The following is a 113,816-nucleotide window of genomic DNA, read 5'->3' as shown; positions in this document are numbered from 1 at the left end:
GACACGATGCCATAAACACCAAGCTGGCCGATTTCCCAGCCCAAAACCCCCGTAGCATAGATGCCGCCAAAGGAATAAAGCCCGTTCAGCGCGTCGCGGTAAAACATGGACGAGCCGAGATACATGGCAAAGCTGCGCCGCTCGGGCAGGCTGCGAACGGTGTTCCACAGCCCCTTCAGCGCCTGTCCGACAGCACCCGCGGCCCGCTTGCGCCGCACCACATCGGGCACCCAGAAGAAAAACGGCAGGATAAAGATGAAATACCAAAGCGCCGTCAACGGCCCGAGCGCGCGTTTATCCTCCCCCAAAGCCGGATCAAGCCCGAGGATCGGATCCATACCGGTGATGGTCTTGCCTTCGGAGAGGACAACCACAAACAGGATGGCAAGGATCAGCGCGAAAAAACCGCCAAGATACCCGAAGGCCCAGCCGCTGCCCGAAATACGGCCCAAATCGTCTTTCGCCCCCAATGTCGGCAGGATCCCGTTCACAAAAATCTGCGATAATTCGACCCCGACAAGCCCGATCGCGAAGGAAACCAGCACCCAGAAAACCGTCTCCATCTGGGGCAAGGCAAACCACAGACCCGTCGCGCCGATGATGTAAAACAGTGAAAAAACAAAAATCCACGGTTTACGCGGACCGGTCGTATCTGAAATCGCCCCCAGTATCGGCGCTGCGATGGCAATGGTGATCCCCGTCAGGGTCAGCATCAGGCTCCAGTAGGCGGTGCCTGTTTCCTTATCGAGTGCCACAAAATCGGTGAAATAGGGGGCAAAGAAAAATGTGATCAAAAGCGTATGATAGGGTTGGGCCGCCCAATCATAGAAGAACCAGCCCCAGACGGATTTTTTTGAGGGTACGGTGGCCATAGGGTGGTTCCTTAATGAATTGGATCTTTGCTTAAGTAGAACCCGTTTCCGCAAAGCCGTGCAAGGAATAACGAACCTGGAGGCGGACTTCGCTGTAACGCCGGCTTAACACCTTTGCACCATCTTGCGCTGGAGCCTTGCAGACACTAGGTCTCTAATAAAGTAAAATGGGAATACAGATGACCACTCTCGGACTTATCCTTCTCGCCATTCTGAACGTTGCATGGTGGATTTTGATCGCACATATCGTGATCGGCTGGCTGGTAAACTTTCAGGTGCTGAACATGCGCCAACCGATCGTTGCGCAGATCTACTTTGGCCTGAACCGCATATTGGAACCGATCTACGAACCGATCCGCCGTTTCCTGCCGCCCACCGGCGGTCTGGATTTCTCGCCGATCATCGTGTTTCTGGGGATTGTCGTTCTGCGGATCATCATCACGCAGAATATGATCTACTGATCCGGATCAACCGTTCGGCAGGCTGTGCGCTTCTGCGCCCCACAAGGCGCGGATGCGTTGGTCCCGACCACAGGCATCGCGGTATTTTTTGTAGGCGTCCTTGCGCTTGACCAAGCCGAACCGCGTTAAGACTTTTTTCGAGCTTTTGTAGTAATCCTGATGGTAGGCTTCTGCGGGATAAAACGCCGGTGCCTTCAGGATAGGGGTTACAATCCGCTGGCCAAGCGCAGCTTCGGCCTTTGCTTTTGACGCTCGCGCTGTTTTCTCTTGCGCCGCATTTACCGGAAAGACAGCGGTTCGATAACTGTCGCCCCGATCGCAAAATTGCCCGCCCGCATCTGTCGGATCCACTGAACGCCAGAATTTATGCAACAGGCTGGCATAACTGATCTTCGCCGGATCAAAGCGGATCAACACGGCCTCGTAATGGCCGGTTCCCCCTTTAGAAACAGTCTTATAATCCGCCTTATCCGCCGGCCCGCCGATGTAACCCGATTGTGCGTCAATCACACCGGGGAGCGATTCAAAATCGGATTCCACACACCAGAAACATCCGCCCGCAAAAATCGCATCCTCTGCCACCGCCGCCTTTAAGGGCACAACTCCGGCAAAAATAGTCACGGCAATGAGGCGTAAAAGATGTTTGGAATAGACCATGGGACAACAGTTCTTTCGCTAGGCAAGGTTTATTGTTACTGCAAATTCACTGGTTCACTTACAATTAACAACTCGGTGATAGATGTGACTTCGACAGACAAACCGCTTAAAATTGCCATGTGGTCCGGCCCGCGAAATCTCTCCACGGCGATGATGTATGCTTTTGCCCAACGCCCCGACACAGAGGTTTGGGACGAACCCTTTTACGCCGCCTATCTGAAGGCGACCGGTCTGGATCACCCGATGGGCGCTGAAATTCGCGCCGCGGGGGAACAGGACGCCAGCGCGGTGATCAAAGCCTGCGCCAGTGCCGGACCAGCGTCAAAACCGGTTTTTTATCAAAAACATATGACCCAACATATGATAGAGGGGGTCGATCGAAACTGGATCAGGGAAATGTGCAATGTGTTCCTGATCCGCCATCCTGCACGGGTGCTTGCCTCTTACGACAAGAAGCGCGGCAATCCCACATTGGACGACATAGGTTTCCGTCAGCAGGAGGAACTGATCGACCTTCTGCAAAAAGATAAAGGGCAACCACCGATTATTATCGATAGCGCTGACATACGAGAAAATCCTGAAAAAATGCTGCGGTTGCTTTGTGATCGTCTGGAGATTCCGTTTTATCCGTCGATGTTATCGTGGGAAAAAGGCGGCAATCCGCAAGATGGGGTCTGGGCGCCGCACTGGTATGGTGCGGTCTGGAACAGCACGGGCTTTGCTGGTGCGGAAGGTCCGGTGCCAGAGGTTTCCGAAAGGCTCTTGCCGGTTCTGGAACAGGCGCAAGAGATTTACGACAGGATCGCGCCGCTGAAATTGACGGCCTGAAATCATCCAGCGAACAAAAAATGCCGGAGTCCGTAACTCCGGCATTTTATTTCATAAATTCTTAGCGGTTATTCCGCGCCGCCAGCAGTTTCAAACGCAACGCGTTGATTTTGATAAAGCCGGCCGCATCCGCCTGATCATAGGCCCCAGCGTCATCCTCGAACGTAACATGCTGTTCGGAATACAGGCTGTCATCAGACCAGCGGGCCACAGTGTTCACAGAACCCTTGTACAGTTTGACCCGCACAACACCGTTCACATGTGTCTGGCTCTGATCAATCAGCGCCTGCAACATTTCACGTTCAGGGCTGTACCAGTAACCGTTGTAGATCAGCTCTGCATATTTCGGCATCAGCTCGTCTTTGAGATGGGCTGCACCACGATCAAGCGTGATCGATTCAATACCGCGGTGCGCTTCAAGCATGATGGTCCCGCCCGGTGTTTCGTAAACACCACGGGATTTCATGCCCACGTAACGCCCTTCAACCAGATCAAGCCGGCCGACCCCGTGCTTGCCACCCAATTCGTTCAGGGCAGTCAGCATCTCTGCAGGCGATTTCTCAACACCGTTAAGTGCAACCGGATCACCTTTGCTGTAGGTAATTTCGACAAATTCCGGCGTATCCGGTGCGTCTTCAGGGTTAACTGTGCGCTGGTACACATAATCCGGCGCTTCCTGTGCTGGATCTTCCAGAACCTTGCCTTCCGAAGACGTGTGCAACAAGTTCGCATCCACCGAGAAAGGCGCTTCGCCGCGCTTGTCCTTTGCGATCGGAATCTGGTTTTCCTCGGCAAATGCCAACAGTTTGGTCCGGCTGGACAGATCCCATTCCCGCCACGGCGCAATGACCTTGATGTCAGGGTTCAACGCATAAGCCGACAGTTCGAAACGCACCTGATCATTACCTTTTCCGGTCGCCCCGTGGGCTACGGCATCGGCACCGGTTTCTTTGGCAATTTCGACCAGCCGTTTGGAAATCAGCGGCCGCGCGATGGAAGTCCCCAGCAGGTACAGACCCTCATAAACTGCATTCGCGCGGAACATCGGGAAGACAAAATCGCGGACGAATTCTTCACGGACATCCTCAATGAAGATATTTTCCGGCTTGATCCCCAGCAGTTCCGCTTTCTTGCGGGCCGGGTCCAGTTCTTCACCCTGACCCAAATCAGCCGTAAAGGTCACAACCTCGCAACCGTATTCGGTTTGCAACCATTTCAAGATAATCGAAGTATCCAGCCCGCCAGAATATGCCAGAACTACTTTTTTCGGTGCCGCCATCGAGCCTTCTCCTAAAAAACCGTGATTTTTTTCTCGCATCTATTTGTTTTTTTTGCTCTCGACAAGGGGACATAGTGCCCGCACCATGGGCCCCGTATCAACGAGCGACGCTAAATTTACCGGAAACCTCCAACAATGAAATTAAATTCCTACAGTTTCGGTGAAGAAACCGGCACCCCTCTTGTCATCGTTCACGGGCTGTTCGGGTCCGCGCGGAACTGGCACAGTTTGGCGCGTAATCTGGCCAGAGAACGGTGGGTTGTTTCTGTTGACCTGCGCAATCACGGCCAGAGCGGATGGAGCGAATCTAACACTTATCCCGATCTCGCCAGCGATCTTGGAGAAACAATCGACGGATTGGGCGGTCGGGCAACAGTTCTCGGCCACTCAATGGGTGGGAAAGCCGCCATGATGCTCGCTGCGACGGCGCCCGAAAAAATCGATCGCCTGATTATCGCAGACATCGCTCCTGTAACTTACGCTCATGACCAGACAGATAATATCGAGATCATGAAAGCACTGCCGCTTGATGAGATCACCAGACGCTCGGAAGCACAGATCTGGTTGGAAACGAAAACAGAAGATCCCGCCCTTGCCGCCTTCTTTTCCCAAGGTCTGGAGCTGCAGGACGGCAAGGCCCACTGGCTTTTGAACCACGATGCTCTGGCCACCCATATGGCTGATATTGTGGGATTTCCTGAGGTTGATTTTCACTTTGACAAACCCACCCTCGCCATTCGCGGCGGTGCCTCGGATTATGTGGATGAAAAGGGGCAGGAGGCGCTGAAACAGCGTTTTTCACAGTTAACGATAGAAACAATTCCGCAAGCTGGCCACTGGCTCCATGCTGAAAAGCCGAAAGAATTCCTGTCTATCGTGAAAGAGTTCATTGAGTGAAAATCTAAACACACCGAACACTTAAATCTGCGCGGGCCTTTATTTGCCTTCTGCAAAACGGGCAGGAAAACCTTTCAGAAATATCGCCTTGGAACTTTGGTACAGCCGTACCACATCGCCTACCGATACATCGAAAACCTGCCCTTTCTCCGCCTTGGATTCACCCTGCGCACAGGTCTCTGCGAAGGCGACAAATCCCATTGAAGACGCGCTTCCTTTCAGAAAATGGAGCGTGGCAGCCATTTGATCACCCGCGTCAGGTGGCTGGCTTTTCAGCTCTTCAATCGCCTCTTCCGCTTCTGCAAGAAACACGGCGACGACACCGGAGAGTTCTTCAAGCCCGATATCCTCTCTCAACTGCCTGACCTGTGCCCAGTCAATCATCGCCAGCGTCCCCTATGCTGCATCGGAGTCCGGATGAAGTAGAAACGATGGGTGTGAATTTTCGGTTAAGTCCGGACAGTGAAAAAGGTTATTCCCGTAGACGATTTATTAAGGGTTTACCGCGATCTTCGCCATTGATCGAAAAAGGATCCCAACGTGGAAAACGCCGGACAGATAGAGGACATCCAGCCCGCTTTCATACCCCCCAACGGGGAACAGGCGCTGCGCGTACTCGTTGTAGACGACAGTATTTTACAGCGAAGGATCGTCGCGCTTAGCTTGCGCAAATGGGGATACTCCGTGTTCGAGGCGTCAAGCGGCGTGGAGGCGCTGGCGATTTGCAAAAGAGAAAAGATTGATCTGGTATTAAGCGATTGGATGATGCCAGAAATGGACGGACTGGAGTTTTGTAAACAGTTCAGACAATTGCCCCGTGAAAGTTACGGGTATTTTATTCTGCTCACCTCCAAGAATGAGAAAAATGACGTCGCCGAAGGGCTGGATATCGGTGCCGACGATTTTCTATCCAAACCAGTGAATTCTGCGGAACTGAAGGCCCGTATCCGCGCTGGCGAACGTGTGCTTGATATGGAACGAACCCTGATTGCACAGAATACCACGCTCGCGAACACACTGGATGAACTCCAGACGCTTTACGAAGGGATGAACAAGGACCTTTTAGAAGCGGAAAAGCTCCAGAAATCGTTAATACCGCCCCCTTTCCGGAGGGGAGATTTCGGAGACATGTCAGTTCTGTTCCAGCCCAGCAGCCATGTGGGCGGCGATCTCGTCGGTTTCTTCAATTTCACCGACACACGCCTGGGATTGTACTCCATAGATGTTTCGGGCCACGGGGTATCCTCCGCACTGTTCACGGCGCGGCTGGCCGGCTATCTCAGCGCCCACAATCGGGAACAGAACGTCGCCTTCGAACACGTAGGGGGAGACGAGTACCGACAACTTCCACCCGCAGAAATCGCTGCGTCTTTGAACCAGCTTATTATCGAGGAGCTTGCCACAGAGCTTTATTTCACAATGGTTTTTGCCGACCTTGATCTTACCACTGGCAGGGTAGAAATGGTCCAAGCCGGACATCCCCATCCGGTTCTTTGCACGACATCACAGGGCGCCTGTTTCCTTGGGCAGGGCGGGCCTCCCATCGGTCTGATGCCGGATATGAAATATGAGACAGTCACGTTTTCAATTTCTCCGGGTGACCGTCTGCTCTTGTACTCGGACGGGCTCACCGAATGTCAGAATTTTGAAGGGGACCTTCTGAACGATGCCAATCTGCTGCGCATGATCGACAAACGATCTTCAAGCACCGGTGCGCAATTTCTTCCGGATCTTACGTGTGACCTTACCGAATTTGCCGGGGGCAGGCCTTTTTATGACGATTTATCCGCCATCATGTTCGAGTTCAAAAAATACGGGACACCGCCGCGCGCCGAAGACACACGGCGAACACTGCAAGGGGCAAGAGACCGGGAAACCTAACGCGCTGACGATCGCAACCTGCAAACCCGCTGCACAAAATCACGATCGCCGCTGTTGCTCAACGTCGCGACCGCTTCTTCAGGCCGCATCCAGAGCACCTCGTGATCCGGTTCGACCGGCGGGCCAATACGCAGCGTGGCAGTACTTATAAAGATGTGGCACACTTTGCGGGCCCAAAGCCTGTATTCCGGCATGTAGGTATATCGCTGATACGCCCCCACACGCCGCAGATTGGCGATATGAAAGCCTGTTTCTTCGTATACTTCGCGGTGAAGGGCCTGCACGGGAGTTTCTCCCGGATCAATGCCACCACCTGGCAATTGGATTTCGGGGACTTGCGCGTTCTGCCGTGTTAACAGCAAATATTGTCCGTCCGCGATGATAGCATAGGCGCCGGCCCTTTGAGTATAAGCCACCCCTCTTCGTTTCGGTTCACCGAAGCGTCTCATCCGCGTTCCCCCAAAGAATTTACCACCCCGCAGGGGCACTGCATTTGCACTTATCCGAAAACAACACTATTTCCAGCCGGTAACAAGGATAAGAACCATGCACACAGAAAAAGACACTAAACGTTGGGATGACATCATCCTGCCTTTCCAGCTGGATCGCGCTGATGTGCGGGGCCGCGTAGCACGGCTCGATTCCACGCTTGACCAGATCCTGCGCCAGCACGATTATCCAGCGGTTGTATCCGGACAGGTTGCCGAAGCCGCCCTGTTGACCGCGCTGATTGGCCAGACCATTGATTTGCGGTGGAAACTTTCGATACAGATCCGCGGCGACGGACCTTTAAGGATTATTGCGACTGATTATTTCGCCCCGAAAAGCGAGGCGGAACCAGCCAGAATCCGCGCCTACGCGAGCTTTGATGCAGAAGCCATAGAGGCAAGCGATCTCGCACCCTTCGACCTGCTCGGCAAGGGGATGTTCGCGATCCTGATTGATCAGGGCAAGGGCACGCAGCCCTATCAGGGAATCACTCCGCTGACAGGCGGGTCGCTTTCGGCCTGTGCGGAAAGCTATTTTGCCCATTCGGAACAACTGCCAACCCGTTTTGTCACCTCTGCGGCGCAGGAACTCGGACAGTCCGAAGGCCCTGCATGGCGCGCGGGTGGTATTATGCTGCAACACATGCCCAAAGCCTCGCCCTTTGCGAAACCCGCCGAAGACACACAAGAAGGGTCGGCCGGGGCAGAAACGGCGCAGCCGGCCGATACCAGTTCTTATGACGAGGATGATAACTGGAACCGCGCGTCGATACTTCTGGATTCCGTGGAAGAAATGGAACTGATCGGCCCACACGTTGGCCAGCAACAGCTCTTGCGGCGACTGTTTCACGAAGAAACCCCGCGCGTTTTCCCTGCCCAGCCGGTCGAGTTCGGCTGTACCTGCGGAGAGGACAAAGTGCGCCAGACAATGTCGATCTATTCTGCGAAAGACATCCAGAAGATGACCGCTGACAACGGTATGGTCACAGCGGACTGCCAGTTCTGCGGCGCCCATTACGAATTGCCGCCCGAGACACTGGGGAAAGACGCACCGGATGCCACTTGAAGGGGAGAGGCCGGAACACGAAAATCTGCTGGCGCGGGTTGAAACCGCGCTTGCATCCCCTTCCGCTGAAGGTGGATCGTCGGATTTCGATCTGAATCAGGACGGTGCTGACGCGTCGTGGAAGTTTCGCCCTGCTGCGGTGCTGGTGCCGATCATTCCGGCGCCAGAAGGCCCGAAACTGGTGCTGACCAAACGGGCGGCCCATTTGAAGCACCATCCCGGGCAGGTTTCCTTTCCCGGCGGCAAGGTGGAAACCAGCGACGATTCCGTCGAGGATGCCGCCCTGCGAGAAGCCTTTGAGGAAATCGGTCTGAACCGCAAACACGCGAGGCTGATCGGGCGCCTGCCCTGCCATAAGACGGTAACCGGCTTTGAAGTGCATCCGGTCGTGGCGGAAATTTCCACCGATTTTGCATCTCTCAGCGACCCCGGAGAAGTTGAAGAAGTGTTTCAGGTGCCGCTGGAACATGTGCTGAACCCCGCGAATTATTTTATTGAGGGCCGTATCTGGATGGGCAAAAAACGGCGCTATTACGTCGTGCCCTATGGCCCCTATTACATCTGGGGCGCGACCGCGCGGATGCTTAGATTACTGGCAGAAACTGTCGGGCAGGCAGGACATGATAATCACCGCTGACTGGCTGCGCGACAGCACATCCCAAGCCTTGCTAGGCGCCCTGACCGAACAGGGCTTTGAAGCGTATTTCGTCGGGGGATGTGTGCGCAATGCCCTGCTGGATGCACCTGTCTCGGATCTGGACGTGGCCACTTCCGCACGACCCGAAGATGTTCAGAACATCATGGAAAACAAAGGGTTCCGCACTGTTCCGACAGGAATTGAACACGGGACGATTACAGTTCTGATCCAGAAAAACAGCTTCGAAGTCACCAGTTTTCGCAAGGATGTGGAAACGTTCGGTCGCCGTGCCGTTGTCGCCTTTTCAAGCGATATTACCGATGACGCACGACGGCGGGATTTCACAATGAACGCGCTTTATGCCGGAGCGGACGGCCGGGTTGTAGACCCTTTGAACGGGTTGCCTGATCTGATCGCGCGCCGCTTACGGTTTATCGAGGATGCGGACCGTCGCATCAAAGAGGACTACCTGCGCATTCTGCGCTACTTCCGCTTTTTTGCGTGGTACGGAGATCAATCCTCCGGTCTGGACCCAGAAGCGCTGGCGGCGATCAGCGATAATCTGGACGGTTTGGACAAGCTGTCAAAGGAACGGATAGGCGCGGAAATACGCAAGCTGCTGAAGGCAGAAACGCCCGAAATGGCGTTCGCCGCGATGGAGCAAACTGGCGTTCTGCAGCGTATCCTGCCGGGTGCAACGACCCGAAGTTTTGCGCCCCTTGTGCATCTGGAACACCAGCTTGGCCTGCCCGCAGACTGGCTGCGCCGCCTGCTGGTCTTGGGGGGAGAGGGCTTGAAAGCCGCGCTTCGCCTGAGCAATGCGGAAGCCACGCGCGTCCGGCAGTACCATCAGGCGAACGTACAACTGCTGTCCCCCAACGTCGCCGCTTACCGGTTCGGTGAGGACACAGGGCTTGACCTTGCGCTGGTACAGTCGGCCAGCCTTGGCCTGCCTGTCGATCCGGCGGTCCTTGCGCAAATCAAGCAGGGGGCGGCGGCCCGTTTTCCCGTGGCTGCAAAGGATCTGCAAGGATTTGAAGGCAAGGCGCTCGGCGATAAACTGCGCGAATTGGAGAGCGCATGGATCGAATCCGGTTTCACAAGCAGCAAAGCTGACTTATTGAGCGGGCTATCCTGACGCCCGCATCACAGATCGCTTTCGGCGCGCAGTGTTTTTCTATAAGGCAACGGCATGACAGAACTTACAATCGAGACATTGGGCAGCCAGGGCGACGGCGTTGGTGTGCTTGACGGAACCGAGATTTTTGCTGCGTACACCGCTCCCGGTGAAAAAGTCAGCGGCGATCTGCAAGGAGACCGTCTGGAGAACGTGCGCATTCTGGAACCGGCGCCTATTCGCGTCAAAGCCCCTTGCCGCCATTTCAAAACCTGCGGCGGTTGCGCAACCCAGCATATCCGCGGCGACTTTCTGGCGGATTGGAAACGTGCCATCGTCGATACAGCTTTGAAACGGCAGGGTATAGAGGCCAGCTTTCGCGAAACCGTGACCAGCCCGCCCAACTCGCGGCGGCGTGCGGTTTTTACCGGTAAGCGGACCAAATCGGGTGCAATGCTCGGCTTTCATGCGAAAAGCTCCGATCAACTGGTGGCGATTGAGACCTGCACGCTGCTTGAACCTGAAATTATGAACGGTTTCGACGGGTTGAAGGCCTTGGTTCAACTCGCCGCCACCCGCAAGGGCGCGGTGCGACTGTCTGTTTCCACCAGCCTTGGCGGCCTGGATGTCGACCTGACAGAGGCGAAACCGATGGACACCAACATCATGCAAGATGTGGTAAAGATCGCGCATGACAACGGTTTTGCCCGCGTATTCTGGAATGGCGATATTGTTTTGGAGCGCCAGCCGGCGCAACAGGATTTTGGCGGCGCACTTGTTACCCCGCCCAACGGCGCCTTTCTTCAGGCAACCGCCCACGGAGAGGCCGCACTTTGGGATGCGGTGGATGAAATCACCGGCAAAAGCAAATCCGTGCTCGACCTGTTTGCAGGCTGTGGCACGTTTTCCCTGCCGCTGGCCCGTAAAGCCGAAGTGGTCGCAATTGAATCGAGCCAACCGATGCTCGATGCGATGGATCGGGGCTGGCGTCACGCAACCGGTTTGAAAAAATTGCGTACGATCCAACGGGATCTGTTCCGCAACCCGCTGCTCTCGGATGAATTCAAAGCCTATGACGCCGTAGTCATGGACCCGCCCCGTGCCGGTGCCAAGGAACAAACCAGACAAATCGCAGACAGCGGCGTAACCAAGCTGGCATTTGTGTCCTGCAACCCTGCTACATTCGCCCGCGATGCCCGCACGCTGCTGGACGGCGGGTTTACGCTGGAATGGGTTCAGGTTGTGGATCAGTTTCTCTGGTCAGGTCATTGTGAACTTGTCGCAAATTTCACCCGTCGTTAACGCTGGTTTCTACCTTTCGGAGCCCCTATAAAACCGCCATGAATACTTCTTCGCAGCTTGAATCCAAAGGCGATTTTCGCGCCAGACTGACCCAATGGGTGGAATCCCCGCTCGTGCGAAACTTCGTGCTGGCCGTGATTGTGCTGAACGCGATTGTTTTGGGGCTCGACACCTCTGACACAGCAAAGAGCATGTTCGGTGGCCTGTTGGGCGTGATCGACGGTATTTGTCTTGCGATCTTTGTGATCGAGCTTGCCGTAAAGCTGATCGCCTATGGCTGGAAATTCTTTCTCAGGCCATGGAATATCTTCGATTTTCTGGTGGTTGGCGTGTCTCTTGCACCGGGCAGCGGCGGACTCTCCGTGTTGCGGGCCCTGCGTATCCTGCGGGTGTTGCGGGTCATTTCCTTTGCCCCGAGCCTGCGCCGCGTGGTGGAGGGCTTTGTCTCTGCCCTGCCGGGAATGGCCTCGGTTTTCCTGTTGATGACAATTATTTTTTACATCGGTTCAGTGATGGCCACCAAACTGTTTGGTAACACCTTCCCCGACTGGTTTGGCACGCTGGGGCGCTCCGCCTATTCGCTGTTCCAAATCATGACACTGGAAAGCTGGTCCATGGGGATCGTGCGCCCTGTGATGCAGATCTACCCTTACGCCTGGGCCTTTTTCGTACCGTTTATCATGGTTACAACCTTCGCCGTTGTGAACCTTCTTGTGGGCCTGATCGTGAACTCCATGCAAGACGCCCACCTTGCGGAAGACGCAGAAGCGACAGGCGCATATCGTGACGACATGTTGGCCCGACTGGACGAGATTAGCGCCAGACTGGCGCGGCTGGAAAAATAGCGAAACAGGCGGCCCGCGTCAGGCGCGGGCTTTACCAATCTGCGAAATTCCAAGCACTTCCAGAACTTTAGATTCTATCTGGGGCGCATTCATACCAGCAGTTTCATACATGCGGGCCGGACTGCTTTGATCGATAAACGTGTCGGGCAGCACCATAGAGCGGAACTTCAACCCCGTATCAAAGACGCCATCTTCTGCCAGAAACTGCGCCACATGAGAGCCGAACCCCCCTATTGCGCCTTCTTCAATGGTGATCAGGGCTTCGTGGTTGGCCGCGAGATCACGGATCAGATCTTCGTCCAGCGGCTTGGCGAAACGGGCGTCTGCAATCGTCGGGGTAATCCCCTTACGCGCAAGCGAGATCGCCGCCTGCTCACATTCCTGCAAGCGGGTTCCGAAAGTCAGCAGCGCCACGCGGCTGCCTTCCTGTATCATCCGGCCCTTGCCGATTTCCAACGGTACGCCAACCTCTGGCAGCTCAACGCCAACCCCTTCGCCGCGCGGGAACCGGAACGCGCTGGGACGGTCATTGATGCTGGCAGCCGTGGCGACCATATGGACGAGCTCGGCTTCATCCGCGGCGGCCATCACAACGAAATCCGGCAGATTGGCAAGGAAACCGATGTCAAAGCTGCCCGCATGGGTCGCCCCGTCCGCGCCGACCAGTCCGGCGCGGTCGATGGCAAAACGGACCGGCAGACGCTGTATCGCCACGTCGTGAACCACCTGATCATAGCCCCGTTGCAAAAAGGTAGAATAAAGCGCGCAGAACGGTTTCAGCCCGCCCGCTGCCATGCCTGCACAGAAGGTAACAGCGTGCTGTTCGGCAATCCCCACATCAAAGCAACGCGATCCGAAACGGGCGGCGAATTTATCCAGCCCCGTCCCATCCGGCATGGCCGCCGTGACGGCGACAACCTTGCTGTCTTTCTCTGCCTCTGCAATCAGGCTCTGCGCGAAGATCGAGGTGTAACTGGGTGCATTTGAAGGTGTTTTCTTCTGTTTGCCCGAGATGACATCAAATTTTGCAACACCGTGGTATTTGTCCGAAGACTCTTCCGCCGGCGCATACCCCTTGCCCTTCTGCGTCAGCACATGGATCAGCATCGGTCCGGTGGCCCGCTGCTTCACGGTGCGTAACACCGCCAGTAGCTGTTCCATATCATGCCCGTCAATCGGCCCCACATAGGAAAAGCCGAGCTGTTCGAACAGGGTGCCGCCGACGGTCATATGCTTGACCATATCTTTCGCCCGTTTCGCTCCGTCCTGAAACGGCTCGGGCAGCAGGGAAATCGCGCTTTTGGCGGCGGATTTGAATTCCTGAAACGGTTCACCGGCATAGAGTTTTGACAGATAGGACGACATCGCGCCCACAGGCGGGGCGATGGACATTTCATTGTCGTTCAGAATGACTATCAGACGTTTTTTCAGATGGCCCGCGTTGTTCATCGCCTCGTAAGCCATACCGGCGGACATGGCTCCGTCCCCGATCACCGCAATCGCATCGCCCAGCCCGTGTTCCGGCGCACCGCCCAGATCACGCGCTACCGCAAAACCCAGCGCGGCGGAAATAGAGGTAGAACTATGGGCCGCGCCAAAGGGATCAAAGGCGCTCTCGCTGCGTTTTGTGAAACCGGACAGGCCGTTTTCCTGCCGCAACGTGCGGATACGATCCCGTCGTCCTGTCAGGATTTTATGGGGGTAACACTGGTGGCTGACATCCCAGATCAGACGGTCCTTTGGCGTATCAAACACCGCATGGATTGCCGTGGTCAGTTCCACGACACCCAACCCCGCGCCAAGATGCCCGCCGGTTTCGGACACGGCAGAAATGGTTTCCGCACGCAATTCATCCGCCACCTGACGCAATTCTTTATCTGAAAAACGTTTCAGGTCTTCGGGGGCATTTACCTGATCCAGCAGGGGTGTGTTGGGTCTGTCGCTCACAAGGGGTTCCTTCTGGGGCCGTTTTATCACGAATTGCGGCTTATGACGAATTGCGCCACTTGTCGCAACGGTTCGGCACGCGATTCATAGACGGAAAGGGCATCACAAGCCTGATCTACCAGTGATCTGGCCTGCTGTTGCGCGGCTTCAAGTCCGAGGATGGAAACAAAGGTGGCTTTGCCCGCCTCAGCATCCTTTTGCAGGCGTTTTCCGGCGAGTTTTGCATCTCCGACCACGTCCAGCACATCATCCTGTATCTGAAAGGCCCGGCCCAGCGCGGCGGAATACGCGGCCAGCGGGCCTGCGTCTTCCTGCGCCAGTGTCGCGCCGGAACAGGCAGACCATTCGATCAGCGCGCCGGTTTTATTGGCCTGCAACTCGGTGATCTGGTCCAGTGTCAGTGGCGCGTCCGCGGTCTCGGCCGCAATATCCTGTACCTGCCCCAGAACCATGCCACTCGCGCCGGAGGCCCGCGCCAGATCGGCAACCAGTTTGATGCGCACCGAGGCATTGGCCGAGGTCAGCGGATCGGCCAGAATTTCAAAAGCCAGTGTTTGCAACGCATCTCCGGCCAGCACAGCGGTGGCTTCGTCCCATTGCACGTGGACCGTCGGCTTGCCACGGCGCAGGTCATCATCATCCATGCAGGGCAGATCGTCATGCACAAGCGAATAGGCGTGCATCGCCTCTATCGCCGCTGCTGTATTCACCACATCGAGCCCGAACAAGGCGGCAGATTCCACCGCAAGATAGGCCCGCAGCCGCTTGCCCCCGTTCAGAACGGCGTGATGCATCGGGGCGGCAATCGGGTTGGTGGCGACGGGCGGAAGCAGATCGCGCAGCGCCTGTTCCGTGGTCGCCGCAATGCGGGCCAGTCTCTGTTCAAATCGTTCCACGGAAACTTAACCTTCGAAAGGCTTCAAACCGGCGGGGTTGCCATCTGCACCAAGGGTGATCTGGGCAATTTTCTCTTCCGCTTCCTTCAGCTTCACCGCGCAATGCTTTTTCAGCTCTGCGCCGCGGTCGTAAAGTTTGATGCTTTCTTCCAGCGCAACCTGACTGCTTTCCAACTGTCCAACGACCTTTTCCAGCTCCGCCATTGCGGTTTCAAAACTCATTTCGGAAATCGGTGTATCCGCCATTAGGTCTGCTCCATCAAAACGCCAACATGGGCTGCAACGGATGCAGCCAGCGCCTGCAAATCATATCCACCCTCCAAAGTCGAGACCACACGTCCCTGACAGGTGTCTTTGGCGAAATCACACAGGACTCGGGTGGCCCATGCAAAATCCTCTTCTGTGAAATGCAGATTGGCCAGCGGATCACGGGCGTGTGCGTCAAATCCGGCTGAAATAAAAACCATCTCCGGCTTATGCTGATGAAGGGCTGGCAGGATTTCCTGTTCGAAAGCCGCGCGCAGATCCGATCCGTCAGCGTAAGGTACCAGAGGCACATTCACCACATTGCCCGAAGCGCCCGTTTCGGACGCCGAGCCGGTTCCGGGGTAAAGCGGCATCTGATGGGTAGAGGCGAACAGGGTGCGCGGATCATCCCAGACCAGATCCTGCGTGCCATTGCCGTGATGCACGTCGAAATCCACAACCGCAACGCGGGACAGCCCGTGCCGCTCCAGCGCATGTTTTGCGCCGATCACAACATTCCCGAAGAAACAGAACCCCATAGCCTGCAGCTGTTCTGCGTGATGGCCGGGCGGTCTTGTGGCGCAAAAGGCGTTTTGCACCTGCCCTGACAGGACCATATCCACGGCTTTTACGTTCGCCCCGACAGCGCGACAGGCCGCTTGCAAACTGCCGGGCGACAAGGATGTGTCGCCGTCAATAAACTGAAAGCCGCTTTCAGGGGAGGCCGCTTTCATCGCAGACAAATGGGCGGCAGGATGGGCGAGCAAGATATCTTCGTCACTGCAAAGCGGCGCCTCAATCCGCATCAAGCCATCGAATTCCGGCGCGGACATCCGTTGTTGAATGGCCTCAAGACGCGCTACGGATTCAGGGTGCCCTTCGGGGTTGTGATGCGACAGGCAATCACTGTGGGACAGAAAAGCGGTGGTCATTGAACCCTCCTCCGGTCCGTCGGGACAGATATTCTAGTCAGGTGCCAGCATGTATCCCGCACCGCGCACGGTCTGCAGATAGCGTGGCGATTTCGGGTCTGCTTCGATCTTGCGCCGCAGGCGGGTAATCTGCACATCTACGGCCCGTTCCTGAGCCTGATCACTGTCCCGGCCTAAATCCTCTACCAGCTTGCTGCGGCTGATGGGCGAATGGGGGCTGGCAGAGAATATCCGCATTAGCGTGCTTTCGGTGGCGGTCAGACGGATCAACGTATCGCCTTCCCACAACTCGCCGCGGGTTACGTCATAACGCACCGGTCCCAATTGCAGGGTTTTCGGTGCTTCGACAACAGCCTGTTCAACCGGCACACGGCGCAGGATGGCATTTATCCGCAGGACCAGCTCTTTGGGTTCAAACGGTTTGGTAAGATAATCATCCGCGCCCGCCTCTAGCCCCATGATCCGTTCGCTCGATTCCCCCTTCGCCGTCAGCAAAAGGATCGGCGTTGTCAGGGTTTCCCGCAGGCTGCGGGTCAGGGTCAGACCGTCCTCTCCCGGCATCATCACGTCCAGCACGATGAGATCGAAATCCAGCCCACCCAGCAAACGCCGCGCATGGGCCGCATCCCGCGCTGCCGTCACCCAATAGCCGTTACGGGAGAGAAACTTCTGCAACAGCGTGCGAATACGTTCGTCATCGTCAACGATCAGAATGTGGGCGTCGGAGAGTGGTTCGTTCATACAAGATCAGTCCTTTACCAGCTTCTTAACATGCTGACGCATGGACGGGTCCATAATATTTTCGAGAACTTTGCGAAAACCGTGCACTGCATCCGGTCCGGCCTCTTTATAAGCCGCACGAAGACGCTTGCGCTGGGTCGAAGACAGATCGGATTCCAGCGCCTGACCCGCAGGGGTCAGATACAGATGCCGTTCGCGCCGGTCCCGCACCCCAACCTTGCTTTCGACCAGACCGTCGTCAATCAACTGGCGCAGCACACGGTTAAGCGACTGTTTCGTCACCCCGAGGATGTCCAGCAAGGCATTTACAGTTGTGCCGGGACGACGGTGAATAAAATGGATCGCGCGATGATGGGCGCGGCCATAAGTATAATTTTCAAGGATGCGATCAGGATCGGACGTGAATCCGCGATAGGCGAAGAACAGCAGTTCAATGCCCTGCAACAACTGGTCATCAGTCAGGAAAAGCAGGTTTTCCCCGCCGGGTTGCAAACGATCTTGCATGGTTGATATTTCATCCGATCACATATTTTTACGTTACCCGCCAATTTATGTCAGTCTTATTGACTTTCCAAGAATCAAATGATAGCAAATTTCGACTTTGGCGTAATATTATGTCGTATTTTGCCGCGAAAACGAAATTTTCGCAAATTACACAGCTTCTGGTGGAGGAAATGCAATGGCCGGTGCTTATGATGATCGTGATGGTTCTATTTGGCTGGACGGAAAACTCGTCCCCTGGCGGGAGGCAAATGTCCACATTCTGACCCACGCCCTGCACTACGCTTCCTCTGTTTTTGAAGGCGAACGGGCCTATAACGGCAAAATCTTCAAAAGCCGCGAACATTCCGAACGCCTGCTGTTTTCCGGCAAGGAACTGGATATCCCGATCCCCTACACCGTTGATGAAATCGAAGCGGCCAAATACGAGACGCTGGAAGCCAGCGGCCTGAAAGATGCATATGTGCGTGCTGTCTGCTGGCGCGGTTCGGGGGACGACATGGGTGTTGCCTCCGCCCGAAACCCTGTCCGCATGGCCATCGCGGTCTGGGAATGGGGTGCCTATTACGGCGATGCCAAAATGGTCGGAGCCAAACTGGATATTTCCCGCTGGAAGCGCCCCTCCCCGGAAACGATCCCATGTTTCGCGAAAGCCGCCGGTCTTTACATGATCTGCACCATGGCAAAACACGAAGCCGAGGCCAAAGGCTGTTCGGATGCCATGATGTTCGACCACCGCGGCTATGTGGCCGAGGCAACAGGCGCGAACATCTTCTTTGTGAAAGACGGCGTCGTACACACACCGAAACCCGATTGCTTCCTGAATGGTCTGACCCGTCAGACGGTTATCGGAATGCTGAAAGATCGTGGTGTCGAAGTGGTAGAGCGCCACATCATGCCCGAAGAGCTCGACGGGTTCGAGCAGTGCTGGCTGACAGGCACCGCAGCAGAGGTCACACCGGTCGGCCAGATCGGCGAACACACCTTTGAAGTGGGCGAACTGACCCGCAGCATCGCTGAAGAATACGAAAAACTGGTTCGCAGCTAAAATAACGCTATCTGTTCTCGCTTGAGACTACTCGGTCGCTCTGATACCCTTGGGGTATCTCGGCGCCCGAGGAAGAGTGGCGTATATTCGGAGGACATCGTTCTGGTTGAACGTGTTGGGCCCCAAGCGGCCGAAAAAGAAGAAAACATTCCAGCAATGTCGATGCTGGATCTGGTACTGAACTCGCTTCAAGGCGATAAGGCCGAAGACATCGTGACACTGGATCTGGCCGGAAAATCTTCCGTTGCCGACCATATGGTTGTGGCCTCCGGTCGCTCAACCCGTCAGGTTGTTTCCATGGCTGAAAAACTGGCTGACCGACTGAAGCAGAACAAGGGCATCAGCGCACGCATCGAAGGCAAAAGTGCCGGAGACTGGGTTCTGATCGACGCAGGGGACGTAATCGTTCATCTGTTCCGCCCGGAAGTGCGCGAGTTCTACCAGCTGGAAAAAATGTGGCAGCCCGTGGCGGAAGACGCGGAATAAGCCCTTGATGCGGCTGCATATCATTGCTGTCGGGCGCTTGCGCAAAGGGCCCGAACTGGATTTGATTTCCGATTATCTTGACCGTTTCAACAAATCGGGCCGCGCTTTGGGGCTCGGTCCTGTTTCTGTAATCGAAGTCGAAGACAAGAAAAACGCCGGTATGGCCGCCGAAGCAGAACTGTTGCGCAAGGCCATTCCCAAGGGCGCAACAACCATGATCATGGACGAGCGGGGCAAATTGCTCAGCTCGGTGGATTTTTCAGACAAGCTCGGCCAGTGGCGCGACACCGGAACGCAGGATCTGGCGATCCTGATCGGTGGCGCTGACGGGCTGGCGCCGGATTTGCGGGCCGAAGCGGATTTCGCCCTGTCGTTCGGCAAAATGGTATGGCCCCATATGCTGGTGCGTGTGATGTTAAGCGAACAGCTTTATCGCGCAGCTTCAATCATGGGCAACGCGCCCTATCATCGGGCCTGAACCGCCGATTCCCCCCTTACTACCTTGGGAAAACTTGCCAACCGAGCCGATCACCGCTATCTGCTCATCCCAAGGCAATAACCGACCAGAGGTAAGCAGATGTCCCCGATCAAACCCGTTGTATTGTGTATTCTGGACGGCTGGGGACTACGCCCCGAAACGGAAGGCAACGCCGTCGCGCTGGCGGACACGCCGAACTTCGATCGCATCATGCGGAACTGTCCGAATAACACGCTAACAACGTTCGGGCCGGATGTGGGCCTGCCGGAAGGTCAGATGGGCAATTCCGAAGTTGGCCATATGAACATTGGCGCAGGGCGCGTGGTGGAAATGGATCTGGCCAAGATCAACGGTATCATCAAACGGGGTGAACTGGCGCAACAACCCGCCGTGGAGCGCATCATGACGATGGGCAACGGCATTGTGCATCTCTGTGGTGTCCTTTCGGACGGCGGCGTGCACAGCCATCTGGACCATATGATCGCGATGGCGCAGATTATGGACAAAGCTGGCCGGAAAACTGCGCTGCACCTGTTCACCGACGGGCGTGACGTAGCCCCGCAATCCGCTGATAAATATCTGGCCACCTTGCAAGCCGCCCTTCCCGAAAGCGCAACGATTGCCACGGTGTCCGGCCGGTATTATGCGCTTGATCGCGATAATCGCTGGGACCGCGTGGAACTGGCCTATCGCGCGATGGTGAACGGCACCGGCACCCCCTTCGCCAGCGCCAAAGACGTCATCGCAAAAAATTACGCGGATGACATCACGGACGAATTTTTCAAACCCGCCGTCATCGGATCCTATTCCGGTATGGAAGACGGCGATGTTCTGGTGTGCCTGAACTTCCGCGCCGACCGTGCCCGTGAAATCCTTGCGGCAATTGCACAACCCGGCTTTGACGGGTTTGACACCGGCCCCCGCCCCGAACTCGCGCTGGTCAGCGGCTTCACCGAATATTCCAAAGCCCACAGCGCCTACGTGGATTGCATCTTTCCCGAAGAAGACATTGTAAACACACTCGGCGCTTGGGTCGCGCAAAAGGGCCTGTCCCAGTTCCGCATTGCAGAAACCGAAAAATACCCCCATGTGACCTTCTTTTTGAACGGCGGTGTCGAAGTCCCCGAAGACGGCGAGGACCGCTATCTTGCCGCCAGTCCCAAGGTCGCGACCTACGATTTGCAGCCGGAAATGTCCTCTGCCGAAGTGACAGAGCATCTGGTGGGGGCGATCAACTCCGGTGAATACCACCTGATCGTCGTGAATTACGCCAACCCCGATATGGTCGGCCATACCGGCAGTATAGAAGCCGCAACCGCCGCTTGCGCTGCGGTGGATAAGGGGTTGGGTCAGGTTTTGGCGGCGCTTGAAAATGCAGGCGGCGCGATGCTGCTGTGTGCAGATCACGGCAATTGTGAAACCATGGTTGATCCCGAAACCGGCGGGCCACATACCGCTCACACCACAAATCCGGTGCCTGTAGCCTTGATCGGCGGCCCGAAAAGCGCAAAGCTGCGCGCAAACGGTCGGTTGGCCGATCTTGCCCCGACGCTGCTGGCGCTGATGGGGCTGGACCAGCCACCTGAAATGACAGGTAAGAGTTTGCTGGACGCATGAGAGCAGGGCGCGGAATTCTAGCGGCAGTATTGGCTGCCACGCTTGGCTGTGGTCCGGCACTCGCGCAGGGCGACCCTGTGATGAAAGCTCAACTCGCCTCTGAAGCGCTCAGCGCTGCAACCCGCGATCTTGCCAAAGCCGAAAGTGCAAAAGACCGTGTTAAGGCTCTGAGTGAAACGGTACGGGCCTATGAAGCAGGTCTCAGCGCCATGCGCGACGGGCTGCGCGGTGCCACGATCCGCGAACGGGTGATCCGGCTGGAGTTTGAAAACCGCCGTGACCAGCTCAGCCGGTTATTGGGAATCCTGCAAACTCTGGAACGCGCCAGCACGCCCATGCTGTTGATCCATCCCACCGGTCCTGTTGGCACTGCCCGATCCGGCATGATGATGTCCGAGGTCACGCCGGCCCTGCAAAGACAGGCCGAAGAATTGCGCTCCCAGCTGGAAGAGCTACAGGAATTGCGCACCCTCCAGACCAACGCGGAAGAAAAACTGCGCTTGGGGCTGGCAGGCGTTCAGGAAGCGCGCGTCGCGCTCAGTCAGGCGATATCGGATCGCACCGATCTACCCACCCGCCTGTCGGACGACCCGATAAAGACACAAATTCTGGCAGACAGCGCCACTTCGCTTGAAGTTTTTGCCCAAAGCATTGGTGTCCTTCCACCGGAAACAGATGCAGCAGCGACGATCCCGTTCGACCGGATGCGCGGCACCCTTCGCCTGCCAGTGGAAGGCACGCAACTGCGCGGCTTCAACGAGGTGGACGCGGCCGGATTGAAACGCCCCGGACTTGTGATTGCGGCGCGTCCGCTGGCACTGGTGACAGCACCGGTCGCCGCGACAATCCGCTATTCAGGGGCTTTTCTGGATTACGGAAACGTGATCATTCTGGAACCCCAGTCCGGCTATCTTCTGGTGATCGCGGGCATGGAACAGGTATACGGTGAAACCGGACAAATCGTCGATCAGGGCGCTCCGGTGGGATTGCTGGGCGGAAGTCAGGCAGCCACGCAAGAGTTTCTGGTCGAAGCCTCGGATGGCACTGGCGCAACCGCGCAAGAAACGCTCTATATGGAGCTGAGACATAACGGCAAGCCTGTAGACCCCGGAGTCTGGTTTGCCATCAATGACAGGTAGGATGGATTTTATGAAGAAACTTGCACTGGCCGCAGTTGGCGGAACTCTGGCGGGGATTGTCCTGACGGCACAACTGACTGGGCCGCTGATCGCACAAGAGGCCGCGCGCACGAAATCCACCTACGAGCAGCTTGACCTGTTCGGAGACATTTTCGAACGCATCCGTTCCGCCTATGTGGAAGAGGTGGACGAACAGGAACTGATCCGCTCCGCCATCAACGGCATGCTGACCTCGCTTGATCCCCATTCGTCCTATCTGCCGCCCGAAGATTTCGATTCCATGCAAGTGCAGACACGGGGCGAGTTCGGTGGCCTTGGTATCGAAGTCACTCAGGAAAACGGCTTTGTGAAAGTGGTCAGTCCGATTGACGACACTCCCGCTGATGCCGCCGGTGTTCAGGCCGGTGACTTCATTACGCAGGTGGACGGCGAAAGCACGCTCGGCATGACCCTTGACGATGCAGTAGATCTGATGCGCGGGCCGATCGGCAGCGAGATCGTCATCACCATCGTGCGCGAAGGCAGCGAAGAACCCTTTGATGTCACCATCGTGCGCGACACCATCAAGGTCAAAGCCTCCCGCGCGCGGATCGAAGGGGACAGCGTGGTCCTGCGGATCACAACCTTCTCGGACCAGACATATGCCAACCTAGAAGCCGGTCTGAACGAAAAAGTCGCGGAACTTGGCGGGATCGACAAGGTCAGCGGCTTTGTCATCGACCTGCGGAACAATCCGGGTGGTCTGCTCAATCAGGCAATCCTGGTCAGCGACGCCTTCCTCGAGAAAGGCGAAATCGTATCGACCCGCGGCCGCAACCCGCAGGACAGCGACCGGATCAATGCCCAGCCGGGCGATCTGGCACAGGGCAAGCCCATCGTGGTGCTGATCAACGGCGGCTCTGCTTCGGCCTCGGAAATTGTTGCAGGTGCACTGCAAGACCATCACCGCGCCGTAGTTATCGGCACCCGCTCTTTCGGGAAAGGGTCTGTGCAAACCATCATGCCCCTGCAAGGCGATGGCGCCATGCGCCTGACAACAGCGCGGTATTACACACCATCTGGCCGCTCCATTCAGGCATTGGGCGTATCTCCTGACATTATCGTCGAACAGCGTCCTCAAATCGAAGTCGCTGCCGAAGAAGACGCCCGCCAGCAACGTTTTGAGGCCGACCTGCGTGGCGCTCTGAACAATGACAGCCTGACCGAAGACCAGCAAAACCAGTTGGAAGAGGAACGGCTCGCCGCAGAGAAAGCCGCTGAGCTGCGCAATGAAGACGCGCAACTGGCCTATGCTTTGGATGTGCTGAAAGGTTTGTCCGTTCTGGAGAATGACGCCGAATGACTCCTGAAGCCATAGCAGAGCTGCCCTATCGCCCCTGTGTCGGGCTGATGGTTATCAACAGGGACGGCCATGTCTTTGCCGGCCAGCGGCTCGACAATTTCAAGGACGCCTGGCAGATGCCGCAAGGCGGTGTGGAGCGGGACGAATCCCCCCGCACTGCTGCTCTGCGTGAACTGGAAGAGGAAACCGGCATCCCCGCCAGCGCGGTAGAAGTGGTGGCCGAGACCGAAGACTGGATTCCCTACGACCTGCCCCATGCACTGGTGCCCAAACTCTGGAAAGGGCGGTTTCGCGGACAGAAGCAAAAGTGGTTCCTGCTGCGCTTCACCGGAGAGGATTCCGTGGTGAATATCGCAACCAAAGAACCGGAATTCCGGGAATGGTGCTGGCTGAAACCCGAAGACCTTCTGGAAAAGATAGTCCCCTTCAAACGGGACACCTATGAACGGGTGATCCGCGAATTCAAGGATCTCGCCGGATGAAACGGACAGGCCTGTTTTCCATGGTGATCGCGGGCCTGTTTTTCGGCGGTGAGGTTCAGGCGCTTAGCTGTATGCGCCCGAATCTGGCCGAAGCGTTCAACCGCTTTCAGGCCTCTGACGACACCTATGTGATCGCCATGGGTAAAATCCGGCCTACTGGCAAACAGCCCCCTTATCAGGAAGGCCAATCTCGTAGAATGTCGGCGGAACTTTCCGGTCGTTTCATGGGGTTAGACGGATTTGGTGCAGAGACGACCCGCAACCTGACCATAGAAACACATTGTCTGGCCCATTGGTGCGGCGGCTTGCCAGCCTCTCCGGAACAGGAACAGCTTATGTTCTTGCGCCGCACGGCTGACGGGCTGACACTTGATATGCAGGCCTGCCCCGATGGCAGCCTGACCCTGCCTAGCAAAGACCGCGTCGACCTTTTGCAATCCTGCCTGAAGCGGGGCAGATGCACAGAGTCAGACCTGCGGACGATGGAAGAACGCTGACAGCGCAGACTTTGGATATTTAATCCAAAAAGAGCAATCAGGCGCCCTGATAGAACCTGACAGGGCGCCCTCTTTTTGGGCGGTCATCGCCTTCCCAGGCTGTACCGCATCCTCACTTTGCCACGCCTACGTAAAGAAAAAGTTAAGAGCCTCTTTTTGGTTAAAATATCCAGTCCTGACATTGCCGGAAATGCTGGGCTTGAAGGTTTCAGGAGGACTCGCAAAAAGAACAAAACGTGAATATACCTATAGAATGGCTTTCGTCGAACTGTGCAACACCTCCAACTTCACCTTTCTGGGTGGCGGCTCCCATGCCGAGGAATACGCACGTCAGGCGTTTGAATTTGCCATGCCGGCCCTTGCCATTGCGGATGTAAATTCCGTGGCGGGGATCGTGCGCGCCCATGTGGAACTGCGCGAGATCGCGCGTAAGCTGCGGGAAACAGGGGAAGAGGCCATCGTTCCGCGCCTGCTGCCTGCGACACGACTGGAAACGGTCGAAGGATTATCGATGGTCGCACTGCCACGGGACCGGACAGCCTGGGGGCGGATGTGCCAGATGCTGACGCAGGCAAAACAGCGGGCGGGCAAGGGGGAATGCCTGCTGCGGTTTGAAGATATTCTGGAACAGGGAGAGGGACTGGAGCTTTTGCTCTTGCCGGTCAGCCCCATATATCCACAGGGGGCTGATGGTTGGCAGGTACGGGCGCAAAGGTTGATCCGGCGCTTTGGTGCGGCCGTGTCTGTGCTGATGGCACCCTGTTATGACGGGCAGGACAGCGCGCGGTTTGACGCTGTGGCAGAGCAGGCCCGAAAGTTGGGGGTGCAGACCGTTGCCTCTGCCACGCCGGTGATGCATCGCGGGTCGCGCCGCAGGCTGAGCGATGTTCTGACCTGCATCCGCGAAAGCCTGTGCATCGACGACATCGGCCATAAGGCGTTGTCCAATGCGGAACGGCACATGCGCAACGAAGCGGCGATGTTGCGGCTTTTTGCAGGGCATGAAGACGCGGTCCACCGCAGCGGTGAAATTGCACAGCGCTGCCGGTTTTCCCTTGATGAGCTGAAATATGAATACCCTTCGGAAATTTCGGTCGGGGAAGCCCCGCAGCAACGGCTGGAAAGGCTATCGCGAGAGGGGTTGAAATGGCGTTACCCCGAGGGCGTACCGGAGCGGGTGGCGCAAATGCTGACCCATGAACTGACCCTGATCGGAAAGCTGGGCTATGCGCCCTATTTCCTGACCGTGCATGATCTGGTGGATTTTGCCCGCTCCCGCAATATCCTGTGTCAGGGGCGTGGCTCGGCGGCCAATTCCGTGGCCTGTTTTGCCTTGGGCGTGACCTCTGTTTCGCCAGAGGTGGGGACGATGGTGTTTGAGAGGTTCGTTTCAGAGGCGCGGGACGAACCACCCGACATCGACGTGGATTTTGAACATGAACGCCGCGAGGAGGTGATCCAGTATATCTATGAACGCTATGGCCGCCACCGCGCGGGGCTTTGCGCAACGGTGGTGCATTACCGTGGCAAACGGGCGATCCGCGAGGTGGGCCGCGCGATGGGTCTGTCCGGAGATACGATCTCGGCCCTGTCCTCGCAGCTTTGGGGGTGGGGCAGCGGCGGAATGCCGGAACAGCAGTTACGCGAACTGGGGCTGGACCCGAACGAACCGCGTTTGAAACAGACTCTTGATCTGGTGGATCAGATTGTCGGCTTTCCCCGCCATCTGTCCCAACATGTGGGCGGTTTCGTCATTACCGAAGGCGCGCTGGATGCACTGGTGCCGATTGAAAACGCCGCGATGGAGGGGCGGACTGTCATTTGTTGGGACAAGGACGACATCGACGCGCTGGGTATTCTGAAGGTGGATGTGCTGTCACTCGGCATGCTGACCTGCATCCGCAAGGCGTTTGATCTGATCGAAAACCACCACGGCACGGAATACACACTCGCCAGTCTGCCGCCCGAAGACCCTAAAGTTTACGACATGCTGTGCGAGGCGGACAGTCTGGGGGTGTTTCAGGTGGAAAGCCGCGCGCAGATGAACTTTCTGCCCCGTATGCGGCCGCGCACGTTTTATGATCTGGTGATCGAGGTGGCGATCATCCGGCCCGGCCCCATTCAGGGGGATATGGTGCACCCTTTCATCCGCCGCCGTCAGGGGTTGGAAGAGGTGTCTTTTCCCTCTGATGCCTTAGGGGAAGTACTGGGCAAGACCCTTGGTGTGCCGCTGTTTCAGGAACAGGCGATGCAGATTGCGATCATTGGTGCAGGTTTCACGCCGGAACAGGCGGACCGTTTGCGCCGGTCGCTCGCCACTTTCAAGAAACACGGCAATGTATCGGAATTCCGCGAGCTTTTCCTCTCGGGTATGGCAAAAAACGGCTATGATGAAGACTTCGCAGCCCGCTGTTTCGGCCAGATCGAAGGCTTCGGGTCTTACGGTTTTCCCGAAAGCCATGCCGCCAGCTTTGCCCTGTTGGTTTATGCCAGCGCATGGCTGAAATGCCACCACCCCGGAATTTTCGCCTGTGCGCTTTTGAACAGCCAACCGATGGGGTTTTACGCGCCGGCCCAGATCGTGCGGGATGCCCGCGAACACGGGGTGACAGTGCGCCCTGTCTGTATCAACGCCAGCTACTGGGACAATGTGATGGAACCGGACGGTCGCGGCGGGCTGGCCTTGCGGCTCGGGTTTCGCCAGATCCGCAAAATGCGCGAGGAAGAGGCCATGTGGATCTGTTCGGCGCGGGGCAACGGCTATACCCAAGTGGAAGATGTCTGGCGCCGCGCCGGAACTCCGCCCCATGTGCTGGAGATACTGGCCGAGGCGGATGCTTTCGCCGCTTTGGGAGATAACCGGCGCGAGGCTTTGTGGCACGCAAAGGCGGTCAAAGGTGCAGCGCCCCTGCCCCTGTTCGCACAGGAACTGGACGGAGAAGGACTGGAGGAACCGCCCGTCACCCTGCCCGAGATGAGCGCGGGTGAAAATGTGGTGGAAGACTATGTGTCCATGCGCCTGACCCTGCGGGCCCACCCGATGGCCCTGTTGCGGCCTTTGTTAACGCCAGACAGTGGGCCGGTTGGCAAGCCGCAGAAAGAGCGGGGAGGGCGTTAACGGCCGATCTTCAAGCCGCGGTTTTCCCGTTCTGCCAAAGGCGAAAAATCACTGACAGCAGAGCCTTGCAACCGTACTTCCCGCAATTTTTCGAGTCCCGCCAGCGGTGCAACATCCTGCACGGCAGTGGCGCTCAGATCAAGGAACCGGAGGTTTTCCATGGTGGCCAGCGGCGAAATATCTTCTACAGCAGTCAGCCCGAGGTTCAGTTCCACCAGCAGGTCCAGTTTGCTCAGCGGGCTGATGTCACGCACGAATGTCCCGTCGAGCTTCAGGATTTTTATCAGGAACAGCTCCGACAGGGGCGAAATATCTTCTATCATCGTGCCACCAAGAGACAGCTCGTGCATCACCTCGAACCCGCGCAACACGGAAATATCCGTGACCAGACTGTCTGCAAGGTTCAACCACGTCAGTTTCTTGTGATTGCGCAGCGGCGAAAGGTCGGACACCAAAGTGCCCCGAATGCTCAGCCGTCGCAGATTGGCAAGCTGTTTGAGGGGCGACAAATCCTCGATCAAGGTATCGTCGGCGCCAATGTCTTCAATCCATGTCATCCTTGCGAGAGGGGACAGATCCGTTACAGCCGAACCGTTCATATACAGATGGCGCAAGGATTTCAGAGAGGTCAGGGGCGAAAGGTCAGTCACTTGCGTCTCGGACATGCTGATCATTTCAACCCCGCGCATCTTTGCCAGCGGAGACAGGTCAACAATAGACGACCCGTCAAGCAGCAAATCGCGCACATCATCCACGCCAGCCAGTTCGGAAAAATCATCCGCCTGTACGTTACGCAGGTCCAGAACCCCCCGTTCGGAAACATAAGCGCCCAAAACACTGGTCCGGTTGGTACTGTCTTCAACCTGATCAACAGGCAGCTGCAGGTTGTCATTTTCAACAGGAACATTCACCTGCGCGGCTGCTGGCGACATACAAAAGAAAAGTACTGAAATTGCCGGAATCAGCCGTGCAAGCCCCATGAAAAACCTCAAAATCTGTTGGACGAAGAGTCTATTCGTTAAAAATAGGACACGGTCGGCAAGTTACAACAGTTAAATCAGCCTCGTTCCGTGTTTGAGGAGACCAGCCGTTCAGAACCTTTTGTACCATTTCACATAAACCGTTCCTCCGGTCGAACTGGTGCGCGAGGCAAAGCGGTTTTGATAGGCGGTTTTCGCCCCGATCTCGATACTGCCGTCCCTTTTGAGCGGTATCTTCAACTCCAGCCCAAGGGCCGGTTCCAGCCTGTTGTTAAAGTCCCTGCCTTTCTGGTCCGCCTTGGCCAGTAACGATACGAAAGGCACAACTTTCAGGTCTGTAGTTCGATAGGGCACCGCCACCGCCAGTTTACCAAACGCCTGCAACTGTCCGTTGTTGCGTTCGCTAAGATGGAGGGAGCCTGGATGACGGAAGTTGGCCCAACCGCTTAGCACCAGTTCGCTACCTTCCCTGCGGGACAACCAGCGGGGTTGCCATGTTTTGTAAACGGAAGCATCGGCCGTCCAGACGAATGCACTGCGCATCACGCCGGTACTGAACTCCTGCTCCATCTTCCATTTACCACCAAAGGACAGTTTGACAGCATCATTCGGCCTGAACCGGATCTCGCTACCCAAGGCAAAAGTGTATTTGTTATTATACTCGAAACCGTCACTGTCTTTGAGCAAAACAAGAGTCGCATAAGCCGCAAAAACAGATTTTTCCGATAGCCTGAAAAGGGTTACAGAGGGTTTTATATACAGTTCGAACTTTGCGTTCTCCTGATAGATCTCGGCCAGATCGGGAGGTGCATTAAAGGAACCGTAGATTTCCAGCGAATAGTCATAACTTCGATTGAACAGGCGCAAGGGTTCTGCCTGAAAAGGCAGTGCAGCGTTCAGCAGAACAGCAAGCGTCAGGAAGCAAAAGCGGAACATCCTTAAACTTTGCTTAAAATTAGTTAATAAACTCCTAGCGCTTCGGGGAATTGAATTGTCAAACAGCGCCAGATTTTGCAGGGTAGCGCGAAAGTTCTGATACGGAGAAAGCACATGAGAACCCGCGCCGCCGTTGCTGTAGAAGCAGGAAAACCGCTTGAAATCATGGAAGTAAACCTTGAAGGCCCAAAGGCCGGCGAGGTGCTGGTCGAAATCAAGGCGACCGGATTGTGCCATACGGATGAATTCACCCGCTCCGGCGATGATCCCGAAGGCATCTTCCCAGCGATCCTCGGCCACGAAGGGGCCGGTGTGGTGATCGAAGTGGGCGAAGGCGTGACCAGTCTGGAAGTTGGCGATCACGTGATTCCGCTCTACACGCCGGAATGTCGGGAATGCGAATACTGTCTCAATCCGAAAACAAACCTCTGCCAGAAGGTACGTGCAACCCAAGGTCAGGGCCTGCTGCCGGACGGCTCCACCCGCTTTTCCATGTTGGATGGCACGCCGATCCATCACTACATGGGCTGCTCCACCTTCGCCAACCACACTGTCGTGCCAGAAATCGCGCTGGCCAAAGTGCGCAAGGACGCGCCGTTCGACAAGATTTGTTACATCGGATGCGGCGTGACCACCGGCATCGGTGCCGTCATCAACACCGCCAAAGTCGAAATCGGCTCGCGCGGGATCGTATTCGGTCTGGGTGGCATCGGTTTGAACGTGATCCAGGGCCTGCGCCTTGCAGGGGCGGACCAGATTGTTGGTGTTGACCTGAACGAAGGCAAACGGGAAATGGCCGAACGCTTCGGCATGACCGACTTTGTGAATCCTTCCGAAGTGGAAGGCGATCTGGTGGCCCATCTTGTCGAACTGACCAAGGGTGGTGCGGATTACACATTTGATGCCACTGGCAACGTGAATGTGATGCGCACTGCACTGGAAGCGGCGCATAAGGGTTGGGGCGAAAGCATCATCATCGGCGTTGCCCCTGCGGGTGCGGAAATCTCCACCCGTCCGTTCCAGCTTGTCACCGGACGCAGCTGGCGCGGCACGGCCTTTGGCGGTGCTTCGGGGCGCACAGATGTACCTAAGATCGTGGACTGGTACATGGACGGCAAGATCGAGATCGACCCGATGATCACCCACAAACTGACACTGGACGAGATCAACCACGGTTTTGATCTGATGCACGAAGGCAAGTCGATCCGCGCCGTGGTGGAATTTTGATCGACGCAAACATCCCCCGACTCGCCGTCTTTATTGACGGCGACAACGTCAGTGCGGCTTACGCCGAGGTGATACTGGAAGAAATTGCCAGTTTCGGTGAGATCAGCTTGCGCCGCATTTACGGGGATTTTTCCAGCTCTCGCATGAACCGCTGGTCGGAAAATCAGGTCAAGTTTGGCATCGTGGCCCAACACGTTCCAAGCACCACAACCGGCAAGAATGCCAGCGATATTGCTCTGGTAATTGACGCCATCGACCAGTTGCATTCGGGTCTTTATGACGGGTTCTTCATTGTATCGTCAGACGGGGACTATACCCGTCTGGCGCACCGCATCCGCGAAGAAGGAGTGCATGTCTACGGCATCGGGGAGCGCAAAACTCCAGAAGCCTTCAGAATGGCCTGCAAGCGGTTCATTTTTATCGAAAACCTGCTACCCAAGGCGGAGGATGCCAAGACAGGACCGACTGTAGAAAAAGCAGACCTGAATTTTGCCTACAACCGTATCCGCACGGCCCTGCGCGCCATCAACGAGGATAACGAAGAGGTCCATCTCAGCCAGGTGGTACAAGAGCTGAACAAACGTTATCCCGATTTTGACCCCCGTTCTTTTGGCAAGAAACGTTTGCTGGATCTGATCAACGAAATCAGCAAATTCAAAGTCACGAAACGGGGCAATGTAGTCTTTGTACAGGAAAAGGCGAAAACAAAGTGACCCAGCCCCCGAAATACACCCCGATCCCCCTGCCCGACCGCTTTGAGTATACAGACGAAGAGACCCGCTTTCATGCGCTGTCTTTCATGAATTTCATGCGCAAACGGCATACGGTGCGGGATTATTCGGATCGGGATGTGGATCGGGGCGTGATCGAGGATTGCATCGCCGCCGCCGGTACCGCCCCCAGCGGGGCCAACCACCAGCCCTGGCATTTTGTGGCCATCCGCAACCCCGACATGAAGGCCCGAGTAAGGGCTGCCGCAGAATCCGAAGAAGACGCCTTTTATGAAGGCGGTGCCGGCGCGGAATGGCTGGCAGCGCTGGAACCCATTGGCACCGACAAGCACAAACCCCACCTGACCGACGCCCCCTGGCTGATCGTAGTCTTTGCCGAACGCTACGGGATGCGCGAGGACGGAGAGAAGTTCAAGAATTACTACGTGCCGGAAAGTGTTGGCATAGCCACGGGATTTCTACTGGCTGCCCTGCATCACGCAGGTCTGGTCAGCCTGACCCACACACCGAACCCGATGAAATTCCTGAATGACATGTGCGGCAGGCCATCTTCTGAGAAGGCGACGATGATCATCGCAGTAGGCCACCCCAGCGATACAGCAACCGTGCCGGAGATCGCCAAACACAAAAAGCCGCTTTCCCAGATTATGACCGTTTTATAAGAAATTGAAATGTTAGAGATATTCCTGCAAACCTTGCCGTTCTTTGCGCTTATTGCGATAGGATATCTCGCTGCTGCAACGCGATTTTTCGGGCCAGAGGCCACGACCTATCTGACCAAATTCGTCTTCTACTTCGCTCTCAGCGCCATGCTGTTGCGGTTTTCCAGTTCCCTTCCCATTACCGAAATTTTCGATCTGCAATTCGGGCTGGCTTATCTGGCGGGCTGTGTTGCCGTGTATCTTTTGTTCACTGTCGTGGCCCTGATACGGGGAACCGGATGGGCCATCGCAGCGATCGAGGCACAATGTGCCGTGATCGGGAACGCCGGTTTTCTGGCCCTGCCCATGCTGGTAGCCTTGCTGGGTGATGCCGCTGCCGCGCCGGTCCTGTTTGTGCTGGCGATTGATCTGATTGTTTTCGGATCATTGGTCGTGATCCTGATAACCGCATCGCGGGAAGGGTCTGTGTCCCTTGGATCCTTGCGCCGGATCGGGGTTGGCCTGCTGAAAAATCCGATGGTTATGTCCATGACACTCGGTCTGATCTGGTCGGCGCTGGAATTTCCGGTGCCACAGCCTGCGGATGATTTTTTGCGGATACTCGGCTCTGCAGCGACCCCGTGCGCGCTGTTCGCGATTGGTGCATCTCTCGTCGGGCAAACGGCGGAACGGCCTGCTATTGCCGTCTGGCTCAGCTTTGGAACACTGGTGATCCAGCCCGCCGCAGTCGCCTTTTTCGCGCTTTGGGTGTTTGATGTAGACCCGTTTGCAGCCGGTATCATGATTGCAACCGCAGCCATGCCGACTGCGGGCAATATCTATATTCTGGCGCAGCACTACGGTGTCGCCCCTGCGCGGGTGTCTTCCACCATCCTGATGTCTACAGTGGCCAGTGTAGCGACCCTGTCAGTGGTGCTGGGCTGGGTGATCAGCAACGGGCCTACTTAGACACCAGCGCCTTTCCTTTGGTGGATTTGGGATAGGTGCCGCCGTTTTGTTGCGCAACATGGGTCAGTTCATGTGCGATCAACTCTACATTTTTGGCATCAGCGGCTTTGGCGAAATACATGTCGTAGTCCACCGTAAACACTTTGGCTTTGATAGACTTTCCAACCTCCTTGATGTTGCCCCCCGTGTGCAACATGACTTTCTTGAAATCACCTTTGAAAGAGTCTTTCATCGATTTTGCAATCGCCGGTGACAGTTTCTTGGCGGTCGTGTCTTCCGGCAATTCTTTTAATTTCTTTGAAATGGCACGCTTGCCCTTTTCATCTTCAATCACGGTCTTCACAGTCTCGGGAATATTAACCATCGGATGGCTTCCTTTTGCTTATGGACTTGGGATCAATGGGCCAAGCATAGCACGAAACCACCCTCAAGACGATTGATCTGTTGAGGCGAGCATGAATCTCGGCTAGGCCTGATGAAAAATGACGGAGATCCGCAATGGAAATGCTATCGGAAAACAAGTGCTTTGACGGGGTACAGGGGGTCTATTCGCACCGTTCGGAAAGCTGCAAGGGCGACATGACATTCGGCCTGTTTGTGCCGCCACAGGCCGAACTGCAAGAGGTTCCGGTGCTGTGGTATCTGTCAGGTTTGACCTGCACCCATGAAAACGCCATGACCAAAGCAGGTGCGCAACGCTGGGCGGCGGAAAACGGAATTGCGCTGGTCTTTCCGGATACCTCGCCGCGGGGTGAGGATGTTGCCGATGACGACGCCTATGATCTGGGTAAAGGGGCCGGGTTCTATGTGAACGCGACCCAAGACCCTTGGGCACCGCATTACAGGATGTTCGACTATATCGCAGATGAACTGCCCGCGCTGCTGTTTCGGGAATTTCCCCTGCTGGAAGAGGCACAGGGCATCACCGGCCATTCCATGGGCGGACATGGTGCGCTGACGCTGGCTATGGCGCGTCCGGATCAATACACTTCCGTCTCTGCCTTTGCGCCAATCGCCAACCCGACTGCTTCGGATTGGGGCCGCAAACAACTATCCGCCTATCTGGGCGATGATGAGGCCGCTTGGGCCGCCCATGACGCAACGCTTTTGATGCGGGAAACCGGCCACCCGTCCCACGTCCTGATCGATCAGGGCAGCGCTGACAATTTTCTGGACCTTCTCAAGCCGGAGGCCCTGTCCGAAGCCATGGCCGCACGGCGCCAGCCCGGTACATTCCGGATGCAGGCGGGGTATGACCACAGCTATTTCTTTGTCTCAACCTTCATGGAAGACCACGTCGCCTTCCACGCAGACGCCCTTTACGGAGTATAATACATGAGCCGCTATGATCTGGTTGTTATTGGCAGTGGACCTGCCGGAAAATCTGCCGCGATCCAAGCGGCGAAGCTGCACCGCAAGGTTCTGGTGGTAGAACGCAACGAGCGTGTGGGAGGCGTGTCTGTTCACACCGGCACCATCCCGTCAAAAACCCTGCGGGAAACCGCGCTGAACCTGTCAGGCTGGCGAGAGCGGAGCTTTTACGGCCGGTCCTACCGCGCACGGGACGGCATCCAGTCTGCGGACCTTCAGGCCCGCCTTCACAAGACACTGGATTACGAAGTGGATGTGCTGGAACACCAGTTTACCCGTAACCGTGTTGAAACGATGGAAGGTGAAGCGCGGTTTATCTCCGAAAATGTGATAGAGGTTAAGAGCCTTGACGGAGAAACCACTGAAATCTCATCTGACAGCTTTGTAATCTGTACCGGAACCAAGCCTTTCAGGCCCGAGTATATTCCCTTCAACGGCACTACTGTCTTTGACAGCGACGAAATCCTGACGCTGCCCAACATCCCGCGCAGCATGATCGTGATCGGTGCGGGCGTAATCGGGGTGGAATATGCCACGATCCTTTGTTCGCTGGACGTGCAAGTGACTCTGGTTGAACCCCGCGACAGTTTTTTGGACTTTATCGACAACACGCTAATCGCTGAATTTACGCAACAAATCCGCGAGATGGGCATCGATCTGCGCCTAGGCTCCAAGGTCGATCTGGTCGAACAGAAGGGCGACTTTGTCGAGATTTCGATGGAAAACGGTCGTCACGTCCGCGCTGAAATGCTGTTGTTTGCGGCTGGACGCATGGGGGCGACAGAGGCGCTGAATCTGGAAGCCGTCGGGCTGGAAACCGATCACCGTGGCCGGATCAGTGTAAACCGCGAAACCTATCAATCTGCTGTCCCCCATATCTATGCGGCGGGCGATGTGATCGGTTTCCCCTCGCTTGCCTCTACATCGTTGCAACAGGGGCGTGTTGCGGCCTGCCATGCGCTTGATACGCCGACCCTGCCACAATCGCCGTGGTTCCCTTATGGCATTTATTCGGTGCCTGAAATGTCCACCTGCGGCATGTCCGAAGAAGAAGTACAGGAACGGGGCATCCCCTACGAAATCGGTCTGGCGCGGTTCTCCGAGACCTCACGCGGGCATATTATGGGGATTGAAAACGGCATGTTGAAAATGCTGGTGTCCTTGAAAACCCGCCGTCTGTTGGGCGTGCAGATCATGGGCGAAGGCGCGACCGAACTGATCCACATTGCGCAGGCGGTTCTGAACCTGAAGGGCACCGTGGATTACTTTATCGAGAACACCTTCAATTACCCGACCCTTGCCGAAGCCTATAAAATTGCCGGGCTGGATGCATTCAACCGGATGCCCATCCCCGAGCAGTACAAGGTTACATCTGAAAAGAAGAAAGCCAAAACAAAAGCCAAGACGAAAGAGTCCAAGTGAGCAGCATATACATCGACGCTGATGCCTGTCCGGTCAAGGAAGAGACCCTGCGTGTTGCGGACCGCCATAAGGTTAAGGTCTTTGTGGTATCAAACGGGGGCATCCGCCCGAACCCCCATCCGCTGGTGGAAACCGTGGTGGTGGATGCCGGTCCTGATGTGGCGGATATGTGGATTGCAGATCGTTGCAAGGCAGGCGATGTGGTGGTCACTGGGGACATCCCGCTGGCGGCCAAGTGTCTTGAAGCGGGCGCCCGCGTGATACAGCATAACGGCGAAATGTTCACCAAGACCAATATCGGCAACCGTCTGGCCACGCGGGATCTTATGGCCGATCTGCGGGCAGCCGATCCGTTCCGGCAGGGCGGCGGCAAACCCTTTTCCAAGGCCGATCGCTCCCGTTTTCTGGATGTCTTGGAACGGGAATTGCGCTTTGCCCTGCGCGAAACAGGGGGCGAAACAGCCTGACGGGCCAGCTCTTCCCCGATTAAGAAGGAATATCTGAATGAAAATCCCGTTTATCGAATTTGACGAAATGGACAGCCGCCTGAGTTGGAGCGGTCTGACCGATGCACTGGCTGAAGGGCACAAACTTCCCACTGCGAGCATTGCAGACGGTTTTGCCTATCGCGGAGAGGATACCCTGCTCAGCCGCGCCGCCTGGATCGACGGGTTGGGCGTGGCGGTGAAATCCGCGACCATCGTTCCAGGCAATGTCGCCAAGGGCAAGCCGATGGTTCAGGGCGGGGTCATGGTGTTTGACGATGAATTCGGCACGCTGGAAGCGGTGATCGACTTTCATCTTGTAACAAAATGGAAAACTGCCGGTGACAGCTTGCTCGGGGCAAAACTGCTGGCGCGGCCCGACAGTAAAACGATCCTGATTGTGGGGGCCGGAACCGTCGGGCGCAATCTGGTTAGCGCTTATTCTACAGTCTTTCCGAAGGCATCCTTCATGGTCTGGAACCGCACAGGCGCCAAAGCGGTCGAAATGGCGCAGGAACTGTCAGACACCCATGATATCAAACCGGTAGAGAGCCTTGAGGATGCTGTCGCACAGGCCGATATCGTGTCCTGTGCCACCATGTCCAGCGAACCAGTCCTGCGGGGCGACTGGCTGCACGCGGGCCAGCATATCGACCTGATCGGTGCCTACCGCCCCGACATGCGAGAGGTGGACGACACCGCCCTGACCCGCAGCAGTATCTTTGTGGACAGCCGCGCCACCACGATGGATCACATCGGAGAGCTGAAAATCCCGCTGGCACAGGGTGTTATCAACAAAGACGATATTCTAGGCGATTTCCACGAACTGGTAGCTGGCACAGCGAAACGCAGTCACGATGACGAGATCACCCTGTTTAAAAACGGTGGCGGTGCCCATCTGGATCTTATGACTGCAAAATATATCCTGAAGGAATGGAGCGCCATATGACAGGACCCGCCTTTGACAACAGCTACGCCCGCCTGCCCGACGGTTTCTTCGCCCGTGTCGATCCGGATCAGGCCCCTGAACCGGAGCTGGTTAAACTGAACACAGAACTGGCGGAACAGATCGGGTTGGATGTGGCATGGTTGTCGTCGCAAAAGGGTCTTGAGATGCTCTCCGGTGCGGGTGTGGCCCAAGGATCGGAACCGCTGGCGATGGCCTATGCCGGACACCAGTTCGGCGGCTGGTCGCCGCAACTCGGCGATGGCCGCGCCCATCTGCTGGGTGAGATCCTCGCCCCTGATGGCACAAGGCTCGACATTCAGTTGAAGGGTTCCGGCGCGACCCCGTTTTCCCGTAACGGTGACGGCAAGGCCGCGCTTGGTCCTGTTCTTCGGGAATACATCGTCAGCGAATTTATGGCCGCAGTCGGTGTGCCCACCACCCGCGCGCTGGCTGCTGTAGCAACCGGTGAAAGGGTACAGCGGGAGACCGGATTGCCGGGCGCTGTCCTGACCCGCATCGCACAAAGCCACGTGCGGGTTGGCACCTTCCAATACTTCTTCGCCCGCGAACAGTCAGGGCATATCCAGACGCTGGCGGATTACGTGATCGACAGGCACTATCCCACTGCGAAAGAAGCGGAAAATCCGGTTCTGGCCATGCTTGAAATGGTGACAGAGCGGCAGGCCCGTCTGATCTCCCAATGGATGTGTCTGGGGTTCATTCACGGGGTGATGAATACCGACAACATGCAGATTGCTGGAGAAACCATAGACTATGGTCCCTGCGCCTTTATGGACCGTTTCCACCCCAATACAGTGTTCAGTTCTATCGACCGCAACGGGCGCTATGCTTGGGTAAACCAGCCCAATATCGGCGTGTGGAACCTGTCCCGTCTGGCCGAGGCGCTGCTGCCTGTGCTGCACCCCGATCAGGATGCTGCGATCAAACTGGCCGAAGGCGCGGTGGGGCGGTTCTCCGACCTGTTTAACGACACTCTGAACGCAGGCTTTGCCGCCAAACTCGGCATTCCGGTGGATGCTGGTTTCATGCAGGAGGTGTTCAAACTGATGGCGGATCAGGGCTGTGATTTCACCCTGTTCTTCAGCGATCTGACCCGCATTGCAAGTGGCGGTAACGAAGAGGCATTTGCAGCCCTGTTTGTTGAACCGCTGGAGGCCCAGTTCTGGCTGGAGCAATGGCGCAAGCGGCATGATCCGGCGTTACTGGATGGGATGAAAGCCGCCAATCCGGTATTTATCCCACGAAACCATCGCGTTGAGGAAGCAATTCAAAGCGCACTGGCGGGGGATTTCAACCCGCTTCATAGGCTCGTGTCTGTTGTTACCAACCCTTATGAGCCGCAACCGGACTACGCAGAGTATGAAGCCGCACCGACGCCGGACCAGATCGTGCAACAAACCTTCTGCGGCACATGAGCCTTTTCTCTCCAGCTTCTTTTCTGATCGCCTTCGGGCTGTTCCTTGCCGTAGCATGGTTTCTGCGCCGCCCCATGTCGGGGCGGGCCAGACGGATGGCACCGGGAGAATTTGTCCAGATCACCGGCGGGCTGATCCATTACCAGTGGCACGGACCGAAAAACGGTCCGATACTGGTCATGGTGCACGGCCTGACCACGCCGAGCTTTGTATGGCGGGACCAACTGGGCGCACTCACCGGCGCAGGCTACCGCGTGCTGACATTCGATCACTTCGGCCGCGGCTTTTCTGATCGACCCTATGCCAGCCATACGATGGCGTTCTACGTGCGAGAAATCGACGAACTTCTTGAAAAACTTGAAGTTCCTGCTGGCTATCATCTTCTTGGATATTCGATGGGTGGCGCAATCGCCGCCCACTATGCGGCCCTGCGGCGAGACCGGATCAAACGGCTGGTCCTGATTGCACCCGCCGGATTATTGCAATCAGAGCCGAACTGGGTCGCCCGCTGGCCGGTAATCGGGGATCTTGCCATGTTTCTGTTCGGCGGCTGGACCCTGCGTCGTGGCAGCAGGCAAGCGGGCAAGCTGGAAGGTGTCGACAACGATATGATCGAAAAACAGTGCCGCGAGACCCGCTTTGCCGGTTTCGGGGCCGCGGTTCTAAGCAGCTTGCGCCATGTAATTTACACGGACCAAACCGATGTGCACCGCCGCCTGCTGGATCGCGGGATGCCGGTGCTGGCCGTTTTCGGAACAGAGGACACGGTTATCCCGATTGCCTGCGCCATGCGCCTGCGGGAAATCAACCGCAGTGCGCAAATTGTTGAAATCAAAGGTGCAGGTCATTCACTGGTGATAACCCACGCCAAACAGGTCAATCGCGCTGTTCTGGCGTTTTTGTCGGATCAGGAACAGGTTCCACCCCCTCCAGTGCTCCATCCATCATCGGAAGCATAGAAGTCGTCGCCCCGAGATCATCGCTTTCCGGCGGCATTTTCCAGTCCATCCCGTCAAAGGTGCCGCAGTTGTCGCATTTCGGGGCCCACTGGGTATGGATCTTGTTGCAAGACGAACAAATCCACTGCGGTCCGCGAGAGGCCGAGAGCGCTTTGGACAGCCAACCACGCACGACTTTTTCATCCGCACCTTCACCCCGTGCAATCGCCGCCATGATGGACAGGGACCGTGCCGAAGGCTGTGTTTCTGCCAGATCGCCCATGGCGCGACGGGCGGCAGGGAAATCTTCTTCTGCCAGCAACAGTTCCGCTTGGAGCATTCGGGTTTCGGCATGATCGGAGTTTATTCGCAGCAGGGCATTGAACCGTTTCAAACGTGCCGCAGGCGTTTCTTCCGGCTCGATCTCTGCAAAGGCGCTGGCAAGATCGGGATGCGGTGTCGCGCCCCACGCCTTTTTGATCACCTTCGCCGCCGCTTTCTTGTTGCCGTCCAGAACGTGCATCTCTGACGCCAGAACCGCCGCAGGCACCAGATCGGGGGACAGGGCGTTGGCTTGCAACGCGGCTTCCTTACCCGAAGGAATTTCCCCTGCATCCAACAGGCGGCGTGCATCCGCAAGCGACAAAACCGCATCACGGCGGCGTCCCACATCACGGGGCAACGTATGGGCCTTTACCTTGGCTTCAATCGTCTTGCGGGCTCCGGACCATTCCTGCTTTTCCGTTTGCAGGGAAAACAGGGTATCAAGTGTACCGTCGTGGTTCGGTCGAAGGGCAAAGGCTTTCTCCGCCAGTTTCAGCGCGGTATCCGTGTCCCCTTCGGCCAGTTTCTGCTTCATAATCCCCTGCACACCGACAAAACGGGTGCGGTCGTTTTGCAGCAGGTTCTTGTAGTGCTTGAGTGCTTTTTTGGTATCGCCGGACATTTCCGCCGCTTGCGCATTGATAAGCTGGGTCAGTTCCGGACGATCAAGATACCGCTCGGCCTTGGCCGCTTTCTGGCTGGCGGTGCGTCCTTCACCTGCGGCAAGGGCGACCATACCGTCTGCTAGCGCCTCGAACCCCTTGCGTTCGCGATTGCGGGTGAAATAGCGGGAAATCGCGGTCTCATCGCCGTTAAAGAAATGAAACACCGCCACCATCAGCGCCAGCAATTTGACTACGATCCAGATTGCAAGGATCAGCAGGACCAGTCCGATCAGCCCGACCAGCGGTTCAAAAGTGTATTCTGCCCCGTTGAAGGACAGTTGAACCTGACCTCCGGCCTCTATCATGAAGCTGGCCGCAAAGGCCGCTGCCGTAATCAGCGCGATGAAGATTATAATTCGGATAAGGGACCACAGCATGTGTCGCGCTTTCTATCAGGTTGCGCCCAGAGAGGCATTCAGATCAGTCAACGCAGACTGCGCTGCGTTCAGGGCGGAAAGGTCGGCGATCCACTGTGACATTGCCGCCTTGGCAGCCTCTGGCAAGGAATTAGCCTCGCTCAGGGCGGCGGCAAGCCTGCGGTTGACAAGATCGTCTTCAACCCGGGACAGGATGGCATCTGCGCTATCACCGTCACGCCGCTCGATAGAGCGGGTACCCACCTGGGTTTTCAGGAAAGCACCGAGCTTACCTGCAACACCATCCCCTGCATTCGCTTTGGTATCGGCCCGCAGTGCAGCGTGGGCGCGATCGGAAAAACGGTTGCGCAAGGTCGTCCAGGACGGGGTGCCCGTGTCTGCAACGGCGCCCAGCGCATCCGGAACTTCAGTACCGGTCAGTTCGACAAGCCCGTCAAGAGCTGCGCGGAAAGGTGCGCCACTGTCGAGCGCTACGGTAATATCGGTCAGCAGTTTCTTCGTCGCGGTGGATGCCACCTGGCTGGAGGCTTCTTTTTCCGCTTCTTCCACCCGCCGCGCCGCTGCCTTTGCGGCTTCTTCCACTTTCTGGTTCAGAGCACCGTTCTTTGCTGCGAGATCCGCAACTTGCGCTTTCAATCCCTGCAATGTTGCCTGAAAACCGGAAAGCTTGGATGCCGCTTCCTCGGAAAGGGTCGCACCATTTTCGGTGATCTGCGTCGAAAGGCGTTCCCCCACAGCGGTCAGTTCAGCTTCCACCCCTTCGATACGGGATTCAAGCGAGGCAACGCGGGATTCTATGTCCACACCATCGGTCGCCGCCAGTCTGTCCTTGATCGCGGCCAGCTCTTCCTGCTGGCTTTGCGCGTATTGCGCAATGGCCGCGTCGATTGCCTCCTGATTGACGCCATCTTGTGGTGCCTGTTCCAGTTCCGCCAGACGCGACTCCAGATCGGAACGCAGGGCTGCAACTTCGGCTCTTGCTTCGCTTTGTCCGGGCATCAAAAATTCTGCTACTGGCGACAGGCCGGCTGGAAGCATAGGCGCAACCTTGGGTGCGCCCCAAAGCGCGACCACAATACCGAAAACGATCAGCGCCAGCGCCCGCAACACTTTGGCAGCAAAGGAAGACCCGATGTCATCCTCTTCGCTCTCTTCTTCCGCGTTGTGCGCAGTCGGCTCTGGCTCGGGTTTGATCACAGGATCTGTAGCCGGTTTTTCCTTCGGCTTGGAAACCGGATCGGCAGGTTTGGAGCCGTCGCTCGCCCCTGTGGCCGCTGCAGCGGCAGGGGTTGCCGGAATAATGTCGGTTGTCTTAGCGGTTGTGGCTTTACCTGCGACGGCTTTTTCATCCGCAGGCTTCTTGTCACTGGCAGAGTCAGTTTTTTTGTCTTCAGAGGCGTTTTTCTGAAAAGATTGTGCCTTGGGCTTTTTATCGGCTGTATCACCGGTTGACCCGTCAGTACCCTTACCAGCCGGTTTAACAGTATCAGCCTTACCGCCAGCGTTATTGTCTGTCGGCTTGCCACCGGTCTTGGCATCCGTGCTATCCACGGCTTCCGCGTCTTCGATTTCCGGTTTCTTCTTGGATTTATCTGCCACGTGCCGATAGCCCTGTTCTGCTTCTAGGAGGAATCCCTTTCACAAAACTAGGGTCTCTGTTGCATTCTCTCAAGTGCAATGCGTCAACTGCGCTGAAATTGCCTATAATCTTCAGGCTTTTGCTGTGAAATTGCGCAGCGTCACATCCAAAGCTGTAATCATGGCGTCACGTGTCGGGGCGCTGGCAATTTCTATTGGCGCGGTGAGCCCTTTCAAAGGGGCCGCTGCATTTGCGCTAATACACAAGAAACGGCAATCATGCATCGGCATACCGGCAATCTGATCCACAAAGTATCGCGCGGTTCTGGGGGAGAAAACCGGAACGATCACAGGTTTTCGTTCCAGTACATCCAGTGCGGTATGCGTCAGGGGCAGTGGTAGCTGGTCGTAAAGTACAATCCTGCGGGCATTGACCCCCCTCGCTTGCAAGGCCTGCGCCAGATCAAGCGCCGCGAAGTTCCCCGAGAGGTAATAAATCCGGTCACACTCTTGGGCGTTGGACAAAATCAAGCTGAGCAGATCTTCTCCTGTTCCATCCGCGCTCTCAGCTGCAAACCCTTGCGCCCGTGCCGCCTCTGCTGTGTTCTCTCCGACGCAAAATGCCCGCGGTTTCCGGTCAGGAGTCAGCTCTGACCAAAGCGCTACGCCGTTCACCGAAGTGAAGACGAGCAGAGATGCATCCGCAGGCAAAGCAATCCCCTGACGGGACACAGTCCCAAGTACGGGACTAAAGATCACATCTGTTTCAAGACCCGTCCGCGCAGTAAACGCCTTTAGAAAGGCGCGGGATTGCGGCTCGGGCCGGATCATTAAAACGAAAGGGTCGGGCATGGGGTGATGTGACCATTGCTGAAAAGGGGCGCAAATGTTACCTGCAGGGCGAGAAAAACATGACGGGCGCGGATTGGCAATGTCACAAAATATCACGGTATTAGGGCTCGAAAGCAGTTGCGATGACACTGCCGCTGCCGTTGTGCGCCGCAAAGATGGCACTGATGCCGAGGTGCTATCCTCCATTGTCTGGGGGCAGGAAGGGCTGCACGCGGCCTTTGGCGGTGTCGTACCCGAAATAGCTGCCCGTGCCCATGCAGAGAGGCTCGACCTTTGCGTGGAACAGGCGCTGGAACAGGCCGGATTGACCCTCACAGATGTGGATGCGATCGCCGTAACGGCGGGTCCCGGGTTGATCGGCGGCGTTATCAGCGGTGTGATGTGCGCCAAGGGCCTGTCCATCGGTTCGGGCAAGCCGCTGGTGGGGGTTAACCACCTTGCCGGTCACGCGCTCACCCCGCGCATGACGGATGGCGTGGAATACCCCTATCTGATGTTGCTTGTGTCCGGCGGGCATTGCCAGTTTCTGGGCGTGCACGGCCCTGATCAATTCACCCGTATGGGGGGCACCATTGACGACGCGCCCGGCGAAGCCTTCGACAAGACTGCGAAACTCTTGGGGCTTGGGTATCCCGGCGGGCCTTTGATCGAAGAAGAGGCGAAAAACGGGGATCCGAAACGGTTCCGTTTTCCCCGTCCGTTGCTGGATCGTCCTGATCTGGATATGTCTTTTTCCGGTCTAAAAACTGCCCTGCGCCGTGCGCGGGATACACTGGTCGCAGAAAAAGGCGGGCTAACTGTGCAGGACCGCGCCGATCTTTGCGCCAGTTTCCAGCAGGCAGTGGCCGATACGCTGGCGGAAAAGTCCCGCCGCGCCTGTATCGCCTTTGGCAAACCTGTGGAGACACCGGTGCTGGCCGTAGCGGGCGGTGTGGCTGCCAACAGCCTGATCCGCAGCGCCTTGCAGGACGTTGCTGCCAATGAAGGCTTTCAGTTCCTCGCACCGCCGCTGAAATACTGCACCGACAATGGCGCGATGATCGCATGGGCCGGACTGGAAAGATTTGTGGGGGGCGAATGTGATGACCTGACCTTATCCGCCCGCCCGCGCTGGCCGCTGGACAAAGCGGCAGCCCCGATGCTCGGCTCTGGAAAGAAAGGGGCCAAGGCATGACGCGGATTGGTGTGATCGGAGCGGGGGCGTTTGGCACGGCCCTTGCCAGCGTTGCGCGATCAGGCGGCAATGAAGTGGTGCTTTGGGGGCGCGACCCGGAACAGATCGATACCATGCGGCAAACCGGCGTAAATAAACGCTATCTTCCCGATGTACCCCTGCCTGACGGACTGGAAATCACCTCTGATCTTGAGGATTTGCAAACCGCCGAAATCCTGTTGATGGTCCTGCCCGCGCAACATCTGCGCAGCTTTCTGGCCGATGCGTCCTTGCCCGCCGCTGCGCCGGTTCTGCTCTGCGCCAAGGGTATTGAAACCGGCACCGGCTTGCTTCAGCAGGACATATTGAAAGAGAAAAAGCCCGATGCCACCGTCGCCGTTCTCTCCGGCCCGGGCTTTGCGAGCGAGCTGACACAAGGCAAACCGACCGCGCTTTCGCTCGGGTGCGAAGACCCGAAAACCGGCGCTTGGTTGCAAGAGGTTCTCTCCTCTGCTTCCTTGCGGTTGTACCTGTCCCAAGACACCACCGGCGTTGCGCTTGGCGGGGCGCTCAAGAACGTCTACGCCATTGCCTGCGGTCTGGTGGTGGGGGCCGGACTGGGCGAAAGCGCCCGCGCCGCCCTGATGACGCGGGGCTTTGCAGAACTGGCACGGCTTGCGGCCTCTATGGGGGCAAAAACAGAGACTTTGATGGGATTGTCCGGCTTTGGCGATCTGGCGCTTAGCTGCACCTCCCTGCAATCCCGCAACTTTGCTTTCGGGGAGAAACTGGGCCGCGAAGGGGCGTTTGGTACTGGAAAAACCGTGGAAGGCATCGCCACTGCACAAGCTGTTCTGGCCCTTGCAGAACGCCAGAACGTTGAAATGCCGATTGCACAGGCAGTTGCGGATGTGTTGGATGGGCGGCAGGAACTGGAACAGGTGCTGCGCACACTGATGTCGCGCCCCCTGAAACCGGAAAGCCGATAAACGCGGAGGTGCACCATGAATTACTGGCTGTTCAAATCGGAACCCAACACATGGGGCTGGGACGATCAGGTTGCCAGGGGCGACGCAGGCGAGGAATGGGACGGTGTACGCAACTATCAGGCCCGTAACTTCATGCGTGACATGGCAATTGGCGATCTGGGGTTCTTCTACCATTCGTTAAAGGAAAAAGCCGTTGTCGGGATTGTTGAGGTCTGCGCGCTCGCCCATCCAGACAGCACAACAGATGATGCGCGTTGGGAATGTGTGGACATCAAGGCCGTCAAACCTTTGGAAACGCCCGTCACACTGGATATGGTGAAGGCCGATCCGCGTCTGTCCGAAATGGTACTAGTCAAAAACTCCCGCCTGTCGGTGCAACCCGTGCGCCCCGAAGAATGGGACATCATCTGCGAAATGGGCGGCCTGTAGAAGCTAGCGGCATCCCGACCAGCGCCCCTGATCCATGTGGAAATGATCATGATGTGCGGCGTTGTAATCGGGGCTTAGCACCATGCGGAACCACTCACAGGCGCTGTCCCGTGCAGCACGCAGAAATTTCGCTGTATTTCCCGTGCCTTGCCAGTCGTTTCGCAAGCGGATCTGTTGCCCGTCTGCCAAATCAAATCCCGAAACATCCAGCGCATTGGCTGTCGCGTGCTGGCTCATCCGCGATGATCCTGCAATCGTGCGACAAGAGTAACTTCCGAAATGGTGAACGCGGCTGATCCTTGCGCCAAGCAGCGACTGCGCAACCGGTTGCAACCCGTGGTGTTCCCACATGGCGAACCGCAAGGCGATATCGCAGCGGGTTTCCAGCGTGGCAACACGGGCTGTCGCAAGATCGGAAAGCTGCACGCGGTTTCTGATGTGACACTGGTTGTCCTTTTCCTGCGGCGGCAAGGCGACAACTGGCGCAGCAATCCGCCCCAGTGCTGCGGTACAAAGCTGCGGATCTGCAACCGCCCGCGCCAGTTTCCATTGGGTGATCCGTGTTAACGGTGCCTTGGGATCAAGCGGGCGGGTCGGGTTCCACTCCGGTGGCAGTGGCGTTTGGGGGTGATACAATAGCGTTGTGACAGCAAAAGCCAGCGCAACCATTGGTAGAAACAACCCGCCGAGCCACCAGCCAATCCTGTTTCTCCGCTGCATCTCAGCCCCCTAAACACAAAGGGCGCCACAGCGGGCGCCCGTAAGCTCTGATCAAATGGTGTTTAGCTGTAAACAGACTCTTTGCCGAATTCTTTGGTCAGCATGTAATAGATCACGGCGCGATATTTGTTCCGCTCTGATTTTCCGTAGGTCTCGATCACTTTTTCCAAGGCTGTATCAAGCGCAGGACCATCGGACAGACCAAGTTTCTTGATAAGGAAGTTCTTTTTGACGGTTTCCAGTTCTCCGGGCTGGCTGGACGCGACAGTAGCAGCATCAGCGTCATAGATCGACGGACCACAGCCGATTGTCACTTTGGTTAGCAGATCCATGTCGGGTGTCATCCCACATTTATTCTTCAGATCGTCAGCATATCTGGCAATCAAATCGTCGCGTTTTCCCATTTTCTACTCCTATGGCGCCGGATTGTCCCTGTTATCAAGAAAGGGCCATCCTGCGTGTAGCGCCCTCCTCGGGGGAAAACTTAGGGGAAGCCGGATAGCAAAAAAAGGGGGCATGTGATTTTCTTTTCAAACCCAAGGATACGCGGGCTGGACACCTGAACAAAAAAACGACCGCCGGAGCGGTCGTTTTGAAAATTGTAAGTTGCAGTTACCGTGGCGTTAGTAACGGTAATGCTCCGGCTTGAACGGACCTTCCGGTGTCACGCCGATATAGTCGGCTTGCTCTTTGGACAGTTCAGTCAGTTTCACGCCGATCTTAGCAAGGTGCAGGCGGGCAACTTTTTCGTCCAAATGTTTGGGAAGGATATAAACTTCGTTATTGTACTGCTCCCCACGGGTCCACAGTTCGATCTGGGCCAGCACCTGATTGGTAAAGGATGCAGACATAACAAAGGACGGATGGCCTGTAGCGTTACCGAGGTTCAACAAACGCCCTTGGGACAGAAGGATCATACGATTGCCCGACGGCATTTCGTACATGTCCACCTGATCCTTGATGTTTGTGCATTTCAGGTTAGCCAGATGTGCGACCTGAATTTCATTGTCAAAGTGACCGATGTTACCAACGATCGCCATGTCCTTCATCTCGCGCATGTGTTCGATGCGGATGATGTCTTTGTTACCGGTTGTGGTCACAAAGATATCCGCGTCTTTCACACAGTCTTCCAGAGTGGTGACTTCAAAACCGTCCATCGCTGCCTGAAGCGCGCAGATCGGGTCGATTTCAGTCACTTTCACGCGGGCACCGGCACCACGCAGGGACGCAGCAGAGCCTTTGCCCACATCACCATACCCGCAAACAACAGCAGTTTTACCGGCCATCATGGTATCGGTCGCACGGCGGATGCCATCTACGAGAGATTCCTTACAACCATATTTATTGTCAAACTTGGACTTGGTGACCGAATCATTCACGTTAATCGCGGGGAATGGCAGATCGCCGTTCTTTTGCAGTTCATAAAGACGGTGCACACCGGTTGTTGTTTCTTCGGATACGCCCTTGATCTGGCCACGCATCTTGGTGAACCACCCCGGAGAGGCCGCCATACGCTTTTTGATTTGCTTCTGGATCGCTTCTTCTTCTTCGGAACCCGGAATACCAAATTCTTCGCCGGCTTCGATCCGTGCGCCCAGCAGGATGTAGAGGGTTGCATCACCACCATCATCCAGGATCAGGTTGGGGCCGTCTTCGAACAGGAAGGATTTGTCGAGATAATCCCAATGCTCTTCAAGGGTTTGTCCCTTGATCGCAAACACAGGAACCCCCGAAGCCGCAATCGCAGCGGCAGCGTGGTCTTGGGTGGAAAAGATGTTACAGGATGCCCAGCGCACATCGGCACCAAGAGCTGTCAGCGTTTCGATCAGCACAGCGGTCTGGATGGTCATATGCAGGGAGCCGACGATGCGGGCACCTTTAAGCGGCTTGCTCTCACCGAACTCTTCCCGCAACGCCATCAGGCCCGGCATTTCAGTTTCAGCAATATCGAGTTCTTTGCGGCCGAATTCAGCCAGAGAAATGTCTTTTACAATATAGTCGGACGCCATGTACGGACCTTTCAAACTTGGTTTCAAACATGGCATTACCAGCATTCCCCATACGGCTCAACGGGCAATAGATCACAGGGGTGTCAGAGAGCGCGTGCGTTCGGAACGACCAACATGGAATAGAGTTCTTCCTGCTGTTGCAGGTCAGGTTCCGGCGTAGTGTGGTCTCCTTGGGCAATCACGCAGGACTGGCCGTTCCCGTAGTAGCTGACAAGGGTCCACGTCCCGTTCTGTTCAGATGCCCAAAGCTGGATTTCGGTATCATCCCGATCAATCTTGGGGCCGACAGCCTTTTCGGAATACCAGTCGACCAATGCGGCTTCCATCTCGTCAGAGTCCATACAGGACGTTGTGGCCTGCGCGGTTGTCGATGCCAGAACGGCGGTTGTCAGAGCGATAAAAAAGCGTTTCATTGGTGCCTCCTTCATGCAATCAACGCATGAATCGCCAAAACGTTGCATAGATACCGGAATAAGTCGTAATGCCCGCAAAGGAGACCCCATGAAAGCACAACGGGCATGGCAGCGAATGTTATCGGGACGGCGGCTGGATCTGCTGGATCCCTCGCCACTGGATATAGAGATCGAGGACATCGCCCACGGGCTGGCTTTTGTAGCGCGGTGGAACGGGCAGACTTACGGAGACTACCCTTACTCTGTGGCGGAACACTCTGTCTTTGTGCTTGAATTGTTCCGGCGGTTATACCCCCGCGCAGACCGGAACTGGCAACTGGCCGCCTTGCTTCACGATGCACCGGAGTACGTGATCGGAGACATGATATCACCCGTAAAGGATGCGGTCGGTCCGGAATATGCCGCGCTCGACAAGCGGTTGATGGCGGCGATCCACATCCGGTTTGGCCTGCCCGCAGAATTGCCCCCGACGATCAAGAAACAGATCAAACGGGCGGACCGCATTTCTGCATGGCTGGAAGCTGTTCAAATTGCAGGATTTTCCGAACAAGAGGCCGACAAACTGTTCGGCAAGCCGGTCTTTGAAGACATCCCCAAGCGGAAACTGCGACCGCACCCTCCGATGGAATCAAAGGGTGCGTTCATGGAAGTCTTCAGTGACTTGACTGAAAGCTGACCTTTCAACGGTTTAAATGTGAAGGGAATGTATGCGGCGCAGTGCAGCTTGCCGCTCCAGTTCCAGTTTCTTGCGCTCTTCGTGCCGGTAGGCCTCGGAGTTAAGGTCATGATAACTGTTGTTTACACGTCTGTCTTGGCGGGAAGCAATCATCAGGGCTTTGGCGATAGAGTTGAACATTGTCTTTCCTTTTTCTGTGTCTGCATTCTTTTTACCGCTATTGCCTTTGCAGATCGAATCCGTAATATTTCTTAAATGTTAGTTGAACTTATAGTTTAATGGATTGGCGCGATATTCCATCGCTGGCGGCCCTGCGCGCGTTTGAAGCAACGGCGCGGCATTTGAATTTCAGTAAGGCCGCGCGCGAACTGAATGTGACCCATGCCGCCATTGCCCAACATGTGCGCGGGCTGGAGGCTGAATTCAAAGAAGCACTGGTACAGCGGCAGGGGCGCGGACTCGCCCTTACCCCGAGCGGTTATGCATTGTCGGTCCGGTTGCAAACCGGCTTCGGGGAAATCGCCGCGGGTGTCGACGATCTGCGCCGTTTGCACGAAGACAGACCGCTTAATATCTCCGTCACGCCCGCTTTTGCCACCAATTGGCTTATGCCGCGTATCGGTTCGTTCTGGCGCGACCATCCGGAAATTACAGTGAATATTAACCCGAGCGTAGAGCTTGTTGATCTCAGCCAGGGCGTCTTTGATCTGGCAATCCGCTATGGCGACGGGGACTGGCAGGGGATGGAAGTAGAGAAACTGACCGACGGCGGTTTTTGTGTCGTTGCCCATCCCGATCTGGTGAAGGAAGGGGAGTACAAAACACTCAAAGATACGCAGTCCCTGCCTTGGTTGCTGGAAGAATCCATGATGGAACGCCGCGCAATGCTGGAAGCAGAGGGGCTGGATTTTGACAATCTGAATGTCAACCTGATGTCCCGATCAAGCCTTGCGCTGTCCGGTGTAATGGCCGGTTTGGGCGTCACGCTGCATCCCCGTTCTTTGATTGAAAGAGAGGTGGCAACCGGGCAGCTAACGCTTCTGTTCGAACTGGAATCCGATGACCTTGGTTACTATCTGGTCTGGCTCCCGTCGCGGGACGGCCCGAAAGAGCGGATTTTGCGCAAATGGCTGTTGAAGGTTGCCAACGGAGCGTGAAACAGGGTTACTCCTCCTGATGTTACGAAAGCCGAGCCTATGACCGACCTGCCCTTCCCCGAAGATTTCGCACCGGAGCTGCGCGCATTGCTTGCGCCCGATCTGTCCAAAGCTGCGATGATTCCTGCCCCCACCGTACAGACGGCTTCGGATCTGTTTGGCATGGATGCCGGTACCCTAATGATCCGCCTGCTGCCGGTCGCAGCCCGTTATGCAAGGGTGCCGCTATCCGGTTTCCACGTCGGTGCAATCGCTATGGGGCGCACAACAGGAAACCTTTACTTCGGGGCAAACATGGAATTCTCCGGCCACGCACTCAGCTTTTCGGTACACGGAGAGCAATCCGCCATTAACCATGCTTGGCAAATGGGAGAGGTCGGATTGGAGGCGCTGGCAGTCAATGCAGCGCCCTGCGGGTATTGCCGTCAGTTTATGAACGAAATGGTATCGGTGGGCGAAGGGTTTAACGTCCTTATGCGTGAAGGGTCTGATGCGGGCGATTACAGCTACTCTGCCAAACCACTCTCGCACTACCTGCCAGAATCGTTCGGTCCTACGGATCTCGGAATGGAAGGTGGATTGATGTCACAACAAGATCAACCGCTTACCATTCGGAGCGAAGATGCGCTTGCCCAAGCCGCCTTGCAAGCTGCACAGGCCAGTTACGCCCCTTACACCGGTGCCCATTGCGGGATCGCTGTGCAACAGGCGGATGGCACGGTCTTTACCGGAAGGTACGGAGAGAATGCTGCCTACAACCCCAGCTTCTCCCCATTGGAATCCGCGCTTGCCCTACTGAACATGCGCCGGCTTTGCCAGTTCGGTTATGACATCACCGCCGCCACACTGGTAGAGGTGGACGCCCCGATCAGCCAGCGTTCCGCAACAGAGGCCGTGCTTTCGGCCGTCGCGCCCGATGTACGACTGACTTACATCACAGCCGAACGTCTCTGACTGGTTACTTCGGGCTGCGCTTTGCCAGAATACGTTGCAAGGTGCGACGGTGCATGTTCAGGCGTCGTGCTGTCTCCGACACGTTCCGGTCGCAAAGTTCGAACACACGCTGGATATGCTCCCAACGGACACGATCGGCAGACATAGGGTTTTCCGGTGGCGGTGGTTTGTCACCGGGCAAGGCCAGCAGCGCGTGGGTCACATCCTTGGCATCTGCAGGCTTGGAAAGGTAATCCGTTGCGCCAATCTTGACCGCAGCCACAGCCGTCGCAATCGCGCCATACCCCGTCAGGACAACAATTTTCGCATCCGCACGGCGCGCGCGCAGCACCTCTACCACATCCAGTCCGGTACCGTCTTCCAGACGCAAATCCACAACCGCATAGGCGGGAGGTGTTGCCGTACAAAAAGCCCGCCCCGCAGCCACTGAATCCAGCGCCGTAGGGTTGAAACCCCGCTTTTCCATTGCCCGTGCCAGACGGCGGCGAAAGGGTTCATCGTCGTCAAGGATCATCAACGAGTTATCAGCGCCGATTTCCCGCATCTCAGTTTCCGACATTTTGGTCCCCTTAAATCACGTTCATTCCTTGATAGAGTTTCCCGAATGTCAGGTCAAACCCGCGGTGTGCGGTACTTTGGCCCTGTCCCATGGCGCTTCTGTCATTGCGCCACAAAGCACCCCTGTGCCAAATTCGCTATGATGCTAAGACGTCACAATCCCGCATAAAGTCAGGCAGAACCCATGTCCGAGACCACCGAACCCTATTTCTATGCCTCTGCCCGCAGTGAGTGGGTTCGGATGCGCACCCTTATCTATTTGCGCTGGCTGGCAATTTTCGGGCAAACCGCCGCCGTTGCTGTTGCCCATTACGTTCTTGATCTTGATCTGCTGATCGGAATGAATGTGGTGGCCATCGGCGCTTCGGTGATCTTTAACCTTGCCGCCACTTTTACCCTGCCAGAGACCAAACGCCTGTCCCAGCAGGAAACCACCCTGACACTTCTGTTTGATCTGGGGCAATTGGTTATCCTGTTGTATCTGAATGGCGGTCTGAACAATCCTTTTGCGCTGCTGATCCTTGCGCCTGTAACCATCTCTGCCACTGCCTTGCGGGTCAACGCGACCTTTCTTGTCAGCGGAATTGCCCTGCTGGCAATCAGTGCGCTGGCTTTCTTTTACGTCCCCCTCACCTTGCAAACCGGAGAGACTGTCGCCCTGCCGCAGCTGTATGTGGCGGGTTACTGGACAGCCTTGGTGATCGGCATCCTGTTTCTGGGCGGTTATGCAAGGCGGGTCACAAGTGAAACATTTTCAATGAGTCAGGCGCTGGCAGCGACACAAATGGCGCTGGCGCGAGAGCACGAGTTGACCCTGCTGGGCGGCGTTGTTGCAGCAGCGGCCCACGAAATGGGAACACCGCTTGCGACAATCAAACTCGTCGCCTCCGAACTGGCAGAAGAATTGGAAGACACACCCGAACTGCGGGAGGACGCAGAACTGATTTCATCACAGGCCGAACGGCTTCGCGATATTCTGCGGGATATGGGGCGGGCCGGTAAGGACGATCTGTTACTCAAGACGGCACCTTTGACATCAATTATTCAGGAAGCCGCAGAACCCCATGAAAACAGGGGAAAAACCATTCACTTTCTTGTCAATGGTTCGCCCGAACAGCCCCGCCTTGAAGACATTCCTTACGCCCAGCGCAATCCCGAGTTTATCCACGGCGTGCGCAATCTGGTGCAAAATGCGGTGGACTTTGCCAAAAGCACGGTCTGGGTTCACACCACCTGGAGCGAGACCTCTATTCGGGTGATGGTGGGTGACGACGGACGCGGCTATCCACCGGACCTTCTGGGCCGGATCGGCGACCCTTTTCTCAGCAAACGCAGATCGTCTGACGGCCACGCCACGTCCAGACCGGAATATGAAGGGATGGGCCTTGGCCTGTTCATCGCCAAGACCATGCTAGAGCGTACCGGAGCCGAACTAACCTTCACCAACGCTGCTTTGGACGGCTACACTATGGGTCAGAACACCGGAGCCATGAAGGCAATGGCAGGTGCAACCGGAGCTATCGTCAACGTACGCTGGAACCGCGCTGATCTGGAAGTGGACCGTTCCCCTGCTGTCGGCCCGAACAGGCCGATTGATCCGGGGGTGAAAGGTACAGAGCATGGTTAACCGCTTTTTAACCTAAAAAGTGTTACCTGAGGTTCGATTGGGGATCACAGGAAAGGTTATAACCTTGGCGGGGCTCGTAACGGGAATGGTGCTCGTAGGTATATTGTTTGGTCTGGGTATATGCCTTGCCCTGATTATACCCGCACCTGCGGTTCGGGATAATCGAAGGGGCGCTCTTGTCCCGTCCGGCCCGGCATTGGGAAAAATCGCCTATGCCGCCCCGTTTGGTATCTGGATCGAAAATGGCGGGCAGGTGGCCTGGGCAAATGAATACTGCCAGAAGATGTTTTTGGACCTGCAAGGACGCTTCAAAGGGATTGATGCGTTTGAAAAACTGACCTCCAAAGCACATTCGGATGCAGAAGAAATTTTCAGGCTGCGAACGGCGCAGCCGGAAGGCCCCGATACCTTTTCCATCCAGTCCCAAAGAAACGGAACGGACACGATCTTTTATGCCAAGGACGCGACCCTTCTGGCGGAAAAGGAAAATGAACTCAAACGTTTCATCCAGACTCTGACCGCGACCTTTGCCCATCTGCCCATCGGCATAGCCGTCTTTGACAGGGAACGGGACCTGACCCTGTTCAACCCCGCCCTGTCATCCCTTTTGGGGCTGGCGCCGGACTGGCTTGCGCGACGACCGAGCATGCGGGCCTTTCTGGACCGCCTGCGCAACAACGGATCCATTCCCGAACCCCGCGATTTCACCACCCTACGGCAGGAGTTTACCACGCTTGAAAGCGGTGCATTTACCGGAAAATACGAAGTAGACTGGGCGCTGCCTTCCGGCGCGATTTACCGCGTCACGGGCCGGCCCCACCCACGCGGCGGTGCTGCCTTGTTGTTTGAGGATATTTCGCGCTCTGCTGCGATGGAAACGGAATATCGCGCCGAAATCCGCCAACTCTACGCCGCTCTGGAGAGCCTGTCAGATGCGGTAGCGATTTTCAATCAGGCCGGGGAGCTGACCTATGCGAATGACGCTTTTGACGAGCTTTGGTCCTGCACGCTTTCCACCGCTGTAGCCCCGCCAACGGTAATGGATGTCAGCCGGCTGTTTCAGAAGAATTGCCTGCCCACGCCTGTCTGGGGCGAGTTTCGCAATTTTATCCACGACCTCAGCGAGCGCAGCCAGTGGCAGGCTCAAATTGTCCACGTATCCGGCACCAAACTAACCATGACCGTTTCTCCTATTGCCGACGGTCGGGTCTTTTGTGAATTCAAACGCACCGCCACGCTAGCGGATCCGGCGAAACTGGCAGATTCCGCCTGAACGCCTAATCCCTGTTGCAATCGCCTTTGGGCTGGGGGATGGATGGGGCAGTTCCCGAAATCAGGCCCGTCCAATGAAACACTGCTTTGATCTGAACAGTCTCGAAGACACGAAACTGCTTGCAAATGTGCTGGCAGAGACCCTTGTTGCAGGGGATACGGTTCTGCTGTCCGGCCCTGTCGGAGCTGGTAAAACAGAACTGGCACGGATGTATATCCAAACCCGCCTTCAGGAAATCGGCGCTGTTGAAGATGTGCCCTCGCCCACCTTCACGCTGGTACAGGTTTATGAACTGCACGACACAGAAATCTGGCACGCGGATCTATACCGGTTAACGGCGGTGGACGAACTCTACGAACTCGGTCTCGATCAGGCCTTCGAGGACAGCATCTGCCTGATTGAATGGCCAGAGCGGCTCGGCAGTTTACGCCCTGAATCCGCGCTCTCCGTGACCTTTGACATTATCGATGACGACATCCGTCGGGTTTCGCTTGAATGGACTGACAGCAAATGGAACACTACGGTTTCATTGCTTTCATTTATGACCAAGACCCAAGGGTAGGCCCCGTTGACCGACCGTTCCGAACTGATCACCCAATTCCTGAAATCTGCTGAATGGGACCACGCTACGCGGGCCAATCTGGCGGGTGATGCCTCCAATCGCAGCTATGACCGGCTGACAGATCCGATGCACGGCGCGGCAGTTTTGATGAATGCCCCGCCAGAGCGGGGAGAGGACATTCGCCCCTTTGTCAAAATGACCAACTGGTTGCTGGATCAGGGTATTTCCGCGCCCCGTATTCTGGCCGCTGACGAAGAAGCGGGATTTCTTCTGTTAGAGGATTTCGGAGACGACCTGTTTGCCCGCCTATGTGGCACCGCACGCGCGGACGAGGTTGAACTTTACACAGCAGCGGTCGATGTTCTGGTCCATCTGGCCAAGGCGCCGCCCCCTGCGGATATCGCCCCTTATAACAGCGCGACCTATCTGCGCGAAGCACAGTTGCTGACGGACTGGTATCTGCCGGCCGCTACGGGGCAAGACACTTCGCCAGAGCTGCGGGCGGAATTTGACAGCCTCATCACCGCGGCTTGTGACGGGCTGGCCCAAAACGCAGTGGTTCTGCGGGACTATCATTCGGAAAACCTGCTGTGGTTGCCGGATCGGGAGGGTATCCGGCGTGTCGGGCAGCTTGACTATCAGGACGCGCTGCTTGGTCATCCCGCATATGATCTTGTGTCCCTGCTGGAAGATGCCCGCCGCGATACCAGTCCGGACCTGCAAACCGCGATGTTCGATCACTATGTTACACAGTCCGGCGTAGACAAGGCACATTTCAGTTTAGCGTATAACACGCTGGGAATGCAGAGAAACATCAAGATTATAGGGATCTTTGCACGACTGTGTCTTCGCGATGGCAAACCGGTTTACCTGAAACACATGCCACGCGTTTGGGACCATCTGCAACGGGATCTGCGCGATCCGGCATTGTCGGCACTTGCGGATTGGTTGGCGCGCCATGTTCCCGCGCCAACCGACGACGTGCAAAAACGCATCGCCGGTGCAGGCCGATGATTCCGAAGGCTGCCATGATCTTTGCCGCAGGTTTTGGCACACGAATGGCTCCGCTGACAGATCAAACGCCAAAACCCATGATCAAAGTAGATGGTAAACCATTGATAGATCACAGTCTTTCTCTGTTAGACGGGTTTGAAACTATCGTCGTGAATACCCATTACCTTGCAGGCCAGATAGAAACACATCTTGCAAAGCAGCCGAATGTGACCTGCCTGCGGGAAGAACCGGAGATTCTGGAAACCGGCGGCGGTTTGAAGAACGCGCTGCCGGTTCTTGGAAGCGATCCGGTCGTGGTGATGAACTCTGATGCGGTCTTTGTCGGCCCGAACCCCGTGCCAGAACTGTTAGCCCGCTGGAATCCCGACCAGATGGACGCGCTGTTAACGCTCGTCCCGATAGAGCAGACCATCGCTCACGAAGGCAGCGGCGACTTTACCTTGGGCGAAGATGACACCCTCATCCGGCGCGGGAAAAACCTGACAGCGCCGTACGTTTATTCCGGCGTGCAAATCCTGAAAACCGACCGGCTTGCTGGTATTTCCGAAACGTCATTTTCCCTGAACCTGCTTTGGAACCAGATGATCGCAGAGCGACGGGCTTTCGGGTGGGTGTACAACGGAAAATGGGTGGATGTCGGACGCCCGTCAGGCATTCAGGCCGCAGAAAAGGCTCTGGCCGATGTTTGAACCGACTACCAAACCCCGCGTTTTTGCGGTACCTGTGGGCTGCGATTTTTCCCGCAGCTTTATCGCCGGACTCCGTTCGCGGCTGGAAGGGTACGGGCCGGAAATGCTGGGCCGTACCGAGATATTCGTAAACACACAGCGTATGGCGCGGCGTTTGAAAGAACTGCTGACCGAGGACGGTGCGCTTCTGTTGCCCAAAATCCGCGTCCTGACCGACATTGCAAATCATCCCGATCTGCCGGTGGTGCTGCCAGAACCGGTCTCCAAATTGCACCGGCAACTGACGCTTGCGCAACTTGTGGGCCGGTTGCTGGCAGCGGACGGATCGATTGCGCCGCAATCTGCGAAATTCGATCTGGCACAATCCCTTGCCGCCGTACTGGATGAGATGCAGGGCGAGGGCGTGCCGATATCTGCACTGGCCGACGTTTCGGTTGAGGATCAATCCGGCCACTGGCAACGCTCGCTCGATTTTCTGAATATTCTGGCGCAACACTGGGACACGGAAAATCCGACCGATCCGCAGGACCGCCAGCGGGCCGCTGCGCTGGCGTTTGCAGCAAAATGGGCTGACACGCCGCCGGATCATCCGGTCCTTGCCATTGGTTCGACCGGATCACGCGGGGAAACCGCCCTGTTCATGCGTGCCGTAGCTGCATTGCCCCAAGGGGCGGTGGTTTTACCCGGTCTGGATCGTGCCCTTAGCGTGGAAAACTGGGATGCTTTGGGCGGAGAGGCTGTTTCACTCGACAACCCTCAATCTGCACTGGCATTGTTTTGCAGACAGGCGGGGGTGGCACTGGAAGACATCAGCGACTGGTCGGATCACACACCCGCCAATCCGGCGCGCAATGCGCTGGTGTCTCTGGCGCTGCGTCCTGCGCCTTTTACCGATCAATGGCTGGATGAGGGGCCGAAACTGCTACCCTCACTTGATGGAGCGATCAAGGGTTGGACCCTGGTAGAGGCGGAAACCCCAAAAGAAGAAGCAATGGCGCTGGCCCTGCGTTTGCGGGCCGCGCTGGAAGAGGGCAAACGTGCCGTTCTGATAACCCCCGACCGGACCCTGACCCGCCGCGTCAGTGCCGTTTTGCAACGCTGGAATATCCTGCCCGATGACAGTGCAGGGCGACCGCTGCACCTGACACCGCCCGGTATTTTCCTGCGACTGGTCGCCAATTGCATGGGGCAGCGCCTGACACCGCTGGACCTGATCGCGCTGTTGAAACACCCGCTTACCGACAGCGGCGTACGCGAAGGGGACAGCCGCCGCTTTGCCCGCGAATACGAAAAACAGAAGCTGCGCGGCGGTGCGCCCTTTGTGGATTTCGACGCGCTGCGCGACTGGGCCGACAAGGATGAAAAAAATCCGGCACGCCGCGTCTGGGCCGACTGGATCGTGCGCTGTCTGGCTCCCCTTGAAACTATGGCCGATGGCGATCTCTCCGCCATACTGGAACTGCATCTGCAAACCGCTGAAGCCCTTGCTGCAGGCCCTTCACTAGAAACTGATCACGAGTTGTGGAAGCTGGAAACCGGAGAGAAAGCCGCACAGGTTTTCAATACCTTGCAAAAGGATGCTGATGCGGCTGGCCCGCTGAGCATTGCCGATTACCGCGCTTTGTTTTCCAACGTTCTCGGCTCTGAAACCGCTCGCGAGGCCCGTGCTTCCCATCCGATGGTGGCGATCTGGGGCACGTTGGAGGCTCGCGTGGAAACCGCCGATCTGGTGATCCTCGGCGGCATGAATGATCCGGTCTGGCCCGGTGTCGAAAGCCCCGATCCGTGGCTGAACCGCGCCATGCGCAAACAGATCGGCCTGCCCCCGCCAGAACGGTTGATCGGCCTTTCGGCACATGACTTCCAGCAAGGCTGCGGAGCGGCGGAACTGGTGATAAGCCACTCCCTGCGGGATGGCGACGCCCCGACCGTTGCCTCGCGCTGGATCGTGCGGATTTTGAACCTGATGAACGGTCTTGGGGATGCGGGTAAGGCAGCCGTTCAGACGTTAACAGACCGTGGCGAATACTGGATCGCACTGGCGCGTCAGATGGACCGCCCCGTCACTGCGGTTGCCCCTGCGCCGCGTCCGGCCCCGATGCCCCCCGCAGGCAAACGCCTGAAGCAACTGTCGGTAACTCAGGTGGAACGGCTGATCCGCGATCCTTATGCGGTTTATGCGCAAAAAATCCTGCAACTGAAGCGGCTTGATCCGCTTGGGCGCGAACCGGATGCTCTGATCCGCGGCATCGCACTGCACAAAGTGGTTGAGGTCTTTGTAAAACGCTATCCTGACAGCCTGCCAGATGATGCCCGCGCTGCCCTCCTTGATGTTGCAGAGGAGGTTCTCAAGGACAAAGTGCCATGGCCTGCGATGCAACGGATCTGGCTGGCACGGCTGGCGCGGATCTCCGGTTGGTTCGTTGCACAAGAGGCCGAACGCCGCTTGCGTGGCGGATCCACCGAGCAGGAAATAGAAGGTGTGCGCACTATTGACTCACTCGATTTCAAACTGGTGGCCAAAGCGGACAGGATTGACACGGACAGCGACGGCAATTTCCTGATCTACGATTATAAATCCGGCTCCCCTCCGACCAAGGCACAGACCGATTTCTTTAACAAACAGCTTCAGTTGGAAGCCGCAATTGCAGCGTCCGGCGGGTTTGAAAAGATCGGTCAGGGCATGCCCGTTGCGTTGGAATACATCGGACTGAGCGGTTCTGCGCAGGATACCAAAGGGAAAACCCTGTCGCTGGACGTGACCCCCGCAGAAATAGACGCTGTCTGGCAGGAATTTGTTGAACTGGTGCAATCCTATCAATCCGCCGAAAAGGGATTCCCGGCCCGCACGCGCATGCAGCAGATGAGCTTTGCTTACGAATTTGACCATCTTGCCCGCAAAGGCGAATGGGAAGAAAGCGATACGCCCGTGGACATTCCGGTGGGGAGAGACATCTGATGACCGTAGTTCCGATGAATGATGCGACCCTTGCACAGGTTCGCGCCGCTGATCCCGAAGCCTCTACCTGGGTGGCGGCCAATGCCGGTTCGGGCAAGACCCGCGTGCTGACCGACCGCGTGGCGCGCCTGCTGTTGAACGGGACGCAGCCGCAGAAAATCCTCTGTCTCACCTACACTAAAGCCGCCGCTGCGGAGATGCAGAACCGTCTGTTCAAACGGTTGGGCGAATGGGCGATGATGCCCGACGACGCCCTGCGCGAAGCCTTGTCCGAACTGGGTGAAGGTGCCGCGCTGGACCCTGTTGCCATGCGCAAGGCCCGCACCCTGTTCGCCAATGCGCTTGAAACGCCGGGCGGTCTGAAAATTCAGACGATCCACTCTTTCTGTGACAAGCTGCTGCGCCGTTTCCCGCTAGAGGCCGGAGTCTCGCCCCAGTTTGAAGTACTGGAGGACCGTCAGGCCAAACTGATGCGGGCGGAAATTCTGGAAAGCCTCGCCGACGGGGACGGCACCAGCGCAGTAGACCGGCTTGCGCGGTTTATGTCGGGGCTGGAACCCGATGCGCTGCTGGCGGAAATCGCCTCCAAACGGGATGCGCTGGACATCGAAACGGTGCGCGCGCTGTTCGCGGACGCCAGAAGCGAAAATCCGGCCGACATGCTGGCCTATGTACTGGACCGCGACAGCCGCGAAGTGCTTCTCGAAGCCGCCCGTGTGATTAATGCTGAACAGTCCAACAAAGCCGATGTGCCAAAGCTGGAACAACTGGCGAATGCCACCAGCATTGAAACCTATCTGAAAGGGGCAGGCGGGCTGTTGCTCTACGGCCCGACAGCCAAAACCGGTCCATACTCCGCCAAACTGGACAAACTGCCCTCGCAAAAACCTTGCCGCGAAAACCACCCGGAACTTGTGCAGGCCTTGAATGGAATTATGGAGCGCACAGAAGAGATTTACTGGCTCTATGTGAATCATCTTGCACTTGAACGGGCCGAGGCGATGGCAGAATTTTCTGCTGCGTTTCTGGAGCGTTACGACCAGTTGAAAACCCAAACAGGGCGGCTCGACTATGACGATCTGATTGCACGAGCGGGGCGTCTGTTGTCAGGTTCGAAGGCGGCGCAATGGGTGCTTTACAAACTGGACGGCGGAATTGATCACGTTCTGGTGGACGAAGCCCAAGACACCAGCCCGAGCCAGTGGGACGTGGTCAAGCTGCTGACGGATGAATTCACCTCCGGTGACAGTGGCAAAGAGACCAATCGCACAGTCTTTGTGGTAGGTGACGAGAAACAATCGATCTATTCCTTCCAAGGCGCTGATCCGGCAGAATTTGATGTGATGCGCCAGCGGTTTTCCGACCGCCTGAATGCAGTGCAAAACCGGCTGGAAGAGGTGGAGCTGTCCTATTCCTTCCGCTCTTCCGAACCGGTGTTGCGTCTGGTGGACAAAGTGTTTGATGGTCCGGCCGGTGCCGGTTTTCTGAAAAAGGCCCTGCACCGCCCCTTCAAAACGGATCTGCCGGGACGTGTGGATCTCTGGCCGTTTATCGAAGCGGAAAAGACCAAAGACGAAACCCCGTGGTACAAACCGGTGGATACCCCGGCGCCGGACAACCCTCAGACTATTCTGGCCCGTCAGATTGCTGCCTGGATCAAACATGTCCTGGACAGCAAACAGGAATTGCCGGGGCAGAACCGCCCCGTTCATGCCGGCGATTTTCTGATACTGGTTCAGGGCCGTAGACCTATTTTTCACAGCATTATCAAAGAGCTGAAGACCCTTGATCTGCCGGTGGCGGGGGCTGACAGGCTTGATGTCGGGCAGGAGCTGGCTGTGCGGGATATGCTGTCACTTCTGAAGTTTGCCGATCTGCCAGAGGATGATCTGTCTCTGGCCGAAGCGCTGCGCTCTCCGCTGCTCGGTTTTAGCGAGGCTGAATTGTTTCACGTGGCACAACCGCGCGAAAAGGGCAAAACCCTGTGGCAGGCTTTGCGGGAAGCGGAAAAGCATTACCCTGCGCAACTGGCCATCCTGCGGGATGTGCTGAAACAGGCGGATTTCCTGCGTCCTTACGAATTGATCGAACGGATCCTGACCCTGCACAAAGGGCGTGAAAACATACTCGCACGGTTGGGCACAGAGGCGGAGGACGGTATCGACGAACTCCTGTCCCAAGCCATGCGATACGAACAACTCGAAGCGCCGAGCCTTCCGGGATTCCTGAACTGGTTCGCTGCGGGAAAGGTGGAAATCAAACGGGAAATGGACAGTGGTGCGGGGCAAATCCGTGTGATGACAGTGCATGGCTCCAAAGGTCTTGAAGCGCCGATTGTGATCCTGCCGGATACCGAAGTACGTAAGGGCAACAGCGATTCCTCGCAGATACTGGCGCTGAAAGACGGGGGGTTCCTGTGGAAATCCCCCGAAGACATGTCCCCGATGGTCCAGAAAGACGCGAAAGAGGCCGCCAAGACCTTTGCCGATCAGGAACGGATGCGCCTGCTTTATGTGGCCCTGACACGGGCCGAACAATGGCTTGTGATTGCCGGCGCAGGAGATCGCGGCAAGGAAGGCGCAAGCTGGTACAATCTGGTGGCCGAAGCAATGGAGCAAAGCGACTGGATGCCCGTCATCCCGGCGGAACTGCCAGCGGTGGGCACCGGCCTTTCCGTCCTGCATAACTGGAGCGAAACGCCGGTTGAAACACAGACCACAACTCCACAAAAGAAACCCGGTTTGCCGGACTGGATAGATCACCTGCCCCCCGCCCCAAAGCAAGCTGCCGAAATTCTCTCTCCGTCCAAATTCGAAGGCGACAAGATCGTGTTTGGTGGGGTCGAAGGCGCTGATAAGGAAAGTGCCATGCGCAAAGGCACGCAGGTACACCTGCTGCTCGAACATCTTGCAAAGACGCCATCCGCAGAACGCCGCGCAAAGGCGGCGCAACTGCTCACCGGAGCAATAGCACCTGAAACGACGGAAGAATTCGATCGTATCTTTGCCGAAGCGGCTGCGGTTCTGGACGACCCTGCCCTGTCCTTTATATTCGAAGATACCGTACTGGCCGAAGTCGGCGTCTCGGCGCCTCTGGAGGCCTTTAACGGACAGCGGATGGAAGGGATCATTGACCGGCTGATCGTCACGGCAGACAAGGTAACCGCAATAGATTTCAAGACAAACGCAACCCTGCCGGAGCAGCCTGCGGATATCCCGTCCGGAATTCTACGCCAGCTTGCCGCCTATGACAGTGCGCTCGGACAGATATATCCCGACCGAACGGTAGAGGTTGCCGTGCTCTGGACCGTGAACCGCCAGATCATGACAGTGCCGCACGACATTGTGAGGAATGCCTTCCAAACCACCACCACAGCTTGACCTATCCGCCACCGGTTCATAGGTTGCGGGTAACACTCAGATACCCTCATGGAGAAAATAAATGGCAACTGTAGCTGTAACTGACGCGACCTTCGAAGCTGAAGTCACCAATGCCGATCTGCCCGTTGTGGTGGATTTTTGGGCTGAATGGTGCGGTCCGTGCAAACAAATCGGTCCGGCACTGGAAGAACTGTCTGACGAACTGGCCGGAAAGGTCAAAATCGTTAAGGTGAACGTGGATGAAAACCCCAGCTCCCCTGCGCAACTCGGCGTGCGCGGCATCCCTGCCTTGTTCCTGTTCAAGGACGGTGCTGTTGTGTCCAACAAAACCGGTGCAGCCCCGAAGGCAGCGCTGCAAGGCTGGATCAACGAAAGCATCTAAAGCATTTGAAACTAAGAAAAAACGCCACGGGCTGTGATCCAGTCCGTGGCGTTTTCCATTTTCTAAAAATATCCCCGCGCGGCGCGCAGGGAATTTTGCCTCCGGCGGGGATATTGACCGCCAGAAGAAAGTCTTCAGCCGTTCTCACGCAGGATTCGACCTGCCAGATACAATGATCCGCAAATCAGGATACGGGCGGCGGCATCGCGGGATTTGACCTGCTCGATGGCATCGCTAACAGATTCAGCCACTTGTGCATCCATGCCAACAGAAAGGGCGGCTTCCACGGTTTCTTCGGCGGTAAGCGTGGCCGCTTCGCCGGGGATGGAGACCCCCTGCAACGAGACAGCCTTTTGTGCAAGTGGCCGCAGATAGCCTATGGCATCCTTGGTATTTAACATACCGGTAATCATATGCAGGGGCCGTTGCGGCAGACGGTCCAGCGCCTCTGACAGCGCTTTGCCTGCAGCCGGGTTGTGTCCGCCGTCGAGCCAGAGTTCGCAATCGCCGGCGGCTTCGACCAGTGGGCCGTGGCGAAGGTGTTGCAGGCGCGCAGGCCATGTGGCTTTGGTCATTGCATCGGCGGCAGCGTCTTCGGAAACTCCTAGAATGCGCAATGTTGCAATGGCAGCGCCTGCGTTCTGAACCTGATGGCTGCCGATCAGTGCCGGCATGGGTAAATCCCACAACCCGCTTTCATCCTGATACAGCAAGCGACCGTTTTCTTCCCAGACATGCCAATGCTGCCCGTGAATTTTCAGCGTTGCCCCCACTTTGGCGGCCTGCCGTTCGATCACTTCTAGCGCTTCGTCTTCCTGCGGACCAACCACACCAAAGGTATTCCGCTTGAGGATACCCGCCTTTTCAAAGGCGATTTTACCAAGCGTATTACCAAGATATTGCTCGTGATCGATGGACACAGGCGTAATCACGCAGACTTCCGGTTTGTCGATCACATTGGTTGCATCCAAACGTCCGCCAAGCCCGACCTCCAGCAGGGTGTAATCCGCTGCTGTATTGGCGAAGGCCAGCAAGGCCGCGCAGGTGGTGATTTCGAAATAGGTGATCGGCGTTTCGCCATTGGCTGTTTCGCAGGCTTCCAGTGCCTTGATCAGATCTTCTTCACTGATCAGTTCCCCTGCGACACGGATCCGTTCATGAAACCGCGCCAGATGGGGCGACGTATAGGCATGGACCTTGCTGCCCTGTGACTCCAGCCCGGCACGGATCATGGCCTGCGTGGACCCTTTCCCGTTGGTGCCCGCGATATGGATCACCGGCGGCAGGTGGCGTTCCGGATTGCCCAGCGCATCAAGAAGCCGGGTCATGCGATCCAGCGTCAGGTCGATTATTTTGGGATGAAGCGACATCAGGCGTTCGAGCACGATGTCGCTATGGGCCGTCTCTGCCGGTGATGTCACGTGGCGGCACCCTCTTTCGCCGCTTCCTTACGCTCTGAAGCAGGCGCAGGGAGATCAGCAGCGACCGGAGGGGTTTGCTTCGTCAGCATCCGAACGATAGAGATCAGCTCGTCCCGCATATCCTTGCGATGGGTGACACGGTCCAGCATGCCATGATCCAGTAGGTATTCCGCGCGCTGGAAGCCTTCGGGCAGCTTTTCACGGATGGTTTGTTCGATCACCCGCGGCCCGGCGAAACAGATCAGGGCATTTGGTTCTGCGATTTGCACATCCCCGAGCATCGCATAACTGGCTGTCACACCACCTGTTGTCGGGTGTGTCAGTACAACGATGTAAGGCAGTCCCGCCTCTTTGAGCATCTGAACCGCCACGGTCGTGCGGGGCATCTGCATCAGGGACAGGATACCTTCCTGCATTCGCGCACCGCCCGCAGCCGAGAACAGGATCATCGGGCATTTTTTCTTAACGGCACGTTCGGCAGCGGCGATGATCGCATTGCCGACATACATCCCCATAGACCCGCCCATAAAGGAAAAGTCCTGCCCCGCGGTGACAACATGGGTGCGCCCGATCTTGCCTTCCGCCACCAGCATGGCCTCTTTCTCACCGGTCTGCTTTTGCGCGGCCTTCATCCGTTCCGGATATTTTTTCTGGTCACGGAACCCCAGCGGATCTGCATTCGGTTCCGGCACGTCGACTTCGGTGAACAGGCCACCGTCATAAAGTGCGTGAAAGCGGTCACGGGGGGTGATCAGCATGTGATGGTCACAATTGGAGCACACATTCAGCCCGTCTGCCAGTTCACGGTGGAACAGCATGGTGTCGCACTCGGGGCATTTGGTCCACAGATTGTCCGGTACCTCGCGGCGGGAAAACAGGGAGTTGATCTTCGGGCGAACGTAGTTCGAAATCCAGTTCATGTGTGTGTCCTGATTTGACTGTTGCCCCTATTTAATTCCGCAGCGCCCTGATTGCAATCACCGCCGCTCCCGCCAGCGCATCACCAGCAGGTAGCAGCCGTAAACAACAAGGAGCGCAGCGATGTCGATGACAAGCAACTGGCGCACCGCTTCATGATCAGAGACATGAATGCGGGTCACGAACAGGGACAGCCCGTTCAACGTTCCGTCCATCGACACCAGCATCATCGCAAGGAAGTTGTTCATCAGATGCAACCCGATTGCCGCGCCAAGGTTTCCGGTGCGCACCGTTATATCCGCAGCAATTACACCGAACAGGGTTGTCGCCGCCACGATCAGCACACTGTTTGCGCCAAAGCGGGCGGGGTCAAAATGCAGACTGCCAAAAATGAGGGAAGGCAGAACAAGCCAGATCCAGCGGTTGTGAAACCGAGTTGCAAATTCCTGAAGCAGATAGCCACGAAACACCAGTTCTTCGGACGAGACCTGTATCAACAGCAAGGGTACGGCAGGCAGCATCCAAAGCAGCCATTCCGAAAAGGGCAGGTTTGGCACGGTCTCGCCGCCGCTCAGAGCCAGTGTAAAAGCAATTGCCTGTAGCGGCGCCACGATCCCGCAGGCGAGCAGAAAATTGCGCAACACCCCGTTCCTGCCCAATAGAGCGGTAATGGACTGGCCGCGAAACAGACCAACCGTCAACCAGACCGCTGCCAGCATAGCCACAAAAGATAGCAGAACCCCGATCATCGCCAAGGGAGTGTCGGGCGCCGAGATATGGGCGGAAACCGTTCCCATGGCCTCGGCAAAAGCGATGTTCTGTACAATGGCAAGCGCGATACTGAACAGAGCGACAAAGCCGAAAGTGATCTCTGCATAGGCCAGTAGCAAGAACAGAACCGCGCCGAAAAACAGCAACCCGCCCCGATGTTCACGCGCGGGAGCGATGAATGCGTCAAATTTGTCGTTCATTTGTGGCAGCATCTGCTGTATTCCTCCGCCGGTGCCAACGCGATCCTGCTGTGGTGCGTGGTTTAGAGGGTGACATAGTGACAATCAACTGCCTGTCCCGATTGCGTCTCGGATTTGCCTGTCTTGCGGCTGTGCTTCTTGCGGGGTGTGTGAACGCGCCAGAGTTCGGGCTGTCCGCCTCTGCCTCCGAAGTTCCACAGGACACGAAGGTCGTGAAAGTCGCCGGTCAGACAGTCACGCTGGGTCGTGCCGCTGGCTATTGTTTTAACGACAAGCAAAGCCGCAGTTCCTCTAGCGGCGCTTTCGTGGTGATGGGGCCCTGCGACATTGGCAACACCGAAAGCCCCGCTAAGGGATTGGTAATAATCAATGTTCTTGCAGAAACCGGCATCCAGAAAGCGATTGCCGATCAGGACCTGGAGGGCTATTTCCAGTCCGAAAAAGGCCGCGCCGCACTAAGCCGCGAAGGCAATCCCGAACGGTTGCGTATTCTTGGCACCATGCAGGACGATGGCATCTTTTACGTACACACGCGGGATGCGGACGGGCCGGTGATACCGGACACCACCCCCGAACAATGGCGCGTTTTCTTTGTGGTTTCCGACCGTTTGGTTTCTGTTTCTGTAGTGAATTTTGTGGACAGCCTGATGCCGGACGGCGCGGTTTTTTCGCAGATGGAAGAAATCGCCCGCCGGATTAAATCCCTGAACTGATCCGGTGCCTGTTTGCAGTATGGCATCCGGATGACGCGGATTCCGAAGCCGTCAACGAATTGTTTCCAAATTGGCACTAATGACGCTAACACCGGAGTTAAGACCCTTCCAAGACCTGATAAGCCGGTGTAACGAAACGGTATGTTCGAACGATTGAAAAAGATTCTGGAAGAAAGACGGCACCGGCAGAGCCTGCGGTTCTGGCGGGCGCACAGTGGGGCAGTGCAGGACATGCCCCTGTCCGACCTGCGTGGCTTGCGCAAGAAGGCCAATCAGGCCCGCCGTTTGATTGACCGGATCAACCATGTCGCAGTCTCGCGCCTGACGCTACCCGTGATCGGGTCAAACGCCATTCGTAAACCACCCCGCACGGAATGGGCCTATCGCCCGCAGGCTTGGGCGGGTCCGGTGTATCCCTCGGGTCTGGCAGCGGTGGCCAGCAAGCAGAAAATCGGTGACGAGGTGACAATCTTCCACGATTGCACCCAATCCGAGCTGGCTTTCCGGCAGGTCCGCAACACCAACGAGGAAGATTTCGCCCCTTTCGGGTTGCGCATGGATGTTTTCAATTTTGACGGCTCTTTCCTGTCCCTCGCGGTGGAAATGCCACCGGCAGCGCTGGAGGGGTTGAAACGCAGCCACATCCTGCGCCTGGACATGCGTATCGAAAGCGAACGGCCGCAGGAAATGTTTGCACGGCTGAACATACGGCACGGGCCGAACACGGAACAGATTGTGCGGGAACTGGATATGGGCGGGCAGAATTTCTATGTGGAATTCGACCTGTACTACACCCAGTTCAACGAAGATCGCGGCGACAGCATGTGGGTGGACCTGATCTTTGAAGGGCCATCCATGAATCAGGTAACGATCCGCGACGTGACAATGATCCGGCGCCCGCGCGCGTCGATTTAAGGGGGCGGTATGGCCAAGAAATTCCTGCTGAACAAAAAACAGATCGTTGGTGGAAAATACATCGGACTGATGCGGGCCCGGGGTAAGGGAAATCCGGCACCTGCACTGGAGATGCTACATCTGGGCAGCGTTGTCGGATCTGTAACCGTCGAACCCATTGGCACCGACGGGGACAACTGGGAAGTCACTGCGACCATTCCCGCTGAACTGCTGACTGACGGGGTACAAACATTTCTGCTGGTTATGGAAGGGGATACAGAAATTCTCGACAGGTTCTCTGTCATCACCGGCGAACCACTGGAAGAAGACCTGCGCGCAGAAATCGAACTGCTACGGGCGGAGCTTGATATGTTGAAACGCGCCTTCCGCCGCCATTGCACGGAAACCATGGGCTAACAGACAAGCCGCTTTGGCATCCGTGTTAACGTGGGGTTCTTCGTGACAATTGACGTTCACGTAATCTATGCTGCTCCAACGGTTTTCAACAGACGGATTCATGGCAAATGGCACAGGCTCTCTACCCGAATTTACTCGCACCGCTTGATCTGGGCTTCACGACCCTTCCCAACAGGGTCTTGATGGGCTCCATGCACACAGGTCTGGAAGAAACCGGAGACTGGAACCGCGTTGCTGAATATTATGCGGAGCGGGCGCGGGGCGGCGTTGCGCTCATGGTTACAGGTGGCATTGCCCCGAACGAAGAAGGCGGCGTGATGCCCGGCGCTTCCGGTCTCTATAATGACGCAGATATTGCCCACCACAAAATCGTAACCGACAGGGTGCATGATGCGGGCGGTAAAATCGCGATGCAAATCCTGCATGCGGGCCGTTATGCCTATACCCCGAAGGCCGTAGCGCCATCGCCGGTGAAATCCCCTATCTCTCCGTTCCCGCCAGCGGAACTGGATGCGGCGGGGATTGAAAAACAGATCGCAGACATCGTGAATTGCGCCGTGAACGCACGAACCGCCGGATATGACGGTGTAGAAATCATGGGGTCCGAAGGCTATTTCCTGAACCAGTTTCTTGTGACCCACACCAACAAGCGCACCGATGAATGGGGCGGTTCTTATGAAAACCGGATGCGCCTGCCGGTCGAAGTCGTGCGCCGGACCCGCGAAGCGGTCGGACCCGACTTCATCATCATCTACCGTCTGTCGATGATTGATCTGGTGCCAAACGGCTCCACCTGGGAGGAAGTGGTGCAACTGGCCAAAGCGGTTGAGGCAGCCGGTGCGACGATCATCAACACCGGTATCGGCTGGCACGAAGCCCGCATCCCCACCATCGCCACCAGCGTTCCGCGCCGCGCCTTCAGCTGGGTGACAAAAAAGTTGATGGGATCTGTTTCCATTCCGATCATTACCTCCAACCGGATCAATACGCCGGATGTGGCGGAAGACGTCCTGTCCGAAGGCTGCGCCGATATGGTATCTATGGCGCGTCCCTTTCTGGCGGATGCGGATTTCGTTAATAAGGCGGCATCCGGTCAGGCCGCAAGTATCGCGCCTTGTATCGCTTGTAATCAGGCCTGTCTGGATCACACGTTTTCCATGAAACTGACCTCCTGTCTGGTGAACCCGCGGGCCTGTTCGGAAACCGAACTGGTCTACACCCCAACAGACAGCCCGAAGAATATCGCGATCGTGGGCGCTGGTCCCGCCGGATTGTCTACCGCGCTGGTTGCATCCGAACGGGGCCACAAGGTGACACTGTTTGACGCGGCTTCAGAACTGGGCGGGCAGTTGAATATGGCCAAGCAAGTCCCCGGCAAGGAAGAGTTTTTCGGCTTGGTGGATTACTATACCCATGCAGTGGGCAAATCTGACATCGACACCCGTCTTGGCCGCTTGGTCAGCGCCGACGACCTGCAAGGCTTTGACGAGGTAATCATTGCAACGGGCGTAACCCCCCGCGATCCCGCAATTAAAGGGCAGGATCGGGACAATGTTGTCAGCTATATTGACGTTTTGCGCGACAAAGCGACGGTGGGCGAACGGGTGGCCGTGATCGGTGCCGGCGGCATCGGGTTTGATGTATCAGAGTATCTTGTCCACGAAGGCACCAGCCCGACGGAAGATCTGGACCTTTGGAAAAAAGAATGGGGCGTTGGCGATCCCGAAGACACCCGCGGCGGGCTGGCGCCGGAAGGGGCGCAGCCGGAACCGCCAGCCCGTCAGGTAACCTTGCTGCAACGCAAGTCCTCCAAGCCGGGCAAAGGGCTTGGCAAAACGACAGGCTGGATTCACCGCTCTGCGCTGGCGATGAAGAACGTGAAAATGGTGGCCGGTGTGAACTATGAACGGATCAGCGACGAGGGACTGCACGTCAGCTTTGGCGAGGCGCGCGAGAACCCGACTCTGATCGAAGCGGATACGATTGTGATGTGTGCAGGACAGGTTTCCAACCGCACACTCGCTGACGAACTGGAGTCAAAAGGCGTATCCTGCCACGTGATCGGTGGCGCGGATATAGCCGCAGAACTGGACGCGAAACGGGCGATCAATCAAGGGTCGCGTCTGGCAGCAACCCTCTGATCCGAGTATTTTTGGAACATTGAAGCAAGGCGGGGTTTTCCTGCCTTGCCGGAGCGTTTAAGCCTTGGCCATTCATAATCCCCGAGGCTTCATGCGCGCATCCATAATTATTTCAGCAGTTGTTGCAGCGCTTGTCGGGTTTGGCGGATCTCTGGCAGTTATTCTGGCCGCAACCGAAGCGGTCGGCGCAACACAGGCACAGACCGGTTCCTGGGTGGCTGCCTTGTGTATTTCCATGATGGCGACTTCCGCCATTCTAAGTATCCGGCACAAAATGCCTATCATCACTGCATGGTCCACACCGGGCGCCGCGCTGATTGCAGCCAGCAGCGGAATCGGTTTCGAAGCAGCAGTGGGCGCCTTTCTGTTTGCCGCAGTTCTGGTGCTGGTCACAGCATCCTTTCGGGTAGTAGCCGAGCTGATAGAGCGGATTCCAGCCGCTCTGGCCTCTGCCATGCTGGCGGGCGTGTTGTTTGAATTTGTCGTGGCGATCTTCGAGCATGCGGCGACGGTTCCGGCGCTTGTCCTGCCGCTGATTGCAGGGTTCCTTATCCTTCGGTTGTTCTCTGCCATGTGGGCTGTGCTGGGGGTGCTTGCGCTCGGGATCGGGTTGTCTTTCATGCTCGGGATGCTGGAACCGGTAGAAAGCTTGCAAATCTCCAAGCTGGTCTGGGTCACGCCAGCCTTTGATCTGCCAGTGATGCTGGGGCTGGGACTACCGCTTTATCTGGTGACGATGGCGTCACAAAACCTGCCGGGTTTTGCGGTTTTACGGGCCTCAGGCTACCAAGCGCCAACCCGTTCCATTCTTGGCGTAACCGGCATCGCATCTGTCCTGTCGGCCTTTGGTGGGGCACACACCTCTAATCTGGCGGCAATCACCGCATCAATCTGCACAGGGCCGGACACCCATCCAGATCCGGACAAACGCTGGTTGACCGGTCCGGTTTATGCCCTGACATATGCTGTGCTCGCAGTATTCGGGGCGTCGTTGGTGGGGATGTTTGCAAGCTTTCCACCCGCCCTTGTGGCCACAGTTGCCGGTGTGGCCCTGCTTGGTCCATTTATCGGCGCGGCGAGCGCAGGGTTTGGCACTAAAGAGCACCTGTTTCCGGCCGCGCTCACCTTTGTGGTGACAGTGTCCGGCGTCAGTGTGTTCGGGATCGGAGCAGCCTTCTGGGGGCTGGTTGCAGGACTGCTCGCGCTCGGGCTGGAGCGGTTGAAACGCTAATCAGGACAGTTCATCCATAATGGTGATCAGGGCCGAGGTGATGCCCGGCTCCGACAGGGAATGCCCTGCATCGGGAACTGTAATCAACCGCGCCGCCGGCCAATTGTCCCGCAAGCGATAAGCCGTTTGCGGCGGGCAGATCATATCGTAACGCCCCTGCACGATAGAGCCCGGGATGTGTTCGATTTTGTGCAAGTCCTTGAATATCTGTCCATCTTCCCGCAGGAAACCCGCGTTGTGGAAGTAATGGTTTTCTATTCTTGCGAAGGCCAGCGCGTAGGCTGCCGGAACAACACCGCGATTGGGCGACTGTTCTAGCGCAGCAAGGGCGCTTTCCCATTCTGTCCAGGCACGGGCAAACCGTATCTGAATGTCTTCGTTGCTTGAAAACAAGCGCTTGGCATAGTTCCCGATAACATCATCCCGTTCGTTGAGAGGAAGCAATCCGGCGAAATGTTCCCATTCATCTGGGAAAAAGGCCGCAGCACCGCCGCCGTAAAACCAGTCCAGTTCGGCGTTTGTCATGGTGAACACACCGCGCAGAACCAGATGATTCACACGATCGGGATGGGTCTGCGCATAGACCAGCGCCAGTGTCGCCCCCCAGGAGCCGCCAAAGACGATCCAGTTTTCAATACCCAGTTTCTGACGGATCAGCTCAATATCCGCAACGAGATCCCAAGTCGTGTTGTTTTCTACACTGGCATGGGGACGGGAACGTCCGCAGCCGCGCTGGTCAAACAGGATGATCCGGTAGAACTCGGGATGAAAAAAACGCCGCATTCCAGGGCTGCAGCCACCTCCCGGCCCACCGTGAAACACCACTACAGGGATGCCATTAGGATTGCCGCATTCTTCCACATAAAGCGTATGATCGCCCGGAACCTCCAGCATCATCTGGTTGAAGGGCTGGATCACAGGGTAAAGGTTTCGGGATGCGCCAATTTGGCTCTCGGAATTTCGCATATGTGGTCTATATTATTTCTTGGTTGATCCCCCAACCTTGGCAGTTCGAGGACATGAGTGCAATGGCAGCAGCGACAACAATTGACGATCATGAAGTCGCCAAGTTCGAGGCGATGGCCGCCGAGTGGTGGGACGAAAACGGCAAGTTCAAACCGCTCCATATGCTCAACCCCTGCCGTTTGGGCTATATCGTAGACCAGATCACAGCCGAATTCGGACGGGACCGGAATGCGCTCGACAGTTTGAAGGGTCTGCGAATTCTCGATATCGGCTGTGGCGGCGGCTTGCTGTCCGAGCCGATGGCCCGTTTGGGCGCGACCGTCGTCGGGGCGGATGCGGCTGCGGGGAATATTCCGGTGGCACAGGTCCATGCCCGCCAAATGGGACTCGATATAGACTATCGCCATACCACTGCCGAAGACCTCGCCGCCGCCGGAGAGCAATTCGACGCGGTTCTGAATATGGAAGTAGTAGAACATGTGGCCGACCCGCAGGCCTATCTGACCGCCTGCCAGCAATTGCTGAAACCGGGCGGTATCATGATCTGTTCGACCCTGAACCGGAATCCCAAAAGCTATATGATGGCGATCATCGGGGCAGAACATGTGATGCGCTGGCTGCCGAAGGGAACCCACGATTGGGCCAAGTTCATCACGCCGGACGAATTGTACAAACTGATCGAACAGGCGGGGCTCACCCCTGTGGATCGCAAAGGGTTTGTGTTCAATCCCCTGTTGTGGAGCTGGTCCATATCAGAGCGGGATCTGAGCGTGAATTACGTAACCGCGAGCACAAAACCCCGTTAAACGCCAGTTAACCGCCCAGCGCTGTGCGAAAGGCCCGCAGTACAGGAAGAGTCTGGCGGATTTTCTGTTCGCCAAGGTCGGCGATGATCTTTTCGAACTCCGGCACAAGTTGCTCTAGCGCCAATTCGCGGGCCACACGACCCGCATTGCTGATCGAAACCTGCTTGCGCCTTGCATCGTCCCAATCGGGGCGAATGTGGATATATCCAGCGTTTTCAAGCTTTTTCAGCGTGTTTGTCATTGCGCCTTTGGTCAGGTGAAAGTTCCGAGCAAGCTGTGCAGGCGTTTTTTCACCGGAATTGCTGAGATGGTTGAGCACAGAAAAATGGGACATCTCCATCCCTTTTGGCAACTTGCGCGACAGCGTTCCTTTGATCAACTGATCCGCAGCGACGACTTCGGAAAGCAGGCCGACCGCGAGGGAAATGTCGTGTGTATCGCTCATCCGCGATCCAGTTGGAACGGTCTGTCATGGTCTAGCGAAGGCACGCGTTTTCGCGCATCACCAACCATTTCAAGATCCATATCCACAAGATAGGCCCCTTCTTCCTCTCCTGCATCAAGAAGCACTTCACCCCAGGGATCCACCACCAGAGAGTGCCCGTAGGTCGAGCGGGGTTTACCCCTGCTGATGCTATGAGCGCCGGTCTGCGCCGGTGCAATCACAAAACAACCGTTTTCGATCGCACGCGCCCGCAACAGGCTGTGCCAGTGGGCCGCGCCCGTGACTGGTGAAAAGGCAGCCGGAGCCGTCAGAATAGTGGCACCCGCCTTTGCAAGCTGTCGGTAAAGATAGGGAAACCGCATATCATAGCAAATGCTCATCCCGATATTGCCAAAGGGCGTTTCAGCCAGCACGGCCGTTTCACCGGGCCGATAGCCGTCACTTTCGCGGTAGGTTTCGCTCTCGGTCACTTGTACATCGAACATGTGGATTTTGTCGTACCGCGCTTTGATATTCCCTTGCGGATCAATCAGAAAACTTCGGTTCGCAAAGCGCCCGTCTGCATCGTTGGTCAACAATCCAAGAGAGCCGATGAGCAGCCAGATGTTCAGATCAGCGGCCTGTTTGCACAAGGCGGCGAGTGTCTGATCCTGCGCTTCATGTTGTAACACAGATTTCTGATGGCTCCGGCTGGTAGACAAGACGTTTGTCACTTCAGGGGTGGCAACGAATTGTGCCCCCTGCTCCACCGCCTCTGCCACCAGCCCCTGCGTACGGGGCAGGTTGGCAACCGGATCATCGCTACTGTTGAGCTGGATCAGACCGGCGCGCAGGGTCATCCTGCTAACAATGCGTCGAGTTTGCCTTGCCGTTCCAGAAGATTCAGGTCGTCAAAGCCCCCCACATGGGTATCACCGATAAAGATTTGCGGAACGGTACGGCCCCCGTTGGCGCGCTTGATCATTTCCGCCTTCTTTTCGGGGTTTGTCATCACGTCGATTTCCGCAAAAGACACGGACTTGCCATTCAGCAGGCGTTTGGCCGCAGCGCAGTAACCGCAGATAGGCGTAGTGTAAATTTCAACATTTTTCATTGTGGCATTCCTATTGTTTGCCACAATATATAAGGCTTTACGCCAGCCTTGCAACGCGGGCAAAGACAAGAACGCTCACAGTCTTGGCACCGGCGGCAAAGCAGGCCTCTGTGCAGGCGGACAAGGTGGCACCTGTTGTCATGACATCATCCACCAGAACCACCTTCCTGTCGCGAAGCAGCGCACTGCGTCTGGGATGCGGACGGATCGCACTGCGCTGGTTTTCGAAACGTTCGTCGCGGCGCATATCTTTCTGGCTTTTGGTGGCACGCTTCCGCTGCAAACCGTCCGGCACGACCACCCCTCCCGTTGTTCGGGCCAGCGCCTGCGCAAGCAGAACAGATTGATTATATCGCCGCCGTATCATCCTGCTCCAGTGGAGCGGGACCGGAACCAGCACAGTCTCGGCTGTGATCATCCCCCCACCCGCGCTCCCCATCCAGCGGGCCATATGTCGTGCGATATCCTGTCTGTCGCCATGTTTCAGGGCCAGCACCATCCGACGAAGCGGTCCTTCGTACAAACCGACGGACCGGCCTTGGGACCAGAGAACCGGATGCGTATGGCACGATTCACACAGATCCCCCGCTTCCGCCTGCCCTTGCAATGGCACGCCACACCCGTTGCAAACGCTGCCAGCGAAGAAATGGGTTTCCGACCAGCAGGTCTGACACAACATATGATCGGTGCCGGTTTCCACCCCGCAGGACAGGCAGCGCGGCGGATAGGCAAGATGCACCAATTTGCGGGCCATATGCAGGATAGGCTTTTCCTTTCACCCTTGGGACGCTAGGTCTGCGGCAGGAGATATGCCAGATGGACCCAACCCCGACATTGTTCGATCCGCAAGCACTGGACCGGCACCGCGCCCGCGTTAAAGACACTGACGCGCTGTTCCTGCACGATTTTGCTGCCGATGAAGTTTCAGAAAGACTGAAAGACGTTAACAGAACCTTTACCGATCCGGTGTTTATTGGCTGGCAAGGGTCTTACTGGGCAGCGAAGACAGGAATAGACGCCCGTGTCATACCAGATGCCGAAACGCTCGATCTGGAGCCGGAAAGCTGCGATCTGATTGTCCATTGCCTGTCACTGCACTGGGCCAGCGATCCTGTTGGACAACTGATCCAGATGCGTCGTGCCTTGCGGCCCGACGGGCTGATGATAGCTGTGATGTTTGCAGGGGAAACGCTACACGAATTGCGCCACAGCCTGACAGAGGCAGAGGCAGAGTTGCGCGGCGGCATCCGTCCGCATGTGGCCCCTATGGCAGAACTGCGTGGTCTGGGCGCCTTGCTGCAACGGGCAGGATACGGGCTGCCGGTTGCGGATCTGGAACCGGTGCGCGTCACATACGAAAGCCCGTGGCACCTGATGCGTGAACTGCGCGCAATGGGGGAAACCAACGCCCTGTCCGATCGCAGCCGGCATTTCGCCCGCCGCGACGTGTTTTTGCGCATGGCGGAAATTTACGCGCGGGATCATATGAAAGACGGGCGCATGATGGCTACGTTCGAACTGGCCTTCCTGACAGGATGGGCACCGTCCGAGACACAGCAGAAGCCCCTGCGCCCCGGTTCGGCGCAAACACGGCTGGCGGATGCGTTGGGTGTGACAGAATTTCCCGCACCTGATAAAAAGACTTGATCCCGTCCGCCTTTAGGATACCTCCGATCAGGATCAGAGAGAGACACCATGACCGCACAAAAGCCAGCCCATGCCGCCGCCGACCATCCCGCTGTAAACTTTGGCAAGGTGGGAGTGATAATCTCCAACCTCGGAACACCGGACGGCACGGATTACTGGTCCATGCGCCGCTACCTGAACGAATTTCTGTCAGACCGCCGCGTCATCGACTATGCGCCGTGGAAGTGGCAGCCACTGTTGCAGCTTATCATTCTGACGAAACGGCCCTTCACCTCGGGGGAGGCCTATCGCGGCATCTGGAATACCGAAAAGGACGAAAGCCCGCTGCTGACCATCACCCGCAACCAAAGCGAAGCGTTGGAAAAGACCCTTAAGGATCTTTACGGAGATCGGGTCGAAGTGGATTTCTGTATGCGCTACGGCAACCCCTCCACCAGTTCGGTGATTGAGCGGATGAAGGAAAAAGGCTGCGACCGGATCGTCTTCTTCCCGCTGTATCCGCAGTATTCCGCGCCGACGACAGCCACCGCCAATGACGAAGCCTTTCGCGCATTGATGAAAATGAAATGGCAACCGTCGGTCCGGACGGTACCCGCATATTACGAAAACCCGCTTTATATCAAAGCTTTGGCTGCAACGGTGAAAGAAGCCTACGCCAAGATGGAAACAGAACCGGATGTTCTAGTGACATCCTATCACGGTGTGCCGATCCGCTATCTGAAAGAAGGCGACCCCTACCACTGTCATTGCCAGAAAACCACGCGTCTGCTGCGCGAGGAACTGGGTCTGCCGGCGGACAAAGTGCAGCTGACCTTCCAGTCCCAGTTCGGGCCCGAGGAATGGTTACAACCCTATACCGTCGAAGATGTGGCCCGTCTGGCGCGCGAAGGCAAAAAGAACATCGCGGTGATGGCACCGGCCTTTTCATCCGACTGCGTGGAAACGCTCGAAGAGATTAACGAGGAAATTCAGGAAGCTTTCATGGAAGCGGGCGGCGAAACCTTTACCTATATTCCCTGCCTGAACGAGCGTCCTGACCACGTGGAAATGATCGCAGAAATCGTGAAATCCGAAGCAAGCGGCTGGCTATAGCAGATCCCGCAGCATGGCGATCAGCGGTATATCCGCTGGTGGCATAGGGTAACTCGACATCTCGTTCGGGCGCACCCATTTCAGCACCTGATTTTCCTTCGGGGCCGGAATACCCTCCCATTTGCGACAGGCGTATAGCGGCATCAGAAGGTGGAAGTCATCATAGCTGTGGCTCGCAAAGGTAAGTGGCGCCAGACAACTGGTCCATGTGTTGATGCCCAGTTCTTCTTCCAGCTCGCGGATCAGGGCGTGTTCGGGGGTTTCACCTGCTTCCACCTTGCCGCCCGGAAATTCCCAAAGCCCTGCCAATGACTTCCCTTCGGGGCGCTGCGCCAGCAACACGCGGCCGTCCTTGTCGATCAGGGCGACCGCAGAAACCAGTAGTGTCTTCATGAACGGTAATCGGCGTTAATTGTGATGTAGCCATGGGTCAGATCACAGGTCCAGACAGTTGCCGCGCCGTCCCCGATCCCCAGATCGGTAGCGATGCGCAGGTCTTGCTGCTTCATGTAATCAACACCCTGCTGTTCGGTATAATCGGGCGAAACCCAACCGTTTTCCGCCACCAGAATATCCCCGAAGCGGATCGCGATCTTGTCCCGGTCGGCGGGTTCTCCGGATTTGCCAACAGCCATGACAACTCGGCCCCAGTTCGGGTCTTCCCCCGCAACAGCGGTTTTCACCAGCGGTGAATTGGCAATCGCCAGTGCTACGATCTGCGCCGAGGCATCATCAGCCGCACCGGTCACTGCAACTTCAACGAATTTGGTCGCGCCTTCACCGTCCTTCACAACCAGATGGGCCAGATCGCGCATAACCGATTGCAGGGCCGCGCCGAGCTTTTGTCCTTCAGCACTCTGCGCATCGGAAATCCGCGCATTGCCCGCAGCTCCGGTTGCAAAAGCCAGTAGTGTGTCAGAGGTGGACGTGTCGCTGTCCACAGTAATCGCGTTGAAGGTCGTCTTGTTGTGATCCGAGATCAGCGCCTGAAATGCAGAAGACGTGATTGCTGCATCGGTAAAGATATAAACCAGCATCGTGGCCATATCCGGCGCAATCATGCCCGAACCCTTGGCAAAACCGGCGATATTCACCTGCTTGCCGTCGATCTCTACCGATGCCTTTACCCCTTTGGGGAAGGTGTCCGTTGTCATAATGGCCTGCGCGGCTTCTTCACCACGTGACGGATCAAGACCCTTGGCAAGATCTCCCAGAACAGCCGTAATCCGGTCATGGGGCAGCGGCTGTCCGATGACGCCAGTAGACGAGGTCAGCACGTTGCCAGCTGAAATCCCGAGCGTTTCCGCTGCAGCAGAGCACACAAACTCCACGGATTTTGCGCCGACCTGTCCGGTAAAGGCGTTGGAGTTGCCGGAATTCACCACAACCCCCATCGCATCGCCCACCACATCGGTTTTTTGCAATTCGACCAGTTTGGCCTGACAGTCCAGCACCGGCGCGGAACGGGTAGAGGAACGGGTAAACACTCCGGCCACGGCGCTGCCTTCGGCAACGCGCGCCAGCATCACATCGGTGCGGTTCTTGTATTTTACACCGGCGGCACCGGCGGCGAATGTAACGCCGCCGATTTCAGGAAGGGCCGGAAAGCCTTCGGAGGGGGCAAGAGGCGAGACCGTCGAAACCGCTGGCTGCGCTTTCAACTCGGCCTTCAAACCTTTGACCTTTTTCTTTAACTTGCTGATCTTGTTTTTCAGCTTTGCCTTTGTTTTGGCCATGTGCCCCCCAAGGGATTATTTATCCAACAAATCGGTGTTGCGGATAATGGCCGGATCGAGATCGATTTCAACCCGATTAATCTCTGCAGAGTCTTCAATCGTTTGCATATGCTCTGCCACGGCTTGGGTTTTCATCTGATCCACCAATTGTTCGCGCACTTCTTCCAGTGTCGGTTTCGGTGCCTCGCGGGTTTCGGCCAGTTTGATGATGTGCCAGCCGAACTGGGATTTCACCGGTTCGGAAACCTCACCCGGTTCCAGTGCAATCATCGCGTTTTCAAATTCTGGAACAGTCCGGCCTTTGGCCATCCACCCCAGATCACCACCATTCGGCCCGGATGGACCGGTGGAGTTTTCTTTAGCAGTTTCCGCGAAATCTGCGCCGTCGTTCAAGGCTTTTACCAGATCTTTAGCTTCTTCTTCTGTTTCCACCAGAATATGGGAGGCTTTGTATTCCATTGCAGCGGGTGCATCTGCATAGGCTTCGTCATAAGCGGCCTGAACCAGTGCATCAGTCGTCGCCTCGTCTTCGATCTTTGTCAGCGTTTCTGACGCCAGCAAGGCGCGGGTTTCGTTTTCAATCGCGATCTGGATGGATTTCTTTGTGGTATCCACATCGGAAGCCAGCGCGGTTTGCTGGATCAGCTGGTCGAGAACACCCTGATACAGATCCTTGTCCTCCAGTTGCTGAAAACGCTCTGGCAGACGCCGTGTCAGCGCGATGACATGGCCCACAGTAATGTCTTTACCGTTCACAGTCGCCAGAACAGTTTGTGCGGTTGGCTCTTCCTGTGCGGGGGCAACGGTTGCCATCATTACGGTAACGGAAGAGGCGGCGATTAGTCGTGTGAATTTCATGATCTTGCTCCTGTTTTCTGGCCTGTTTTCCTGCAGACACGTCCTGTATTTATGGTGCCGAACGTTGGGGGCAACGTTGACAGTGCGAACAGACCCGCTTAGATGCCAATCTGGCATGAATGCAAGGACGATCCGGCGTTGCAGCAGCTTTACGCTGACTAACCCCCCGCCACAAGGCAGGCTTTGGCCCGTTCCTTCACAGTCACGTCAGTTTTTTGCCGCCATTGGTGCGGCGTAGAAAATATACGGAGCAGCTATGCTGGGCTTGGGCACTATTAGTAGAAAAATCATTGGGACGCCCAATGATCGCAAGATCAAATCGGTCAAATCACTGGTCGCCAAAATCAACAGTCTGGAACCGGATTTTGTAGCGCTCAGCGATGAAGGCATCAAAGCCAAAACAGAAGAATTCAAGGAACGCTATAAAAACGGCGAAACGCTGGATTCCCTTTTGCCAGAGGCATTTGCCAACGCACGGGAAGCCGCAAAGCGCACACTTGGCCTGCGTCCTTTCGATGTTCAGTTGATCGGCGGTATTTTCCTGCACCGGGGTAATATTTCAGAAATGAAGACCGGTGAAGGCAAGACGCTGATGGCAACATTGCCTGTCTACCTGAACGCGCTCGCCGGGCGCGGCGTACATGTGGTCACAGTGAACGACTATCTCGCACGGCGCGATGCGGAATGGATGGATCAGGTCTATTCCTTCCTCGGCATGACCACCGGAATCGTCGTTCCGAACATGCCCGAAGATGAAAAGATCGCTGCCTACCGCGCGGATGTAACTTACGCCACCAACAACGAGCTCGGATTTGATTATCTGCGCGACAATATGAAATCGGAACTGTCCCAGATCGCCCAACGCGATCACTTCTTTGCGATTGTGGATGAGGTCGACTCCATCCTGATCGACGAAGCACGGACGCCGCTGATTATTTCCGGCCCTTCCGAAGATCGCTCCGATCTTTATGTGAAAGTGGACCAGTTGATCCCTTCCCTGAAGGAAGAGCACTACACCATCGACGAAAAAGCCCGCTCCGCTGTTTTGACTGAAGAAGGCAACGAATTTGTCGAACAGCAGTTTCTGGCTCAAGGGCTGATGGAAGAGGGTGCATCCCTTTACGATCCGGAAAGTACAACACTTGTCCACCATGTGAATAACGCCCTGCGTGCCCACGTGTTGTTCAAACGCGAAAAGGATTACATCGTCAAAGACGGCGATGTGATGCTGATTGACGAATTTACCGGACGCATGATGCAAGGCCGCCGCCTGTCCGATGGTCTGCATCAGGCGATTGAGGCGAAAGAGGGCGTGAACATCCAGCCCGAAAACGTCACGCTGGCCTCTGTAACCTTCCAGAACTATTTCCGGCTTTATGACAAGCTGGCAGGCATGACAGGGACAGCCCTGACCGAAGCCGAAGAATTTGCCGAAATCTACGGGCTGGGTGTAGTAGAAATCCCTACCAACAAACCCATCGCGCGGATTGACGAACACGATGCGATCTATCGCACCGCGAAAGAAAAATTCACCGCCATCGTTGAGGAAATCGCCAAAGCCTATGTCAAAGGCCAGCCGACCCTTGTCGGCACGACCTCGATCGAAAAGTCCGAGTATCTTTCCAACCTTCTGAAAGACACCGCCCTGTTGAAACAAATCGCGGCCAACCTGCGCACGCGGGCCGAAGGGATGAAAAAGGAAGAGAACAAGGTTAAGTTCAACGCTGATGCAGATGCGATTGATGCGTTGGCAGCCCGTCCCGAAGGTATCCCGCACAACGTTCTGAACGCCCGCTTCCACGAACAGGAAGCCGCGATCGTTGCCGATGCTGGTAAGCCGGGCGCAGTAACTATTGCGACCAACATGGCCGGTCGCGGAACCGACATCCAGCTGGGCGGTAACGTGGACATGCGCGTCCTGCAAGCCATCGAAGAAGCTGGTGATGATGCGGACCCTGTTGCCATTCGCGAACGCATTCAGGCCGAAGTTGCCGCCGACAAGCAAAAGGCACTGGAAGCAGGCGGCCTGTTTGTTCTGGCCACCGAACGTCACGAAAGCCGCCGCATCGACAACCAGTTGCGCGGTCGTTCGGGCCGTCAGGGCGATCCGGGCAAATCCAGCTTCTTCCTGTCTCTCGAAGACGATCTGATGCGGATTTTCGGCTCTGAACGTCTGGACAAGGTGCTGTCCACACTCGGCATGTCCGAGGGCGAGGCAATCATCCACCCGTGGGTGAACAAATCGCTGGAAAAAGCTCAGGCCAAAGTGGAAGGTCGCAACTTTGACATCCGCAAACAGCTTCTGAAATTCGACGATGTGATGAACGATCAGCGCAAGGCCATTTTCGGCCAGCGCTTTGAAATCATGGAAGCCGAAGACCTGTCCGAAACCGTCAAGGATATGCGCGATCAGGTGATCGACGATCTGGTGGATGAATGTATTCCGGCCAAATCCTATCCCGACCAATGGGATGTGGAAGGGCTGTATGGCAAGGTTATCGAACACATCGGGATTGATGTGCCAATCATTGAATGGGCCAACGAGGAAGGCATCGACGACACAGACCTGCGGGAACGGATCAGCGAAGCCGCCGATGAAGCGATGGCCAAAAAGGTTGAACAGTTCGGTGCCGAACAGTTCCGGAGCATCGAAAAGCAGATCCTGCTGCAAACCATCGACAAGAACTGGCGCGAACATCTTATCACGCTGGAGCATCTGCGCTCTGTGGTGGGCTTCCGCGGCTATGCCCAGCGCGATCCGTTGAACGAATATAAAACGGAATCCTTCACCCTGTTTGAAGCCATGCTCGAAAGTCTGCGCGCCGATGTGACAGGGCAGTTGGGCCATGTACGAATGATGACCGAAGAGGAACGCAACGAAATCATCGCCCAGATGCAGGCCGAGGCACAGGCAGCCCAAGCAGCGCAGGCGGCGGCTGCACCGGCCTCGACAACAGAGCCTGCCGCACAACCGCAACAGGAACCGGCTGCAGCGGCAGTTGCCTTTGACGAGAACGATGAGTCGACCTGGGGCACGCCCGGACGCAATTCGCCCTGCCCTTGCGGGAGCGGAAAAAAGTTCAAACATTGTCATGGCTCTCTGTAAATAAGACGATTTGTGGCGGGAAAGTGTTATTCACTCCCGCCACAGCCTAGTTTCCGGCACTTCGCCAAAGATTCGCCAGATTCCGGTCTATAAAGGCGAATCGAATGGGGCAAAATAGCCCGCAAACTACCCTTTTGGACGCCCAATACCGTCACGATTGAATGCTAATTTTCGGTAAGTTTAACGCTTATCGAGGTTATCATGGCTCTTAATGACAAACTCCTGACTGTGGCTACCGGTGTGGTTCTGGCCGTCGGCGGTGCGGCTGCCAGCCTGCTTCTCGGGGACCACGGCACGCAAGGGTATCAACCAAACCTGACCGTCGCTGCGAACCTCTCCGCGCCTCAAGTTCCCACAATCACGGATATCCGCCCAACTGCAATGGTGCCGGATGCGCCGGTCCGTATGGCCGCGGGTGTCCTTCCGTCGAAACCCGAACAACCCGAAGCCGATACCGGTCAGATGATCTTTGCCGCTGTGGAACCGGCCGCGCGCAGAGTGCCTTCGGCTGTGCGCAGCGATGTCATCACGATTGCGGTTCAGGACGGTGCACCGCAGCTGGCGACCCCTGCGGACTTCAGCGATATCGTCCTGACTCGTTCCATCGCCAACGTTCCTGCCCCCCAAGTGTCCGGCCTGACAAACGGACTGTCTGTCACCATGACGGACTTCAAGGATAGCATTCGCATCCCACAGTCCCCGAAAGTCAGCTGTGCACTGGACTTGCGGGCCACCCCGATCTTTGGCGCACGGGTAAAACTGAAGCTGAAGGCACCCTGTCATCCGAATGTCACCGCCACCATCCGGCACGGCGGCTTGCAGTTCAAAGAAAAGCTCGATGGCGCAGGCCAGCTGGAGCTGAAAGTGCCCGTCTTTGCCGAATACTCCCGCTTTGATGTCGAACTTTCCGATGGAACACAGTCCTCGGTGGGCGCTTATATCGCCGGACTGTCCAGCCTGGAACGGGTTGGTATATCCTGGAAGGGCGCAAACGACACCTTCCTGCACGCCTTTCAAAACGGTGCAGGCATGGGCGAAGCCGGTCACATCTGGCGCCTGAACCCGAGCGATTTTGCGATGTCGCGCATGGAAGGCGGCGGATATCTGGCACAACTGGGCGATACAGCCCTGTCCGAACCGCAACTGGCACAGGTTTACACCCTTCCGCTGCGCATGACGGCAGGCCAGCAAATCGTGTCCTTCGCAGTGGAAACCCTGCGCGGAGAAACCGCTTGCGGAGCCATGATGAAAATTCAAACGGCCCGCCACCAGCCGAATGCCAAGGCCGGAGCCAATAAATTATCCCTGCGTTTGCCCGAATGTGGTGCCAAACAAACCAGTCTCCTGTTGAAAAACGCGCTGAAAGACATGAAAGTAGCCCGCAAGTAGCCAGCGAGGGTTTTCATGTTCCGTTCACTATTGTGCCGGTTGGGTCTGGCGGCCCTTCTTTTGGGCACTCCGGCCGGTCTGGCCGCACAAGAGGTCACGCTTTCCGCAAAAACCGGTGATCTGAAGGTTGAAGGCACCCTGTTACAATATGACGGAGAGTTTTACAGGGTCGAAACCGAATTCGGCCCTCTGACTGTCGATGCCCGTACCGTAGATTGTGAAGGTGACGGTTGCCCGACACCTCAGGAAACCGCTGCCCGCTTCAACATTGCCGGCGACAGTGCTGTTGCCCTGCCCCTGATCGAAGCCTTTGCGATCTATCAGGGTGCGGAAGTCGAGATCATCACCGGTGCACAAGGGGCACAGACCGTCGAGATTTCCTCAGAGGCTGCCGGCCCGCTGGCAACGATTGAACTGGCGCCGCAAGATGGCGGTGATCCTTACAGCGCGATGCGTGACGGGAGTGACACGCTGGTGTTTTCAAGCCTGCAATCCCCTGATCCGGCCCGAACACAGGTCATCGGGCTTGATGCGGTAGTGATCGCCACATCGGATGTTAATCCTGTTGACGGGATCACGATGGAACAGATGCGCCGCGTGTTGGCAGGTGAAATTACCAACTGGAAAGACCTTGGCGGCAGCGATAGCGCCCTGACGCTCCATGTTGCCACAGGCACTGATCCCTTTCTGGACCGTCTTGCCACCTTGGGTCTGACCCCGCTGGAAGGTGTCACCGTCGTAGAACACGCACGGCTGAAGGACATGGCAGATGTGGTGGCGAACGATCCGTTCGGCATTGCGGTCCTGCCGTTTTCCTTACTGCGCACTGCCCGCCCGATGGGGCTGCGCGGGTCTTGTGGCATGTATAACGCTGCCAAAGTCTTTACGCTGCAATCAGGCGCTTACCCGATGACATACGAACTGTCAGTGACCCGTCCCGCAAAACGCATGCCCTTGTTCGCGCGGGAGTTTCTGGACTTTCTGCGCAGCCCGCAGGCACAGGCTGTCATGACAGATCTGGGCTTCGCCGATATGGGCATCGCCACGCTTGACCTTGACGAACAGGGACAACGGCTGGCCAATTCCCTGATGATTATCGGCAAGGAAGTTCCCCTGTCCGATGTGCGGGAGATGACCGGTATCATGTCCGGTGCAAAACGCCTTTCCGCCACCTTCCGGTTTGAAACCGGCTCAACCCGTCTGGATGTACAATCCCGCGAGAACGCAGAGCATCTGGCCGCTGGTCTGATCCTTGGCAATTACGCGGACAAGATCGTCTACCTTATGGGTTTCTCGGACGGGGAAGGTCGTGCGCGCCAGAACAAAACACTGTCCCAGCAGCGGGCCGAAGCGGTGCGTGATGCGCTGATTCAGGCCGCCCCTGACGGATCGCTCGAAGATGTGGAGTTCCGTGTGCTCGGCTATGGAGAGGCGTCGCCACTGGTGTGTGAGGACACCGCAGCAGATGCAGAGATCAACCGTCGGGTCGAAGTCTGGGTCAAAGACCGCGCAGAGTAATTTAACCGATACGCGGCGGTCTGGCCGCTGCCTGCAGATCGGGGGCGCTGCCCCCGCACCCCCCGGGATATTTTCCGCCAGAAGAAAACAGGGTCAGAGCAGGCCGAGCGCGCGGAAGCTGCTGTCGGTTTCCGCACCGATGATGACATGGTCATGGATTGTGACGCCAATGGCGTTAACCGCCTGTTCGACCAGCAGTGTCATGTCGATATCCGCCTGCGAGGGTTCGGGATTGCCAGACGGGTGATTGTGGACAAGGATCAATGCGCTGGCGTTCAGTTCCAACGCGCGCTTGGCCACCTCACGCGGGTAGACGGGGACGTGATCCACGGTGCCTTTCTGTTGTTCCTCATCCGCGATCAGCACGTTTTTGCGGTCCAGAAACAGAATGCGAAACTGTTCGGTTTCACGGTGCGCCATAGCGGTTTTACAATAGGTCATAAGCGCGGACCAGCTGGACAGCACATCAGTGTTCAAAACCTTTGCCTGCGCCAGCGAGTGGGCCGCAGCCTCAACTATTTTGAGTTCCTGAACCACCGCTTTCCCCACACCGTCCACATCCAGCAGAAGTGCTGGGCGGGCCGAGATCACGCGGTTTATATCCCCAAACCGCGCCATCAGTCGTTTTGCCAGAGGTTTTACATCGCGCCGCGGTATGGCGCGAAACAGGATCAGTTCCAGAAGTTCATATTCGTTCAGCCCTGCCGCCCCTGCCCGCATGAACCTGTCCCGCAAGCGTTTGCGATGGTCCTTGCTGAATTCCGGCGTTGCGCGATCAAAGGGGGCCGTGGTTTCCACCACGGCAAACCCCAATTGCGGCTGTTCCTCAAAAGCGCGTTTTGACTCGGTCATAGGCCGAGTTTGCACACCATTGGTTAATCAGTGGTGAACCCGTGGCCGTTTAAGGCTGGGTCGGGTGGAACAATCCGGCAGGAGATTCCGTGAAGATTTCAAATCCATCCGCTGTCACCCCGAGGGAGTGTTCAAACTGGGCCGAGAGTTTCTTGTCCCGCGTTATCGCTGTCCAGTCATCCGCCAGAACCTTGGTTTCGGGGCGACCCAGATTAACCATCGGTTCGATCGTAAAGAACATGCCTTCTTCCAGCACAGGTCCGGTGCCCCAACGCCCGTAGTGCAGCACATTTGGCGGTGAATGGAACACACGCCCCAGACCGTGACCGCAGAAATCCCGCACCACGGAACAGCCCTGAGCTTCGACATAACGCTGGATGGCGGCGCCAATATCACCAAATGTATTGCCCGGTTTAACCTGTTCGATCCCGATCATCAGCGCATCATGGGTAACTTGGATCAACCGTTCGGCATAGGGTTTCGGCTTGCCTGCCACATACATGCGGGAGTTGTCCCCGAACCAGCCGTCCAGAATACAAGTCACGTCAATATTCAGGATGTCGCCGTCAAACAGCGTGTCATCGGTCCGCTTGTGTTTGTCATTCTTCCACATCGGGATCTTCGTCCCGGGAATGCCATGGCACACAACATGGTTCACCGAAATACAGGAGGATTTCGGATAGCCTTTATAATCGAGCGTTGCAGGGATGGAGTTATTGGCGATCATGAAATCGTGGCAGATCTGGTCCAGCTCCTCGAGCTTCACGCCCGGCACCACATGGGGCGCGATCATGTCCAGAATTTCAGCGGCCAGTCGGCCGGCGCGGCGCATGCCTTCGAACTCTTCCGCAGAGTGAATGGTGATACCGTCTTTGTTGAGCCTTGGGGCTTGGCGTCCTTCCACGGGGACCTCCGATCTGTGAATGGCTGGCGTATTAGGGCAATCCAGGCCTTTTTGCCAGTCATCCCGTTCAAAATTGTTCTACAGGCAGTGCGGTGCCAAGACTTATGCCCGTTGGTGACATATCGCAAGTGTAGCATATCGCCTCCACCCCCGCAGCCCGCGCCTGTTTGTAGGCGGCGGCATAGGCCGGATCAAGCGCCTCGGCCAGTCGGAACCGCGCGCAATCGGTGCGTTGCACCAGATAGAGCATCACGGCGCGGTGCCCCTGTGCCGCCATCTCTGTCAATTCGCCCAGATGTTTGGTGCCGCGTACCGTGACAGTATCGGGAAATTCCGCCCAATCCGGCTCTCCTTTCAAGGTCACGCTCTTGACCTCGACATAGGCATCAGGACGGCCATCTGCCGTAAGGAGAAAATCAATGCGGGAGTTCTGACCGTATTTCGCCTCTGCACGGATGTTATCATATCCGGTAAGTTCTTTGATCCGCCCCGCATCCAGCGCCTCGCGCACCAGACGGTTGGCCAGTCCGGTATCAATTCCGGCAAAATGCCCGTCCCCGAGTTCAACGAACTTCCAGCTGTAGTTCAGCTTGCGTTTCGGATCGTCATTGGGTTCCAACCAGATGCCCTGCCCTTCCTGCTTCAATCCGGTCATGGCCCCTGTGTTGGCGCAATGGGCGACGACTTCCCGCCCGTCTTCAAGGCGGCAATCGGCAAGAAAGCGTTTGTAACGGCGGATCAGGGTGGCGCGGATAAGCGGGCTGGAAAACTTCATCGCCCGAGCCTAAAACGGGGCAAACATAAGGACAAGCGATATGGCGAACCCCACAGCGGCACTTTTGGTGATTGGTGATGAAATCCTCTCGGGGCGTACCCGCGATGCGAATATGTATCACCTTGCAGGACGGCTGACAGAGGTGGGGATCGATCTGAAAGAAGTGCGGGTGATCTCTGATGATGCCGGTGAAATCCAGAGCGCGGTGAATGCGTTACGCGAAAAGTACCAGCATGTGTTTACCAGCGGCGGTATCGGGCCAACCCATGATGACATCACGGCGGATAATGTGGCTGCCGCTTTCGGGATCGGCATTGACGTGCGCGAGGACGCGATGGAGGTGCTGGCCACGAACTATCCTGAAGGACGCGCCGCCATCAACGAAGCACGGATGCGAATGGCACGGATACCGGACGGGGCACGACTGATTGACAATCCTGTATCCAAGGCCCCCGGTTTTTCGGTGGAGAACGTGCATGTCATGGCCGGCGTGCCAAAGATTTTCGAAGCAATGCTGGACGCCCTGCTTCCGGAACTGGCTTCCGGTGAACCGCTGGTATCGGAAACAGTGCGGGTAGACCGCCCTGAAGGGGATGTTGCCGGACCGCTGGCTGAAATAGCAAAGGCTTTTGAAGATCTGTCGATCGGATCCTATCCTTTCAACACGCCGCAAGGCTTGGGCAGTAACGTGGTGATGCGCGGCACGGATGCGAACCGTGTCGGGGACGCCGCGGCGCAGGTGCGGCAGGCTTTCGGGATTGAATGATGCAGATACCCTCGGAACAACAGCTTTTTGAAGCAGTCGATGCAAGCTGGCCCGCCCACAAAACGCAGGAACTGGACGGCTGGATCCTGCGCGAGGGACGCGGCGGAGGCCAGCGCGTCTCCGCGGCCTCTGGCGAAGGTGATATCGCACAGGCCGAAGCCGCGATGGAGGCTTTGGGGCAGGACAAGCTGTTCATGATCCGCGGCGACCAGTCCGCTCTGGATCAGGAACTTGCTGCACGGGGCTATATCATCAAGGATCCGGTGGACCTGCTGGTCGGGGATGCCCGCGAGATTGCCCAAGGGTATGACCCGAAGAAACAGGCAATCTTTACCGGATTACCGCTGGCAATCCTTACTGAAATTTGGGCAGAAGGCGGAATCGGAGCAGAGCGGATCAACGTGATGAAGCGGGCGACATGCCCCAAATCCTATGTTCTGGGACGTCTGAATGCCCGCGCCGCAGCGGCGGCTTTTGTCGGCTGTCACAACGGGGTTGCAATGGCCCATGCGGTCGAGGTTCTGGCCCCTGTCAGACGCAATGGCATGGCCGAAAGTATGATGCGTGCGGCGGCCGGTTGGGGGGCAGAGAACGGCGCAACGGTCTTTGCCGTTCTGGCAACACAAGCGAACACCGGCGCGCAATCGCTGTATCGAAAAATGGGCATGGAAACCGCCACCCAGTATCACTATCGTATCAAGACACCCTAACCGGAGCATCTGATTTTGACCAAACCCCTTGTGACCGCCCTGAACCTGCCGCAGATGGACCCGCTGCCACCGGAAACCCAACGGTATTTCGATATCTGTGTAGAGAAACTGGGGTTTGTGCCAAATGTTCTGCAATCTTACGCCCATAACGTGGACAAGCTGAACGCCTTCACCGGCATGTATAACGATCTGATGCTGGGAAACAGCGGACTGAGCAAGCTGGAACGGGAGATGATCGCCGTTGTGGTCAGTTCCCACAATAAATGTTTCTACTGTCTTGTGTCCCACGGTGCCGCCGTGCGCCAGTTGAGCGGCAAACCGGAACTGGGCGAGGCACTGGTGATGAACTACCGCGTGGCCGATCTGTCTGCGCGGGAACGGGCCATGCTCGACTTTGCGGTGAAGATGACAGAAGCCAGCGCCAAGATCGAAGAACCGGACCGCCAGCTCCTGCGGGATGCGGGGCTGTCTGACGCGGATATCTGGGATGTTGCAGCCGTTGCGGCTTTCTACAATATGTCCAACCGCTTTTCCTCGGCTGTGGCAATGGAGCCAAATGCGGAGTATCACAGCGCCTTCCGATGAAAGCTGCCCGCCTGCTCCGATCCTCATTGTTTTACACCTTGTTGTGTGGTCTGCCGCTGACCGCAACTGCTGCGGAATTCGTGTTGCAACTTCCGCTCGGGGCGAAGGCAACCTATTCGCAGGTGGAAAACACCCTGCCTGCCCTTGTGCCGATCGGACCCTATAAAGACGGCAAAATTCCCAAGGTCGAAGCCCCGAAAAATATCCAGCGCACGGTTTGGGTCATGGGCGGTGAAAGCACAGTCGCACAGGTGCAAACCGGAATTCTCGGACAGCTTGCATCAGCCGGCTACGAACCGCTGATGTTTTGTGTGGCCAAGGAATGCGGCGGTTTTGACTTCCGCTTCGGGATCGATGTTGTGGATGAACCCATGATGCGGGTGAACCTGCGCAACTACCGTTTCATCAGCGCCAAACAGACGGTTTCGGAAAATCCGGCTTACGTGACCTTTCTGCTTAGCCGGTCTCCGGTAGCGGTCTATGTGCAGATGACGGAATACAGCCCAGCTGCCGGAACTGTGGAAGGCAACGAACCGGCCCTGAAGCCATCGGAAACGCTGGTTGAACAGCCAGAGATTGCCGGACAAATCGGACCGGTCTCACTGGTGCTGGAGGGACTGGAATTTCAGACTGGCAGCGCGGAGCTGGGAAACGATCCGACCGGCTCGCTCAGCAAGCTGGCAGAATTGCTGAAACAAGACCCTGAAGTAAAAGTCCTGCTGGTCGGCCACTCCGATATGTCAGGGTCTGTCGAGGCTAATATTGCGATCTCGACCAAACGGGCCGACAGTGTGCGCCGTGCCCTGATCCGCGATCACGGTATTGATGCCAGCCGTCTGTCGGCGCACGGAGTCGGATTTCTTTCCCCGCGCGCAGACAATGCAACAGAGGCCGGACGCCAGAAAAACCGCCGTGTCGAGGCGGTCTTTTCAAGATAATCGAGGCGTGTTGTCGGGCGACCGAAACGCTTACCAGCTTTCGGGGCCCTTGCCTTTGAAATGTTCCACCAGAAAATCGATGAAAGCACGCAGTTTCGGTTGGGTATACAGCCCTGGCGGATAGACAACGTGGATGCCAAGTTGCTCTACCGGCAGATCCGGCAAAACCGCTTTCAGACGTCCGTCTTCCACTGCGTCATGGTAAAGAAAGCTGGGTAGATAGGCGATGCCAAGACCTGCTTCTGCCGCTTGCAGCAGGGATTGCCCGTCATTCACCGTCAGGCTGCCGCCTGCGCGGATCAAACGTTTTTCCCCGGTAGCCGAAGTAATCTTCCAGGAATTGCCCGAGGACTGGTTGGAAAAATGCAGCAGCTTGTGCTGGGCCAGATCGTCAATTCGCTTGGGGATTCCATTGTCATGGAAATACTTCGGAGACCCGATCACCCGCATATTGGTTTCTGCCAGCTTGCGCGCCCGCAAGGAGCTGTCCTGCATCTCTCCGATACGGATCGCAAGGTCGAAGCCTTCCGACAGCAAATCGACATTACGGTTCGAAAGAACCATATTAACGTTGATTTCAGGATAGCGGTTGAGAAAGGCACCCAGAGCCTTCGAAATGTGGTTCACACCGAAATCGGTTGTAGCAGACAGGCGCAGGGAACCGCGCGGCGTGGATTGCATGGATGTCACCATCGCATCCGCTTCGCCTGCATCATCCAGCACCTGACGGGCTTTGTCATAATAAGCGAGGCCGATCTCCGTCGGGCTTACGCGACGGGTCGTGCGGTTGAGCAGACGCGCACCGAGCCGTGCTTCCAAAGAGGAAACATGTTTCGAAATCGCGGATTTCGACAAACCCATCTTTCGGGCTGCATCGGTGAAACCGCCCAGATCAACAACACTGGCAAAGGCTTCCATTTCTGTCAAACGGTCCATTACTCATTACCTCGTTATTATTCATGCTCAATGCTGGCTGTTATGATCTGCAAATGCGTCACGAATTGGGAAACAAAGGGACATTCACCCGTCAAATTCAGGTATTGTTAGGGCATTGGACACAATGAAACAGTCCGGGCATCTTCTAAAACAATGGCGTAAGAAGCTGTTATTGAACATTTTTTTTGGGTTTTTCAAATTCTGCACAAACAAGCGGCAGAATATCGGGCAAGTGCATGTCCCACCATCAAGTGGCCGATTCCCCTCCCCCGTTCGCATCAAACACGCCTGCTCTTCGCTCCCGAAAACGGGGCTCGGAAAGATTTCAGTTGACGCTTCACGGTGCATGGATCACCCATTTCACAAGTAATAGGAATAATCGTGACATTATGACTGCGGCAAAGACAGCCTCCGACTGGATTGAGCAAAACCCCGATGTAACCTCTGTGCAGGCAGGAACCTATGATCTGAACGGACAGCTCAGAGGGAAGCGGATGCCGATTTCCAGCCTTGAGAAGGTACTGGACGGAAGTTTGCGAATGCCTCTTTCGCTGGCCGTGGTGGATGTCTGGGGTCACGACGTCGAAGAAAATGCACTGGTGTTTGAATCCGGCGACGGAGACGGATTATGCCTGCCGACAGAACGGGGCGTTACCCTGTCGAGCCTTGGTGAAGAACCGGCAGCCTTTGTTCAGTTGATGTTCGCCAATGAGGACGGCACCCCGTTTCCGGCCGATCCCCGTCAGGCGCTGGCCGGCATTGTAAAGGAATACGCCGATCGTGGATTGACCGCGGTTGTCGCAACAGAGCTGGAGTTTTACGTCACCGATCCCGGTTCGGATTTTGCTACCAGCCAGATGTCGGACCGCGTTTCGGAAACCTATGCCACGGTTTCACTGGACGAACTGGATCATTTCGAACCCTTCCTGAACGAGGTTTACCGCCAGTGCGAAGAACAGGGCGTTCCCGCAGATGCGGCAATTTCAGAGAACGGGACAGGCCAGTTCGAGATCAACCTCAACCATGTCGCAGACCCGCTGCGGGCAGCAGACGATGCCTTGATGTTTAAACGGATCGTGCGCGCCGTGGCCCGCAAACACGAACGGTCGGCTACTTTTATGGCCAAACCCTTCGGGGACAGGTCCGGCAGCGGCCTGCATGTGCATTTTTCGGTTTTGGATGCCGAGGGGAATAATATCTTCGCAAACGGCACCGAGGAGGGTTCGGATGCCCTGCTTCATGCTGTGGCCGGATTGTTAGACGCTATGCCGGATTCCATGGCGATCTTTGCGCCCCATATGAATTCGTACCGTCGCTTTGCCCCGATGAGCCACGCGCCGAGCGCTGTGGCCTGGGGCTATGAAAACCGCACGGTTGCCGTGCGTATTCCCGGCGGACCTGATGAAGCACGCCGGATCGAACATCGCGTGTCCGGGGCGGATGCCAACCCTTACCTCGTGCTTGCGACGATACTCGGGGCGGCCCTGCGGGGAATGGACCGTGCAAAGATGCCCCCTGCCCCGACCGTGGGTGACGGCTATGATCCGGACCTGCCGCAATTGCCCAAAGTCTGGGACAGCGCGGTGGACGCATTCGCGGAAAGCCCCCTGATCGCCGAGATCTTCGATCCGCTGCTGATTACCTCTTTCGTGCTGGCCAAACGGCAGGAGATGGCAAAATTCGCAGCCGTGGTGAGCGATTTTGAAATGCGCACCTATGTAGACGCAGTTTGACGAACGCCCTGCCCCGTCTATTTCAAGTGCGAGCCCTGTCGGGGCATAACACTCGAAAGGGCTGAAAATGGTTTCGGTAAGATCCAACCTCCTGTCGCTCGTGGTTTTTGTCATCGGCGTGGTCGTCTGTGGCGCGCTGATCGGTGTTGCGACAGCCCCGGGTCCGTGGTTTGACACACTGGTAAAACCGGCCTTCAATCCGCCTGCTTGGGTATTCGGTCCGGTTTGGACAACGCTTTATATTCTGATCGGGATTGCAGGCTGGCGCATCTGGCATGTGAACCGCAGCAGCACCGCCATGAAACTGTGGTTTGCCCAGATGATCCTGAACTTTGCATGGTCGCCGCTGTTCTTTGGCGCCCACCGGATGGATCTTGCGCTTGGGGTGATCGTGCTGATGCTTATCGCGATTTTCGGCTTCATTCTGACAAGCTGGAACCGAGACCGGATTTCAGCGGTGCTCTTCCTGCCCTATGCTGCATGGGTCAGCTTTGCGACGCTGCTGAATGCATCGCTGCTATATCTGAACTCGTGAGCGAATCTCCTGCAAAACGCGCCTTGGTGCTGGGCGGCTCTGGCGGTATTGGCAGCGCACTGGCGCAAAAGCTGCGCTCGGATGGATGTGATGTGACCACCTTGTCCCGCACTGCGGATGGCTTTGACATAACGAATGAGGCCGCAATCAAACAGGCGCTGGGCAAGCTCGATCCGCCCTATCACACGATTATCACCGCGACGGGAGCGCTGACCTCAGGCAACGTGCAGCCAGAGAAATCACTCAGGGCGCTTGATCCGGAAACACTCGCCGCGCAATTCGCGGTGAATGCGACCGGGCCGGCGCTGGTTCTGAAGCACGCACAGCGGTTGCTGCCAAGGCGGGAGCGGGCCGTATTTGCGGCCCTTTCCGCGCGGGTCGGCTCTATCGGAGACAATAATCTCGGGGGCTGGTATTCTTACCGTGCCTCCAAAGCGGCGTTGAACCAGTTGATCCACACCGCCGCTATTGAGCTGGGGCGCAGCCATAAACAGGCGATCTGTGTTGTGCTACATCCGGGCACGGTAACAACATCCTTCACCGAGAATTACCGCAATCACGCCTCTGTCCCGCCTCAAGAGTCCGCTGCAAACCTGATCAATGTGCTGGACGGACTGACGCCGGAACAGACCGGACTGTTCTTTGACTGGGCAGGGAAACCCGTGCCGTGGTAAGCAGACCAAACTTGCGGTCTGTTGCTTATTCTGAAAGCGTGGCTTGCCTTTTCCGATTCGCAGGCGTATATCCACCTCAACAGCGGTAAGACTGGCCTCCAACCCCAGACTTCCATCGGATTTCACGACGGGCCGCGCGCCCGTTTTTTTGTGCCTGACACGTCCTGTGCCCGACACTGTAGCCTAAGGGACCATATCCATGTCTGATCTGATCGCGAAAGCGGCCATCGACAAACGATTGGCAGAAATTGTACAGCCCGTGATCGAGGATCTCGGCTATGAACTGGTGCGCCTGCGCCTGATGAGCGGCAAGCAAACCATCTTGCAAATCATGGCCGAACGCCCCGAAGGTGGCATCGAGGTGGATGATTGCGCCAAGATTTCAACCGAACTCTCTGCTATTCTGGATGTGGAAGACCCGATTGACGGGGATTACGCGCTGGAAGTGTCGAGCCCCGGCATCGACCGTCCCCTGACACGCCTGAAGGATTTCGACGTTTGGGAAGGCTATGAAGCCAAGATCGAAACCAGCGAACTGATCGACGGTCAGCGCCGCTTCAAGGGTGATCTGCGCGGCACGCAGGACGGTGAAGTGCTGATTGAAATCCCCCAAGGGATCATCGGCCTGAAATTCGAATGGCTTTCCGACGCCAAGCTGGTTCTCAGCGATGCGTTGATCGCAGAAAGTTTAAAAGCCCGCAAAGACGGTGGGCTGGATGAAAGCAAGTTTGACGATATTGAAACCGAAGAGGACGCGTCATGAGCATTACCAGTGCGAACCGTTTGGAGTTGTTGCAAATCGCTGATGCGGTTGCCCGCGAAAAAATGATCGACCCCGATCTGGTGCTGCAGGCGATGGAAGAATCCTACGCCAAAGCCGCCAAATCGAAATACGGCCCCGAACTGGACATCCGCGCCAAGATCGACCGCAAATCCGGCGAACTGGAAATGACCCGCGTGCGCGAAGTCGTGGCCGAAGTTGAAAACCACTTCACCGAAATGACCGTAGAAGAGGCCCGCGCCCATCTGGACAACCCCGAGGTGGGCGACTGGGTGATCGACGATCTGCCGCCAATGGATTTCGGCCGGATCGCTGCGCAATCTGCAAAACAGGTTATCCTGCAAAAAGTGCGCGAAGCCGAGCGCGAACGCCAGTACGACGAATTCAAGGATCGCGAAGGCACGATCATCAACGGTCTGGTCAAACGTGTGGAATACGGCAACGTGATTGTAGATGTGGGCCGCGGTGAAGCCGTGCTGCGCCGCGACCAGTTGATCAACCGCGAACTGTTCCGCAATGGTGACCGCATCCGCGCCTATATCAAGGAAGTCCGCTCTGAAATGCGCGGCCCGCAAATCTTCCTCAGCCGCACGTGCCCCGAATTCATGGCAGAGCTGTTTAAAATGGAAGTACCGGAAATCTATGATGGTATCATCGAGATCAAGGCAGTTGCCCGTGATCCGGGTTCCCGCGCCAAAATCGGTGTTATTTCCTATGATAACTCCATTGATCCGGTGGGTGCCTGTGTTGGTATGCGCGGTAGCCGTGTGCAGGCTGTTGTGAACGAACTGCAAGGCGAAAAGATCGACATCATCCCTTGGAACGACGATGCGCCGACCTTCCTTGTGAACGCGCTGCAACCGGCAGAAGTGTCCAAGGTTGTTCTGGACGACGATGCAGAGCGGATCGAAGTTGTTGTACCGGACGATCAACTGTCGCTGGCCATTGGCCGTCGCGGTCAGAACGTGCGTCTGGCAAGCCAGCTCACCGGTCTGGATATCGACATCATGACCGAAGCCGAAGAATCCGAGCGCCGTCAAAAAGAATTCGAAGAACGGTCCAAACTGTTCATGGACACCATGAACGTGGACGAAGTTGTTGCACAGCTTCTCGTTTCCGAAGGGTTCGCTACACTTGAAGAAGTTGCCTACATCGAAATCGACGAACTTCTGTCGATTGAAGGCTTTGATCAGGACACAGCCGAAGAATTGCAGGCCCGCGCCCGTGAATCTCTGGACGAAATGAACGCCAAAGCCCTTGAAGAAGCCAAGGAACTCGGTGTTGAGCAGTCCCTGATCGACTTTGAAGGTCTGACACCGCAAATGATGGTTGCTCTGGCAAAAGACGGCGTGAAAACGCTGGAAGACTTTGCAACCTGTGCAGACTGGGAACTGGCCGGTGGCTACACCACGGTAGATGGCAAACGGGTTAAGGACGAGGGTCTGCTGGAAGCCTTTGACGTGGGTCTAGATGAAGCACAACAACTGGTGATGACAGCCCGCCTGATGCTGGGTTGGGTCACAGAAGAGCAACTTGCCGAAGATGCGGCCGGCGATGAAGTCGAAGACGACGACGCCGAAACAGCCGAGGAGTCCGAAGTCTGATGCGTCAGATTTCGGGATATGCCATTGGGTCGCGCTGGACGAAAGACACAAACCGATGAAACCACCCGCCGCTGTATAGCGACGGGAGAGGTTCAGCCCTGCAAAGGGCTCATTCGGTTTGTCCTCTCGCCAGACGGCGTGGTGACACCTGATTTGGCCGAACGTCTTCCGGGACGGGGCATGTGGGTCAGCGCAGAGCGGTCTGCGCTGGAACTCGCTATTAAGAAAAATCTGTTCTCAAGGGCAGCCAAAGCACGGGCAACTGTGCCCGACGGCTTGCTGGAATTGTTGGAACAGCTCCTGGTGCAGCGGCTTGTGGACCTGATTTCCCTTGCCCGCAGGGGTGGAAATGCTATTTGTGGGTTTGAAAAGACCAAAGGCGCGCTAATTTCCGAAGCTGCCTTGGTTCTGTTGCAGTCAAATGACGGCTCGGAATCCCAAAAGCGCAAGCTTCGCCCGCCAAACGGCCAGAATACCTATATTTCCTGCCTGACAGCCGCCGAATTGGGTTTGGCTTTTGGGCGCGACTATGTGATACATGCGGCGCTTGTCGGCGGGGGTTTGACAAAATCGGTCAAACGCGATGCGGCAAGGCTTGCCGGACTACGCGGCAGGGATGCCATAACAGAGGCAAAGCAGCCGGACGAACCGGCGGTGAAAGGTTAAAGACGAATGAGCGACGACGATAAAAAGCCATTGGGGTTGGGCGGTAGCCGACCATCTACAAGCCGTGTACGGCAAAGTTTTTCCCATGGGCGCACTAAATCGGTTGTGGTCGAGAAGAAGCGCAAGCGTGTGATCGTGCCGAAACCTGGCACATCCGGCGGCGGTTCTGGTGGTAAATCCGGCGGCGTGAACGCACCGGGCATTTCCGACGTGGAAATGGAGCGCCGTAAGAAGGCGTTGCTGGCGGCCAAGGCACAAGAAGCCGAGCGCGCTGCCAAAGAGGCAGAAGAAACCGCACGCCGTGAGGCAGAGCGGGACGAGCGCCGCCGTGAAAAAGAGGAAAAAGAGCGCGAAGAAGAAGAACGCGCTGCACGTCTGCGCGCCAAGGAACAGGCCGAGAAGGAAGCCAAGGAAGCGGCGAACAAGCCAGCTGCCAAGGCAAAACCACAGGCCGCACCTGAAGAGACTGTTGCACCTGTCGATCCGGCCGCTGTGGAAGCTGCCGCAGCCAAGGCCCCTGCGAAGGGTCCGAAACGGGACGACAAAGGTCCGGCTCGCGCCGAAGAAAAGAAACCTGCCCGCGGCAAGGGCGGCGATGACCGTCGCAGTTCCGGCAAGCTGACCATCAGTCAGGCCCTGTCGGGTCGCGAAGGCGGACGCCAACGCTCTATGGCAGCGATGAAACGCGCACAGGAGCGGGAACGCCGCAAATCCATGGGCGGCAAGCAGGAACGCGAAAAGATCATTCGCGACGTACAGGTGCCTGAAGCGATCACCGTTCAGGAACTGGCCAACCGCATGGCAGAAAAAACTGCTGCTGTTGTTAAGGCACTGATGACAAACGGAATTATGGCCACGCAGAACCAGACAATCGACGCAGATACTGCGGAACTGATTGTTGAAGAGTTCGGCCACAAAGTGGTGCGTGTGTCTGATGCGGACGTTGAAGAAGCGATCATCACTGTAGAAGACAAAGAAGAAGATCTGGAGCCACGCGCCCCTGTGATCACCATCATGGGCCACGTTGACCACGGTAAAACTTCTGTTCTCGATGCGATCCGCAAAACCAATGTTGTGTCCGGCGAGGCCGGTGGCATCACCCAGCACATCGGTGCGTATCAGATCACAACCGACGACGGCACATTGTTGTCCTTCCTTGATACACCGGGCCACGCGGCGTTTACGTCGATGCGGGCGCGGGGTGCACAGGTCACGGACATCGTGGTTCTGGTTGTTGCCGCTGATGACAGCGTCATGCCTCAGACGATCGAAGCGATCCACCACGCTCACGCAGCCGAAGTGCCAATGATCGTTGCGATCAACAAAATGGACAAACCCGGTGCGGACCCTGATGCGGTACGTGCAGAACTTCTTCGTCACGAAGTGATCGTAGAGGCAATGTCCGGTGACGTTCAGGATGTGGAAATGTCCGCGCTGAAGGGCGAAGGGCTTGATAAACTGCTTGAAGCGATCTCGCTGCAGTCCGAGCTTCTGGAACTGAAGGCCAACCCGAACCGCAACGCCGAAGGTGCTGTGATCGAGGCGAAGCTGGACGTAGGCCGCGGCCCTGTTGCCACGGTTCTGGTACAAAACGGTACGTTGCGCAAAGGCGATATCTTCGTTGTGGGTGAGCAATACGGTAAGGTCCGTGCACTGATCAACGACAAGGGCGAGCGCGTAGACGAAGCCGGACCTTCTGTTCCTGTAGAGGTTCTGGGTCTGAACGGTGCTCCTGAAGCCGGCGACGTTCTGAATGTTGTATCCAGCGAATCAGAAGCCCGCGAAATTGCGGATTACCGGATCAGCGCTGCCAAAGACAAAAAAGCCGCTGCTGGCGCCGGTACAACACTGGATCAGCTGCTGGCCAAAGCCAAAGCAGACGAAAACGTGTCCGAACTGCCAATTCTGGTCAAAGCGGACGTACAAGGTTCTGCCGAAGCGATTGTTCAGGCGATGGAAAAAGTCGGCAACGACGAAGTCCGCGTTCGGGTGTTGCACTCCGGCGTTGGCGCCATCACCGAAAGCGACGTGACACTGGCCGAAGCCTCTGGTGCGCCAATCATCGGCTTTAACGTGCGGGCCAACGCGCCGGCACGTAACAGCGCCAACCAGAAAGGTGTGGAAATCCGCTACTATTCCATCATCTACGATCTGGTGGACGATGTGAAAGCGGCAGCCTCCGGCCTGCTGTCTGCCGAGATCAAGGAAACCTTCATCGGGTATGCAACCATCAAGGAGGTCTTCAAGATTTCCGGTACAGGCAAGATTGCCGGTTGTGAAGTCACCGAAGGTGTTGCCCGCCGCGAAGCCGGCGTGCGTCTGCTGCGCGACAACGTTGTGATCCACGAAGGCAAACTGAAAACCCTGAAGCGCTTCAAAGACGAAGTGAAAGAAGTTCAGGGTGGTCAGGAATGTGGTATGGCCTTTGAGAACTACGAGGATATCCGTGAAGGTGACGTGATCGAGATCTTTGAAACCGAAGAAATCGAACGCAAACTGGATTAATCCGGACCCGTTTCAGGAAAAGGGCGCGCGCAAGCTGCGCCCTTTTTCGTTTTGGCTGGCCATTGGTGCCTCCGGCGGGGATATTTGAAACCAGAAGAAGAATGGTGACACAGATGAGCGAAGATAAATTTCCGGGCTGGCACGGCACAACAATTGTGGGCGTGCGTAAAGGCGGCGAAGTGGTTCTGGCGGGCGACGGTCAGGTTTCACTGGGTCAGACTGTGATCAAGGGAACGGCCCGCAAGGTGCGCCGTATTTCACCGGGCGGTCATGATGTGGTCTGCGGCTTTGCAGGGTCTACTGCCGATGCTTTCACCTTGCTGGAGCGGCTTGAGGCGAAACTTGAAGCTTCTCCCGGACAACTTGCAAAAGCATCTGTCGAACTGGCCAAGGACTGGCGCATGGATAAGTACCTGCGCAATCTGGAGGCCATGTTGATTGTCACGGACGGGGCAGATCTGTTTGTGATCACCGGCGCGGGTGATGTGTTAGAGCCGGAAAACGATGTGGCGGCGATTGGTTCTGGCGGAAATTTCGCACTGGCTGCGGCGCGGGCAATGGCCGATAGCGATAAATCCGCCGAAGAAGTGGCACGCCGTGCCTTGGAAATCGCTGCCGAGATATGCGTCTACACAAACGGCAATATGACGGTTGAGAAGATCTCTAAATGAGCGTGACGAGCGACGACTTACGCGCAGCAGTCGGTGCCGGTGTGATCACCGAGGCTCAGGCCGCCACCTTGGCGCAGCTTTCTGACGAACGTCAGGGCTATCGTGAAGCACGGGCGCTGGTAGATGAGCCTTTCGAATTGTTCAAAGGTTTCAACGAGATATTCATCGTTGTGGGCCTTTCTATTCTCTATTCCGGCTGGACAGCGGTTGTTGGGCTGAGCGTAGCTGAGGCTGGAAATGCCAGCCTGTTTGCGGTTCTTTTAGCGCTGCTGCAAATGGCATTTCTGCTTCCGCTAACCCAGTATTTTACCGTAAAACGGCGCATGATCGCACCCTCCATCCTGCTGAGTATCTTCATGGCGGTCGGCGGTTTCCAGATGGGATTCGGCCTGGCCAACGGCACCGGCCTGTCGGAGATCAGAGGCTTTGCGATGGCTTCCGGTGTCACTGCTGTTGTGATGGGCCTTTACTGGTGGAAGTTTCGCATTCCTTTCTCTTTACTCCTTGCTGCACTTGGCGTGTTCGGGGCGGCGATTGGAATGGTGCAGGGACCAAACAGCAGCCTCAGTAGCCCCTATGACCTGTTCCTGCTTTCGACCGGTTCAACCGAAAGCCTGATCACCATCACATTAGGGCTGATTGCCTTTGCCGTAGCGCTCCGATTTGACATGAGCGACCCGCATCGGGTGACGCGACGGTCTGCAAATGGCTTTTGGCTGAATGTACTGGCAGCTCCGGCAATTGTGAACTCTGTCGCACTAACGCTGTATAGCAACGGCAGCATCCTTTCTATGGCGCTGCTGTTCCTGTTTCTTGTCCTGATGGCCGCTGTGGCGATCATCATAGACCGGCGTTCCTTCCTGATATCCGGCATCGGCTATATGATTGCACTGGTGTTTACAGTGCTAGAGAGCGCGTTTGGTCTTGTCATGCTGCTGGTCGGACTGGGGCTGGTGCTGCTGGGCGCTAACTGGTCCCCCTTGCGGTGTTGGCTGTTGAACAAATTGCCCCATTTCAAGGGCAAGGACAGATTGCCCCCGTGGCAGAAAAACGAAGTGGCAGATTGAAGAAGGCGACGAGTGAATGACTGATTTGACCCCACGCGAAATTGTAAGCGAACTGGACCGTTTTATCATCGGCCAGAAAGACGCCAAACGGGCGGTGGCCGTGGCCCTGCGCAACCGCTGGCGGCGCAAGCACCTGTCGGACGACCTGCGCGACGAGGTGTATCCAAAGAACATCCTGATGATCGGGCCGACGGGTGTTGGCAAAACCGAAATCTCGCGCCGGTTGGCAAAGCTGGCCAAGGCACCCTTTCTGAAGGTAGAGGCCACAAAGTTCACCGAAGTTGGTTACGTGGGCCGGGACGTGGAACAAATCATCCGCGATCTGGTGGACAGTGCCATCGTGATGATACGTGAGCACAAGCGTGAAGAGGTTAAGGCCAACGCCCATGGCGCTGCCGAGGAACGTGTGCTCGACGCGCTGACCGGACCGGAAAGCCGCGAACAGACCCGCGAGATGTTTCGCAAGAAACTGCGCGAGGGTCTTCTGGACGACAAGGAAATCGAACTGGACGTTGCTGATACCTCTAACCCCATGCAGATGCTGGATATTCCGGGCCAACCCGGGGGCAATATGGGTATGATGAATCTGGGCGATATCTTTGGCAAAGCCTTCTCCGGCCGCACCCAGCGCCGCAAGATGACGGTCGCCGAAAGCTACAAGGTACTGATTGACGAAGAAGCCGACAAGCTGGTGGATCAGGAAACTGTCACCCGTGAAGCGGTGGCGGCAGTTGAAGAAAACGGCATCGTGTTTCTGGACGAAATCGACAAGGTTTGCGCGAAATCCGATGCCCGTGGCGGCGATGTCTCCCGCGAGGGGGTGCAGCGCGATCTGCTGCCTTTGATCGAAGGCACCACCGTTTCCACCAAGCACGGACCTGTGAAAACCGACCACATTCTGTTCATCGCCTCTGGTGCCTTTCATATCGCCAAGCCAAGCGATCTGTTGCCCGAGTTGCAGGGTCGCCTGCCGATCCGTGTGGAATTGCGCGCCCTGACCGAAGAGGATTTCGTGCGCATTCTGACAGAGACCGACAATGCCCTGACCCGCCAGTATGCGGCCCTGATGGCCACCGAAAACGTCGAAGTCAGCTTTGACGAAAGCGGTATCGCGGCGATTGCCAAGATCGCGGCAGAGGTAAACGCCTCGGTCGAGAATATCGGTGCGCGACGGCTTTATACCATCATCGAACGGGTATTTGACGAACTCGGCTTTACCGCACCGGATCAGGGCGGCAGCAAGGTTCTGATTGATGCTGCTTACGTGGAAGCCCACCTCGGCGAACTGGCCCGCAGCACCGATGTCAGCCGCTATGTGCTTTAGGACGTGACCTTTTCCTAAATTCCTGATCTTGATCGCGTATGACAACATTCCAGTTCATACGCGACAATTTCCGCTGGCTGGCAGCCGGTGTGCTGCTGACGTTTCTGTCCAGCTTCGGACAGACCTATTTCATCTCTATTTTTGCAGGCGAAATTCAGTCTGCCTTTGACCTGTCCCACGGGGATTGGGGCGGGATATATTTCCTCGGGACGATGGTTTCGGGAATGCTGATGATCTGGGCGGGCAGTTCGGCGGATCATTTCAGGGTACGCGTTCTTGCCGTGGTGGTCATGACCACCCTTGCCGTACTCAGCATTGCCATGAGCCGGATCAGCACAGTCTGGTTGCTGCCGGTTCTGGTGTTCGGGCTGCGGTTTACGGGGCAGGGCATGCTGTCCCATATCGCAGTAGTCGCCATGGCCCGCTGGTTTGTGCGGGCGCGTGGCAAGGCGATTTCCTACGCCGGTTTGGGCTTTGCCTTGGGGCAGGCGATCCTGCCCGTGGTCTTTGTCGCTCTGATGCTGCATTTCCATTGGCAAAGCCTCTGGCTTATCTCCGCCGGTTTCCTGCTTTTGTGCATCCCCTTGTTATTGTGGTTGTTAAAATCTGAACGGGTTCCCTCGGATGTCTCTATGTCTTCGGATGCGACAGGCATGTCGGGGCGCCATTGGACCCGCAAGGAAGTGCTTTCGGACTGGCGCTTCTGGGGGTTGATCCCGATTGCAACGCTGTCCTCTACCTTTGGAACCGCCCTGTTCTTTCAACAGGTCCATCTGGCAGAGGTCAAAGGCTGGAGCCATGTGGAACTGGTGGCCCTTTTCCCGATCTATACAGCCACGCTGGTGGTCTCTGGCCTGTTGGGCGGATGGGCCGTGGATCGATGGGGAAGCGTACGGTTGTTGGCCTTTTCACAGATCCCCATGGCCATCGGCTTTGTCATGCTTGGTACGTCGGGCAGCCTGCTTGTCGCCGCCTTCGCATTCGCGATTATCGGCGTCGGCGGCGGGGCCTATGCCACCATCGGCGCCTCGTTCTGGCCGGAAGTTTACGGCACCCGAAGCATCGGTTCGATCAAGGCACTTGCGACCGCCTTGATGGTTTTCGGGTCTGCAATAGGTCCGGCCTTTACCGGATGGGGCATTGATCTGGGTGTGAATTTCCCAGATCAAATGGTCGCTTACGCGGTTTATATGGTGCTGGTATCCCTGTGGACCGCCTATGTGGCCCGCCGTATCCGAGCGGGTTTTACCGCGACCGTTGCCGCCTGAGGTAGACGTAATAGGCCCCGCCACCGCCGTGTTTGCCGTGGGCCTGCGTCACTTGGAGCACCAAATGGGATACGGGGCCAGTTTTTAACCATTCCGGAACGCCGGTGCGCAATACACCGCTACGGGGGCGATTAAATTCATCCACGAAATGTTTATTGCCCTTACCGGTGATCACAAGAATCAACCGGTTCCCCATCCGGTTCGCGTTCTGCACAAATATCTGCAACTGCATCCGTGCCTGATCCGCTGTCAGCCCGTGCAAATCCAGAGTTGCGTCAATTTCAAGCTGCCCTTTGAGCAGCCGCTGGAAATTGCGCCGGTCCATATTCGGAGAAGTCTGGTTCGGGCGATCCACGAAAGACGGAGGCTTGGCGCGGGTGGTCGCCTTGGCCTGCGCCTTGGCACCGATCCTGAAAGGTTGAATATCCGGCGCAGGCGGCTCCGGCTTCTTTTTGGTTGGTTTGGAATTGGGTTGGGTGATTAGAGGTGGAATGGATTCGATGGTCTCTACCTGCTCTACCACCTTGTTCCAAAGTTCTTTTTCTTCATCGGTCAGAGCACGTCTTTTCTTGCGGGCCATTGGCTAGCCCTCCGGCAGAAGACGTTTGACAGAGGCGTGGGGCAACAGCGTATACATCCGCCCGCCATCCTTGATCCGACCCGCGGTTCGGCCCGCCTCAGCCCCGGAGCCGTAGTAAATATCAGCCCGCTGAGCCCCTTTAATTGCTGAACCCACATCCTGTGCAACCATCAGCCTGCGGATCGGGTCTTTGCCCGTCTTGTCTATCCAGACAGGTGCGCCAAGCGGAATGTAATCATCATCCACAGCAATCGTCCGCCCCGTACTGACCGAGACTCCCATAGCACCGGGGGGGCCGGCATCTATGTCCAGCCCTTCTAGTTCGCGGAAGAACACAAAGGACGGGTTATGTTGAAGAATACGGCGGCCGTCATTCGGGTTCTTACGTACCCAAGCCTTAATCCGGCCCGCCGAAGCCTTGTGCGCCGAGAGGATACCGCGGCGGATCATTTCCTTACCGATCGAACGATAGGGATGGCCGTTCTTTCCATCAAAGCCGACCCGCATCGCACCACCTTCATTCAGTTTGATGCGACCGGATCCCTGAACATGCAAAAAGAAATTCTCAACCGGATCGGAAAGCCACGCCAGTTCCAGCCCGCGCCCCGCCAAAGCACCGGATTCAATCTCGGCGCGGGTTTTCCACGGCTGGCCCAACTTCATTTCACGGGGGCGTTTGTACAAAGGATACTGAAACTTGCCTGCGCGGTATCGGGAACCGACAATTTCCGGTTCGTAATATCCCGTAAACAGCGTATGTTTGCCGTCTTCGATCAAGACCGGCTGGAAGAAGAGTTCAAAGAACGCCCGCGCATCGGTTGCCGACTTGGCAAAGGCGCAAAGTTCGGTCCAGTCCTGCGCCTGTGTCTGGGCATTCACGCGGATTTTATCGCAAGACTGCACAAAGGCAGCCAGCGCTGCGCCGTGGTCGTCCGTTTCCCAGTCCGGAAGTTCTGAAAAGGAAACGGCTTTAACGGTCATCGTGTCTGCCTGTGCTGTCTGTGTCAGCGCACCGATTGCAAGAACGGCAGCCCGTAAAAATTCTGCCGTCCGTCTTATTGTTACTCTCCGGTTGCAACCAGTTGCCAGTTCGGATCGTCACTTCCCATAATTCGGGCGAAAGTCCAAACATCTTTTTGACGTTTAATCACTTTGGGATCACCTTCGATCACCTCACCGGAGCCGTCTTTAACGCAGGATGTGATCTCCGCGATGAATTTCATGGTGATCTCTGCTTCGTTATTGGCTGGATCAAACATGGCATCCATCAGTTTCATTTCACGCATGCCGATGAAATTTGCTTCTACTTTCAAGCCTTTGGCCTGACGCTCTTCAACAACGGCAGCAAAGCTTTCGTACACATCGGGTGACAGGAAACCTTTCAGCGTGTCCAGATCATCCCCTTCAAAAGCCATAAGGATCATTTCATAAGCCTGACGGGCGCCGGACTGGAATTCGGATACAGAAAAATCTGACTCGACGCGTTTCATCGCTGCAAAAGCCTGTCCTGCGCGGCTGTCGGGATCCACATGATCTGCAATGTCAGGGTCCGGACCGCCCTCAATCACTTCGAAATCGCGGGAAGGGCCGCCAGTTGTGGGGCCGGTACGTTCTACAGGCGGCTCGTAACCGTCGCGTGTTCCAAGAACATTACGCAACCGCAACACTAGAAACACGGCGATAGCCGCCAGAACAAGCAACTGAATTAGGGCGGAGTTCATGGAACCTCTTTCATATTTTTACAGAGACGGTGGAATTCACCGCTTGTCACACTTATTTAGGACACAGTGGGGTTCAAGTCCACCGAATGCGAAAAGAGAGAATGTGAGGCCAGATGCCGCTTTTAATCCTGTTTATAGCCATACCGATCATCGAGATCGGCTTGTTCATTCAGGTGGGCGGATGGCTTGGCCTGTGGCCGACCCTGGCAATTGTCATTCTGACAGCGGTGATCGGCACCTATCTGTTACGCTTGCAAGGTATGGCGGCACTGGCCCGTTTGCAAAACAATCTGCAAACCGGTCAAAGCCCGATGGATCCGATCGTAAATGGAGCGATGATCCTTGTGGCCGGCGTGCTTTTGCTGACGCCGGGTTTTTTCACCGACACAATCGGTCTGTTGATGCTGACACCACCTGTACGGGCCATGCTGATCCGCTGGGGCGCTGCTAAGTTTGTAAACAGAGGCACAGTCATTTTTACCAGTTCTTCGGGCCCCCGGCACGATCCCCGTCGGGACAGCGGCGCGGTTGAAGGCGATTTTGTGGTGCTGGACGACGATGATACGCAAACCCCTGGAAACTCCGGTTGGACAAAGCCGGATTAGGCAGGTATTGCCGTGTTCTAGAGCGGTAGGATTGGTAGCACCGCGCGAATTTATTAATTGGGAGTCAAGTCATGGCCGAAGAAAACAACGGCGCGGCACAAGAAACAAAGCCCGTCGCAATGAAGATCGTAAACCAGTACATTCGGGATCTCTCTTTTGAGAATGTCGCGGCACAGAAAAATCTTGGTGGTGATCTGAAACCTGAAGTGAATGTGCAAGTTAATCTGGACGCCGCTAAGAAAAGCGACAACGGCTATGAAGTTGCGCTGAAGCTGAACGTGAGCGCCAAATCCGGCGAGCAAGCTGTTTTCCTGCTGGAAATTGACTATGCCGGTCTGTTCCAGATCGAGAACATTCCAGAAGAGCAGCTGCACCCCTTCCTGATGATCGAATGTCCGCGCATGATGTTCCCTTTCGTACGCCGCATCGCACGGGATGTCACAGCAGACGGTGGTTTCCCGCCGCTGAACATCGACAACATTGATTTCATGCAGCTTTACCGCACGGAACTGATGCGCCGCCAGCAGGCAGCCGCAGAACAAGCCCCTACGAATTAAGCCATGCCGCATCAGGACCAAGGGTCTTGATGAAGGCATCATGGTTCTCTTTTTCCGCCTCGGTTATCCGGGGCGGAAGTGTTTTGGGGCGGGGCGGAACCGTCCAGCTGCTTGGCGAACCGGCTTTGTCGCTGTCAGTGCCCCCGACAATCCCCAGCGCAAAGTCGGGTTGGCGACCGCCGATCAGTTCCAGATAAACCTCCGCCAGAATTTCACTGTCGAGCAGCGCACCGTGCAGCGCGCGTTCTGTCGTAATTCCAAACCGGCGACACAGCGCATCAAGGGAGTTTTGCGCACCGGGGAACTTGCGGCGTGCAATGTCCAGCGTATCAATCGCTTGAGAGTAGGGAAGCTGCGGCAGGTTCAGCCAGCCCAATTCGGCATTCAGAAACTTCATGTCAAAAGCGGCGTTGTGGATGACCAGCTTGGCATCCCCAACAAAATCCAGAAACTCCTGCGCAATCTTCGCAAACACGGGTTTGTCACGCAGAAAATCAATGGACAGCCCGTGCACATCAAACGCCTCTTGCGGCATGTCCCGTTCCGGATTGATATACTGGTGGTAGGTTTTTCCGGTTGGCAGATGGTTCCACAGCTCAACGCCGCCGATTTCAACGATCCGGTCGCCGCTGTGAGGGTCGAGACCGGTGGTTTCCGTATCCATTACGATTTCACGCATTTAAACTGTCCTTAATCTTCGCGATGACAGCCTCAACCTGCTGTTCCGCGGCCTCTGGCGTCGTGGTTTCGACAATGAAATCCGCCCGTTTGCGTTTTTCTGCGTCCGGCATCTGTTTTGCAAGGATGATTTCCAGCGTGTTTTCATCCATTGTCCCGCGCTCCAGCACGCGGCGACGCTGTTCTGCGGCGTCTATAGTTACCACCAGAACCCCGTCACAATATCGCTCCGAGCTGCTCTCTAGTAGCAACGGATGGTCTATTATGACCATATCTTCGTCATTGTCCCGCGCTTCCGCCACAAAATCAGCGCGGCTTTGGGCGATTAACGGCTGCACGATCTGTTCCAGTTTTTGCAGGATACTTTGGTCCTTAGCGATTTCCGCTTTTAACGTCTCGCGGTTTACGACCTTGTTTTCCACCGCTTGCGGCAGCATCGCCGCAATCTGGCGCACGGCAGGGGTGTCACCTGAATACAGCTGATGCACGGTTGCATCCGCATCCCAGACTGGAATTCCGCGATCCGCAAACAGTTTCGCTGTGGTGGATTTTCCCATCCCGATAGAGCCTGTCAGCCCCAGAATATATGGTCGTTTAATCATTCCAGCACCAAAGCGCGCATGGTTTCATCTACTTCGGGGCGGGTACCGAACCAGGCTTCAAACCCCGGAACAGCCTGATGCAAAAGCATCCCCAACCCGTCCACTGTTTGTAGGCCTTTATCCTGCGCCTGCCGCAAAAGCTCTGTCGTCATCGGCGTGTAAACCAGATCGGTCACCAGCGTCCCCGCTTTACTATGCAACGTAATCTCCAGAGGCGGTTGACCTGTCATTCCCAAAGAAGTCGTATTTACGATCAAGGCGGCGCTTTTGGTGGCTTCCGAAATCTCTGACCACTCTATTACGCTGATTTTATTCCCAAATTCTTGTTTGAGGCTTTCGGCACGTTCGCGTGTGCGGTTGGCAAGAAGGATCTGTGGAACGCCAGCATCCAGCAAAGACCACAGAACCGCGCGGCTTGCCCCGCCGGCGCCTAGCACCAGAGCCGGTCCAGCGCTCGCGTCCCAATCCGGTGCTTTCTGTCGCAAATTGTTAATAAAACCGATCCCATCGGTGTTATCAGCCCGGAAACCGCCTTCTGGCAGGAATACGACTGTGTTTGCTGCTCCTATTTGCTTTGCTCGGGGTGTGACCTCTGCTGCCAGTTCAAGAGTTGCTTCCTTATGGGGAATCGTAACATTCGCCCCGACAAAGCCCAGCTTTGGCAACTGCTGCATGGTGTCCTTAAAAGCCGCAGGTTCAATACCCATCGCAATATAATGACCGGCAATACCGTGCTTTGAGAGCCAATGCCCGTGTATGCGCGGCGATTTACTATGAGAGATTGGCCAGCCGATAACTGCTGCCAGCGGAACACGGGGATTTTTCATGTTTGAATCGCTCCTCTGCTGCGCAGAAAATCCAGAACTTCCAACAAGGGCAACCCTAGAATGGTGAAATAGTCACCCTGAACCCGTGAAAACAATGTAACGCCAACGTTTTCAAGCTGATAGCATCCAACAGACGACAGGACGGACTCTCCGGCCTTATGGAGGTAATCATCCAGAAAACTGTCCGAAAACGCCCGCATTGTCAGCTGTGCCCGCCCGATATGGCGCCACACCGGTTTGGCCTCCTCGTAAACCACCACCGCTGAAAGCAGTTGATGCCCTTGTCCACGCAGTGACAGCAGATGGTCCCGCGCTTCCTCGACAGACTTGGGCTTACTATAGACCCTACCGTTGCACGTCAGCACCTGATCCGCCGCAATCACCAAAGAGTCTGGATGACGGTCCGCAATACGGCGGGATTTGTATTCGGCAAGGGTGTCGGCAATATCACCGGGCTTTGCACCTTCTGCCTGAAGCGACAGAAGAATCGATTCTTCATCCACACGGGGCACATCAACTGTGAAATCGACCCCGGCATCACGCAACATGCTGGCGCGAATCTGTGAACCCGAGGCAAGTACTATTTTCATCATAAAGTTTTTTCCACGGTGACTGTCATATTTCTGTGCCTAACGCAGAATAAAACCGTGAACCAGAGCCTGTGGACGAATCGGCCTGAACTCTCTGGAGTTTTCCACGGTTATCCCCTGCACTTTCACACCCGTGGATATTCCACGAATTTATCCCCAGTCATACCGGAGTTTTAAACAGGGGGGAAAGAACACCATAAACGGTTCGATTCTGTGGGCTGAATCTCCTAATCCTTTTTTGCACACAGAATTGTCCACAGGTTTTGCGAAATTCAGCGCTATAAAAAACAGGGAAAATACGGCACTGCACACAGGCTGTGACTGGAAACTGTGAAAGTTATAAATACGTCAGAAAAATGGCCTTGAGCTGTGCAT

General features: G+C 56.5%; 115 protein-coding genes and 1 pseudogene (1 of these 116 only partly in view). 71 read left to right on the top strand and 45 right to left on the bottom strand.

The genetic code is table 11. The annotated features are described in order from the left end of the window. A protein-coding gene (locus C0U40_RS01650) for an MFS transporter (RefSeq protein WP_101654010.1) crosses the window boundary here: on the bottom strand, positions 1–872 show its 5' portion. The gene continues 460 nt to the left of window position 1, outside the view; 872 of the gene's 1,332 nt are visible here — the first part of the coding sequence; it begins with the start codon at positions 870–872; the stop codon falls past the left edge of the window. 179 nt (positions 873–1,051) lie between these two features. On the opposite strand from C0U40_RS01650, the gene C0U40_RS01645 reads away from it, so the two are divergent. Next, complete coding sequence (locus C0U40_RS01645; RefSeq protein ID WP_069298568.1) at positions 1,052–1,333, top strand: YggT family protein; 282 nt, start codon at positions 1,052–1,054, stop codon at positions 1,331–1,333. Between the two features lie 6 nt (positions 1,334–1,339). Here C0U40_RS01645 and msrA read toward each other — a convergent pair whose 3' ends face one another. Continuing rightward, the gene (msrA, locus tag C0U40_RS01640) at positions 1,340–1,990 is read right to left on the bottom strand and encodes a peptide-methionine (S)-S-oxide reductase MsrA (protein WP_101654009.1); all 651 of its coding nucleotides are present in this window, start codon (positions 1,988–1,990) and stop codon (positions 1,340–1,342) included. Between the two features lie 117 nt (positions 1,991–2,107). Here msrA and C0U40_RS01635 point away from each other — a divergent pair, with 117 nt between their 5' ends. Continuing rightward, entirely contained in the window at positions 2,108–2,818 is a 711-nt protein-coding gene (locus C0U40_RS01635) for a sulfotransferase family protein (protein ID WP_101654008.1), read from the top strand. A 61-nt stretch (positions 2,819–2,879) separates the two neighbouring features. On the opposite strand, the gene C0U40_RS01630 is transcribed toward C0U40_RS01635, so the two are convergent. Continuing rightward, a complete protein-coding gene (locus tag C0U40_RS01630) occupies positions 2,880–4,097 on the bottom strand; it encodes an argininosuccinate synthase (protein ID WP_101654771.1) in 1,218 nt (405 codons plus the stop codon). A gap of 135 nt (positions 4,098–4,232) precedes the next feature. On the opposite strand from C0U40_RS01630, the gene C0U40_RS01625 reads away from it, so the two are divergent. Further along, entirely contained in the window at positions 4,233–4,994 is a 762-nt protein-coding gene (locus C0U40_RS01625; RefSeq protein ID WP_101654007.1) for an alpha/beta fold hydrolase, read from the top strand. A 39-nt stretch (positions 4,995–5,033) separates the two neighbouring features. Here the strand turns inward: C0U40_RS01625 and C0U40_RS01620 are convergent, their stop codons facing one another. Continuing rightward, positions 5,034–5,378 carry an Hpt domain-containing protein gene (locus C0U40_RS01620; RefSeq protein ID WP_101654006.1) on the bottom strand — a complete coding sequence of 115 codons (345 nt, stop codon included), beginning with the start codon at positions 5,376–5,378 and terminating at the stop codon, positions 5,034–5,036. A gap of 156 nt (positions 5,379–5,534) precedes the next feature. On the opposite strand from C0U40_RS01620, the gene C0U40_RS01615 reads away from it, so the two are divergent. Next, positions 5,535–6,875, top strand: coding sequence for a PP2C family protein-serine/threonine phosphatase (locus C0U40_RS01615; RefSeq protein WP_286134731.1), 1,341 nt, complete (start codon positions 5,535–5,537; stop codon positions 6,873–6,875). On the opposite strand, the gene C0U40_RS01610 is transcribed toward C0U40_RS01615, so the two are convergent. Then, complete coding sequence (locus C0U40_RS01610; RefSeq protein WP_353616030.1) at positions 6,872–7,291, bottom strand: NUDIX hydrolase; 420 nt, start codon at positions 7,289–7,291, stop codon at positions 6,872–6,874. The genes C0U40_RS01615 and C0U40_RS01610 overlap by 4 nt on opposite strands. 130 nt (positions 7,292–7,421) lie before the next feature. On the opposite strand from C0U40_RS01610, the gene C0U40_RS01605 reads away from it, so the two are divergent. Genes C0U40_RS01605 through C0U40_RS01585 form a run of 5 tightly spaced genes read left to right on the top strand, consistent with a single transcriptional unit; the run spans position 7,422 to position 12,330 of the window. Then, on the top strand, positions 7,422–8,429 hold the full coding sequence (locus tag C0U40_RS01605) for an Hsp33 family molecular chaperone HslO (RefSeq protein WP_101654004.1): 1,008 nt from the start codon (positions 7,422–7,424) through the stop codon (positions 8,427–8,429). Then, positions 8,419–9,066, top strand: a complete 648-nt coding sequence (locus tag C0U40_RS01600; RefSeq protein ID WP_101654003.1) for a CoA pyrophosphatase — start codon at positions 8,419–8,421, stop codon at positions 9,064–9,066. Before C0U40_RS01605 ends, C0U40_RS01600 begins: the two co-directional genes overlap by 11 nt. Then, positions 9,050–10,204, top strand: a complete 1,155-nt coding sequence (locus C0U40_RS01595; protein ID WP_101654002.1) for a CCA tRNA nucleotidyltransferase — start codon at positions 9,050–9,052, stop codon at positions 10,202–10,204. Before C0U40_RS01600 ends, C0U40_RS01595 begins: the two co-directional genes overlap by 17 nt. Positions 10,205–10,258: 54 nt before the next feature. Beyond that, the gene (locus tag C0U40_RS01590) at positions 10,259–11,485 is read left to right on the top strand and encodes a class I SAM-dependent RNA methyltransferase (protein ID WP_101654001.1); all 1,227 of its coding nucleotides are present in this window, start codon (positions 10,259–10,261) and stop codon (positions 11,483–11,485) included. Positions 11,486–11,523: 38 nt separating this feature from the next. Then, positions 11,524–12,330: an ion transporter gene (locus C0U40_RS01585; protein WP_101654000.1), complete on the top strand. Its 807-nt coding sequence runs from the start codon at positions 11,524–11,526 to the stop codon at positions 12,328–12,330. Between the two features lie 18 nt (positions 12,331–12,348). On the opposite strand, the gene dxs is transcribed toward C0U40_RS01585, so the two are convergent. The 6 genes from dxs to C0U40_RS01555 are packed head-to-tail and all read right to left on the bottom strand — an operon-like array spanning position 12,349 to position 17,596. Further along, positions 12,349–14,277, bottom strand: coding sequence for a 1-deoxy-D-xylulose-5-phosphate synthase (gene dxs / locus C0U40_RS01580; RefSeq protein ID WP_101653999.1), 1,929 nt, complete (start codon positions 14,275–14,277; stop codon positions 12,349–12,351). Between the two features lie 26 nt (positions 14,278–14,303). Continuing rightward, positions 14,304–15,173, bottom strand: coding sequence for a polyprenyl synthetase family protein (locus C0U40_RS01575; protein ID WP_435673776.1), 870 nt, complete (start codon positions 15,171–15,173; stop codon positions 14,304–14,306). A gap of 6 nt (positions 15,174–15,179) precedes the next feature. Next, a complete protein-coding gene (locus C0U40_RS01570) occupies positions 15,180–15,419 on the bottom strand; it encodes an exodeoxyribonuclease VII small subunit (protein ID WP_101653998.1) in 240 nt (79 codons plus the stop codon). Beyond that, a complete protein-coding gene (locus C0U40_RS01565; RefSeq protein WP_101653997.1) occupies positions 15,419–16,351 on the bottom strand; it encodes a histone deacetylase family protein in 933 nt (310 codons plus the stop codon). The genes C0U40_RS01570 and C0U40_RS01565 overlap by 1 nt, the downstream gene beginning before the upstream one ends. 33 nt (positions 16,352–16,384) lie before the next feature. Beyond that, positions 16,385–17,092, bottom strand: a complete 708-nt coding sequence (locus C0U40_RS01560) for a response regulator (protein ID WP_101653996.1) — start codon at positions 17,090–17,092, stop codon at positions 16,385–16,387. Between the two features lie 6 nt (positions 17,093–17,098). Then, on the bottom strand, positions 17,099–17,596 hold the full coding sequence (locus tag C0U40_RS01555; RefSeq protein WP_101653995.1) for a MarR family winged helix-turn-helix transcriptional regulator: 498 nt from the start codon (positions 17,594–17,596) through the stop codon (positions 17,099–17,101). A 175-nt stretch (positions 17,597–17,771) separates the two neighbouring features. Here C0U40_RS01555 and C0U40_RS01550 point away from each other — a divergent pair, with 175 nt between their 5' ends. The 9 genes from C0U40_RS01550 (at position 17,772) to C0U40_RS01510 (ending at position 27,800) form a co-directional block, all read left to right on the top strand. After that, positions 17,772–18,641 (top strand): branched-chain amino acid aminotransferase, encoded by an 870-nt coding sequence (locus C0U40_RS01550; protein WP_101653994.1) that lies wholly within the window; start codon positions 17,772–17,774, stop codon positions 18,639–18,641. Positions 18,642–18,797: 156 nt separating this feature from the next. Beyond that, positions 18,798–19,127 carry a ribosome silencing factor gene (gene rsfS, locus C0U40_RS01545; protein ID WP_101653993.1) on the top strand — a complete coding sequence of 110 codons (330 nt, stop codon included), beginning with the start codon at positions 18,798–18,800 and terminating at the stop codon, positions 19,125–19,127. Positions 19,128–19,134: 7 nt separating this feature from the next. Beyond that, on the top strand, positions 19,135–19,605 hold the full coding sequence (rlmH, locus tag C0U40_RS01540) for a 23S rRNA (pseudouridine(1915)-N(3))-methyltransferase RlmH (protein WP_101653992.1): 471 nt from the start codon (positions 19,135–19,137) through the stop codon (positions 19,603–19,605). Positions 19,606–19,704: 99 nt separating this feature from the next. Beyond that, a complete protein-coding gene (gpmI, locus tag C0U40_RS01535) occupies positions 19,705–21,222 on the top strand; it encodes a 2,3-bisphosphoglycerate-independent phosphoglycerate mutase (protein ID WP_101653991.1) in 1,518 nt (505 codons plus the stop codon). Further along, positions 21,219–22,361 (top strand): murein hydrolase activator EnvC family protein, encoded by a 1,143-nt coding sequence (locus C0U40_RS01530; RefSeq protein ID WP_101653990.1) that lies wholly within the window; start codon positions 21,219–21,221, stop codon positions 22,359–22,361. The genes gpmI and C0U40_RS01530 overlap by 4 nt, the downstream gene beginning before the upstream one ends. 10 nt (positions 22,362–22,371) lie before the next feature. Further along, entirely contained in the window at positions 22,372–23,703 is a 1,332-nt protein-coding gene (locus C0U40_RS01525; RefSeq protein ID WP_101654768.1) for a S41 family peptidase, read from the top strand. Then, positions 23,700–24,185, top strand: a complete 486-nt coding sequence (locus tag C0U40_RS01520; RefSeq protein ID WP_101653989.1) for an RNA pyrophosphohydrolase — start codon at positions 23,700–23,702, stop codon at positions 24,183–24,185. Before C0U40_RS01525 ends, C0U40_RS01520 begins: the two co-directional genes overlap by 4 nt. Further along, positions 24,182–24,682: a hypothetical protein gene (locus C0U40_RS01515; RefSeq protein WP_101653988.1), complete on the top strand. Its 501-nt coding sequence runs from the start codon at positions 24,182–24,184 to the stop codon at positions 24,680–24,682. The genes C0U40_RS01520 and C0U40_RS01515 overlap by 4 nt, the downstream gene beginning before the upstream one ends. Positions 24,683–24,935: 253 nt before the next feature. Further along, entirely contained in the window at positions 24,936–27,800 is a 2,865-nt protein-coding gene (locus tag C0U40_RS01510; RefSeq protein ID WP_101653987.1) for an error-prone DNA polymerase, read from the top strand. Here the strand turns inward: C0U40_RS01510 and C0U40_RS01505 are convergent. After that, on the bottom strand, positions 27,797–28,711 hold the full coding sequence (locus C0U40_RS01505; protein ID WP_180957590.1) for a leucine-rich repeat domain-containing protein: 915 nt from the start codon (positions 28,709–28,711) through the stop codon (positions 27,797–27,799). The two genes, C0U40_RS01510 and C0U40_RS01505, sit on opposite strands and share 4 nt — an antisense overlap. Before the next feature lie 180 nt (positions 28,712–28,891). Further along, on the bottom strand, positions 28,892–29,716 hold the full coding sequence (locus C0U40_RS01500; RefSeq protein ID WP_101653985.1) for a hypothetical protein: 825 nt from the start codon (positions 29,714–29,716) through the stop codon (positions 28,892–28,894). A 114-nt stretch (positions 29,717–29,830) separates the two neighbouring features. Here C0U40_RS01500 and C0U40_RS01495 point away from each other — a divergent pair, with 114 nt between their 5' ends. Genes C0U40_RS01495 through C0U40_RS01480 form a run of 4 tightly spaced genes read left to right on the top strand, consistent with a single transcriptional unit; the run spans position 29,831 to position 33,284 of the window. Continuing rightward, positions 29,831–30,943 carry an S-(hydroxymethyl)glutathione dehydrogenase/class III alcohol dehydrogenase gene (locus C0U40_RS01495; protein ID WP_101653984.1) on the top strand — a complete coding sequence of 371 codons (1,113 nt, stop codon included), beginning with the start codon at positions 29,831–29,833 and terminating at the stop codon, positions 30,941–30,943. Beyond that, positions 30,940–31,656, top strand: coding sequence for an NYN domain-containing protein (locus tag C0U40_RS01490; RefSeq protein WP_353616029.1), 717 nt, complete (start codon positions 30,940–30,942; stop codon positions 31,654–31,656). The genes C0U40_RS01495 and C0U40_RS01490 overlap by 4 nt, the downstream gene beginning before the upstream one ends. Further along, on the top strand, positions 31,653–32,336 hold the full coding sequence (locus tag C0U40_RS01485; protein WP_286134730.1) for a nitroreductase family protein: 684 nt from the start codon (positions 31,653–31,655) through the stop codon (positions 32,334–32,336). Before C0U40_RS01490 ends, C0U40_RS01485 begins: the two co-directional genes overlap by 4 nt. A gap of 9 nt (positions 32,337–32,345) precedes the next feature. After that, the gene (locus tag C0U40_RS01480; RefSeq protein ID WP_101653983.1) at positions 32,346–33,284 is read left to right on the top strand and encodes an AEC family transporter; all 939 of its coding nucleotides are present in this window, start codon (positions 32,346–32,348) and stop codon (positions 33,282–33,284) included. On the opposite strand, the gene C0U40_RS01475 is transcribed toward C0U40_RS01480, so the two are convergent. After that, entirely contained in the window at positions 33,277–33,648 is a 372-nt protein-coding gene (locus tag C0U40_RS01475; RefSeq protein ID WP_101653982.1) for an eCIS core domain-containing protein, read from the bottom strand. The genes C0U40_RS01480 and C0U40_RS01475 overlap by 8 nt on opposite strands. Before the next feature lie 134 nt (positions 33,649–33,782). On the opposite strand from C0U40_RS01475, the gene fghA reads away from it, so the two are divergent. The 6 genes from fghA to C0U40_RS01445 are packed head-to-tail and all read left to right on the top strand — an operon-like array spanning position 33,783 to position 39,906. Further along, positions 33,783–34,616, top strand: a complete 834-nt coding sequence (gene fghA / locus C0U40_RS01470) for an S-formylglutathione hydrolase (RefSeq protein WP_101653981.1) — start codon at positions 33,783–33,785, stop codon at positions 34,614–34,616. A gap of 3 nt (positions 34,617–34,619) precedes the next feature. Continuing rightward, positions 34,620–36,077 (top strand): Si-specific NAD(P)(+) transhydrogenase, encoded by a 1,458-nt coding sequence (sthA, locus tag C0U40_RS01465; protein WP_101653980.1) that lies wholly within the window; start codon positions 34,620–34,622, stop codon positions 36,075–36,077. Next, complete coding sequence (locus tag C0U40_RS01460; RefSeq protein ID WP_101653979.1) at positions 36,074–36,544, top strand: YaiI/YqxD family protein; 471 nt, start codon at positions 36,074–36,076, stop codon at positions 36,542–36,544. Before sthA ends, C0U40_RS01460 begins: the two co-directional genes overlap by 4 nt. A gap of 37 nt (positions 36,545–36,581) precedes the next feature. Beyond that, complete coding sequence (locus tag C0U40_RS01455) at positions 36,582–37,511, top strand: ornithine cyclodeaminase family protein (RefSeq protein ID WP_101653978.1); 930 nt, start codon at positions 36,582–36,584, stop codon at positions 37,509–37,511. Continuing rightward, positions 37,508–38,947 carry a protein adenylyltransferase SelO gene (locus tag C0U40_RS01450; protein WP_101653977.1) on the top strand — a complete coding sequence of 480 codons (1,440 nt, stop codon included), beginning with the start codon at positions 37,508–37,510 and terminating at the stop codon, positions 38,945–38,947. Before C0U40_RS01455 ends, C0U40_RS01450 begins: the two co-directional genes overlap by 4 nt. Next, a complete protein-coding gene (locus tag C0U40_RS01445) occupies positions 38,944–39,906 on the top strand; it encodes an alpha/beta fold hydrolase (RefSeq protein WP_101653976.1) in 963 nt (320 codons plus the stop codon). The genes C0U40_RS01450 and C0U40_RS01445 overlap by 4 nt, the downstream gene beginning before the upstream one ends. Here C0U40_RS01445 and C0U40_RS01440 read toward each other — a convergent pair. From C0U40_RS01440 to C0U40_RS01430, 3 genes are all read right to left on the bottom strand, one after another. Beyond that, a complete protein-coding gene (locus C0U40_RS01440) occupies positions 39,824–41,251 on the bottom strand; it encodes a heme biosynthesis protein HemY (RefSeq protein WP_101653975.1) in 1,428 nt (475 codons plus the stop codon). The genes C0U40_RS01445 and C0U40_RS01440 overlap by 83 nt on opposite strands. 15 nt (positions 41,252–41,266) lie before the next feature. Further along, entirely contained in the window at positions 41,267–42,850 is a 1,584-nt protein-coding gene (locus tag C0U40_RS01435; protein ID WP_101653974.1) for a COG4223 family protein, read from the bottom strand. A gap of 111 nt (positions 42,851–42,961) precedes the next feature. Continuing rightward, positions 42,962–43,681 (bottom strand): uroporphyrinogen-III synthase, encoded by a 720-nt coding sequence (locus tag C0U40_RS01430; protein WP_180957589.1) that lies wholly within the window; start codon positions 43,679–43,681, stop codon positions 42,962–42,964. A 79-nt stretch (positions 43,682–43,760) separates the two neighbouring features. Here C0U40_RS01430 and tsaD point away from each other — a divergent pair, with 79 nt between their 5' ends. Genes tsaD through C0U40_RS01415 form a run of 3 tightly spaced genes read left to right on the top strand, consistent with a single transcriptional unit; the run spans position 43,761 to position 46,252 of the window. Beyond that, on the top strand, positions 43,761–44,855 hold the full coding sequence (gene tsaD / locus C0U40_RS01425) for a tRNA (adenosine(37)-N6)-threonylcarbamoyltransferase complex transferase subunit TsaD (protein ID WP_101654764.1): 1,095 nt from the start codon (positions 43,761–43,763) through the stop codon (positions 44,853–44,855). After that, positions 44,852–45,823, top strand: a complete 972-nt coding sequence (locus C0U40_RS01420) for an NAD(P)H-dependent glycerol-3-phosphate dehydrogenase (protein WP_101653973.1) — start codon at positions 44,852–44,854, stop codon at positions 45,821–45,823. The genes tsaD and C0U40_RS01420 overlap by 4 nt, the downstream gene beginning before the upstream one ends. A 15-nt stretch (positions 45,824–45,838) precedes the next feature. After that, entirely contained in the window at positions 45,839–46,252 is a 414-nt protein-coding gene (locus C0U40_RS01415) for an EVE domain-containing protein (protein ID WP_101653972.1), read from the top strand. Positions 46,253–46,255: 3 nt separating this feature from the next. Here the strand turns inward: C0U40_RS01415 and C0U40_RS01410 are convergent, their stop codons facing one another. The 4 genes from C0U40_RS01410 to C0U40_RS01395 form a co-directional block, all read right to left on the bottom strand. Further along, complete coding sequence (locus C0U40_RS01410; RefSeq protein WP_101653971.1) at positions 46,256–46,972, bottom strand: extensin-like domain-containing protein; 717 nt, start codon at positions 46,970–46,972, stop codon at positions 46,256–46,258. Between the two features lie 62 nt (positions 46,973–47,034). After that, a complete protein-coding gene (locus tag C0U40_RS01405) occupies positions 47,035–47,376 on the bottom strand; it encodes a DUF2853 family protein (RefSeq protein WP_101653970.1) in 342 nt (113 codons plus the stop codon). A gap of 219 nt (positions 47,377–47,595) precedes the next feature. Continuing rightward, entirely contained in the window at positions 47,596–48,981 is a 1,386-nt protein-coding gene (gene ahcY, locus C0U40_RS01400; RefSeq protein ID WP_101653969.1) for an adenosylhomocysteinase, read from the bottom strand. An 83-nt stretch (positions 48,982–49,064) separates the two neighbouring features. Then, positions 49,065–49,394 (bottom strand): S-adenosyl-L-homocysteine hydrolase, encoded by a 330-nt coding sequence (locus tag C0U40_RS01395; RefSeq protein WP_180957588.1) that lies wholly within the window; start codon positions 49,392–49,394, stop codon positions 49,065–49,067. 88 nt (positions 49,395–49,482) lie between these two features. On the opposite strand from C0U40_RS01395, the gene C0U40_RS01390 reads away from it, so the two are divergent. Then, complete coding sequence (locus C0U40_RS01390) at positions 49,483–50,070, top strand: HD domain-containing protein (protein WP_101653968.1); 588 nt, start codon at positions 49,483–49,485, stop codon at positions 50,068–50,070. Between the two features lie 12 nt (positions 50,071–50,082). On the opposite strand, the gene C0U40_RS20150 is transcribed toward C0U40_RS01390, so the two are convergent. Then, positions 50,083–50,250 carry a hypothetical protein gene (locus C0U40_RS20150; RefSeq protein WP_180957587.1) on the bottom strand — a complete coding sequence of 56 codons (168 nt, stop codon included), beginning with the start codon at positions 50,248–50,250 and terminating at the stop codon, positions 50,083–50,085. Positions 50,251–50,348: 98 nt separating this feature from the next. On the opposite strand from C0U40_RS20150, the gene C0U40_RS01385 reads away from it, so the two are divergent. Beyond that, a complete protein-coding gene (locus tag C0U40_RS01385) occupies positions 50,349–51,227 on the top strand; it encodes a LysR substrate-binding domain-containing protein (RefSeq protein WP_101653967.1) in 879 nt (292 codons plus the stop codon). A gap of 39 nt (positions 51,228–51,266) precedes the next feature. After that, positions 51,267–52,181: a cytidine deaminase gene (gene cdd, locus C0U40_RS01380; RefSeq protein WP_101653966.1), complete on the top strand. Its 915-nt coding sequence runs from the start codon at positions 51,267–51,269 to the stop codon at positions 52,179–52,181. Positions 52,182–52,185: 4 nt separating this feature from the next. On the opposite strand, the gene C0U40_RS01375 is transcribed toward cdd, so the two are convergent. After that, entirely contained in the window at positions 52,186–52,740 is a 555-nt protein-coding gene (locus C0U40_RS01375; protein ID WP_069298519.1) for an ActR/PrrA/RegA family redox response regulator transcription factor, read from the bottom strand. A gap of 183 nt (positions 52,741–52,923) precedes the next feature. On the opposite strand from C0U40_RS01375, the gene regB reads away from it, so the two are divergent. The 8 genes from regB to trxA all read left to right on the top strand — a co-directional run bounded on the left by regB (position 52,924) and on the right by trxA (position 64,625). Continuing rightward, a complete protein-coding gene (gene regB, locus C0U40_RS01370) occupies positions 52,924–54,366 on the top strand; it encodes a sensor histidine kinase RegB (protein WP_101653965.1) in 1,443 nt (480 codons plus the stop codon). Positions 54,367–54,430: 64 nt separating this feature from the next. Beyond that, positions 54,431–55,639 (top strand): PAS-domain containing protein, encoded by a 1,209-nt coding sequence (locus C0U40_RS01365; protein ID WP_145991875.1) that lies wholly within the window; start codon positions 54,431–54,433, stop codon positions 55,637–55,639. A gap of 73 nt (positions 55,640–55,712) precedes the next feature. Continuing rightward, on the top strand, positions 55,713–56,201 hold the full coding sequence (tsaE, locus tag C0U40_RS01360) for a tRNA (adenosine(37)-N6)-threonylcarbamoyltransferase complex ATPase subunit type 1 TsaE (protein WP_101653963.1): 489 nt from the start codon (positions 55,713–55,715) through the stop codon (positions 56,199–56,201). 6 nt (positions 56,202–56,207) lie between these two features. Next, positions 56,208–57,215, top strand: a complete 1,008-nt coding sequence (locus tag C0U40_RS01355; RefSeq protein ID WP_101653962.1) for an aminoglycoside phosphotransferase family protein — start codon at positions 56,208–56,210, stop codon at positions 57,213–57,215. Next, on the top strand, positions 57,212–57,904 hold the full coding sequence (locus tag C0U40_RS01350; protein WP_101653961.1) for a nucleotidyltransferase family protein: 693 nt from the start codon (positions 57,212–57,214) through the stop codon (positions 57,902–57,904). Before C0U40_RS01355 ends, C0U40_RS01350 begins: the two co-directional genes overlap by 4 nt. Next, entirely contained in the window at positions 57,897–60,863 is a 2,967-nt protein-coding gene (addB, locus tag C0U40_RS01345) for a double-strand break repair protein AddB (RefSeq protein WP_180957586.1), read from the top strand. Before C0U40_RS01350 ends, addB begins: the two co-directional genes overlap by 8 nt. Further along, positions 60,863–64,243, top strand: coding sequence for a double-strand break repair helicase AddA (addA, locus tag C0U40_RS01340; RefSeq protein ID WP_101653959.1), 3,381 nt, complete (start codon positions 60,863–60,865; stop codon positions 64,241–64,243). Before addB ends, addA begins: the two co-directional genes overlap by 1 nt. A gap of 61 nt (positions 64,244–64,304) precedes the next feature. Next, entirely contained in the window at positions 64,305–64,625 is a 321-nt protein-coding gene (trxA, locus tag C0U40_RS01335; protein ID WP_069298512.1) for a thioredoxin, read from the top strand. Between the two features lie 134 nt (positions 64,626–64,759). On the opposite strand, the gene C0U40_RS01330 is transcribed toward trxA, so the two are convergent. Genes C0U40_RS01330 through C0U40_RS01320 form a run of 3 tightly spaced genes read right to left on the bottom strand, consistent with a single transcriptional unit; the run spans position 64,760 to position 67,947 of the window. Next, positions 64,760–65,995, bottom strand: a complete 1,236-nt coding sequence (locus C0U40_RS01330) for a bifunctional folylpolyglutamate synthase/dihydrofolate synthase (protein WP_101654763.1) — start codon at positions 65,993–65,995, stop codon at positions 64,760–64,762. 47 nt (positions 65,996–66,042) lie between these two features. Then, positions 66,043–66,966: an acetyl-CoA carboxylase, carboxyltransferase subunit beta gene (gene accD / locus C0U40_RS01325; RefSeq protein WP_101653958.1), complete on the bottom strand. Its 924-nt coding sequence runs from the start codon at positions 66,964–66,966 to the stop codon at positions 66,043–66,045. A gap of 57 nt (positions 66,967–67,023) precedes the next feature. Further along, positions 67,024–67,947 carry a CPBP family intramembrane glutamic endopeptidase gene (locus C0U40_RS01320; RefSeq protein WP_101653957.1) on the bottom strand — a complete coding sequence of 308 codons (924 nt, stop codon included), beginning with the start codon at positions 67,945–67,947 and terminating at the stop codon, positions 67,024–67,026. A 65-nt stretch (positions 67,948–68,012) separates the two neighbouring features. On the opposite strand from C0U40_RS01320, the gene C0U40_RS01315 reads away from it, so the two are divergent. The 5 genes from C0U40_RS01315 (at position 68,013) to C0U40_RS01295 (ending at position 73,331) form a co-directional block, all read left to right on the top strand. Next, positions 68,013–68,648, top strand: a complete 636-nt coding sequence (locus C0U40_RS01315; RefSeq protein ID WP_101653956.1) for a hypothetical protein — start codon at positions 68,013–68,015, stop codon at positions 68,646–68,648. Positions 68,649–68,789: 141 nt separating this feature from the next. Further along, a complete protein-coding gene (locus C0U40_RS01310; protein ID WP_180957585.1) occupies positions 68,790–69,563 on the top strand; it encodes a DUF6478 family protein in 774 nt (257 codons plus the stop codon). 9 nt (positions 69,564–69,572) lie between these two features. Further along, a complete protein-coding gene (locus C0U40_RS01305) occupies positions 69,573–69,959 on the top strand; it encodes a hypothetical protein (protein ID WP_101653955.1) in 387 nt (128 codons plus the stop codon). Between the two features lie 107 nt (positions 69,960–70,066). Continuing rightward, complete coding sequence (locus C0U40_RS01300; RefSeq protein WP_101653954.1) at positions 70,067–72,100, top strand: NADPH-dependent 2,4-dienoyl-CoA reductase; 2,034 nt, start codon at positions 70,067–70,069, stop codon at positions 72,098–72,100. Between the two features lie 91 nt (positions 72,101–72,191). Then, on the top strand, positions 72,192–73,331 hold the full coding sequence (locus C0U40_RS01295) for a benzoate/H(+) symporter BenE family transporter (RefSeq protein WP_101653953.1): 1,140 nt from the start codon (positions 72,192–72,194) through the stop codon (positions 73,329–73,331). Here the strand turns inward: C0U40_RS01295 and pip are convergent, their stop codons facing one another. Then, positions 73,332–74,297: a prolyl aminopeptidase gene (gene pip, locus C0U40_RS01290; RefSeq protein WP_101653952.1), complete on the bottom strand. Its 966-nt coding sequence runs from the start codon at positions 74,295–74,297 to the stop codon at positions 73,332–73,334. It abuts the gene before it with no gap. 62 nt (positions 74,298–74,359) lie between these two features. Between pip and ubiG the strand changes: the two genes are divergently transcribed. Further along, on the top strand, positions 74,360–75,103 hold the full coding sequence (gene ubiG / locus C0U40_RS01285; protein WP_101654761.1) for a bifunctional 2-polyprenyl-6-hydroxyphenol methylase/3-demethylubiquinol 3-O-methyltransferase UbiG: 744 nt from the start codon (positions 74,360–74,362) through the stop codon (positions 75,101–75,103). A gap of 7 nt (positions 75,104–75,110) precedes the next feature. Here the strand turns inward: ubiG and C0U40_RS01280 are convergent, their stop codons facing one another. Genes C0U40_RS01280 through C0U40_RS01265 form a run of 4 tightly spaced genes read right to left on the bottom strand, consistent with a single transcriptional unit; the run spans position 75,111 to position 77,395 of the window. Next, positions 75,111–75,548 carry a MarR family winged helix-turn-helix transcriptional regulator gene (locus C0U40_RS01280; RefSeq protein ID WP_101653951.1) on the bottom strand — a complete coding sequence of 146 codons (438 nt, stop codon included), beginning with the start codon at positions 75,546–75,548 and terminating at the stop codon, positions 75,111–75,113. Beyond that, a complete protein-coding gene (locus tag C0U40_RS01275) occupies positions 75,545–76,381 on the bottom strand; it encodes a carbon-nitrogen hydrolase family protein (protein ID WP_101654760.1) in 837 nt (278 codons plus the stop codon). Before C0U40_RS01275 ends, C0U40_RS01280 begins: the two co-directional genes overlap by 4 nt. Before the next feature lie 2 nt (positions 76,382–76,383). Beyond that, entirely contained in the window at positions 76,384–76,641 is a 258-nt protein-coding gene (gene grxC, locus C0U40_RS01270) for a glutaredoxin 3 (protein ID WP_101653950.1), read from the bottom strand. Positions 76,642–76,678: 37 nt separating this feature from the next. After that, entirely contained in the window at positions 76,679–77,395 is a 717-nt protein-coding gene (locus tag C0U40_RS01265; protein WP_101653949.1) for a ComF family protein, read from the bottom strand. Positions 77,396–77,457: 62 nt separating this feature from the next. Here C0U40_RS01265 and C0U40_RS01260 point away from each other — a divergent pair, with 62 nt between their 5' ends. Both C0U40_RS01260 and hemH read left to right on the top strand, forming a co-directional pair. Beyond that, complete coding sequence (locus tag C0U40_RS01260; protein WP_101653948.1) at positions 77,458–78,288, top strand: methyltransferase domain-containing protein; 831 nt, start codon at positions 77,458–77,460, stop codon at positions 78,286–78,288. 48 nt (positions 78,289–78,336) lie between these two features. Then, positions 78,337–79,380, top strand: coding sequence for a ferrochelatase (gene hemH, locus C0U40_RS01255; RefSeq protein ID WP_101653947.1), 1,044 nt, complete (start codon positions 78,337–78,339; stop codon positions 79,378–79,380). On the opposite strand, the gene C0U40_RS01250 is transcribed toward hemH, so the two are convergent. From C0U40_RS01250 to C0U40_RS01240, 3 genes are read right to left on the bottom strand one after another with little or no spacing between them, the layout of a single operon-like run. Further along, positions 79,375–79,773 (bottom strand): (deoxy)nucleoside triphosphate pyrophosphohydrolase, encoded by a 399-nt coding sequence (locus C0U40_RS01250; protein WP_101653946.1) that lies wholly within the window; start codon positions 79,771–79,773, stop codon positions 79,375–79,377. The genes hemH and C0U40_RS01250 overlap by 6 nt on opposite strands. Next, complete coding sequence (argJ, locus tag C0U40_RS01245; RefSeq protein WP_101653945.1) at positions 79,770–81,116, bottom strand: bifunctional glutamate N-acetyltransferase/amino-acid acetyltransferase ArgJ; 1,347 nt, start codon at positions 81,114–81,116, stop codon at positions 79,770–79,772. The genes C0U40_RS01250 and argJ overlap by 4 nt, the downstream gene beginning before the upstream one ends. A gap of 15 nt (positions 81,117–81,131) precedes the next feature. Further along, positions 81,132–81,974: a peptidylprolyl isomerase gene (locus C0U40_RS01240; protein WP_101653944.1), complete on the bottom strand. Its 843-nt coding sequence runs from the start codon at positions 81,972–81,974 to the stop codon at positions 81,132–81,134. Between the two features lie 256 nt (positions 81,975–82,230). On the opposite strand from C0U40_RS01240, the pseudogene secA reads away from it, so the two are divergent. The 4 genes and pseudogenes from secA to C0U40_RS01225 all read left to right on the top strand — a co-directional run. Continuing rightward, positions 82,231–84,856 (top strand): annotated as a pseudogene (secA, locus tag C0U40_RS01235) (preprotein translocase subunit SecA); the annotation flags it as partial. Further along, positions 84,829–85,080 carry an SEC-C metal-binding domain-containing protein gene (locus C0U40_RS20450; RefSeq protein WP_435673784.1) on the top strand — a complete coding sequence of 84 codons (252 nt, stop codon included), beginning with the start codon at positions 84,829–84,831 and terminating at the stop codon, positions 85,078–85,080. The pseudogene secA and the gene C0U40_RS20450, both read left to right, overlap by 28 nt. Positions 85,081–85,281: 201 nt before the next feature. Beyond that, a complete protein-coding gene (locus C0U40_RS01230) occupies positions 85,282–86,469 on the top strand; it encodes a hypothetical protein (protein ID WP_101653942.1) in 1,188 nt (395 codons plus the stop codon). Between the two features lie 15 nt (positions 86,470–86,484). Further along, positions 86,485–87,987 carry a phosphate ABC transporter substrate-binding/OmpA family protein gene (locus C0U40_RS01225; protein ID WP_101653941.1) on the top strand — a complete coding sequence of 501 codons (1,503 nt, stop codon included), beginning with the start codon at positions 86,485–86,487 and terminating at the stop codon, positions 87,985–87,987. Between the two features lie 93 nt (positions 87,988–88,080). Here C0U40_RS01225 and radC read toward each other — a convergent pair whose 3' ends face one another. The 3 genes from radC to sfsA form a co-directional block, all read right to left on the bottom strand. Further along, the gene (gene radC, locus C0U40_RS01220; RefSeq protein WP_101653940.1) at positions 88,081–88,839 is read right to left on the bottom strand and encodes a RadC family protein; all 759 of its coding nucleotides are present in this window, start codon (positions 88,837–88,839) and stop codon (positions 88,081–88,083) included. A gap of 49 nt (positions 88,840–88,888) precedes the next feature. After that, on the bottom strand, positions 88,889–89,743 hold the full coding sequence (map, locus tag C0U40_RS01215; protein ID WP_286134729.1) for a type I methionyl aminopeptidase: 855 nt from the start codon (positions 89,741–89,743) through the stop codon (positions 88,889–88,891). Between the two features lie 67 nt (positions 89,744–89,810). Next, on the bottom strand, positions 89,811–90,518 hold the full coding sequence (gene sfsA / locus C0U40_RS01210; protein ID WP_101653939.1) for a DNA/RNA nuclease SfsA: 708 nt from the start codon (positions 90,516–90,518) through the stop codon (positions 89,811–89,813). Between the two features lie 40 nt (positions 90,519–90,558). Between sfsA and C0U40_RS01205 the strand changes: the two genes are divergently transcribed. Genes C0U40_RS01205 through C0U40_RS01190 form a run of 4 tightly spaced genes read left to right on the top strand, consistent with a single transcriptional unit; the run spans position 90,559 to position 93,517 of the window. Then, complete coding sequence (locus C0U40_RS01205) at positions 90,559–91,284, top strand: competence/damage-inducible protein A (protein WP_101653938.1); 726 nt, start codon at positions 90,559–90,561, stop codon at positions 91,282–91,284. Continuing rightward, positions 91,281–91,994, top strand: a complete 714-nt coding sequence (locus tag C0U40_RS01200; RefSeq protein WP_286134728.1) for a GNAT family N-acetyltransferase — start codon at positions 91,281–91,283, stop codon at positions 91,992–91,994. The genes C0U40_RS01205 and C0U40_RS01200 overlap by 4 nt, the downstream gene beginning before the upstream one ends. A gap of 15 nt (positions 91,995–92,009) precedes the next feature. After that, on the top strand, positions 92,010–92,579 hold the full coding sequence (locus tag C0U40_RS01195) for a peroxidase-related enzyme (protein WP_101653936.1): 570 nt from the start codon (positions 92,010–92,012) through the stop codon (positions 92,577–92,579). Beyond that, on the top strand, positions 92,576–93,517 hold the full coding sequence (locus tag C0U40_RS01190; protein WP_101653935.1) for an OmpA family protein: 942 nt from the start codon (positions 92,576–92,578) through the stop codon (positions 93,515–93,517). Before C0U40_RS01195 ends, C0U40_RS01190 begins: the two co-directional genes overlap by 4 nt. 30 nt (positions 93,518–93,547) lie before the next feature. Here C0U40_RS01190 and C0U40_RS01185 read toward each other — a convergent pair whose 3' ends face one another. Next, positions 93,548–94,453, bottom strand: a complete 906-nt coding sequence (locus C0U40_RS01185) for a LysR family transcriptional regulator (RefSeq protein ID WP_101653934.1) — start codon at positions 94,451–94,453, stop codon at positions 93,548–93,550. A gap of 389 nt (positions 94,454–94,842) precedes the next feature. Here C0U40_RS01185 and C0U40_RS01180 point away from each other — a divergent pair, with 389 nt between their 5' ends. The 11 genes from C0U40_RS01180 (at position 94,843) to C0U40_RS01130 (ending at position 107,281) form a co-directional block, all read left to right on the top strand. Further along, entirely contained in the window at positions 94,843–96,186 is a 1,344-nt protein-coding gene (locus tag C0U40_RS01180) for a glutamine synthetase family protein (protein ID WP_101653933.1), read from the top strand. A gap of 67 nt (positions 96,187–96,253) precedes the next feature. After that, entirely contained in the window at positions 96,254–96,721 is a 468-nt protein-coding gene (locus C0U40_RS01175) for a TspO/MBR family protein (protein ID WP_101653932.1), read from the top strand. Further along, positions 96,718–97,395 carry an SDR family NAD(P)-dependent oxidoreductase gene (locus tag C0U40_RS01170; protein ID WP_286134727.1) on the top strand — a complete coding sequence of 226 codons (678 nt, stop codon included), beginning with the start codon at positions 96,718–96,720 and terminating at the stop codon, positions 97,393–97,395. The genes C0U40_RS01175 and C0U40_RS01170 overlap by 4 nt, the downstream gene beginning before the upstream one ends. A gap of 199 nt (positions 97,396–97,594) precedes the next feature. Further along, positions 97,595–98,158, top strand: a complete 564-nt coding sequence (gene rimP / locus C0U40_RS01165; protein ID WP_101653930.1) for a ribosome maturation factor RimP — start codon at positions 97,595–97,597, stop codon at positions 98,156–98,158. Further along, positions 98,155–99,780, top strand: a complete 1,626-nt coding sequence (gene nusA / locus C0U40_RS01160) for a transcription termination factor NusA (protein ID WP_101653929.1) — start codon at positions 98,155–98,157, stop codon at positions 99,778–99,780. Before rimP ends, nusA begins: the two co-directional genes overlap by 4 nt. A gap of 24 nt (positions 99,781–99,804) precedes the next feature. Next, positions 99,805–100,446 (top strand): RNA-binding protein, encoded by a 642-nt coding sequence (locus C0U40_RS01155; protein ID WP_435673783.1) that lies wholly within the window; start codon positions 99,805–99,807, stop codon positions 100,444–100,446. A gap of 6 nt (positions 100,447–100,452) precedes the next feature. Beyond that, the gene (gene infB, locus C0U40_RS01150) at positions 100,453–102,951 is read left to right on the top strand and encodes a translation initiation factor IF-2 (protein ID WP_101653927.1); all 2,499 of its coding nucleotides are present in this window, start codon (positions 100,453–100,455) and stop codon (positions 102,949–102,951) included. Positions 102,952–103,064: 113 nt separating this feature from the next. Continuing rightward, positions 103,065–103,622 (top strand): ATP-dependent protease subunit HslV, encoded by a 558-nt coding sequence (hslV, locus tag C0U40_RS01145; protein ID WP_101654758.1) that lies wholly within the window; start codon positions 103,065–103,067, stop codon positions 103,620–103,622. Further along, positions 103,619–104,689, top strand: a complete 1,071-nt coding sequence (locus C0U40_RS01140; protein ID WP_101653926.1) for a hypothetical protein — start codon at positions 103,619–103,621, stop codon at positions 104,687–104,689. Before hslV ends, C0U40_RS01140 begins: the two co-directional genes overlap by 4 nt. A 16-nt stretch (positions 104,690–104,705) precedes the next feature. After that, a complete protein-coding gene (gene hslU / locus C0U40_RS01135) occupies positions 104,706–106,013 on the top strand; it encodes an ATP-dependent protease ATPase subunit HslU (RefSeq protein WP_101653925.1) in 1,308 nt (435 codons plus the stop codon). Positions 106,014–106,051: 38 nt separating this feature from the next. After that, positions 106,052–107,281, top strand: coding sequence for an MFS transporter (locus C0U40_RS01130; protein ID WP_101653924.1), 1,230 nt, complete (start codon positions 106,052–106,054; stop codon positions 107,279–107,281). Here C0U40_RS01130 and C0U40_RS01125 read toward each other — a convergent pair. The 3 genes from C0U40_RS01125 to C0U40_RS01115 form a co-directional block, all read right to left on the bottom strand. Beyond that, entirely contained in the window at positions 107,259–107,861 is a 603-nt protein-coding gene (locus tag C0U40_RS01125) for a Smr/MutS family protein (protein ID WP_101653923.1), read from the bottom strand. The two genes, C0U40_RS01130 and C0U40_RS01125, sit on opposite strands and share 23 nt — an antisense overlap. Positions 107,862–107,864: 3 nt before the next feature. Further along, a complete protein-coding gene (gene mltA, locus C0U40_RS01120) occupies positions 107,865–108,842 on the bottom strand; it encodes a murein transglycosylase A (protein ID WP_101653922.1) in 978 nt (325 codons plus the stop codon). Between the two features lie 80 nt (positions 108,843–108,922). Then, positions 108,923–109,582: a Tim44/TimA family putative adaptor protein gene (locus tag C0U40_RS01115; protein WP_101653921.1), complete on the bottom strand. Its 660-nt coding sequence runs from the start codon at positions 109,580–109,582 to the stop codon at positions 108,923–108,925. Positions 109,583–109,695: 113 nt separating this feature from the next. Here C0U40_RS01115 and C0U40_RS01110 point away from each other — a divergent pair, with 113 nt between their 5' ends. Further along, complete coding sequence (locus tag C0U40_RS01110; protein ID WP_101653920.1) at positions 109,696–110,187, top strand: FxsA family protein; 492 nt, start codon at positions 109,696–109,698, stop codon at positions 110,185–110,187. A gap of 71 nt (positions 110,188–110,258) precedes the next feature. Then, complete coding sequence (gene secB, locus C0U40_RS01105) at positions 110,259–110,744, top strand: protein-export chaperone SecB (RefSeq protein ID WP_101653919.1); 486 nt, start codon at positions 110,259–110,261, stop codon at positions 110,742–110,744. Here secB and dnaQ read toward each other — a convergent pair. From dnaQ to C0U40_RS01085, 4 genes are read right to left on the bottom strand one after another with little or no spacing between them, the layout of a single operon-like run. Continuing rightward, positions 110,734–111,423, bottom strand: coding sequence for a DNA polymerase III subunit epsilon (gene dnaQ, locus C0U40_RS01100; protein ID WP_101653918.1), 690 nt, complete (start codon positions 111,421–111,423; stop codon positions 110,734–110,736). The genes secB and dnaQ overlap by 11 nt on opposite strands. Beyond that, the gene (gene coaE, locus C0U40_RS01095; RefSeq protein ID WP_101653917.1) at positions 111,416–112,024 is read right to left on the bottom strand and encodes a dephospho-CoA kinase; all 609 of its coding nucleotides are present in this window, start codon (positions 112,022–112,024) and stop codon (positions 111,416–111,418) included. The genes dnaQ and coaE overlap by 8 nt, the downstream gene beginning before the upstream one ends. Next, complete coding sequence (locus C0U40_RS01090; protein ID WP_101653916.1) at positions 112,021–112,851, bottom strand: shikimate dehydrogenase; 831 nt, start codon at positions 112,849–112,851, stop codon at positions 112,021–112,023. The genes coaE and C0U40_RS01090 overlap by 4 nt, the downstream gene beginning before the upstream one ends. Further along, complete coding sequence (locus C0U40_RS01085; RefSeq protein WP_286134726.1) at positions 112,848–113,444, bottom strand: Maf family protein; 597 nt, start codon at positions 113,442–113,444, stop codon at positions 112,848–112,850. The genes C0U40_RS01090 and C0U40_RS01085 overlap by 4 nt, the downstream gene beginning before the upstream one ends. Positions 113,445–113,816: the final 372 nt, after the last annotated feature.

This window comes from Neptunicoccus cionae, assembly GCF_002860325.1.
GTDB classification, from domain to species: domain Bacteria; phylum Pseudomonadota; class Alphaproteobacteria; order Rhodobacterales; family Rhodobacteraceae; genus Amylibacter; species Amylibacter lutimaris.
This window is presented reverse-complemented; position numbering and strand designations above follow the sequence as displayed.

Bases quoted from the DNA above. Each gene is read 5' to 3' on its own strand.
- infB (WP_101653927.1), top strand. From the start codon at position 100,453: ATGAGCGACGACGATAAAAAGCCATTGGGGTTGGGCGGTAGCCGACCA.
- C0U40_RS01395 (WP_180957588.1), bottom strand. From the start codon at position 49,394: ATGAAACGCTTTTTTATCGCTCTGACAACCGCCGTTCTGGCATCGACA.
- C0U40_RS01445 (WP_101653976.1), top strand. From the start codon at position 38,944: ATGAGCCTTTTCTCTCCAGCTTCTTTTCTGATCGCCTTCGGGCTGTTC.
- sthA (WP_101653980.1), top strand. From the start codon at position 34,620: ATGAGCCGCTATGATCTGGTTGTTATTGGCAGTGGACCTGCCGGAAAA.
- rsfS (WP_101653993.1), top strand. From the start codon at position 18,798: ATGTCGATGCTGGATCTGGTACTGAACTCGCTTCAAGGCGATAAGGCC.
- C0U40_RS01550 (WP_101653994.1), top strand. From the start codon at position 17,772: ATGGCCGGTGCTTATGATGATCGTGATGGTTCTATTTGGCTGGACGGA.
- C0U40_RS01625 (WP_101654007.1), top strand. From the start codon at position 4,233: ATGAAATTAAATTCCTACAGTTTCGGTGAAGAAACCGGCACCCCTCTT.
- C0U40_RS01205 (WP_101653938.1), top strand. From the start codon at position 90,559: ATGGCGAACCCCACAGCGGCACTTTTGGTGATTGGTGATGAAATCCTC.
- C0U40_RS01590 (WP_101654001.1), top strand. From the start codon at position 10,259: ATGACAGAACTTACAATCGAGACATTGGGCAGCCAGGGCGACGGCGTT.
- C0U40_RS01605 (WP_101654004.1), top strand. From the start codon at position 7,422: ATGCACACAGAAAAAGACACTAAACGTTGGGATGACATCATCCTGCCT.
- C0U40_RS01440 (WP_101653975.1), bottom strand. From the start codon at position 41,251: ATGCTGTGGTCCCTTATCCGAATTATAATCTTCATCGCGCTGATTACG.
- C0U40_RS01475 (WP_101653982.1), bottom strand. From the start codon at position 33,648: ATGGTTAATATTCCCGAGACTGTGAAGACCGTGATTGAAGATGAAAAG.
- C0U40_RS01565 (WP_101653997.1), bottom strand. From the start codon at position 16,351: ATGACCACCGCTTTTCTGTCCCACAGTGATTGCCTGTCGCATCACAAC.
- argJ (WP_101653945.1), bottom strand. From the start codon at position 81,116: ATGGCCAAAACAAAGGCAAAGCTGAAAAACAAGATCAGCAAGTTAAAG.
- C0U40_RS20450 (WP_435673784.1), top strand. From the start codon at position 84,829: ATGATGACCGAAGAGGAACGCAACGAAATCATCGCCCAGATGCAGGCC.
- radC (WP_101653940.1), bottom strand. From the start codon at position 88,839: ATGACCGAGTCAAAACGCGCTTTTGAGGAACAGCCGCAATTGGGGTTT.
- C0U40_RS01450 (WP_101653977.1), top strand. From the start codon at position 37,508: ATGACAGGACCCGCCTTTGACAACAGCTACGCCCGCCTGCCCGACGGT.
- C0U40_RS01175 (WP_101653932.1), top strand. From the start codon at position 96,254: ATGGTTTCGGTAAGATCCAACCTCCTGTCGCTCGTGGTTTTTGTCATC.
- C0U40_RS01250 (WP_101653946.1), bottom strand. From the start codon at position 79,773: ATGAAGACACTACTGGTTTCTGCGGTCGCCCTGATCGACAAGGACGGC.
- coaE (WP_101653917.1), bottom strand. From the start codon at position 112,024: ATGATTAAACGACCATATATTCTGGGGCTGACAGGCTCTATCGGGATG.
- C0U40_RS01310 (WP_180957585.1), top strand. From the start codon at position 68,790: ATGTTCGAACGATTGAAAAAGATTCTGGAAGAAAGACGGCACCGGCAG.
- C0U40_RS01480 (WP_101653983.1), top strand. From the start codon at position 32,346: ATGTTAGAGATATTCCTGCAAACCTTGCCGTTCTTTGCGCTTATTGCG.
- C0U40_RS01595 (WP_101654002.1), top strand. From the start codon at position 9,050: ATGATAATCACCGCTGACTGGCTGCGCGACAGCACATCCCAAGCCTTG.
- sfsA (WP_101653939.1), bottom strand. From the start codon at position 90,518: ATGAAGTTTTCCAGCCCGCTTATCCGCGCCACCCTGATCCGCCGTTAC.
- C0U40_RS01510 (WP_101653987.1), top strand. From the start codon at position 24,936: ATGGCTTTCGTCGAACTGTGCAACACCTCCAACTTCACCTTTCTGGGT.
- C0U40_RS01555 (WP_101653995.1), bottom strand. From the start codon at position 17,596: ATGCAAGATCGTTTGCAACCCGGCGGGGAAAACCTGCTTTTCCTGACT.
- C0U40_RS01280 (WP_101653951.1), bottom strand. From the start codon at position 75,548: ATGAGCGATACACACGACATTTCCCTCGCGGTCGGCCTGCTTTCCGAA.
- C0U40_RS01415 (WP_101653972.1), top strand. From the start codon at position 45,839: ATGAATTACTGGCTGTTCAAATCGGAACCCAACACATGGGGCTGGGAC.
- C0U40_RS01090 (WP_101653916.1), bottom strand. From the start codon at position 112,851: ATGAAAAATCCCCGTGTTCCGCTGGCAGCAGTTATCGGCTGGCCAATC.
- tsaD (WP_101654764.1), top strand. From the start codon at position 43,761: ATGTCACAAAATATCACGGTATTAGGGCTCGAAAGCAGTTGCGATGAC.
- C0U40_RS01180 (WP_101653933.1), top strand. From the start codon at position 94,843: ATGACTGCGGCAAAGACAGCCTCCGACTGGATTGAGCAAAACCCCGAT.
- C0U40_RS01320 (WP_101653957.1), bottom strand. From the start codon at position 67,947: ATGCTGCCACAAATGAACGACAAATTTGACGCATTCATCGCTCCCGCG.
- C0U40_RS01190 (WP_101653935.1), top strand. From the start codon at position 92,576: ATGAAAGCTGCCCGCCTGCTCCGATCCTCATTGTTTTACACCTTGTTG.
- pip (WP_101653952.1), bottom strand. From the start codon at position 74,297: ATGCGAAATTCCGAGAGCCAAATTGGCGCATCCCGAAACCTTTACCCT.
- mltA (WP_101653922.1), bottom strand. From the start codon at position 108,842: ATGACCGTTAAAGCCGTTTCCTTTTCAGAACTTCCGGACTGGGAAACG.
- C0U40_RS01620 (WP_101654006.1), bottom strand. From the start codon at position 5,378: ATGATTGACTGGGCACAGGTCAGGCAGTTGAGAGAGGATATCGGGCTT.
- C0U40_RS01200 (WP_286134728.1), top strand. From the start codon at position 91,281: ATGATGCAGATACCCTCGGAACAACAGCTTTTTGAAGCAGTCGATGCA.
- msrA (WP_101654009.1), bottom strand. From the start codon at position 1,990: ATGGTCTATTCCAAACATCTTTTACGCCTCATTGCCGTGACTATTTTT.
- grxC (WP_101653950.1), bottom strand. From the start codon at position 76,641: ATGAAAAATGTTGAAATTTACACTACGCCTATCTGCGGTTACTGCGCT.
- C0U40_RS01185 (WP_101653934.1), bottom strand. From the start codon at position 94,453: ATGGACCGTTTGACAGAAATGGAAGCCTTTGCCAGTGTTGTTGATCTG.
- C0U40_RS01515 (WP_101653988.1), top strand. From the start codon at position 24,182: ATGAAACGGACAGGCCTGTTTTCCATGGTGATCGCGGGCCTGTTTTTC.
- C0U40_RS01495 (WP_101653984.1), top strand. From the start codon at position 29,831: ATGAGAACCCGCGCCGCCGTTGCTGTAGAAGCAGGAAAACCGCTTGAA.
- cdd (WP_101653966.1), top strand. From the start codon at position 51,267: ATGACCGACCTGCCCTTCCCCGAAGATTTCGCACCGGAGCTGCGCGCA.
- C0U40_RS20150 (WP_180957587.1), bottom strand. From the start codon at position 50,250: ATGTTCAACTCTATCGCCAAAGCCCTGATGATTGCTTCCCGCCAAGAC.
- C0U40_RS01230 (WP_101653942.1), top strand. From the start codon at position 85,282: ATGGCTCTTAATGACAAACTCCTGACTGTGGCTACCGGTGTGGTTCTG.
- C0U40_RS01130 (WP_101653924.1), top strand. From the start codon at position 106,052: ATGACAACATTCCAGTTCATACGCGACAATTTCCGCTGGCTGGCAGCC.
- accD (WP_101653958.1), bottom strand. From the start codon at position 66,966: ATGAACTGGATTTCGAACTACGTTCGCCCGAAGATCAACTCCCTGTTT.
- C0U40_RS01630 (WP_101654771.1), bottom strand. From the start codon at position 4,097: ATGGCGGCACCGAAAAAAGTAGTTCTGGCATATTCTGGCGGGCTGGAT.
- C0U40_RS01405 (WP_101653970.1), bottom strand. From the start codon at position 47,376: ATGGGAAAACGCGACGATTTGATTGCCAGATATGCTGACGATCTGAAG.
- C0U40_RS01295 (WP_101653953.1), top strand. From the start codon at position 72,192: ATGCGCGCATCCATAATTATTTCAGCAGTTGTTGCAGCGCTTGTCGGG.
- C0U40_RS01530 (WP_101653990.1), top strand. From the start codon at position 21,219: ATGAGAGCAGGGCGCGGAATTCTAGCGGCAGTATTGGCTGCCACGCTT.
- trxA (WP_069298512.1), top strand. From the start codon at position 64,305: ATGGCAACTGTAGCTGTAACTGACGCGACCTTCGAAGCTGAAGTCACC.
- C0U40_RS01375 (WP_069298519.1), bottom strand. From the start codon at position 52,740: ATGTCGGAAACTGAGATGCGGGAAATCGGCGCTGATAACTCGTTGATG.
- ahcY (WP_101653969.1), bottom strand. From the start codon at position 48,981: ATGGCGTCCGACTATATTGTAAAAGACATTTCTCTGGCTGAATTCGGC.
- C0U40_RS01520 (WP_101653989.1), top strand. From the start codon at position 23,700: ATGACTCCTGAAGCCATAGCAGAGCTGCCCTATCGCCCCTGTGTCGGG.
- hslU (WP_101653925.1), top strand. From the start codon at position 104,706: ATGACTGATTTGACCCCACGCGAAATTGTAAGCGAACTGGACCGTTTT.
- C0U40_RS01430 (WP_180957589.1), bottom strand. From the start codon at position 43,681: ATGCCCGACCCTTTCGTTTTAATGATCCGGCCCGAGCCGCAATCCCGC.
- C0U40_RS01300 (WP_101653954.1), top strand. From the start codon at position 70,067: ATGGCACAGGCTCTCTACCCGAATTTACTCGCACCGCTTGATCTGGGC.
- C0U40_RS01420 (WP_101653973.1), top strand. From the start codon at position 44,852: ATGACGCGGATTGGTGTGATCGGAGCGGGGGCGTTTGGCACGGCCCTT.
- C0U40_RS01645 (WP_069298568.1), top strand. From the start codon at position 1,052: ATGACCACTCTCGGACTTATCCTTCTCGCCATTCTGAACGTTGCATGG.
- C0U40_RS01570 (WP_101653998.1), bottom strand. From the start codon at position 15,419: ATGGCGGATACACCGATTTCCGAAATGAGTTTTGAAACCGCAATGGCG.
- C0U40_RS01115 (WP_101653921.1), bottom strand. From the start codon at position 109,582: ATGAACTCCGCCCTAATTCAGTTGCTTGTTCTGGCGGCTATCGCCGTG.
- C0U40_RS01585 (WP_101654000.1), top strand. From the start codon at position 11,524: ATGAATACTTCTTCGCAGCTTGAATCCAAAGGCGATTTTCGCGCCAGA.
- C0U40_RS01600 (WP_101654003.1), top strand. From the start codon at position 8,419: ATGCCACTTGAAGGGGAGAGGCCGGAACACGAAAATCTGCTGGCGCGG.
- C0U40_RS01410 (WP_101653971.1), bottom strand. From the start codon at position 46,972: ATGCAGCGGAGAAACAGGATTGGCTGGTGGCTCGGCGGGTTGTTTCTA.
- C0U40_RS01330 (WP_101654763.1), bottom strand. From the start codon at position 65,995: ATGTCGCTTCATCCCAAAATAATCGACCTGACGCTGGATCGCATGACC.
- fghA (WP_101653981.1), top strand. From the start codon at position 33,783: ATGGAAATGCTATCGGAAAACAAGTGCTTTGACGGGGTACAGGGGGTC.
- C0U40_RS01305 (WP_101653955.1), top strand. From the start codon at position 69,573: ATGGCCAAGAAATTCCTGCTGAACAAAAAACAGATCGTTGGTGGAAAA.
- addA (WP_101653959.1), top strand. From the start codon at position 60,863: ATGACCGTAGTTCCGATGAATGATGCGACCCTTGCACAGGTTCGCGCC.
- C0U40_RS01240 (WP_101653944.1), bottom strand. From the start codon at position 81,974: ATGAAATTCACACGACTAATCGCCGCCTCTTCCGTTACCGTAATGATG.
- gpmI (WP_101653991.1), top strand. From the start codon at position 19,705: ATGTCCCCGATCAAACCCGTTGTATTGTGTATTCTGGACGGCTGGGGA.
- rimP (WP_101653930.1), top strand. From the start codon at position 97,595: ATGTCTGATCTGATCGCGAAAGCGGCCATCGACAAACGATTGGCAGAA.
- C0U40_RS01110 (WP_101653920.1), top strand. From the start codon at position 109,696: ATGCCGCTTTTAATCCTGTTTATAGCCATACCGATCATCGAGATCGGC.
- C0U40_RS01385 (WP_101653967.1), top strand. From the start codon at position 50,349: ATGGATTGGCGCGATATTCCATCGCTGGCGGCCCTGCGCGCGTTTGAA.
- hslV (WP_101654758.1), top strand. From the start codon at position 103,065: ATGAGCGAAGATAAATTTCCGGGCTGGCACGGCACAACAATTGTGGGC.
- secB (WP_101653919.1), top strand. From the start codon at position 110,259: ATGGCCGAAGAAAACAACGGCGCGGCACAAGAAACAAAGCCCGTCGCA.
- C0U40_RS01225 (WP_101653941.1), top strand. From the start codon at position 86,485: ATGTTCCGTTCACTATTGTGCCGGTTGGGTCTGGCGGCCCTTCTTTTG.
- C0U40_RS01455 (WP_101653978.1), top strand. From the start codon at position 36,582: ATGAAAATCCCGTTTATCGAATTTGACGAAATGGACAGCCGCCTGAGT.
- C0U40_RS01140 (WP_101653926.1), top strand. From the start codon at position 103,619: ATGAGCGTGACGAGCGACGACTTACGCGCAGCAGTCGGTGCCGGTGTG.
- C0U40_RS01085 (WP_286134726.1), bottom strand. From the start codon at position 113,444: ATGATGAAAATAGTACTTGCCTCGGGTTCACAGATTCGCGCCAGCATG.
- nusA (WP_101653929.1), top strand. From the start codon at position 98,155: ATGAGCATTACCAGTGCGAACCGTTTGGAGTTGTTGCAAATCGCTGAT.
- C0U40_RS01560 (WP_101653996.1), bottom strand. From the start codon at position 17,092: ATGAACGAACCACTCTCCGACGCCCACATTCTGATCGTTGACGATGAC.
- addB (WP_180957586.1), top strand. From the start codon at position 57,897: ATGTTTGAACCGACTACCAAACCCCGCGTTTTTGCGGTACCTGTGGGC.
- dnaQ (WP_101653918.1), bottom strand. From the start codon at position 111,423: ATGCGTGAAATCGTAATGGATACGGAAACCACCGGTCTCGACCCTCAC.
- C0U40_RS01350 (WP_101653961.1), top strand. From the start codon at position 57,212: ATGATTCCGAAGGCTGCCATGATCTTTGCCGCAGGTTTTGGCACACGA.
- rlmH (WP_101653992.1), top strand. From the start codon at position 19,135: ATGCGGCTGCATATCATTGCTGTCGGGCGCTTGCGCAAAGGGCCCGAA.
- C0U40_RS01260 (WP_101653948.1), top strand. From the start codon at position 77,458: ATGGACCCAACCCCGACATTGTTCGATCCGCAAGCACTGGACCGGCAC.
- regB (WP_101653965.1), top strand. From the start codon at position 52,924: ATGTCCGAGACCACCGAACCCTATTTCTATGCCTCTGCCCGCAGTGAG.
- C0U40_RS01525 (WP_101654768.1), top strand. From the start codon at position 22,372: ATGAAGAAACTTGCACTGGCCGCAGTTGGCGGAACTCTGGCGGGGATT.
- C0U40_RS01390 (WP_101653968.1), top strand. From the start codon at position 49,483: ATGAAAGCACAACGGGCATGGCAGCGAATGTTATCGGGACGGCGGCTG.
- ubiG (WP_101654761.1), top strand. From the start codon at position 74,360: ATGGCAGCAGCGACAACAATTGACGATCATGAAGTCGCCAAGTTCGAG.
- C0U40_RS01500 (WP_101653985.1), bottom strand. From the start codon at position 29,716: ATGTTCCGCTTTTGCTTCCTGACGCTTGCTGTTCTGCTGAACGCTGCA.
- C0U40_RS01635 (WP_101654008.1), top strand. From the start codon at position 2,108: ATGTGGTCCGGCCCGCGAAATCTCTCCACGGCGATGATGTATGCTTTT.
- tsaE (WP_101653963.1), top strand. From the start codon at position 55,713: ATGAAACACTGCTTTGATCTGAACAGTCTCGAAGACACGAAACTGCTT.
- hemH (WP_101653947.1), top strand. From the start codon at position 78,337: ATGACCGCACAAAAGCCAGCCCATGCCGCCGCCGACCATCCCGCTGTA.
- C0U40_RS01125 (WP_101653923.1), bottom strand. From the start codon at position 107,861: ATGGCCCGCAAGAAAAGACGTGCTCTGACCGATGAAGAAAAAGAACTT.
- C0U40_RS01265 (WP_101653949.1), bottom strand. From the start codon at position 77,395: ATGGCCCGCAAATTGGTGCATCTTGCCTATCCGCCGCGCTGCCTGTCC.